Here is a 115,343-nt window from a genome sequence, read left to right as displayed (position 1 = left end):
CCGCCTCCCGGCTTGCTGATGACTGCGGATGCCTGCCGGATGACGCCATACATCCCGTCCTGGTAGTTACGGCAGGGCGGATAGCGGTCCGGCTGGCTGCCGGTTACCTCGGCAAAAGGCGGGAAAGTATACTCCCCGCTGCTGTCACGCTTCCAGGTCCGCCACTCCGGATCGTTCATATAATAACGTCTTCCATGGATGGCCGCTCCAATCTCCTGAGCACTGTAAGCGGCGATATCCAGTTCATACCCTGCCGACTCCAGGCTGTCAAACTTCTCGCGGAAGGTTCCAATTCCCCAGCCGCCGCCGTGAACAACCAGTCTCCCGTTCCTGGCCGCAGCGGGCAGCGCTTCCGCGGGTCCGGCGTCTATGCTGCACAGAATCTCCTGTTTCTCGGGATCATACATGCTTACTTCACGGTAGTTTTCTGCGTAACGGGGGTTCAGCCTGCGGAGGTTCTTCCACGACGGCGAGAGATCGGCATCAATATAGAGCAGATCGGCTTCCACCGGAAAACCGGCTATCTCCCGGTACCTGTCCATCACATGCACCCAGTGCCCGGATAATACAATGAAGCGCTGCCGTTCTTCCTGCTTCCATCGCTGAAATAACTGTTCAACGGCTGCAGCATCCAGGCTGCTCCGGATATCCGACGGTATTTTCTGTGAGGTCAGGGCTACGGCGAAGCTCTGCTGGTACGCCTTGCGGCTGTTGTCCGTCTGCTGTTTTTTGCTGTCCGGCATGAGTGCTTCAAATACTTCAATCTCCGCCTGGAGGCCAAGTGCGGTTAGTCTCCGTTCAATCAGCAGGCCGGGGACATAGAAGCCCAGACCAAAACCAGAACATAGAATAGTCACGGTGTTATTCATTGGAGGGTCCCTTTCTTTATCGCAGTATAGTGTAGCCCGTGCGCAGAAGCGATTCATCCAGCTTGCGGGTGATTCTGTTCCTGCTGTCTTCATCCCGGTAAGCGAGTGCAGCATACAGCTTGCCTTTGGAGGAACCTGAACCGGTGGACCGGGAAACGTCAGGAGGCTGGAGTGTGCCCGAAGCCAAAGGAATCACACCTTCCCCCGCTCCCTGCGAAAATAATATGCCTTCCCGCTCAAGCCGCCCCAGCAGATCTGCATAATGAACCTCACCCATGGTTGCCAGCGGCACCTGTAACAGGCAGGTATGCATTCCCTCCTGCTTGAGCTGGCGGTCTACATTATGCTTGATCAGACTCATCGACTTCCGGGCATTGATCTCGACCAGAGGGGCGAGGCTTCCGTCACGCAGTAGCATGGAATCCACGCATACATCACCGTAATAACCGTCTGCATACAGCTCCCGCCCAATGCTGTGCATGGTTTCCCAATACCCTTCCCGGTCCAGCCTGTCTAACAGAGACGGCTCCGGGGAATGTGACTCCCCGAAGGCAAAACCATGGTTAACCAGCTGCTGAACGGACAATATCGAGATCCGGCCTTCCGGATCAATGTGAAATTGGCAGGAGAAGTCGGTCTCCCGGTCCAGCAGCGGTTCGAGCACAAACCGGATTCTTTTGTCCCCGTTCCGGCTGGACTCCAGATACCCGGCCATTCGGCGTAGTATCCGCTCAGAGTCCACGAGCTGATTGCCTTTGCCGGATACACCATACTCATCCTTGATCAGAAAATCCCCCTTCTCCAGCAGCGCTTGTCCTGATTGCAGCAGCTCTTCCACACTATGGACAACAAGAGCGATATTCGGCAGCAGCAGCCTGTCCCGCATAGCAGCAGAATAGGTTTTGGTGTTCACTAGGCGTACAGTCTGTTCATCCGGGAGAACGGGCCGAAGCTTATACCGCTTAATCGCCTCATGCGTTCCGGGAAGCACGGCAAAGGGCTCAAGCCATGCTCCTTCCGGTATTAAGCTGTCAGGTTCCTGCCCGGGGTTCAGCCTGCCCAGCAGTTCAAAGACATTCAGTGCGTTCTGTGCTGTGCCGGGTACCTCCGCTCCCAGGGTTAACGGATTCCTATTCGTCCTGAATGAATAATTGAGAGATTGCAGATAGTCATATTGGGCCTTGTCCATCCCCTGACGGGTTAATAGAATATCTCCGCTCCCGCAGAAGACAAACAGCATCTCATCCATGGCCTGTACGATAGCCAGAGCCTTCGCATCAGGAACAGACGGCAGAGCAGCCAGGTCTTCCTCCCGCCAGTAGCGCTCCGACTCCAGGCTGCCGCAGTGTACAGCGTGCTTCATCGTACGGCAAGCTCGGCGACATACGCAGAGAAACGGTCCACCGATTTCAAATGTTCAAGATCAAAGGTATCAAAGTCTACTTCGACATCGAATACGTCTTCGATTCTCAGAATAAAGTTGATGATTTGCAGCGAATCCAGTGCGGCGTCCAGCGTCAGATCGGAAGCTCCGTTCAGCGTCTGAAGCAGGCCCGGTTCCTCTTTAATTTCAGCGATAATCTCAATGACCTTCTGCTGCATGTGTATACCCCTTTCAGTATGCATATTAGAAATGAATAGAATGAATATACCAAAAGAACGACTGTTAATATATGGTTGAATACGCCAAAATATTCAGATATACTAGGATGGATTCCAGGTGTCTATCATAAGGAAGCAGGAAACGGAGGTTTGTGTTATGGAAGTTTTTCCGGTCTTTACTGGGGAATATCTATTTGACTCCTGTTCGCCGGTACAAATGCTCCTGACTCAGGAAACGGTTACTTCCGTACGTCATCAGCACGATTTCGTAGAGCTCGCCTATGTGGTTCAAGGAGAAGGCATCCATCTGGCAGGCGAGGATAAAATGCAGGTTATGCAGGGGGATTTGTTAGTTATACCGCCCGGAGTCTCCCATGTCTTTCAACCGCAGGATCTGACCGGTGCAGAGCCGTTCCTCATCTTCAATTGTATGCTCAGGCCTGAGCTTGGCAGGATTCTCGGCGGGCTGCCGGAGCCCTTCGCTGAAGAGGAGATGTTCCCGCTCCTGAAGCTTCTGGAGGTGAAGCAATGGTTCGGGTATAGAGGCAAAAGCATGGAGCTTGCCTTATTGCTCCGCCGTATGCACGAGATGCAGAGCTGCGGCTCACTTAGGGATAACCAACAGCAGTTATATCCGTTGCTATTCGAACTGGCGGACCTCATTATGCCCGCAGCCGCCCTTCCTTTCGCTCAGCAGTCCGGGATGGACTATGATCCGCTGCATGACGTCATCCTGTATATGATCAGTCATTTCAGAGAGAAAATCACGCTGAAGGAGATGAGCCGGCAGATTGCCGTGAGCTCCCGCCAGTTTCAGAGATTATTCAAAGTGAAGACCGGCAGATCCTATATCCAGATGCTCCAGGAAATCCGGATGAAATATAGCTGCCTCCTGCTGATGTTCACGGAGCTTGGGGTACAATCCATTGCGCTTGAGGTCGGAATTTACGACATGAAATATTTCTACCGGCTATTCCGTGAATATAGCGGTATGACCCCTGCTTCCTATCGAAACCGGTTGCAGAGTCACTTTTTGTCGGCGAAGGAGATGATGAGCAGTGCTGAACATTGCTCCCATTAAGAGTACCCCCTACCCTACCCTGCGCAGCTGCATCGATGACTGCATCCAGTCTGTTGCGCAGTGGCAGGGAGCGGACAGCAAGTGCATGTACGGCAATGCCTGGCAGATGTCCTTTGCAGCACAGCAGTCCCCGGATCAGCCGTTGATTGAGCGGTTAATGCTGCCGCGGATCAGTACAGAATCTCTCTCTGCATACCATGGCCTTACATTCAGTTACATAGAACGGAAGGGTCCGGCCATGGATAAGAACTTTATGCTGGACCTCCTGGAGAGCCGGCTGTCTTCGGGAATGCCGGTGCTGGTTGGCTTCGATTCCTATGACTGCCCCTGGTGCGTGGCCTTCCGCAGGCTGCATACCAGCCATGCCTGTCTTGCCGTTGGTCTGGACCGGCCCGGCAACATCATCTATCTGACGGATGCCTATTACGGCAAAGAGCTTGAAGCCATAGATTTCGATATCCTTGAGCAAGCCTGCCATTTCTATGCCTTATTTGACCGTTGTGAGTCTACGCATTCATACACGGAATGGCAGACTACGCTTCAAGGAATGCTGACGAATCAAGCCAATCAGGTTCAGCCGGGCGAGGTTGCTGCTAATCTCCAATCCTATGCCGGGACCTATCTGCACACAGGGATTCCCGCCGATAATTCTGCCGAAGCCGGTTCCCGCTTCAAGCTCTACGCCAACGCCCTGCCCATCAGCCGGATCCGGTTCAGCCAGTTCCTGCAGTTGCTTAACCGCGAGGCCTCTGTACCTGCACTCTCCCGGGCCGCCGAGGGCTACCGTCATGCAGGCGAGCAATGGGATCTGATTAATCAGTTTATGATCAAGGTGATGTGTTCCGGCAATAAGCCTGCCGGGCGGCAGAAGATTCATAGAAGGATGTGTGAAATCATCAGTCTGGAGGAGCAGCAGCTGGAGGAATTGGTACAATTGACGATGCAGGCTGGACGGGCCCGGTAAGTTCGTTAACAATCATTATTAATGGACCATGATTCAGCATATGTACAAAAAAGAAGACCCCAGGAGCTTGCAGTTTCCTGGGGTCTTCTTTTTCATTTTTGGGGGAAATAGGTTGAAATTGGTGGATTTCCACATTAATATTATGTCAAATCTGTCTCCCGCCATCTGTATCACCTTTACCTGCCCTCACCAACCAAGCCACCTACAAATCACTTGCTTTTTGACAACAGCTGGCTCTATCCTCTCTGGAAAGTGTAATAGAATAGAAGAAGTATAATAAACTCAGATGCCAGCTCAGTATGAGCTTATCATCATCACATCATGAAGGAGGAGGCATTCGTGGCATTTATTCCGTTAAACTGTCCCAATTGCAGCGGAAGAATTGAATACAAGGAAGGTGCGATCCTCAAGTGTCCCTATTGCCATACAGAGCTTCTATTGAAGCAAAATCATGTCTACTATGTGGATCAGACCATTAACCATTATCACGGGACAGTTCCTGAGGCCACGGCCACGCCGAAGCCGTCCTTCTCCATCTCCGTCCCTCTAAGGCTGGTATTGATCCTGCTGCTCGTCATATCCGGCGCCATCGGTACTTATTTCTATTACGGCTTAGACTCCCCTCAGCACACAACAGAAGCCAATCTGTCTGTGCGGAAGATGCCCGAAAGCGAGGTCCTGCTCTCCTTTTTGCGGGAGATCTTGGATAAAGGCTCTGCGATGCCGACAGAAGAGGAATTGGCCTCTCTGCGCTATTTAACCGTGGATCGTTCGGAGAATGACCAGTGGCGTTTCACCTACAGCCTCTCCGATCCCTTCAGCAATGAACGGGCCGAGAAGATCACATATGTTACCCAGGACAAAAGAATGAATACCCAGCGGATCGATCAGCGGGATTTTGAGGCCTTTAAGGGGCTGACGGCACTGAACCTGACGAATAGCTACGAAATCTCCCAGGCGGACCAAACAACGCTTGCCCATATGGCCGGATTAAAAAGCTATGGCGGCGCCTTTAACGAATCCTTCAGCAAATTTTCCCGCTACTTTGGCGATAAGTCTAAAATTACGGAGCTAACCACCCAGCTTCGCAGCAATCAGGAATTGGTGATGTTGCTGGAATTCCCCAATCTAAGCACTCTGTCTATAACCTATGTGGATGAGTCGGTAACGGATTTTCATTTGCTCCATAAGCTGCCGCTGAAGTCCCTGTCGCTTACCTTTGTCGATGAACTGGGGTGGTTATCGTCCATGACCGGACTGTCATCCCTGGCCATCCATCACAGTGAAGCCACAGACCTGCAGCCGCTGTACGCCTTAACCCAGCTTCAGGAGCTTCACCTTTCTTATCTGACCAATGTAAAGTCCATCGACTTTGTGCAAAACATGCCTGCTCTGCAAACGCTTGACACGGAAAATTTGAATTTTTCTAATCTGAAGCCTCTGGCCGGAAAGACTTCCATTACCACACTCCGCCTGGCTTCCTTAAGCCAGCTTAGCTCGGTAGCGGCCGTGAACAGCCTGCCCTCTTTGCGGGAATTCACGTTGTCCGGGTACTACGAGAAGGCAGAACCGCTGACATTGCCGGGCGTAAGGCAGGTCGAAATACCCGGCGACTTTCTCCCCGGGCTGAAAGCGCCTGCCTTAACCGCCCTGACGATCCGGGGCGGAAGTGCGGAGCTCGATATGGCCGCTCTGGGGAAATTCCCGGAGCTTGCGCAGCTTACTCTCTGGGACATCGACGAAATGGCCCAGCTTGACGCCCTGGACGACTTGACCCGCCTGCAGACACTAAGCATCTACGATTCGTCGCTGTATAAGGAGAGCGATGCCTTATTTCGTTTGAAGCAGGTGAATACTCTGGTATGCTCGGAGTGCCGTCTGGATTTCGGACAAAAGGCAGGCGCGGCGAACAGCGTGCTTGAGCATTTGACCTTAGACCGGCCCTCTTTTAGCATGAACAATAACTCCGTCAGTGAAGTTGACCAGGCACTTCCTTATTTCGCCAACCTGTCCGCTCTGCGTTCCTTCACCCTGCAAGACAGCAATTTGGCTTCTCTGGAGTTCATGAGCAAGTGGCAGGCCATCGAAGAGCTTCACCTGGAGAACAATGCCATTTCTAATATAGAAACCTTAAGCCGCTTGCCTAATCTGCAAAAGGTATTTCTGGCCGGCAATTCCGTGTTGAACAAATCCGTGCTTGGTGCGGACGTGCATGTATATTGATTTCCCTGTGTGACACAAGATAATACCTGATGAAATTGCTGTCCAATAAACGCAAATAGACCGCCCCCCTCTCGCAAAGGCATGCGGTCTATCTGTCGTGTCCTGTTTGTTGCGGCCTACCGCCCTTAAAATGGCTATTGCAAAGAGAGTCATGCTAGCGCACGGCTCTTTTTGCTTTGTACGCTCGTTCTGCTTTTACTCTACCGCAGAGGTTACGACTGTTGACACCAGTGCAAAAATAAAGACGCTTCAGGAGTAATTCCCGAGCGTCTTCTTGCTTGCTTTGATGTCGAAATATCTCCAGTTACTGGCGATTATCTTGATTTTTCACACCACATTTGCACCAATGTACAATTGGACACACTGTCCTACCACGCAGCTGTATCAGCGAACAAACCGTTGATACATAAAGGATTCCCACCTTGTACTACTTCCGCTCCAACCATGCCACTGACTCCACATGCACCGTATGCGGGAACATATCCACCGGAGTAACCTCCACGGTTCTGTACCCGCCATCTTCCAGGACCCGCAAATCGCGGGCCAGTGTCGATGGATTACACGACACGTATACCACACGCTCCGGCTTCATCAGCAGGATCGTTTCCAGCAGACGCGGGTCGCAGCCCTTGCGCGGCGGATCGACGACGATGACGTCCGGGGTGATGCCCTGCTCTTTCCAGGCAGGGATAACATCCTCAGATGCACCGACTTCAAACTTCACATTGTTCATGCTGTTAAGCTTCGCGTTGGTACGGGCATCTTCGATCGCTTCTGGCACAATTTCCACGCCGTAGACCTGATCAGCATGCTGGGCCAGGAACAGCGAGATGGTTCCGATGCCGCAATAGGCATCGATTACGGTCTCGCTGCCGGTTAAGGCTGCGTATTCCAGAGTCTTACCGTACAGCACCTCGGTCTGTACCGGATTCACCTGGTAGAAGGATCGCGCCGAGATCGCGAACTGCACATCCCCGATGTAATCATAGATCACATCGCTGCCCCATAATACGCGGGTATCGTTACCGAAGATTACATTGGTCTTCTGGGTGTTGATGTTCTGGCAGATGCTCGCCACTTCAGGAAGCTGCTCACGGATACTGCCGAGCCAGGCATCCAGATGCGGGATGTCCCGGCCATTGGTTACCAGCACCAGCATCATCTGGCCGGTGCGGAAGGCCTTCTTCACCACAACGTGGCGCAGCAGACCGCGGCCGGTCTCTTCGTCATAGGCGGTGACCCCAAGCTCACGGCCGAGGCTCTTAACGGTGGCCACGACCTTGTCATTGTCCTCATGCTGGATCAGACAGGTCTCCATGTCGATGATCCGGTGACTGCCGCGTGCGTAGAAGCCGCCGACCAGACCGCCATCGGTCACGCCGATTGGTACCTGAGCCTTGTTGCGGTAACGCCAAGGCTCGTCCATGCCGAGGGTAGGCAGAACGCGGATTCCTTCAGCCTGAGAACCTGCAGCATCTGCGCCGGATTCAGCACCGCCTGTTCCGGTGCCTGCACCTCTACTTGCCGCACCCGCCACCTGCAGCTTCCCGATCCGCTGCAGATTGTCCACCACCAGCTGCCGCTTCCACGCCAGCTGGGCGGTATAATCCATATGCTGCAGCTGGCAGCCGCCGCATTGATCATAGATCGGGCAAGGCGGCCCGATCCGGTCTGGGCTGGCCTGCACCAGCTCCATCAGCTTGGCATAGCCATACTGCTTCTTGGTCTTCAGCACTCTGGCGCGGACCTTCTCACCGGGGAGCGCACCCTGCACAAAAAGGGTAAAGCCCTCTACGCGGCCTACCCCTTCCCCTTCATGGGTCATGCCGGTAATATCGAGCAGGACCTCCTCATTCTTATTCACTGGCAGTCCGGCGACAGAGGCCGGTCTTTGTTCCCGGCGGCTTGTGCTGCGCCCGCTGCGGTGTTTACTCATGGGTATAGGTTCACTTCTTTCATTATCTTCACTATTAATCCTGTTAACCTTAATAATAGCTCATTCATTTATCCGAATCATCCCGTTTAAGCTCTTTAAACAAAAAACTCCAGCCCAGCGCCGCTAAGCTTGGAGATCAGTAGCCTATATGAGCAGTACATCCACAACATGACTTCAGGTTCGTAAAGACAATCCTCGTGATCCTTACGGACCGTACAGCGCTTATTTCCTCTCCCACAGGCATTTCTGAGGTGATAGACCACATATAAGGGCGCTGGTGTCCGTTAGCTTGCGTAAAAGTGTCTTTTGGCGGAAATAAGAGCCACTCAGTCCGTTACCGGCTGGCGGCCTCTCCCGGCAGGCAGCTCCTTCCGATCCATGAGCTCAACCGGGTGTCTCTGCTGCCGGATTCTGCTAAGTCTAATTATTCTGCGCGAAGATCCGCAGATGATGTGGCAGAATACTGAAATTGCCCGGCAGGGTGCCGCCGAGTTCGCCGTCCAGATTAAGCTGAACGTAGCCTGGAGAAGTAACCTCCATCGCATCTGTACGGAAATGGATCACCTTCTTGTCATTCAAGTGATCCCCGCGGATCGTAAGCCGGACCAGCCGGATGAATTCGGCCAGGTTGCATTTCTTGACGGCAATTACGTCGAGCAGACCGTCATCGATTCTGGCACCCGGGGCCAGCTTCTCGAAGCCGCCCACGGAGTTGGTATTGGCGATCAGGAAGAGCATGAATTCGTCATGGATCATCTCCTGGCCGTTGGCGCGGATGTACAGCTCCTGCGGGGCAAGGCTGGCCATCTTCTCAATGCCCTTCAGGTAATAGGCAAGCTGCCCCATCATGGTCTTCAGCTTACTTGGAACCTCATAGGTGAGCTCCGTCAGCTGGCCGCCGCCGGCTATATTAATGAAATAACGGTCATTAGCTTTGCCGAGGTCAATCAGGCGCGACTCCTGGCGCAGAATCAGATCGCAGGAATCCTCCCAATTCTTCGGAATGCCCATGGCCCGGGCGAAATCATTCGTAGTCCCGAGCGGTAATAAGCCGAGCGGGGGAAGGTTAGGCTTCTCAGCCATCCCGTTGATTACTTCATTGAGCGTACCGTCGCCTCCGGCAGCTATGATCAGATCATAAGTACCGCGCTCTACAGCTTCTGCAGCAGCAGCTGTGGCATCGCCCTCTCCGGTTGTTGCATGGCAGGAGGCTTCTATGCCGCCAACATCCAGCCGGTCCAGAATATCGGCGAGTCGTCTTTTCATTTCTTCCCGACCTGAGGTGGGATTATAAATCAATCTCGCAGTTTTCATTACCGGAACGCCACCTGTTTATATAATGGATAACTTTACTGATTATACCCAATTCAGTACCCCACAAGCAATGTCAGGGAACTGAAGGAGGATTATATTTATACTCCCTGGCAGGCTCTGAGAATCATCAGACCGGCAGAAAGTATAAATATATGTATGCGGCGGCGGCCCCAAAAAATACTGGACGCAATCTTTTATCTAAACCCCGGTTGCTTAACCCTGATTCCGCAGACGCTGAAGCGCTGCCCCCACCTGATGTTCAATCCAGCGCGGCAGCAGCGGATGCGGCAGCAGCGTCCGGCCGGAGTAGGCATAATCGAGCCCTTCCAGCCGCTGCGGGATGACAACCTTGGTGAAATACCCCTCACTTAAAAAGAGCGGAGCCACCAGTACATCATGGCCCTGCTCCTGCCAGTACTCTACTCTGCTCCTTACACTGTCCGGGTTCAGCAGTCCATAATCAGCCGCAGCCAGCCCGCTTAATTCCCGTACCCGCGCCGCGAGCGAGGAGATCCCCTGCTCCCAGCGCTGCCGGAAGCCCTCATGCCTGCTGCCGTGACCGACAAGCAGCAGCGTCTCCCGCTCCGGATGCTTCGAGAGTCCGCGGAGCTTATCCCAGATCATCAGCGCAATGTCCGGATCGTCGTCGACGGGATAGCCGAAGTGAATCTGAGCTGTAACCCGGAAGCGTTCCAGGTCCGTCTCCCGTTCAGGAACCGGCTTAGCGCCCAGTGCATACTCTATCTCATCGATATGCGTACTGCCGGAAGACACAAACAAGGGGATCACAATAATATCTGTGACCCCTGCATTTTCCAGCTCGTCTATACCGTCCTGAATCAATCGTCCTTCTACCAGCTCCAGAAAAGAAACCGCCACGGGAAGCTCTTCCCCCAGCGATAAATGACTAACAGCCTCCTCAACGATCGACACCCAGGTCTTGTCGCGGGAGCCGTGACTGATCATCAGTACGCCCGGAAGCATCGGTTACCGGCCCAGACGTTCCAGTGTTAGCTTGTAGCCGTCATTGCCATAGTTCAGGCAGCGCTTCACACGGGAGATGGTGGCTGTGCTGGCACCTGTTTCGGCTTCAATTTGATTGTATGTAGACCCTTTGCCCAGCATCCGCGCGACTTCAAGGCGTTGCGAGAGCGATTGAATTTCGTTCACCGTGCACAAATCATCAAAGAACACATAGCATTCTTCCATATTTTTCAATGTTAAAATAGCCTCAAATAATTGATCGATACTTTTATCGTTTAGCTTCTTAAGCTGCATCGTTTATCATCCCCTAAAAGTTTGGTCAGCATTAGCATCACTGATTAGGCTTCGTACAAAATTGGATACTCGGAAGCATAAACTTAATGTGACTATCTTGCCTCTACTATATTGCACTGGAGCACATTTTTCAAGCATTAACGGTTTCACGCTGTAAAGAACGAAAATGATGGACAAACGTCCACCCCGGGCGCACACCACTAATGGGGCCAACGGCCTTCTTCCGCAGCTTCATAGGATTTACCGCCTTAACTATAGTACTACAAAACCTCACGAAATCAAGCATGGACACGGTTTCTTCACTTCCAGAGAGTACCTGTAGGCATTCGCCCTTTTCCGCTAGTATCCCGGTTACCCGGGCATTCGTCTATACCGTATGTTCGCCCATGACATACAGTATAGCAAACCACTAACGAAGGAATGTGATATTATGCCTGATCATTACTATAATCATTCCCGCAGGGAAGGGCGTTCACTGGCTGAGCCGTACAATCCGTCACCCTATCCGGGCCTCTCTTCCTACGCGCCTGCCCCGCTTCCCGGAGAACCCGGAATACTGCCTGCCTTCGGTGCTGAAGTTGCCGATACTGCACTTGCTATACCCGCTGCCGAAGCTGCTACTGCGAAGGCCGGCGGTCTGCTGGGCGGACTGGGCAACCTCGGAAATCTCGCGAATATGGAGCAGATCAAGGGAATTGTTGACCGTATGGGCGGGATCGACGGGATTGTCAACTCCATGGGCAAGGTGCAGAAGGTCATGCAGGGCTTCTCACAGATGGCTCCGATGGTGAAGCTGGTGATGGGCAGTTTCGGCAAAGGCAAGGGAAGCGCAGCGGGAGCACTTGCGGCTGAAGAAGATGCAGCACTGTATACCCCCAAACGGCGCAAAAAAAGACGCCCAACCACGCAGCGCCGCAAAAATACCTCCAAGAGCCGCAAATCCGGGGCCCCTTCCTCCGTTAAGCGCCGCCGTTCTTAAGCGGCGGCGTTTAACACGCCTTGTCTGTCTGCCGCCGGACCACTGTCCTCCATGAACAACGATGCGCTGCCAGCCAAAGCATTTCTTGTCAGACGCCGGTCCCTGTCCGGTTCTCTGCACGGTTTCACTTAAACCAGCCGCTCCGCCGGAACCATCTGAACATTCCCACTCCCAGCACCAGCATCAGCAGCAATACCGCGAAATAACCATAATCCCAGTCCAGCTCCGGCATCACCCTGAAGTTCATCCCGTAGATTCCGGCGATCAGTGTCAGCGGCATAAATACGGTTGTAATCACCGTCAGTGTCTTCATAATGGAATTCATCCGGTTGGAGTTGAGCGAGATGTAGCTGTCACGCAGATCGGCGGTCATTTCCCGGTCAACTTCAATCATGTCGGTCAGCTTCAGCAGATGATCATAAATATCACCGAAGTAGATCCGTTCTTCCCCGTTGCTCTGCACATGCTGCGAGTTGACGATCCGGTACATCAGATCACGCATCGGCACGATGGTCCGGCGCAGCTTGAGCAGTCTTCCGCGCACGTTGAACACCTGACTCATCAGCTCTTCCACCGATTCACTGTCGCTCTTGCTCTCCAGATCTGCCAGTTCATCCTCCAGGGTGTACAGCGACGGGAAATACCTGTCGACCAGCTTGTCCATTACCGTGTAAGCAGCAGCCATCGGCCCGCCCGACCAGCCCTTACGGCTATGAATTTCAGCTTGGACCATCTGCCACGCTTCCTCCATTTCCGATTTATTCTGGTGATGGTAGGAGACGAGGAATTTTTTGCTGAGAAAAAGGTCGACCTCTTCCGCCTCCAGCGTACGCTCATTAAGCGCATGCAGCACGAAGAACTGCACATCCTCGTAATAATCCAGCTTCGGACGCTGCAGCACATGCATACAGTCTTCAATGGCCAGCGGGTGAAAATGAAAATAAGTGTCCAGCAGCAATGTCTCTTCTTCCGTAGGCATGGCAAAATCCGCCCAAATCCAGGCATAGTTATCCAGCACTATACTCTGAAGCGGCAGGTCAGTCAGCACCTCGCCCTTATGTGTTACCGCAAGCGTTCGTATCATATATGAGTCCTCCACCTTATCCTGCTATCCGCCTTGCAACTACCCGTTGCCTGTCGGCCTGCTACTATTGTAACGCATTAGGTTTACTATTATGAAACTTCTGTATCCGCCCGGACTCCTGTTATCTCAAAAAAATAACCGCCAGTCCGCTGACAGCGGTTCCGGAGGTTTATTCTTTGCTTCATTTTCCGTATCAATCCTGTTCTAACGGCCCATCCCCTCCAGCACTTCCAAATGAAGCACCTGCAGGAACTTCTTAATGTTCACCTTCACCTTGCCGGTATCGCGGCCTTGTTCAATTTCTTTCATCTTCAGGCGCACTTCTTCAAAGTCGAAATACAGCGGCGCATAATGCTCGAACTTCGGATTGCCGTAATCCGTCAGACCGATGGAAGCCAGATTGGCAAGTCCGGCCGCCAGCGCCCGGCGCAGCCGCTGTTCAATGGCTTTGACTTCTTTGGCAGCATCGGCCGGCACCGGTTTATATGTAGCGGCTGCCATTTCGTATAATTCCTTCAGCGGCGGAAGGCTCCCGCTGTTCTCACCCGCCACCGCCAGCTCCATGATGGTGATAATATCCCGGCTGCCGTTCTCCGAGATCATCCCCATATTCATCAGAATCGGCTGGATAATCTCTTTGACGGAACGTTTGCCGGATGGCATCTGCGGCATTCCGAACTGCAGACCCTCCAGCTTGCCGAGCGTCAGCTTGATCTCATCCAGATAACGGCCCATCGCATAACGTTCATTTACTTTATACAGCACGGATTCGACTTCAATCTTGTTGATCGGCTTACGGATGAAGAACTCAATCCCGCTTTTGTACGCGCGGCTGACCATATCCCCGTTCTCAATCTGTGAAATCATCACGAACTTGGACCGGCAGCCCTGCGCCTGGAGGGAAATGATCGTCTCAATACCATCCTGGTCAGGCATCAGCAGATCCATCAGCACAATATCCGGCGTCTCGCTCAGGATCAGGGATACCCCCTCCTGCCCGCATTCCGCCGTACCCACCACTTCACCGAGTCCGCTGTCCTCAATAATATGCTGTAGCATTCTTCTCGCCGACGCGTCGTCATCTACAATACAGAAAGAAAGCGGCATTCTTATTCCTCCTTCCGCAGCTTTGCACTCGGCACTATAATCTGGAACATGGCCCCTCCGGCATGCGATGCCGGCTGAACGTTAATCGTTCCCTCGAACATATTCACTATATCCCGTACATGAGAGAGTCCAATCCCCGTTGCGGCGATTCCCTCTTCATCAAATTTCGTAGTAAAACCCGGCTCGAACAGCAGCTCCAGGTCACGCTTTTGAATTCCTGCCCCGCTATCGGTCACTGTAAAAATGGTCATGCCGTCCTTCTCGTAAGCATCCAGATTGATGCTGCCTTTACGTTTGATGACTTCCACCGCATTGGCGGTAAGGTTGTTAAGCAGAGTCAGCAGAGGAATGTAGCTGTCGGTTGTGTAATCGGAGGTAATATGAATATGGAAATTGATCTGCTTGCCCAGCATTTCGGCGTATTTGGCATTGCTTTTGACCGTGAACCGCAGAACTCCTGATAACGGCATATCACCGGTAACCTCACGCTCCACCAGCTTCACAAGCCCGGCCAGAATCCGCTGGGAATCCTTCTTCACCTCATGAATCTGCTGTGTAATATCCAGCACCTGCCGGCTGTACGGCTCCGGTCCTTCCCCGGCCTTCAGATGGCGGTACAGCTCGAAGCTGTTTAGTGTCACATTCTCCAGTGTCCCGATCGACTTCTTCAGGTAGAATACTTCGCCGTACAAGCCGGAGCCGAATCCGAGCATCTGCTCAATCCGCTCATTCTGCTCACGCTCCCTGATCCGCATCTGGCTGACGGAGATACTGCTATATACCCCGGTCGTGAAATAGGTACGCAGTACTGCTATCGCCATCAGATAGGTCCACTCGTTGAGCCGGAATGACGCCGAATCCAGCACTATCAGCCGGGTCAGCAGCTCCATTTCGTTCGACAGGAGATCAATCAGCGCGGCAACGGCGCCAAGCACCAGCGGATGGAAGGTATCGAGCCGGCTTTTGATGGCATGCATCAGCAGGGCAAACACAATATAATAGACCATTGCGGAGAAATGACTGTTTAAGCTCTGCTCGAACGTCAGTCCGCTTCCTTCCACTGCATCCATCGCCGTCCGGAACAGCAACACGACCACACCCGTAGCAATACCAGTGCTGATGTAAGGCAACTGCCTCATTAAAAGCAAAAACAGCAGAAAAGCGCTGCTGCCCATTGCAATCCGGAAAATGTCCCCGTCAAACGGATTTATTTTGAATTCACCGGCTACAGCCGTAACGACCGCTACCAGCAGAATCTGTGCAACTCTCATTCTTAGTATAGATTGTCCCATCGCCACTGCTCCTGCCTAGCTATGTTGACAATTATAGTATCATAACCGCACTTTATTTTATACGGCTCAGCCCCGATTCTATCCTATTTATGCTGTTTTGTTCTCAAGTCTTCTGGAGAGCATGGACAGCAGGAAGTTCACGGTGAAATAGATTAGTGCCACAAGCGCGAGCGTCGGTATAGCATAGCCATAACTGTGCCCGATTACGATATTGGCATTATGCATCAGCTCCGGCAATGAAATCACCACCGCGAGTGAGGTATCCTTCAGCAGCGAAATGAACTGGCTGACCAGTGGCGGAACCATCCGCCGCAGCCCTTGGGGAAGCACGATATGCCACAGGGTCTGAAAATTGCTGAGGCCGGAGGAACGCGCCGCCTCGATCTGACCTTTATCAATGGACGTTAATCCGCCACGGACAATCTCGGCGATCATCGCTGCCTCGAATATCGTTAGTGCTGCAATCGCCGCTGTAATCAGCCCGAGCTTGATCCCGACCTCCGGCAACGCGAAGCGGATGAAGAAAATAATCAGCAGCAGCGGCAGATTACGGATCAGCTCGACCAGATAGAACATCACCGGAGACAATACCGGCACCTCCGAATAGCGGATGACTCCAATAATACAGCCAATAACAAAACTCAGGATGATCGATACAAAAGCCACGATCAGCGTAATATACAGTCCGTCCAGCAAAAATTTCAAATTATCGGCGGAGTATGCACCAATAAAATCCATGATATCCCTCCTTTATGCTATGAGTTGCTTCTTAATATTTGCGCTGCAGTCTGCGTTCCCACACACGTACGCCGTAGCTGAGCGGAAGGGTAAGTACCAGATAGAACAACGCCACGAAGATATAGGTGTCAAAGGTACGGTAAGTCTCTGTTGAAATACTGTCCGCAAAGTACATCAGATCAAGTCCGGCTACCAGCGTCAGCACCGAGGAGTTCTTGATCAGGTTGATGAACTGGTTGCCGAGCGGCGGGATAACCAGCTTGATCGCCTGCGGCAGAATGATATGCAGCATCGTCTGTATGTAGCTTAGACCGGATGAACGGGAAGCCTCCATTTGTCCCTTGGGAACGGCCATGATTCCGGCGCGGATAGCTTCGGCGATGAAGGCCGAGGTGTATACCGCAAGTCCGATCGTTCCTGCCTTGAAGCCGTCCAGCGTGAAGCCAAGCGCAGAAGGCCCGTAATAGAAGATGTACACTACAAGCAGCAGCGGGATATTCCGGATGAATTCGACATACGCGGTTCCGAACCAGCGCAGCGCTCTCACTGTAGTAATGCGGAAGACGGCAATCACCGCTCCGATCAGGAAGCTGCCGATCAGGGCCAGAACACTGGACAGCACTGTACCATAGAAGCCCTCCATGTACAGGCCGAAATAATTCGTTAATATTGAAAATTCCATAGATTTCACCTGCCTCTACCCCAAGATGAGTTCGTTCTTGCTCCGCACATTAACCGCTCCTATAAACAAGCAGAAACGGCAGTGCCATCCTTATGGGATGGCATCCGTTTCTGCGATTAATATAAAGCAGGTTATTAAGAATGCTGAATCTTAGCCTTAGCACATGCTTATTTCGCTGGAGCTTTACCAATCCATTTCGTATAAATGGCATCATACTCACCATTTGCTTTCAGTTCAGTCAAGGTTTCATTAACTGCTTTAACAACATCGGTGTTGCCTTTTTGTACCGCAATGCCGTATGGCTCATCGGTGAACGGCTCGCCTACAACCTCATAGCCCGGATCTTGCGAAGCCATACCGTACAGAATTGCATCATCTGTAGTCAGTGCATCCCCTTGACCGGCCTTCAGGGCGCTGAAGGCATCCTGGTAGTTGTCGAATTCAAGCACGGTTACACCCGGCACTTTTTCTTTGATATTCTTAATGGAGGTTGCACCTTTGGAGCCCAGGATCTTCGTATCTTTCGTTACGTCATCCAGTCCGGTAATCGGACTGCCCTTCTTCACCAGCAGGGATTGCCCCGCCTGGAAATAGACGTCAGAGAAATCAACTTCCTTCTTGCGTTCTTCAGTGATGGTCATGGTAGCTACAACCATATCGATTTCGCCGTTATTCAGCATCGGAATGCGTGTCTTGGAGGTTACTTCCTTCAGCTCGATCGCGTTCTCGTCACCCAGAATTTTTTTGGCGATGGCTTTGGAGATATCGATGTCGAAGCCTTCCACGTTGCCGGATGCAGGGTCCTTCAGACCGAACAGGCGGGTGTCGTACTTCACGCCTACGAGCAGCTTGCCGCGTTCTTTGATTTTGGCAATCGCCTCAGAGTCAGTAGCCGTTCCAGCAGCGTTACCCCCTGCGGCATTGTTACTCTTGGCGTTGTTGTTGCCGCAGCCGGCAATCACGAGCATAGCAGCGATCATCAGTACGCTTAACATTTTGAAGCTTTTGGACATTTTCATTTCTCTTTCCTCCCCTGAATCTATATATTTGTTTAATGACTTAATACACGGCTGAGAAACGTTCGTGTCCGGTCTTCACGCGGACTGGCGAAGAATTGCTCCGGCTCCGCCTCTTCCACGATCTGGCCCTGATCCATGAAGATTACCCGGTCGGCCACTTCGCGGGCGAAGCCCATCTCATGAGTGACCACAACCATCGTCATGCCCTCGCGGGCCAGGGTCCGCATCACATCGAGTACTTCCCCGACCATTTCCGGGTCAAGCGCCGAGGTCGGCTCGTCGAACAGCATAATCTTCGGCTTCATCGCCAGCCCCCGGGCAATCGCCACGCGCTGCTGCTGTCCGCCGGACAGCTGTGAGGGATAGGACTGTGCCTTATCGGCAATCCCGACCTTTTCCAGATAATACATCGCCGTCTTCTCGGCTTCCGCTTTACTTAATCCAAGTACTTTAATCGGCGCCAGCGTGATATTATCAATCACTCTTTTGTGCGGGTACAGATTGAAATGCTGAAAGACCATTCCGATCTCTTTGCGCAGCTTGTTGATATCTGTCTTGCGTTCATTTACAGTTATACCGTCAACGGTTAGTCCGCCGCTCGTAATGGTCTCCAGACGATTAATACAGCGCAGCATGGTGCTCTTGCCGGAGCCGGAAGGACCGACTACGACAACCACTTCCCCTTCCTGAACATGCAGGTCAATTGCTTTCAGTACATGGAATTGTCCGTAATGTTTGTCTACCTGATGAAAGTCGATCAACGACAGGGCCTCCTTTGTATATCACTATGTGTTTGTCAGCTATGGTAACACTTAAAACACACCTTACTTTAGAGACTACCGAAAACTACAACATACTACGAAAACCTTTAATTCTTCATGTCATTTTCTTTTCTAAATGTGACGTATTTCATTTTCTTTTTATCCCTATTAATGTTTTTTATCAGTTCGCTGTAACTTTTTGTGACATTCCTCTCTTGAAAAATGAACAACACAAAAAAAGATGTCCGCAGCCATCCATGGCTTTCGCGACATCTTGTTCAGGCAATCTATTCTATTCAGATCTAGAAAAAGATCTTGAAGATAACTCCCGCCAGCACTGCGCTGATCGGAATCGTAATGAACCAGGTCACAACGATACGTCCGGCCACTCCCCATTTCACAGCGGAGAAGCGTTTGGCCGAGCCTACACCCAGAATGGATGAAGTGATGGCATGTGTTGTACTTACCGGCAGATGCAGCAGTGTAGCTGAGAAGATAACGGATGCGGCCGAAATATCTGCTGCGAAGCCGTTAATCGGCTCAATTTTGAAAATCTTGGTACCCATGGTCTTAATGATCTTCCAGCCGCCGATTGACGTTCCGAGCGCCATGGATGTAGCCGCCGCAATCTTAACCCAGAGCGGAACCTCCATCGACTCGAGCCGTCCCGAGGTAACGAGGGCAAAGGTGATAATCCCCATCGCCTTCTGGGCGTCATTCGTACCATGCGTGAAGGATTGAAGCGCCGCCGTAACGATCTGCATCGAACGGAAACCCTTATTGACCGTGTGCGGACTCCGCTTCGCGAAGATCCATTTCAGGATCGTCATTACGACATAACCGATAGCAAATGCGATCAGCGGGGAGAAGATCAGCCCCTCTACAATCTCAATGAAGCCATGCCATTTGATATGTTCTGTGCCTGCTCCTACGTATACAGCACCGGCCAGAGCGCCGATGAGTGCATGGGAGGAAGAGGAAGGAATTCCGAGCCACCAGGTGACCAGATTCCAGATAATCGCTGCAATGAGCGTCGCTATAACGATGTCTATCCCGTTATCCAGGAGTGTCGGGTCGGTAATACTGCCGCCGATCTTCTTGGCCACACCGGTAAACATCAGCGCCCCGATAAAATTCATGCTTGCTGCCATCATAATGGCGGTACGCGGCTTCAGCGCGCGTGTAGAGACGGAGGTAGCGATTGCGTTAGCCGTATCATGGAAACCGTTGATAAAGTCGAACGCCAGCGCAAGAAATATTACAAAACCTAGTACATATATAGATGTATCCATATTTCAGAGCCCCTTATGAATTGCGCATGATGATCGATTCCAGCATGTTGGCTACGTCTTCACATTTATCCGTGGTCGTCTCCAACCGCTCGTACAATTCTTTGCGCTTAATCAGCTCAATCGGGTCTTTTACAGTTTCGAACAGGGCCTTGGTACAGATACGCAGCACTTCATCGCCTTGGTTCTCCAGATCGTTCAGACGGATCGTGTATTCACGAATCGCCAGCAGCTTCTTCTGGGAGAGCAAATGAACCGCTTTTTGGATTTCATACGCACTTTGACGCAGAATTTCCGCGAACTGGACGATATACTCATCCGCATCCAGCAGATTATACATATAGAAACGCGAGGCAGAAGCCTCCAGACCATCAATAACATCATCCATGCTTGTGATCAGGTCCATGATGTCGTCACGTTCCAGCGGCGTAATAAAAGTTTTGTTCAATTCCTTGATGACGGTGTGCGTGTAGGTATCGCACTGGGATTCGTATTTCTTCATCACCCCGGCGAAATTCTCAACATTGTCCTGGAGAGTCGAAATATTCTGAGCGAAGTAATCTGCCGCCTGAACAATGGTATCAGCCATGTTTTCCAGCGTCTCAAAGAATATATCCTTTTTTCTCAACTTCATTAGCTTTAAACCCCTTTACATAAAATTGCCGTGAAAACGTGAAGCCACCCAAATGTAAACAGCATGAAAATGAATGACAACCCTTGTTATCTTATCATATCAATAGAATGGATAGAAGTAAAAAACCGAACTTTTTTACACTATAATAACAATTCCCTCTAATTGCGAAAATAATCATATGAACGGCTATTTATCCGGCACTTATCAGGTGGGACTAGGCTCCAGCGCATAATCGACATGGCTGCTGAAGGATGGACTGTTCGGTACAATCAGAATATGCGTTACGCCGGGGTACATCAGCGCCTCCTTGCCGTCCTCTTTCACGAACCGGATGATGTCTCCGGGTCTGCGCGACCATTTGCCGGCAATAGCCGTTCCGCGCTGGAACAGCAGTGCTTCCCCGCCCAGCTCCACATCCACCTGCAGCCTGCCGACATCGTCGAGCACCTTATGGTCAGAACCCATTACGATTACATTCGCCGCTTGCACCGGACTGGCGTTGTTCAGATCCAGGTGCGGTTTACCGTTCACCCACCGGACATATGTACGTTGCTCAGCATTATATTTATAGCCCACCGTATAGCTCTGCAGCAGGAATTTCACATTGAATTCCAGAGCAGGTTGTCCTTCCGTAGGAACATAATCCGGATCTGTGAAAAGCAAACCGGGAACCTCCACGCTATCGGCAAATCCCAGCTTCTCTGCCCCTTCCCGCAGCTTGGCGGCATTGCTGTACAGATTGTGCGGGGCTTTACGCTCCTTGTCCCGCCAGAAGTAGGCTCCTGCACGGCCAATCTCGTCCATGTCTTCCTTCTTCTCCTTTTGCAGAATGGCATAAGCCGCAGGACTGCCTCCGGCATGTACGGTCACACCGCCGTAGCTCTCGCCAATATCAAGGAGATAGGGTCGGATGCTGCGGATCGGGCCGATCTTCACCACCCCGGTATGACTCTGGAAGATTCCAATTAACCGGGTAATCCCGCCCTCCGCCAGTACCTCGTACAGAATATCCGCTTCGCTGACTCCGGATTGCGGCCGGGCGGCCGGGGCATTATTGATCATGACTGCCAGCGGCCGGGGCAGCGTTCCATCCGTTGCCGGAAGACCCGTTAAACCGGATACCGTTCCGGCGGAAGGCGCTATTGTCGGAGTGGGCTGCGCAGCTTCTGTCGGCTGCGGTTCAGCTGTAGCTGTAGCGGCCGCTGTCGGCACAGGCACCGTTACAGCATTCTCTGTTCCACAGGCGGAGAGCAGGGCAGCAGCAAGGACAAAGACATATAAAGGGCGGGCTGAAGTCCGGTTTATGGTCATAAACTTGTTGTTCCTCCTAAAGTTTTGTCAGTACGCTTTCTTTCATTTAATCATAGCTGGCAGAGTTTGTCTTGAGCCCACCGGAAATTCTGCACACAAAAAAGGATACAGCCATGAGTGCGGCTGCATCCTGCATTTATTTGTGTATTAGTCGACCATCCAGCAGTTCAGGCTCAAGGTACCGTACTGGTACGCCTGAATCATTAACTGTGCCCGTTTCCCTTCATCGGCTGCCCCCATCACGTAGAAGAGCGGCACGAAATGTTCTCTTCCGTAGGCGGGAACGGCTTCCCGCACATGCGGGGCCTGCTTCTCAAAGGCAAAGAGTGAATCCAGATCCCAGGCTTCAAGCCGCCCGGCGATCCAGGCATCGAAGTCGAGCGCCCACGGTTCCGGCTGATCATCCTGCTTCAGCAGTCTGAGATTGTGGACCAGTCCTCCGCTTCCGATCAGGAGAATTCCTTCATCGCGCAGCGGGGCCAGCATCCGTCCGATATTGTACTGCTCTGCGGGAGAACGCATCGAATCGACGGATAAGGCTACGACCGGAATATCGGCCTGCGGGAACATTTTTTTCAGAATGACCCAGACCCCATGGTCAAGGCCCCGGCCGATTATAGGCTGATGACAAAGATTGCTATCCTTGAAGAGTGCGGAAATCCTGCTGCTTAACGCGGGATCGCCCGGGGCCGGGTAGGTCAGCTTATACATCTCTTCCGGAAAACCATAGAAATCATGCTGCGTTTCATGCTGTGCGTCCACTGTAATCAGCTGCTGGGGACTGTCCCAGTGCGCCGAGAAAACTACAATGCCGCGGGGCTTCCCCAGATCAGAACCCAGCCGCTCCAGGAAACGTGTGTATTCGTTATCCTCAAGAGCCAGCAGCGGAGAGCCATGCGCAATAAAAAATGCCGGTAATTTCATAGGGTGCCAACCTCCATAACCCAGTATATGGTCTGCCCCTTTATTTTACCGCTTATTCTTAAGTATTGCACGCACGGGACTTCTCCTATATCATCCAGTTCTGCCATTCCTCCTGCAGATGCTCCTGCTGATTCATCCATTCCTTGGTGCGCTTAAGCACCTGCTCCTGTGCCGCACCTGACGAGAATGTATGGTCACCCTGGAAAATAATCTCCTTGTCGCAGCGGCCTTCAGGACGTGTCCAGAACAGCTTCTGATAGAGGAAGGCATAGTCAACGGGAATGACATCATCGGAAGTTCCGTGGATGACAAGCACATCGCCGCTGAACTTCCCGGCCTCCTGGAACGGCTGGAACGCCGCCAGTGAGTTGAAGTACACCGGGGTAAACGAATACCCGGCAAAATCCGCCGAGCCGCTCTTCACCGACCGGTCATAGGCTTCCCTTCCGACTATCTTTACGATATCATTGAACGGATAGCCGACCGCAGACCACAGTACGAGGTTCTTCACCCTCCGGTCACGGACACCGGTCAGCAGCGCTACCGCACCGCCCAGACTGTGCCCGATCAGCGTGACACGCTGCGGGTCCACATCGGCCGAGCTGATGCCGTAATCCAGCACCGCCCGGGTCTGGTCGATCATCGACTCCATATCTTCACTCCCGTAATTACCGGTGCTCTCCCCGCAGCCTGCATAGTCAAAGCGGATAACCATATAGCCATCCTGCGCCAGCTCACGGGCTGCCTTAACAAAGATCCGGTCTACACCAATCCGGCTGCCCACGAAGCCGTGGCAGATCACTGCAAGCGGAACCCGGTTCTTGCATCGTCCGGTTCCTGCCTTGTCTGCGGATGGATAGTGTATGCTCGCTGTCAGTTCCTCACCTTTATGCCGGATGATAATATTCCGTTCCATTGCTGCGTCCTCCCCTGGAAGCTGATTTATTTTAAATTATAACAATTCCGATTAATTTAGTATGATTAATTCTTATTATACGATTTTCATTAATTTCTTGTCAACAACCATAGTCCTACGGCTTTCCCGAAAAAAGCCCCTTCCGCTCCCGCAGGAGCAAAAGAGGCCGGGGTGAAGCCTGAACTTCACTCAGTCATAGCTGTCGTGAAACATATCATGGGTCTCCTGCCGGCCTTCCCAGTCTTCAAGCCCGTTCTCCGGTGCCGCGCCCGCAGCATCCCAAAGGCTGAAGCCGTCAGAATTGCCCCAATCTCCTACTTCATTAGTCGGCGCAGGCGCGAAGCCGTCGCCCACAAACTTGCCGGGTTCCTGTTTATTCTCCTGTTTCATAACGCTCCCTGCCTTCCTCTAGCTATATTGGTGAAGCAACCACCTCTTCAGTGTTCACTCTTCCAAACGGATTATTCAGGAATGGCCGAAAGATCATGAAGTGATATCTTCTTATCTGCCGTGCAAGGGTTGTCCTTGCACACCACTGCTGCACAAACGTATACTCTAGGTTAAAGGCTATCCTGATCAATCCACCTTGGAGGTATGCGTTCACACTATGAAAGTCAAAGCTATGATTAAGCAAAATAACCTGCTGCGTGAGCAGATGACGCCATTTAACCGCTCTTTCTTTGAAGATATGATTCTGGCCATGCGGGCCAGCTCGGTAGACTCTGTCCGTGCAGAGGAGCTGCTGCTGGAGGCGGCTGAACTGCTGCTGAAGGGGCAGGCCAAAGGCAGGAATGCCAAGCAGATCTTCGGTGAGCATCCCGGAGATTATTTCAAAGATGTGATGAACAGCAGTCCTGCGCGCTCTCCGCGAAGCAAGCTGAAGAACTCTCTGATGATTTCTTTGTCGGCTCTGACCATCCTGTTCGGTGTGATGGGCGCAGCCGGGCTGATCATGCAGTGGAGCGGCGGCCCGGATGAAATCTTCGGCCAGATCAGCATATTCACGCTTATTGTGGTAGGCATCGGCTCGATTGTTCTGATTGAGCTTCTTATGAAATGGATGGCCTCCTTGTCTGAGGACGACAGCCCGAAGCCCAAGGCTTTTGATATCAAAGGACTGGGAATCTATGTCGGAATCGCAATTGCTGCGGTATTTGCCGGAATGTTCCTCGATAATCTGTTTCCGGTCATCCGGATTGCACCTTGGGTCAGTCTGGTTCTTGCCGCAGCTGGCGGTCTTGGACTGAAATTTATATTCTTCAAATCATAGAAGCTATATTCAACATTTATTCCACACAGGAGGAGAGTTGTATGAAAAAGCACGTCGTTCTAACCGCCGCCATTGCCCTGCTCATGGGACTGCAGGCAGCCATCTCCACCCCGGCTGGTGCTGAGAGCAGCCCCAGTAGCGGCACAGACACCGCCGGGGCAGCTGCCAACGCTAAGGCGGGGGCAAACGGTGCGGCCGTCCTCAGCCATGCAGAGGCTGTCTATAAGGCTGCGCTGCCGCTGTTCTCCTCAGGCAACGTTTCCGGGGCTATATCTTATATGAATGCTAATCTGTATGCTGTCACTCCCTATCAGGCGACCGTTCTGACGCTGCGGCTCGAGAACCTGCACAAATCCCTCCTGCCTTCCTGGGAGAAGAAATTCAGCAGCAGTGATGTTCAGCGGAAGCTCCTCTCCGTTTATAAGGCGGGAGTGAGCATGGTCAAGCTGGCGGAGAGTACGGAGAATGCTTCACTGCGTGCGCTGCTGAGAAGCGCCGGAGAGAGCGGATATAAGCTGGAGACGGCCGAAGGCACTTTTTTTCCGGTTATTGATTATGCAGCTTACCGCAAATATAAATTATACGTCACGGATGATATCCGCGATTATATAACAATAATGGCGACCGAGTCGGATCTGCCTCCTTCCAAGGATAACGGGCTGGTGATTGCCTGGGGGGATGTCGCTTCCCGTGCACTGACCCAGGAGCAGTTCATTCAGACCTACCCCAAATCCAACCGGCTATCAGCCGTCAAGACACTTTATAACATGTACGCTGTGAATACATTCTACGGCCAGAACAACACGCCTCTCTTCCATTACGATAATCTGGAAATGGATCTGGAGGCGCAGAAAGCCTACAGCAGCATCTTGTCCAAGAATAGCGGCACCAGCCCCTTCCTGCAGAAGCTTGACGGCTTCATGAAGCTGATGAAGAGCAACGGCTATCTGCTGGATGATGACGCCGAGCAGTATCGGAAGACTGAGGTGCCCCAGTCCTGATAAGCGGATTACATCAGAAGCACCGGATGTGCGCAGCATCCCGCTCTTATTACCATGAAGAAGACCCGCCCGGGTTGAACCCGGGCGGGTCTTCTTCATATCCATATCAATGTGTTGAAGGATTACATTAAATCAGCATGCTGAACAAATTGACATCCTTGTTGATCTCTACGTAATCTACGCCCTTCTGCTTCATCCGCTCAATCAGCGGGGCGTAGGCATCTGTAGACATCAGCTCAATGCCCACCAGTGCCGGGCCGTTCTCCTTCTCGTTTTTCTTCGTGTATTCGAACCGGGTAATGTCATCGTCGGGTCCCACCACTTCAGCCAGGAATTCACGCAGGGCACCGGCGCGCTGCGGAAAGTTGACCATGAAGTAATGCTTAAGGCCTTCGTAGATCAGGGAACGCTCCTTGATCTCCTGCATCCGGTCGATATCATTATTGCCGCCGCTGACGATGCAGACCACGCTTTTGCCGCGGATCTGATCACGGTACATGTCGAGCGCAGCAATCGGAAGTGAACCTGCAGGCTCCACAACAATCGCGTTCTCGTTGTACAGCTCCAGAATGGTTGTACAGGCCTTGCCTTCCGGCACTTTGACTACATCATCCAGAAGCTGCGAGCAGATGTCGAAGGTCAAGCCGCCGACACGTTTCACCGCCGCACCGTCCACAAACTTATTGATTTCCTTCAGGGTGATCACCTCACCGCATTCCATCGCCTCGCTCATGGAAGCTGCTCCGGTAGGCTCCACGCCGATCACCTTGGTCGCCGGGCTCACGGTCTTCACATAGGTGGCAACACCTGCTGCCAGGCCGCCTCCGCCAATCGTAACAAATACGAAGTCCGCGGGCTTGTCCAGACTCTCCATAATCTCCATCGCAATCGTCCCGTTGCCGGCAATAATGCGCGGCTCATCAAACGGGTGAATTAGCGTCATGCTATAGTCAATACACGCCTGCAGCGCTTCATCGTAAGCATCGTCGAAGGTGTCTCCTTTCAGAATCACTTCCACGAATTCGCCGCCAAAACGCCGGACCTGCTTAATCTTCTGATTAGGTGTGGTGCTCGGCATAAAGATCTTGCCTTTGATTCCGAGTGCCTTGCAGGAATAAGCCACACCCTGGGCATGGTTACCCGCACTTGCACAGACAATCCCCTTGGCTCTGTCCTCATCGGACAGACTGCGGATCATATTGTAGGCTCCGCGGATCTTGAAGGAGCGTACAATCTGCAAATCTTCGCGTTTCAAATACACATTACAGCCGTATTTAGCTGACAGTACCGCATCCAGCTGCAGCGGCGTACGGACGATAACCTCCCGCAGCACATGATGTGCGCGTACAATATCTTCCATCCCTACGATCCGGTTTTCGCCTTCTCTCATCTTTTCCTCGCCTCACTGTCTCTTTCTTATCGTTTCGCTTCTTGTAACATACTCTTCCAAGGACATTTTTTCAAGCCTTGTCCTCGCCACACAATACAGCATCCACTGCGGGTGGAATCTTGCAACTCCACTCCTCCATTCCTAAGTTCATCTTATATAGTTGTATAATGTGCAATTAAAAACAGCGAAAAGGGAGGCTTGCCCCTTATAACTGTATTCTGTACAACTAAATCCGCCCGAATGGGCAAGATCCCATCTACATCGGGCTTTTTAGTTGCACGAAATACAACTAAACGGATAATTGGTGGAAAATCAGACGATTTAGTTGTACAAAGTGCAATTAGGCCCACCGGACACTCCTAGTCATCTACCGTAATCGGATCACTGCATTTCTCCCCCTAATTTCCTCATATCGCACGCCAAACGCCCGCCTATGCTTACTCTCCATACCCAACAGCAAACAGCCCTGCCATACATCAGCAGGACCGTCCCTAACTTGCTATATCTACACCTTAAACCGCGATACCGTCTGCAGCAGCTGCGCCGAGCTAATCTTAATTTCTTCCATTTCAGCAACGATGCTGCCGGATTTGCCGATAATCTGCTCTGCCTGGACGGCGATGACCCCGGCCCCTTCTGCGCCCTCATTCGTTGCACTTCCCGTCTCGCTGATCGCGGTCAGCATGCTCTGAATGGAAGCCAGCAGTTCCTCTGAGGTAGCACTGAAGTCCGTTACCAGTTCATCAATATACTTGGCATCCTCACTGTACAGCTCACCTGTTTCCTGCATCGCATCATAATCCTTCAGCACCTGCCGGTCCATGAAACGCAGCATATTCTCAGCGCCTTCGATCAGATTGGACACCGCCTGGACTACCGCTTCGGTAACTCCCTGGATTTCCGTCACCGTCTCCCTCGAGTTATCTGCCAGCTTACGGATCTCCTCCGCCACAACGGCGAACCCTTTGCCTGCATCTCCGGCCCTCGCAGCCTCAATGGACGCGTTCAGCGACAAAAGATTGGTCTGGGCGGCAATTTCCAGAATCGCTCCCGAGAGTGCGCCTATCTGCGAGATCGACTTCGACTGTTCAATGGCCGAACGCAGCTTCTCTTCACTCTGACCGTAGATATGATCCGCCTGCCTGCGCGATTCTACGGCTCCCTCTTTCAGCTTATCCGCCCGCACATTAATTTCCCTGGCCGCATCTGCACCCTCTTGGGCTTTGCGGGCGATACCGTTAATGGCATGCTCGAATTCGATCGTGCTGGCATTCATTTCTTCCATGGAAGCCGCCGTCTGCTGCATACCTGCTGACAGTTCTTCCGTAATCCCCGAAATATCGGTGATGCTGCCGTCGAGCACGAACACATTCTTCTCCGTATTCTCCACTGCGCCAGAGATGCTCTGCGAGCTGCGCATGATTTCCTTAATCAGCGACTGCTGTGAGGAGATCATATCGTTGAAGCCCTCTGCCAGTACGCCGATTTCCCCTTTGGCTGTAACCTTCGCTCTCACCGACAAATCGCCGGTCATCGCTTTTCTGAACGCAGCCGTCAGAACCGGTATCTGCTTCAAAATACTGTTGGAGACAAAATACAGCAGTACGGACATCACGACAATCGAAGCAATAATCGAGAGAATAAAGATCAGCTCGAATTTCTTCAATTCCTGCTCCGCATTTTTCTCCGGCACAATCAGCGCCACGGACCACTGGTTCTCTACAGCCGGCGAATACGACACATAGCTGGCCTCGCCGTCAATATCGGTCTTCATCACATTCGAGCCCCACTGCACCATCTTATCCCCGACAGCTTTCCAGTCTTCGCCAAGATCAGACATCTTCTTCAGCAGGATGTTGTCCGTATCCGGATGGTAGATGAAGGTTCCCGTCTTATCAATCAGTACGGCATACCCGCTGCCATTGTAATTAAAAGCGCTCAGCGCCTGGGTAATCTGCTCCGTGGAGATATCCGCACCCGCCACACCGATCAGCTTACCGGCATCATCGAGAATCGGTGCGCTGACACTGACAACCATTTTGCCCGATCCGGCATCAATATAGGGGTCTGTAACCGTAACACGCTTATTCTTGGCAGTATTGGCATACCAGCTGCGCTCCTTCAGAACGAAATCTGCCGGCGGCTCGAACTCATCCTGTGTAATCACCTTGTTCGCAGCATCCAGACCTATATACACGTTAAGCAGGTTCTTATTGTTATTCTTGATCAGATTCAGGGTACGAATCAGTTCACTATATCCGCTGGTGGTCTTCGCTGTCTCCGGGTCATTCACACTGGTGATGTAGTCACGGATATAGGCGTTGGCATTCAGAAGCTCCACACTGTCCGATGCGGGCTGCAGCAGCTCATTAACCTTAACGCTGATGTCTCCTTTCTCATAAGTTAGCGAATTATTCAGCCCGTCCACGATAATCTGCTTGGCATTACTGTAGATCACTACGGATACAATAACGAAAATAACAACTACAGAGATAATCACCGACAGAAACAGCTTGGCGCGAATCCCCATATTGCTAAAAGATGATGTCAGCAGCTTCCATCCGGAGGATGAATGATTCCCCTCAATTCCCTTCCTTCCATCGCCTTCCGGCTGAAGCATCGGCGACTCCTCCACAGCGCTAAGCTCAGGCTTCGCTATGTTCGTGGCCTTATCTTTCTTGCTCTTCTTCAGTGCCATAGGACTCCCCACCTTCAAATGTAAATAGGCTCAGGCAATACTCTTACTCGAATGCTCCCTGTCTTTTCGACTTATTTCTGCAAAAAAACTCTTTATCCCTTTAACGTTTTACTTCGAGCTGTGAAATAAGTGTGACCATGTCAGGTATTTTCAGAAAAACACAGCATTAAACAAACATTTCCCTTTAAAAACGGGCTTCTTTTACTAGGTTTATCAGATAATTTAGGTCCTCGGGTTAACTCATGTCAGGTTATCTACAAAAAAACACAGCCCCGGAGGACTGTGTTTAATATTCCGTATATAAATTCTATTGTTTCAGCATCCATTTGAGCAGATCCGGCATACTTGCCCACAACCGCGAATGCATAATGACATATTCAATGGCTTCATTGGAATCGCCCATTCCGACAAAATCCGGGAGATTATGCGGCAGCCGCTTCACACCCAGCAGATAATCAGGCACATGCTTGTTCACACCGCGCGCTACACGGTACAGCATCTTAAGCTGCGAGGTAATTCCGTTCTTCTTGTACTCCAGCACAATCCGGTCATAGGCAAAAGCTGCTGCGGCATCATCTTCCCCATATTTCTTGATCACCCGTTCCGCTTCCTTCAACTGGTTGCTGTACAGGTAGACAGCGGCCAGAAGATAACGTGCTCCGGTATTGTCATCCGTGTTAAGCTCAAGGATATGCTCCAGCATTTCCGCCGCTTCCTCTGCCTTTCCGCCGAACCAGCAGGATTCCGCGTAGCTTTGGCAGATACGGATATAAGGGCGGGTCTCATGAAACCCCCAGAAGTATCCTTTGTGCTTGGCAAAATAAAGCTCGCCCAGCTCACGCCGGCCTGCTTCGATTCCCGCTTTGAGAAATTTACGCGCCTCATGCTCATTCTCCGAATCCTCGGCCAGAATAAGATAAGCCTCCGGGCTGTCCGGATAAATCTCCAATGCCGTTTCGGCCAGCTGAACCCGGCGTTTCGCAGAAGTGGCTTCCATCGCTTTGTGCAGAAGGGAATGCGCCTTCTCCTTGGGAGTGCCCGGCCCATTCAACGCGATCAGCTCATCAGCTTCTCCGCCCATTCCGTATTCTTCGACATAATTATATATTTCTTTGACCTTGCGGGAGATCGTGGCAGACGTAACCTCGTATTTATCGGCAAGATCAGCGTGCGACAGCATGAAGCCGTATTCCTCTGACAGCAGATATTCGATCGCCGCGCAGAACGAGCCGGCTTTCTTCACCGCAGGTTTGGTCTGCCGGGAGAAACCATTCCACAGCACCAGGGCTTCCAGGATCAGTTCCCGGTCGTATTGATTTCTCATGCTCTCAATGAGCTGCAGCGCAAGCTGTTCATGGGCCGGATGCTCCCATTTCAGTTCACGTGAGACCATCTTTTTCAGCTTGGGCAGTGTAAGCTTACTCTCGGTACGTACAGCGGGCTCCACTGCTGACTGTTCCTGTCCGGATTCGCTGAATACGGCCTCTTGTGCGGCCGCATTCTCCGTGGTTACAAGCCGCAGTATGGACTCCACCGCTGACGTTTCTTTATCCAAGCAGCATTTCTTATATTTTTTCCCGCTTCCGCATGGGCATAAGTCATTTCTTCCGACCTTACTCAAAAACAATTCCCCCTTAAATCTGTAACTAAACAAACATCCGTAAAAAACGGCATCGCTGTTATTGTACTTATTACTTAAGTATCATTTCCCGGCACGGGGTTTTCTATATCCCCTGAACATTCAGCAAGTGGAAACGGCTTGGCCGTCCTGTTAAGGACAGTTCAAAAATATAAATCCCTAAATTTTAAAAAAGGCCTTTCCATGAAAGGAAAGACCCTTTATCTGTATATATCCGCACATTTTCCCCCGTACGAGTTGTATTATAGCACTTCTCCTACTACTTGTCAGTCCTTTTTTTGGGACTAATAGCATAAACTTACCCCAAAAAGTAGGGCTTTAGCTTCGAAGAATACTCAGACCAGAGCCTTCATAGCGATGTCACTCCGGTTTTGTTTGCCCGGGAAGGTGATCTTTCCGGCACTGGCATATGCTGCTGTACGCGCTTCGGCAATCGTAGGCCCCATGCCTACAACTCCAAGCACACGGCCGCCGCTGGTTAACCAGCTGCCGTCCTCACCGCGCGCGGTTCCCGCATGGAAGACGAGTCCGTCCGTGTCCGCTTCAAGGCCGCTGATCGGCACACCCTTCGGATACGGACCGGGATAACCTTCAGAGGCGAGGACCACGCAGACTGCCGCCTCATCGCTCCATTCAATCTGGATATCCGCCAGTCTGCCTTCTGTAACAGCCAGAAAAATCTCCAGCAAATCGCTTTTCAGCCGGGGAAGAACGACCTGCGTCTCGGGATCACCGAAGCGGGCATTGAATTCTATCGTCTTCGGTCTGCCGTCCGGCGAGATCATAAGCCCTGCAAACAGCACGCCGCTGAACGGACGACCCTCAGCCACCATGGCTTTGGCTGTCGGCTCGATGATGGTCTCCACCGCTTCGCGGATAATAGCCTCATCGATATGCGGAAGCGGGGAGTATGTCCCCATGCCTCCCGTATTAGGGCCTTTATCGCCGTCGAATACCGGCTTATGGTCCTGCGCAGCCGCCATCGGACGCACCGTTTCGCCATCCACAAAGGCCAGAATCGACATTTCCTGCCCGGCAAGAAACTCCTCAATCACGACCTGTGCGCCCGCTTCACCGAACACCTTAGCCACCATGATATCCTGCAGAGCCGCCTCCGCTTCCTCACGGGAATACGCCACGGTCACACCTTTGCCTGCGGCCAGTCCGTCCGCCTTGATTACAATCGGCAGCTCCTGAGTACGCAGATAGGCAAGTGCAGCCCCGTAATCGCTGAACTTCTCATATGCCGCTGTCGGAATGCTGTACTTATGCAGCAGATCCTTCATGAAGGTCTTGCTGCCCTCGATTTCCGCTGCATTCTTCCGCGGGCCGAATACAGGAATTTCCTGCGCTTCGAATGCATCGACGATCCCCGCTGCCAGCGGATCATCCGGTCCGATCACGACAAGGCCGATCTCCCGTTCCTTGGCAAACGCGGTCAGCTTATCGAACTCGAATACACCGATCGGCACACATTCCGCAAGCTGCGCGATCCCGGCGTTGCCGGGTGCACAGTAGATTTTACCGGCCTTGGGGCTGCGGGTTAAGCTCCAGATGATCGCATGCTCCCGGCCGCCGCCGCCGACCACTAAAATATCCATTAGTATGAAACCCTCCCAGCGTTCTAGTGTTTGAAATGGCGAACGCCGGTGAAGACCATGGCAATGCCGTATTCATTAGCAACCTTAATGGATTCCTCGTCCTTAATCGACCCGCCCGGCTGAATAACTGCCGTAATACCAGCCTTGGCAGCCATCTCCAGTGTATCGCCCATCGGGAAGAAGGCATCGGAAGCCAGCACGGAGCCTTTGGATTTCTCTCCGGCCTGTTCAATCGCAATCTTAGCCGCGCCGACACGGTTCATCTGTCCTGCCCCTACGCCTACGGTCATATTATCAGCCGCCAGCACAATCGCGTTCGACTTCACATGCTTAACCACCTTCCAGCTGAAGAGCAGCTGCTTAAGCTCTTCTTCCGTCGGCTTGCGGTCGGTTACGACCTGCAGCTCTTCCGGATTCACGGAATGCACGTCACTTTCCTGCACGACCATTCCGCCTTCAATGGAGGTTACGACAAAGCTGGTTTTACGGGAAGCCGCCGTGCTGAGGTTGCCCAGCTTGAGCAGGCGGATATTCTTTTTCTTCATCAGGATTTCCAGTGCTTCTTCCGTGAAGCCCGGAGCCAGAACGATCTCAAGGAAAATATCCTTCAGCATATTAGCCGTATCTTCATCAATGATCCGGTTCGCCGCTACAATTCCGCCGAAGATGGAGGTTGGATCGGCATTGTATGCTTTTTGATAAGCCTCATATACACTCGCACCCACGCCTACGCCGCAAGGATTCATATGCTTAACAGCTACAACAGCCGGTTCTTCGAACTCTTTTACAATTTGAAGTGCTGCATTGGCATCGTTGATGTTGTTGTAGGACAGCTCCTTGCCGTGCAATTGCTCAGCAGCGGTGAGTGTATCCTGCGCAGCCAGCGGCTTGCGGTAGAACGCAGCCTTCTGGTGCGGGTTCTCCCCGTAACGCAGATCCTGGATTTTCTCGTAAGTGACCGTATAGCGTTCCGGCAGCGGTTCACCGGTTACATTCGCCAGATAATCAGCAATCAGGGCATCGTAAGCCGCCGTATGGCGGAAGACTTTGGCCGCAAGACGTTTGCGGGTTGCAAGGGTGGTATCTCCACCCGCACGAACTTCCTCAAGCACTGTAGCATAATCCGCCGCATCCACAACCACACTGACAAAAGCATGGTTCTTCGACGCCGAACGCAGCATCGTAGGTCCGCCGATATCGATGTTCTCGATAGCTTCTTCATACGATACATCCGGCTTGGCAATGGTTTCCGCGAAGGGATACAGATTCACCACTACGAGGTCGATGTAGTCAAGTCCAAGCTCGGTCATCTGCCGTGTGTGCTCTTCGTTATCACGAACCGCAAGGAGGCCGCTGTGTACAGCGGGATGCAGTGTTTTGACGCGTCCGTCCATAATTTCGGGGAAGCCCGTCACATCGGATATACCGATGACCGGAACGCCTTCTTTAGCCAGAAGTGTGCTGGTGCCGCCTGTGGAGATAATTTCTACGCCTAGTGCAGACAACTCGCGGCAAAAATCCACGATGCCCTGTTTGTCCGATACGCTGACCAGTGCTCTTTTGATACTCACTTTGAATAGTCCTCCTCTGGATTCACGCTAGAATAGGTTGTGGCTTATGATCGCAGGATCTGTGTCGCCGATTAGCCCGTGCTTATAACTTGAGTCTATAGTGTTTATAAAATAAGTGGATTTACGTCATTTAATTTCGGCTTGTTATCCGCCGGATAGAAATTAGTTGGAAATTGTCCATCTAAATGATGCCATATGCGCCTTAGAGCCTACAACGCCAAATTTAGTTGTACTTTATCCACTTACGTTTCGCGACCGCTGGTATTCAGACAAATTAAGTGGAGTGAATCCAACTGCTATATCGACATTAGCCAGCATGTCAGCAAATCCGCAATTTCGGCAATTTCAAACTGCTCAGCCTGCCAATCCGACATCTTGCAGACTTTGTGCAATATTTCCCGAGAAATATCAGAAGCAGCCGCACCTGCCTGTAATATATCTATTTGTGTCAGATCCGGCTCGTATCGCATCCTATTATTCGCCGATTGTTGTTATTCTTCCATTCAGTTCCACTCTGCCTGCTGCCAAAGCAGCCACCACTTCGGGATACAGCCCATATTCAACCTGGTGGATCCGTTCCGCCAGGGATTCGGCGGTATCTCCCGGTTTCACCTCAACGCTGCGCTGGGCAATAACCGGTCCGGTATCCATGCCTCCATCGACAAAATGCACCGTAACTCCCGTCAGCTTCACCCCGTACTCAAGGGCCTGACCGATCGCATCTTTACCGGCGAAGGCCGGCAAAAGCGACGGATGGATGTTGATGATCCGTCTGGCGTAAGGCTCAAGCAGCACAGATGAGATCAGCCGCATGTATCCGGCCAACACTATCAGCCCGATGTTCCGGCGCTGCAGCTCGGCAACAATTGCCGCCTCATACAGCTCACGGCCCGCGAAGTCCTTCGGCCGCAGCAGGAGGGCGGGAATTCCCGCTGCCTCCGCCCGCTGTGCCACAGGCGCTTCCGGCTTGTCCGAGACGAGCAGCTCAATGCTGCCCCCGCCAAGCTTCCCCTCCTGCTGCGCCTGGACCAGTGCGGTGAAATTGCTGCCCTGTCCCGAAGCAAATACAGCGATCCGGCTCCACTCCATCAGACTTCAGCTCCCGTAAAGGTAACCTTACGCTCACCCTCTGTTACAGTACCGATAAGGTAAGCTTCTTCTCCGCTCGCTTTCAGCAGCTCCAGCGCACGTTCTCCGTCCGCTTCAGCCACTACCAGTACCAGGCCAACACCCATGTTAAAAGTGGTGAACATATCGCGGTTGCTTACATTGCCTTTGCTCTGCATCAAGCCGAAGACCGGCTGAATCGGCCAGGAGCCGTAGTTAATCTCTACATTCACATTCTCCGGCAGGACGCGCGGGATGTTCTCGATGAACCCGCCTCCGGTAATATGAGCCATGCCCTTAACCGGAAGCTGTTCCAGCAGGGACAGCAGCGGCTTCACATAGATTTTGGTTGGAGCCAGCAGTACATCCACGAGCGGAGCGCCCAGCTCAGGCACTACATCGTTCAAGCCATAGCCGTCTTCCTCCAGCAGAAGCTTGCGCACGAGCGAGAATCCGTTGCTGTGGATACCGCTGGAAGCCAGGCCAATTACCGTGTCTCCCGGAGCAATGTCCGCTCCCGTTACCAGCTTCGCTTTGTCGGCAACGCCTACGGTAAATCCGGCGATATCGTACTCACCGGCCGAATACATACCCGGCATCTCGGCCGTTTCGCCGCCAATCAAGGCGCAGCCTGCCTGGTGGCAGCCTTCGGCGATACCGGCAACGATCGCCTCAATCTTCTCCGGCACTACCTTGTCGCAGGCCAGATAGTCGAGGAAGAACAGCGGCTCTGCGCCCTGCACTACGATGTCATTCACACACATGGCTACCGCATCGATGCCAATCGTGTCGTGGCGGTCCGCGGCGAACGCGATTTTGAGCTTCGTGCCTACGCCGTCCGTTCCCGATACGAGGACCGGCTCTTCGTACTTGTCCTTATTCAGGCCGAACAGTGCACCGAATCCGCCCAGCTCCGTCATCACTTCAGGACGGTATGTGCGCTTCACATGCTTCTTCATGCGTTCTACCGCTTCATTGCCAGCCGCAATATCCACTCCGGCGTTTTTATAAGCTTCCGACACTTTTGGACACCTCATTTAAATTAGTTTAGAGCGCGGGTTCGGGGCGGCAGGGCATTGAGTGTGGTTTGTGGATGTTATTGCGATGGATGTTTGGACTTCCGGTCGCTGTTATATTTGGATTTCCTTGATTTGAACTGCTGTCCGCGGTAGAAATCCAAATATAAAGGCGAACGCTGACGCTCCTACAGTTCCAAAATCCCTCTCCATAACTTCCAAACCACCAGGTCAAACCCGTGCCGCAAGCCGAAATTTCGCGCCTTGCACAGCAGCAATTGGTCGGCGCTGGGCTTCGCACAGCGCCTCCTAAGCGTACGAAGATAGTCGTCCCGCATCCTTAGTTTGCGACAGCAAACAGGACGGAAGCGGAGCTTTAAGCCCGGCGGCGGCTGTTTGTCACAGGAAGTCGTCGATTCCTCCGCTTTGCAGGGCATTGATCGGTTATCTTTTCATAAAATCCTGCACAGAATACAACATTTCGCTCATTAGATCGGCCCAAATCCGAAATTGTTGTACAAAATGCAGGATTTCACCCTTTTTAAGTCGCTTTTCCTGATTAAATGTTGTATTTGATACAACAATCCTCCCAAACACCCGCCTATCCAAGGACTCAAGTTGCAAAACATACAACATTTATTTCTACAGCGCTTATTAAAATGTCTTCATACTTCTAATACGAATCTAGTGTAAAGAATGGCGTATTCCGACAGGGATGTCCCACCTAGCACGAGCATCCGTCCTTCTCTTCCCCGCCGAAATCAACCTGCGTCGGGTAATCATTATCGAAGCAGGACAGGCATAGCCCGCCTTTGTAATTGTCACTATTATAGCCGCCGATGGACTGGATGAGTCCCTCCGGCGAGAGGAACGCAAGCGAGTCAGCATTGATCTCCTCACACATCTCGGCAATCGTCTTATAAGAGGCGATCAGCTCGCGGCGGTCAGGGGTATCGATGCCATAGAAGCACGGATTCTTGAACGGCGGCGAAGTAATCCGCACATGAACCTCGGCCGCTCCGGCCTCGCGCAGCAGGTTGACGATCCGGCGTGAGGTCGTGCCGCGCACGATGGAATCGTCGATCATGACTACGCGCTGGCCTTCCACAACGCGGCGCACGGCGCTGAGTTTCATCTTCACGCCTTGCTCGCGCAGCTCCTGGCTCGGCTGGATAAAGGTCCGGCCGGTGTACTTGTTCTTGATCAGACCAAGCTCATACGGGATGCCTGTCTGCTCGGCATAGCCGATAGCAGCGGAGATACTGGAATCCGGCACGCCGGTTACGATATCGGCATCCACGAAGGCTTCGAGCGCCATCCGGCTGCCCATCCGCTTGCGTGCGGAGTGCAGGTTGGAGCCGTTCAGATCGCTGTCCGGCCGTGCGAAGTAGATGTATTCCATCGCGCACAGCGCTTTGCGTTTAGGTTCTGCGAAGCGGTCTTCCCGGAAGCCGTCTTTATCCAGCACCAGCAGCTCGCCAGGCTCAATATCGCGCACAAGCTGAGCGCCAATGACTTCGAGCGCACAGGACTCGGAAGCGAAGACGTACGCCGTACCCAGCCGGCCCATTACGAGCGGACGGAGTCCGTGCGGATCAGAAGCAACAATCAGCTTGTCATTGGTCATCAGCAGGAAGGCGAACCCGCCAACCAGCTGCGCCAGGGCATCCTTGGTCGCTTCAACAAAATCCTTCTGCGAACGCGCGATCAAATGCGCCAGCACTTCGGTATCACTGGTGGTCTGGAAGATTGAACCGCCCTGCTCAAGCTGCTTGCGGATGAGCGGTTCGTTGACAATGTTGCCGTTCGTGGCAATCGCAAGATCACCGTCGCGGTATTTGAAGACCAGCGGCTGCGCATTGGTCAGCCGGCTGTCTCCGCTGGTCGAATAGCGCACATGTCCAATGGACATGTCCCCGATCAGCGAAGCAATCTTGTCTTTGTCGAAGACTTCCTTCACCAGGCCCATGCCGCGGTGATAGTTGAAGTCGCGTCCATCCGCTACGCAGATGCCCGCGCTCTCTTCCCCGCGGTGCTGCAGGGCATGCAGGCCGTAATAGGACATGGAAGCGGCTTCCGGGTGTCCGAAGACCCCGAAGACGCCGCATTCTTCTTTTAATGTGTCAAAAATATCTCCCGAGCCCGTTCCTTCGTTGTAAAAGTCGCCGGTCCACAGGATAGGGGCTTCCTGCTCTTTCCCGGTCTTTATTTCATAAGACATGGAATAGCATCCTCCCAAATGGTCTTGAGTTCAGTAACTGCTTCATCAAGTGCAGACGCGCCGTCCAATGCAACACGCAGGCGGTCTCCGCCGACGGTTCCAATAATCTCTACAGGCACGCCATATGCGGCAACCGCTGCTTTCAGTTCTTCCGCACGGTCAGGTGCCGAAGTCAGGATAATCCGGGATTGGCTCTCGCTGAACAGCGCCACATCAGGGCGCAATCCGCCAGCAGACAGCTCAATATTGGCTCCGGTTTTGCCGCTGATGCAGCTTTCTGCCAGTGCTCCGGCCAGGCCGCCTTCGGACAGGTCATGCGCCGAGCGGACCAGCCCGCTGCGGATCGCAGCAAGTACGGAATCCAGCAGCTTGCGTTCAGTGGCCAGATCGAGTTCCGGCGGACGTCCTTCGGTCACACCGTGAACAGCATACTGGAATTCGCTGCCGCCCAGCTCTGCTTTCGTAACACCGAGCAGCAGAATCGCATCGCCTTCCTGCTTGAAGGCCTGAGTTGTAATATGATCGGTATCCTCCACGAGACCTACCATGCCGACAACCGGTGTCGGGTAGATGGCTCCTGAAGCATTTTCATTGTATAGGCTGACGTTACCGCCAATTACAGGGGTATCAAGCACACGGCAGGCTTCAGCCATGCCGTCTACCGCACGTTCCATCTGCCAGAAGATTTCCGGCTTCTCCGGACTGCCGAAATTCAGGTTGTCCGTAATTGCCAGCGGCAGAGCACCGGAACAGACAATGTTACGTGCGGCTTCGCTGACGGCAATCCGTCCGCCCACTTCAGGATCGAGATACACATAACGTCCGTTACAGTCCGTAGTCATAGCTAGACCTTTGCGAGTACCGTGGATGGTTACCACTGCCGCATCGGAACCCGGACGAACGGCCGTGCTGGTCCGAACCATATAATCATATTGGTTGTATACCCATGCTTTGCTGGCTACTGTAGGTGATCCTAGTACGGTGCGCAGAGCGCCGCCCAGATCGGTTACTTCTTCATAGCGGAGCGTATCAACCGATGCATTTTCTTCATAGTACGCAGGAACTGCTGATGGTTTGTTGTAGATCGGACATTCATCAACCAGAGCCGTTACCGGCATGTCGCCGACAACTACACCGTGATGGAACAGCTTCAGCCGGCCGTCATCCGTTACCTTACCCACTTTGCGGCAGATGACGCCCCAGCGGTCGAAGATTTCCTGTGCCTGCGCTTCATCCTTAGGCTCAACTACGAACAACATCCGCTCCTGGGATTCCGAGAGCATCATTTCATATGGAGTCATGCCGTCTTCGCGCTGCGGCACCTGATCCAGATACAGCTCCAGACCGTTGCCCGCTTTGCTCGCCATTTCAGCACTGGAGCAGGTAAGTCCGGCTGCGCCCATATCCTGAATACCGAGGACGATGCCGCTGTCGATCAGCTCCAGACAAGATTCCATAACCAGCTTCTCCATGAATGGATCGCCAACCTGGACTGCCGTCCGCTTCGCTTCAGACTCTTCGCTAAGCTCAACCGAGGCGAACGTCGCACCATGAATGCCGTCACGGCCTGTAGGAGGACCCACGTAGAACACGGGATTGCCAACCCCTTTGGCGACACCGCGCTGGATTTTATCATGATCAATCAGCCCCACACACATTGCATTAACAAGCGGATTGCCGTCATAGCTGTCGTCGAACATAATTTCCCCGCCGACGGTAGGGATGCCGATACAGTTGCCGTAGCCTGCGATACCGGACACAACATGCTCGAACAAATATTTTACCCGGTCGCTCTCCAGCTTCCCGAAACGCAGGGAGTTCAGCAGCGCCACCGGTCTTGCCCCCATGGAGAAAATATCGCGGATAATCCCGCCCACCCCGGTCGCCGCGCCCTGATAAGGCTCAACTGCCGACGGGTGGTTGTGGCTCTCGATCTTGAAGACTACCGCCTGGTTGTCTCCGATATCAACGATACCTGCGCCTTCGCCCGGTCCCATCAGCACCTTCGGCCCGCTAGTCGGGAAACGGCTGAGCAGCGGCTTCGAGTTCTTATAGGCACAGTGCTCGGACCACATTACGCTGAACACACCGATTTCTGTATAGTTAGGCTTACGTCCCATGAAGGAAGTAATGAGCTCATATTCGCTGTCCGATACACCGAACTGACTGTAGATTTTCTGCTCCGCGATCTGCTCTGCGGTCGGCTCCTTAGCGGATACTTGCTGCGTCATAACGATCCCTCCACGATGTAAGAATGGATGTGAACATCCGTTTGCCGTCTTCCGAACCAAGCAGGCTGTTCGCTGCACGTTCCGGGTGAGGCATCATACCAACCACATTGCCTGCTACATTGCTGACTCCGGCGATATCGGCGACTGAACCGTTCGGGTTGTCGCTGTATGTGAATACGATCTGATTATTTGCTTTTAATTCAGCTAAAGTCTCTTCATCACAGTAGTAATTGCCTTCCCCATGCGCGATTGGAATGACGATCTCTTCATCCTTCGCATAGTCAATAGTAAACGGGGTTGTGTTATTCACGACCTTAAGCACCGTGTCATGACAGCGGAACTTCATCGACATGTTGCGGCGCAGCGCGCCCGGCAAGAGGCCCGCTTCGGTCAGGATTTGGAACCCGTTGCAGATGCCGAGCACGAATTTGCCCTGCTCCGCAGCTTTGGCTACTTCCGCCATAACCGGAGCAAACCGGGAAATCGCGCCACAGCGCAGATAGTCACCATAAGAGAAGCCGCCCGGCACGAGAATGCAGTCATAAGCCGACAGATCCGTCGCCGTATGCCACACATAATCCACTGGTTCACCGAGGCTGTCTTCTACTGCCTTGTAGCAGTCAATGTCACAATTGGAGCCTGGAAAGACAAGTACCGCAAATTTCATGACTTTTAGTCCTCCAATTCGTAGCGGTAATCCTCGATCACCGTGTTGGCCAGCAGCTTCTCGCACATATCCTTGAGGCGTCCTTCCGCTTCAGCGCGGTTATCGGTATCGAGGGTCAGCTCCATATATTTGCCGATACGCAGACTTTCAACTTCCTGAAAACCTACGGAATGCAGCGCCCCTTGCACGGCTACACCTTGGGGATCGAGCACGCTTTTCTTGATGGTGACGTAGACTGTCGCTTTTAACATACGCTTGTAGTTCCTCCTAAAATTTAATGAGCTGGACTGGGTACCTGGAATGAAAACTTACCGTAATTCAACATTACAACAATGTGCTAACCTCTAACGGTGAGCTGCAACAACTCACTTCACTGCTGACAGCTAACTTAACTGCATAATGTACAGCTATTCTCTCAATGACTCCTGCAAAATCAGCTTTAGTTGCATTTCATACAGCTATTTCTAAGGAAATCTGCGTTTCAGGCCGTCTCGCTTATTTTTAGTTGTACCAGATACAGTTAAAGAGCAAATGGCATCTTTTTCGGGCAAAATAACTGCAGAGAATACAATTAAAAGTTAGCTGCAGCTGGTCGGAACAGGAGCATCAGATAATCTATAAGGACTTTCCGGTAAGGCGGTGATAAATATCCAGGTACCGGCGTGAGGTCTCTTCCACCACTTCAACCGGCAGCGGGTCCGGTGTACTGTTCTTGTCCCACGAGGATGCCGAAAGGTAAGTCCGTACAGGCTCCTTATCCATGCTATCGATCTCGATATCCAGCGCGTATTTGTCCTTAGCCCAGAAACGGGAAGCATCCGGTGTGAAAATCTCGTCGATCAGAATGACCTTACCGTCCAGCAGCCCGAACTCGAATTTGCAATCGGCGAGGATGATGCCGCGGTCTTTACAATATTCTCTGGCAAAAGCGAACAGCTTCAGGCTCTTCTCCTTCAGCTCCAGCGCAAGCTCTGCGCCAATTAACTCCTGCATCTGCTCAAAAGGGATATCCTCATCATGGCCGACATCATTCTTGGCCGCCGGCGTAAAGATCGGCTCGGTCAGCACCGCATTCTTGCGCAGCCCTTTGGGAAGCTCGATGCCGTTCACTTTGCCGGTCTCCTGATACTGCCGCCAGCCGCCGCCGGTAATGCAGCCGCGCACGACACATTCGATATCAATCCGCTGTGCTTTGCGGACCACCATGATGCGGTTCTTCAGCGCTTCGCGGTCCCGTACAATATCTCCGAGCCGGTCCACATCGATGTGAACTACATGGTTCTCAATGAGCTCCTTGGTCTGGCCAAACCAGAAGGCGCTGAGCCGGTTCAGCACATTGCCTTTGTCCGGCACCGCCGGGTCCAGCACATAATCAAATGCGGAAATGCGGTCCGTAACGACAATCAGTACCTCATCCCCCAAATCGTACAGCTCACGAACCTTACCTTTGTAGAGCAGCGGTGCATTTACGAGTTCCACGGCAGTGGATACGGCCGTTGATGTCATGACCTTTCCTCCCTTGAACAAATGATCTTGCTTATATTTGGGCTAAAAGCGCAGGGACGCTTTGTTTCCTTCGCTTCGCACCAAAGGAATTGAAAGCTCCTTCGGGTTAATAGTGTCACTGCGGGGAATTTTGGACTTCCGATCGCTGTTATGTTTGAATTTCCTGATTTGAACCGCCGGCTGCGGTAGAAATCCAAACATAAAGGCGAACGCTAAAGCTTCTACAGTTCCAAAATTCCTCTCCGTTCCTCCTTTAACCCTAATACCTAATCTTATTCCCCTGTTGCTACGCTTCCCGGGAACAAAACTCCCCATCGCTCCGCCCATCTCTTCTCCAGCTCATCAGTTCACCACTGACTCACCTTTTTTAATTAGATAAGCTCAAGTTTGCGGAAGATGGTGTCCACATGCTTGAGGTGCCAGGAAGGATTGAACGCATCCTCGATCTCTTCCGGACTTAGCACGGCTGTGATTTCCGGTGTAGCTTCAACGATGTCACGGAACTGGGTTTGTTCCTCCCAGGCCTGCATCGCCCGCGGCTGCACGGTGTCGTAAGCCTGCTCGCGGCTGAAGCCTTTGTCGATCAGCTTCGTCAGGATGCGGCCGGAGAACGGTACGCCGAAGGTGCGGTTCATGTTGCGCTTCATATTGTCCGGGAACACAGTCAGGTTCTTCACGATGTTGCCGAAGCGGTTCAGCATATAGTTCAGCAGCATAGTCGCGTCCGGCAGGATGATCCGTTCTACCGAGGAATGCGAGATATCACGTTCATGCCACAGCGGCACGTTCTCGTAAGCTGTAACCATATGCCCGCGGATCACGCGGGACAGGCCGGAGATGTTCTCGCAGCCAATCGGGTTGCGCTTATGCGGCATCGCGGACGAACCTTTTTGACCTTTGGCAAAAGCTTCTTCCACCTCGCGGATCTCACTCTTCTGCAACGCGCGGATCTCGGTAGCGAACTTGTCCAGCGAAGTGGCAACCAGTGCCAGCGCCGCCATGTATTCAGCGTGACGGTCACGCTGCAGTGTCTGCGTGGAGATCGGTGCCGGGCTGGTGCCCAGCTTGCGGCAGACAAATTCTTCGACGAACGGGTCGATGTTGGCATAGGTGCCGACTGCCCCGGAGATTTTGCCGAATTGTACGCCGTTAGCGGCATGACGGAAACGCTCCAGATTGCGCTTCATTTCCTCATACCACAGCGCCATCTTGAGGCCGAAAGTCGTCGGCTCGGCGTGTACGCCATGGGTGCGCCCCATCATCGGAGTATCTTTGTAGGCTACTGCTTTATCTTTTAGAATCTCAATGAACCGGATAATGTCTTGCTCCAGAATTTCGTTGGCCTGACGCAGCAGATAGCCGAGCGCCGTGTCGACAACGTCTGTGGAGGTCAGTCCGTAATGCACCCATTTGCGTTCTGCGCCCAGGCTCTCCGATACTGCACGGGTAAAAGCAATAACATCATGACGTGTTTCCTGCTCGATTTCATCAATCCGCGCGATGTCGAATTTGGCATCCTTGCGCAGCTTCGCGGCATCCTCATGCGGGATGACTCCCAGCTCGGCCCAAGCCTCGCAGGCGCAAATTTCAACTTCCAGCCACGCGTTGAATTTATTTTCTTCGGTCCAAATGGCCCGCATCTCAGGTCTGCTGTAACGTTCGATCATAGCTTGTCAGTTCCTCCAAAGGTTAGTTTGCTCTACCCAGGCCAGGCCGTCTCCGGTGTCCTTGCAGAGCAGGTTGATATGGCCCATCTTGCGGCCGGTCTTGCTCTCAGTCTTGCCATATATATGAAGCTTAGGAGATACCCCAAGCTTGTTTGCTTCTTCATCCGTGCTGCAGGCCGCCTGAATGGCGCCCTCCAAATGCTGGCCAAGCACATTCACCATGACTACAGGTGTAAGCAGCGTAGTATCGCCCAGCGGCAGATTGCAGATCGCCCGCACATGCTGCTCGAACTGTGAGGTTACGCAGGCGTCCATCGTGTAATGCCCGGAGTTATGCGGACGCGGAGCGAGCTCGTTGACGAACAGCTCTCCGTCCTCTGTCACGAACATCTCCACGGCCAGCAGTCCTACGGCATCCATGCCGGACACAATCTGCTCGGCCAGCTCACAGGCCCGCCGCTGAATCTCCTCCGGCACCCTGGCGGGTACAATCGAGAGATGCAGGATATTGTCCACATGGATGTTCTCTGCGGGCGGGAAGCTCTTGACCTCACCGGATGCGCTGCGGGCGGCAATGACGGAAATTTCGCATTTGAAAGCGATGAATTTCTCCAGCACCAGCTCCGGTACGTTGACGGATTCTGCCCCAGCGGCCGTTCCCGGCGCTACCTGCCGGAACGCCGCTTCCAGCTCTTCCGGCTGGCGGATGACGGCTTGTCCCTTGCCGTCGTACCCCCCTGTGGCTGTCTTCAGCACACAGGGCAGGCCCAGGCCGGCAGCCGCGGCTTCAAGCTCCGCCAGGCTGCCGACCTTGCGGTACGGGGCAACGGGCACGCCCGCCGCCTCGATTGCCGCCTTCTCGCGCAGCCGGTGCTGCGTCGTATACAGCAGCGCGCTGCCCTGCGGCACGTACGATTCCTCCGTCAGCAGCGCGGCTACGCCCGCATCGACGTTCTCGAACTCGTACGTGATGACGTCCGCGCGCTGCGCCAGCTCACGCGCCGCGTCCCGGTCGTTATACGCCGCGGTAATCTGCGGCGTAACCTGCCCGCAGGGCGCATCCTTTGCTGGGTCCAGCGCCACGAAGCGGTAGCCCATGGCGCTGCCGGACAGCGCCATCATGCGCCCGAGCTGCCCGCCGCCGAGCACGCCGATCGTCGCGCCGGGCAGCAGCGTCCGCGGCGCCTGCCCGCCAGCTTCAGCCTGCCCGGCCTCCAACTCCTCCGGCCTCATAACGTCTCGCTGCTTTCCAGCACTTCGCTCTGGATCGCCTCACGCCGCAGCTCCACCATCCGCTGCACCTCCGGCTCGAAAGCGCCGATGATCTGCGCAGCCAGCAGGCCGGCATTGACAGCACCGGCCCGGCCGATGGCTACCGTGGCCACCGGGATGCCCGCCGGCATCTGCACAATCGACAGCAGTGAGTCCAGGCCGTTCAACGCCTTCGACTGCACCGGAACGCCGATAACCGGCAGAAGGGTTTTGGCTGCCACCATACCCGGCAGATGCGCCGCGCCGCCCGCTCCGGCGATAATCACCTTCAGGCCGCGCTCTACCGCTTCTTCGGCATAACGGAACATGAGATCCGGTGTGCGGTGCGCCGAGATGACTTTTTTCTCATAAGACACGCCCAGCTCCTCAAGCACTGCACATGTATGCTCCATAGTTTCATAGTCCGATTTGCTGCCCATAATGACACCTACTTGCACAGACATTGTTCACCCAGCCCTTCCGATTCCCGTTATAGATAATCCTTTGATTTAAGTGTGTCCCATTTCCCTCAAGTTTCCCATATATCCGAAAAAAATAGCCCGGATTCCAGACGCATTTTGCTGCGGGTGGACCCGGACTACTAAGGAACTAGGAGAGTACTGGACCGGCATCTGCAAATACAGGCAGGCGCAAGGCACACCGCCCCTGTATACGCGGCGGCTTCTGCTGGCCGTTCCAGTTATCCTATTTCCTCGTAGTCCGGCAATTTACGGTTACCGGGTAGAAACTTCCGGGCCCTATTCCCGGTTTTATACGAGCTCTTCATAGGTTCAGTTTAACAATGCCCTACACATCGTGTCAACTTAAACACGAACATTGTCATATCATGTCTCTCAAATGTTCGCTTTTGGGCACATTTAATTTTCTTATTCCTGCTAATCCGCCCATCTCCGCAGAAAAAAAGGGGAACGCCTCAGCGCTCCTCTACAAGTAACTCTATTATTTAACAACCAGCACCGGAATGCGCGCGCTCTGCACTACATTGTGGCTGACGCTGCCCAGAACGAACTCCCGGATTCCGCCGAGCCCGCGGCTGCCGATCACGATGACATCCACCGTGTGCTCTTTGGCATAAGCCAGAATCACTTCAGCAGGCGAGCCCTGCAGCAATTCTACAGTAGCGTTCAGACCTTCGGCTTCCAGCCGGCTTTTCACTTCATCCGTAGTCTGGACCGCGAGGTCATAATAATCCTTGTTCACTGATGCCGGCAGAGGCGCGAGAGCTTCCCCGATGAAGAACCGCGGGAATTCAAATGCGTGTACGACGTACAGGGAGGACCCTGGAGTTACCTTGGCCAGTTCAATTGCACGTTCCAATGCCTGATTGGAAGCCTTCGAACCGTCATAGGCTAGCAAAATTTTAGAGAATAACATATACGCCACCTCTTTCTATTGTGTACAGCCTTAGCCTAACTACAAGAGACTTAACTCAAAAAATATCCATACAGCAGGACATTCAGCAGCAGCAGCAGCGGAATTCCGATCCTGAAGGAAGTATGCCTCGTCTTGTGGCGCTTGCGGTACATGGCAATCAGCACACCCAGCGCGCCGCCCATGAACGCCAGCAGAAACAGTGTTTTCTCCGGCACCCGATCCCGTCTTTTGCGGGCCTTGTTCTTGTCTTCCGACATCACCACATACCCGATAATATTGATCAGAGCGAACCACAGCAATACAACCTTGACCATCCTTCCGGCCCCTCCTCCTTGCATCCTATCTACTCTCTATTATATTACCCTTTCCGGCAAAAAACCAATAAGTTCCCCCACAAAGTGAGGTTTTGGCGCAGGTGATCACTCAGGTACTTTGCGGGGACCCCTTCCTTTACAATAAACCTAACCCTACCTGCCAAGTATCCGCCGCTTTTGTCTGCTCCCTGTGCCCGGTTCCCCGGCCTCTCGGATCCATATCCAGGACAACACTGCAGCAAGCAGCGCCGCAATTCCGCCAAGCCAGAACCCGCCGGTCAGACCATACGCCGCACTCATCCATCCCGCAACAAATGGCCCCCCTGACATCCCTATGGCGTATACAGCCTGATAGAAGCCCATAGCCGTTGCCCGTTTGAACGGAGCGACTCCCGACACCGATTTACCCAGCAGCAGCGGAAAAATAAGACCCTGCATGAAGCCGTTCCCAATCTGCGTTGCACAGAGAGCGGCTAGAGTAGGCATAGATGGAATCAGCAGCGTGAATACCGCACTCCCGGCAAAACCCAGCATTAACGTTCCCCGGTCTCCGAGCCATTTGCCGAACAGACGTGAGCCGTACAGTGTGGCAATCGCATGCGGCAGCATGAAAGCCAGCGTCAGCCAGCCGAGGCTCTCTTTGCTCGCTCCAATATCCAGCGCCTGATTCGGCGTATAGCCGAACATCGTAATGAACAGCACACAATGTGCCAGCACGGACAGCAGCGAGACTTTAACCAGCAGCGGTTCACGGACTACTCCGGCAAGATCTTTAATCTGAATCGCATTCCGTTTCTCCTGCTTCTGTTCAGGCAGACGCAGTGCAAGCAGCAGCGCCGCTGCCGCCACAATCCCGCCGATAATAAACGGAGTGTTCCAGCCCCAGTGATCTACCATATAGCCGCTGATCATCATACTGGTCAATTGGGCAATAACCGTCGTGAACTGCAGCATACCCATGGCTTTACCCGCTTCTTCTTTCGGAAAATACCCTGCGAACATCACCGAGTACACGACCCACGCGGAAGCTGCAATCCCCGAGACCGCACGTGCGGCCAGCGCCCAGCCCGGATGTGCACCAGCCAGGAATAATAGACAGCTCGCTCCGCTGGCGATCAGCCCCAGATAAATAAACGGCCGCCGCCGGTTAAGATAATCTGACCCGATACCAATCGGCAGACGGAACAGAATCTGCATCAGGCCGTATACGCCCAGCACCGCTCCAACCATGACATATGAGGCTCCCAGATGCTCCACATACGGAGACAATACAGGTACATAGATATAAGAAGAGAACCAGAACATAAAGACAATCACCAAAAAGAAAAACCGGCTGCCTCCCCTCTTGCCAGAGCCTTGTACCGATTGGACTTCACCTTCTAATTGCTTAGCCGCCGCCACTTCATCACCCGCTCCACTATATTTGCCGGAACCCTAACAGCCCTGTCCAGCTTCAATCTCCTAAGTAAAACATATCTGCCGCCCCTTGGACAGCCTTCGTAAAGTAACATTACACTTAAATCTGCATTTATACACCAGCCAGATCCGCCATTCCCATAAACACAACAAAACCACCGATTAACCGGCAGTCTTGTTGTTCCCGAAGCATTCCCTCCCTGGAAGGGAAATTAACTTCTATATAACAGAGCATAGAATAAGCATGCTAATTACGTTAACTAGTCTTACTTTTATATATCTCAAATCTTGGACTCGCTCACGCCCATACAGCTCCAAACTCCACCCTATCTTCTCCCGTTTCTGCTACTCACTTCATTTAATGCACTTTTGCCCTTACACTTTTGGCTATTTTATTTTCCCTTCTGCTTGGCTTCCATCGCTGCCTTCAGCAATTCACCAAGGTTAGAGCCGCCAGCGCTTTCCGGCTTGCTGTACTGCTGAACCAGCTTCTGCTGCTCGCGTTTGTTGATATGCTTGTGGTCGTTATCCATGGTCTCTGTGATTCCGCAGCCGAGGCACTGCACATACATCCCGGCCTTGCCTTCTTTAAGCTCCATCTTCTTATGGCACTGCGGACAGCGGCGGTTCGACAGCTGCTTCTCACCTGCACGGGTGTAGCCACAGTCCTCTTTGGGGCAGACCAGCAGCTTGCCGCGCTTGGTCTTCTTCTCCAGCATTCTTGTCCCGCATTCCGGACAATGGCTGTTAGAGACATTATGCGGCTTGTATTCCGCTCCGCTATTCTTAACCCCGGACACCAGCTCCTGTGCCATAGTACGGATGCCCTGCAGAAAAGGCTCCGGACGCCCTTGCCCGCGGGCGATCTTCTCCAGCTCCGCTTCCCAGCGCGCCGTCAGCTCCGGTGTGCGCAGCTGTCCTGACACTAAACCGATCAGCTGTTTCCCTTTGCCGGTCGGATGCAGCAGATTGCCCTGCCGCTCAATCGTATCCGAACTGACCAGCTTCTCGATAATATCCGCACGGGTTGCCGGCGTACCTAGCCCGTACTTCTCCATCTGTGTCAGCAGCGAAGCTTCATTATAACGCTTCGGCGGCTGCGTCCGCCCGGGCTTAATGATGCAGCGCTCAATCTTCACACTGTCACCTTCACGCAGCTCCGGCAGCTTCACGCTGCCCGCTGCCGGTTCGTCAGCTAAGCTCTCCTCTTCATCATCCGAGCTCATGTCCCCGCCATAGACTTCACGCCAGCCCGCGTCCTTAACCGTGGTTCCTTTAACCTGGAAGGTTTCCCCCTCCACGCTCACCGTCACAGCCACTGCATCATAACGTGCCGGAGGGTAGAACAGGCTGATGAACCGCCGTACAATCAGATCATAGAGCTTCCGCTCTTCTGCACTGAGTAGATTAAGCAGCACCGTCTGCTCTGTAGGAATAATCGCGTGATGGTCACTGACCTTACTGTCATCGACAATTCGTTTGGTAACCGGCAGCGGTTTGCGCAGTAGCGGTCTAGCTAGGGCCGCATACGGTCCAACTGCCACGCTGTCCAATCTTTCTTTTAGCGTACCCGTCATATCGGCAGTCAGGTAGCGGCTGTCCGTACGCGGATAAGTAACCAGCTTATGCTGTTCATACAGCTTTTGCAGCAGGCCTGAGGTTTGTTTAGCTGAGAAACCAAATTTGCGGTTCGCATCCCGCTGCAGCTCTGTCAGGTCATAGGCCAGCGGATGGGGTTCACTTTTCTCGCTTTTGTGGACCTTGGTAATCCGTCCGCTGCGGCCGGTCAGCTTATCCTTCAGAATACCCGTCTTGTCTCTGTCAAAAATCCGGCCGTCCCCGCCCGGCGCACGCCATCCCGCCTGGAAATTGCCGAAGTCGGCTGTAAGCAAGTCGTACTCCTGGGAACGGAAGCCGGTAATTTCATTCTCCCGGTCCATAATCATGCCAAGCGTAGGTGTCTGTACACGCCCTGCCGAGAGCGGCGCACCGAACTTACAGGTTAAAGCGCGCGTCACATTCAGCCCGATCATCCAATCCGCCTCTGCGCGGCAGCGGGCAGACTCATATAAGCGGTCGAAGTCCTTGCCCGGACGAAGCGCGGCGAAGCCTTCCTTAATTGCCTTATCCGTCTGCGAGGAGATCCACAGCCGCCGGAACGGCTTTTTCCACCCAGCCATGTTCATAATCCAGCGCGCCAATAGCTCTCCCTCACGCGCAGCATCCGTCGCAACGATCAGCTCTTCAATATCCTGCCGTTTCATCAGCTGCTGCACCGCTTTGTATTGCTGGCTGGTCTCCCTTAGCACCTTCAGCTTGGCCTTCTCCGGAAGAATCGGCAAATCCTCCAATGCCCAGGTAGCATATTTATTGTTATAGTCCTCAGGCTCAGCCAGGCCAACCAGATGACCCAGAGCCCAGGTAACCACATATTTCGGACCTTCCATATAGCTCTTTTGCTTATTTCCGCAGCCCAGTACCCGGGCAATCTCCCGGGCAACCGATGGCTTCTCCGCCAGTACCAGTACCTTCATAATTCTCTCCCCTCCATATCAACAACCTATTATACCACGGGATAAAAGACAGCAAATATCATCAGGCTGATTTCATTTCATTCAGATAGACTAGAATTATTCCCCTGCCGAAAGGAGTCACAGCCAATGCTCACAACAGAACCGTATAATGTTATATCAGTAGGTGTAGTATCCGGATCACAACACAACCTGCGTCTCGAGATTAAACCGCAGTTCAGACCTGCCTTGAAGGGGCTGGCTGATTTCAGCCACTGCCAGATTCTCTGGTGGATTCATGAATTTGCAGACGATACCTTCCGGGGTACTACGCAGATTGAGCCTCCTTATGATGCTCCGGTCTCCGGTGTATTTGCCACACGTTCTCCCGTACGTCCCAACCCTATTGGCCTTACTGTTGCCGGAATCGTGTCTGTTGATGTTGAAGAGGGAATTGTTGAAGTTACCGGACTGGATGCCTATCCGGGGACGCCTGTGCTTGATATTAAAGCCTATTTCCCTTCTGCCGACCGCGTCCGCCATGTCAGAGTTCCTGTATGGGCTGCCTCCTGGGGGGAGTGGGCTCCAGAGTAAACCAATGCGGGGAGAGAGCTCATGAATAACGGCCAGCTTATTCTGCAAGCCATTGATTATATTGAATCCAATCTGAAGCAAACATTGTCAGTCCTGGCCCTCTCCAGAGTGAGCGGTTATTCGCAGTATCATTTTATCCGGCTGTTCCAGGGGGTTACCGGGCTGACACCCGGCGACTATATCGCAAGACGTCGAATTTCCGAGGCTGCACGTGAGATTCTGAGAAACCCTCACCGGAGTTTCCAGGATATTTCCCTGGATTATTCCTTTAATGATTATGAGACCTTCACCCGTGCCTTCAAAAGATTGCTCCATACGACCCCCACCCGTATCCGCCAAAAATCAAATCCGGATATCCCTTTGCTGCTCCATCCTATTCGAGGCAGGGATCTGCCGCACTGGACTGGCCATAATACAGCATCTCCAGAGGTTATTGAGCTCGGGGAAATCACGCTCCAGGGACCATTTATTACTGTTAACAACGATCATTCCATTATTGGAGCAGCTTGGGAACAGCTGTTCAGCGGTATATCTGCGATTTCGGACCGCAGACTTCCGGAGAAATATTATCAGCTTGGCTATTGGCCGGATAATTATGAGGATAGCGGCATCTCTTTTCTCTGTGCATGTGAGTTGAACGCATCGTCGCCTTTACCACCTGGTACTAAGCTTCGGACAGACAGAGGACAGGCAGATAACAATCTTCCTGTCCATATCTTGCCTCCGGCGAGGTATCTCCGATTTCTGCATAAAGGTCCATCAGACGAAGTCTCCGCTACCTACAAATATATCTATGGCGTATTTTTGCCCGGAACCGATCACCGCCTGAATCTCTCTTATGAATTTGAATACTACGGCAAAGACTATCTCGGACCCGATAATCCCAACTCGGTAAGTGAGATCTATATTCCGTTAACGCTGCTATAATTACACAGAAATCCGCACCTGCTATGCAGATGCGGACAAGAATCCAACTCATTTTACGCAATGGAATTTATGATTTAAGGAATCACTATAGTAGTCTCAAGCTCTTTATGATAAGTCTTCACATTTTCCCCGTTAGCATCTGTCAAAAGATTAAGCTCACTATCCAATGTAAATGTATAAGGTCTGACCGTGACCGTCTTGGGAATTTGCGGGAAAGTATTATATAGACTATCCACAATAGGATGCTGGACTGCTTTAGCCAAGACATAACCGCCATTGCGGGGATTAATCACATTTCCGGCATCATCCACAAGCTCATAGAATACTGCGGTAGGCGCATATTCTCCTGTCTGATCCGGCGAGGCAGGCACTTCCCCTTCACTGGTTACGATCAACCTTAGGGTAGCAGGCGTAATGTCCAGACTCTTCACTGTGTACTTGAACGAGCCTTTGCTTGCCCCCTGACCTGGAGTAAGATTAATTACTCCCTCCGTTACTTTTTTCACCGTTACCTGGAACTCAAACGGCTCTGCGATTTGAGCAACCGGCACACTGATATCCACCTTGAATTCGTCTCCTAAAGCTGCGGTGTTCCGCAGTTCATTCAGCTCCAACAGAAAGGTTTGGGGTTGTCCCTGTACGTCACCTGTAGAAGAGGAGCCGAAGCTAATGGGTTCACCTGACACCTGAGTAACTACAGGCAGCCCCAGTAGCCCTTTGGTTGATTGATCAAAGTCATGGGTTTTAAAATCAGTAATCTCCGCCAAAACCCGTTCATCCATGATTCCCGCTCTCTCAAATCCAATGGCTAGCCGGGTACCGTCATAAAATACTTCTGTAACACTTAAAGTAACTCCATCCTTTGTAACGCTCATGTTAGTTGAAGTAGTCAAGCCCTTTTCCGCCGCCAATTTCAACCCTGGGTTCTCCGTATGCTTGAATATACTGCTGAATACGGGGAATTGACTCAATGTATCAGCCCATACAGGGGAGATGAATCCTGCTGTTACTGTACCTAACCCGATCATTACGGCCACACATGCGGCTGCTAATGTCTTTTTAAGCAATTTGCTGCCTCCTTTGATCTCCATATGCTCAATACGGTTCATAATTTGCTCATTATAACTGTCCACAGGAAGCTGAACCTTTCCGATGCTGCTGCGAATCTGCTCCAACATTTGCTTCTCAGTTTGATTCTGCCACTTCTCCACGAGCACATCCTCCTTCCTCAGCTTTTTGCTGGATCAGTTTTCTCCGGAGCCGTTCATACTTCTTGCGGAGAGCGGCCGAACTGCTCCCGGTTATCTGTGCAATTTCTTCGAAGCTATATTGTTCAACTACACGAAGAATTAACAGCCCTCGCTCTTCCGGACTGAGAGTTCCAAACAGTTTGTCCACAGGCGAATCGTCTGGGAATTCTGAATTATCCCGTACCAGCTGTAATTTATAAAGTGACAACAGCCTGCTGCGGCGTTTACGTCTGCGAAGCTGGTCCAAGCAATGATGATACGCTACCCTATACAACCAGGCCGAAAAAGAAACCCGCTTCTCATAACGCCCCAGCTCCTGATATACCTTTACAAATATATCCTGCACAGCATCCTCTGCTTCTTCACGGCTTCTTAATATATATTTGCAATATGTGTAGATCTGCCGCTCATATGCAGTAATTAACGTTGTGAATGCTTGCCGTTCACCTGTACGCACCTTATTAATGGCTTCTTCAATCATATTTGGATTCACTTGGCCCCCGGGGTTGCCTTGCTCCAAAAGAATCACCTCCGTTTTCCTTTTACACCTGTATAACGAATGCCAACTGCTTATTTGTGACATCCCGAAATTGGCCGGATACGAAAAAAAGGCAGCTCTCTGAAAACAGAGTGGCTGCCGTTAGAAGATACTACATTTAAGACTGTTATTGTTAAGGGTTTATCTCCCAAACCTTAGGCAGGCTTCAAAAAACACCTTGTCCCCGCCTTGGCCACGCATATATACTCCCTCTTCAGTCCGGGAAGACCGTAAAATGCTAACTTCCTCGCCATATTGGGCTTCCTGTGCATATGTAATGTGAAGACCGGTAAGCTCCATCTCTTCCCATTCCTCCAAGGTCAGCGCATCACAGCATAAATCTATATACCGTGCATTGTTAAGATGCCTGTTATTATCGAGTCCGCTATATCTAACCTGATAGCGATAGGCTTCCGTCAGGGAAATATCAGCGGGAATCACGACTTTATCCGGCAGGCTTCCTACCGAATCCTCCAGATAAGGCTCCACAGCAATCGGAAGGGCAGAAGGACGAAGAATCTTCCGCTTATCCATATCCACAAGTGCCCAGATCGAGCGAGCCGCTGCCAGTTCTACAGCATCTCCATCAATAATCCGATAATCCCGCTGCCAGAGTGCGCCTTTGTTACCTTTACTCCAGGTACGCACGTTAAGAAGATCATTTGGCAATGGTAGTCGCTGAAGGTTCAGATCGAGTGTGATAACCATCCAGCCCATTCTTGCTTTGAGCATTGTATCATTACTTAAACCCAGACTGCTTACAGCTGAATCCGCAGCACGCTGCATGATATCAAGAAGAAAGGAGAGCTTGCCTCTTGACCGGAAATCAGTATCACTTGCATGAACCATAAATTCCTCTGTCCACAAAAGATGGCTGTGCTTGTCCATAACTTTACGCTCCTTTACGTCTTCATCCACAATCCCCACAGTTGTATCCACATAAATCAAGATGATATCCACATCAATTGGGGAGTACTTGTATAAAAAAACATTCTATCCACATGTGTATAAGTTTTCATTTCTTTCTATTTGACCTTTAATTATACACAGGCTATACACGAAATTCACAAGTAGCCCCATAATTAGGTTCATAGTGTAATTGTATTACTATTCTCCATAGGACACAAAAAAGCCACTGTCGATTACTCAACAATGGCTTCATGTGCTTGGCGGCGTCCTACTCTCCCAGGACCCTTCGGTCCAAGTACCATCGGCGCTGGAGGGCTTAACGGTCGTGTTCGGGATGGGTACGCGTGGAACCCCTCCGCTATCGCCACCAAACATGATTTTTCGAAGCTTCCGCTTCTCGAAATCGCTGCAAGAAAAGATCAGTCCCCAGAAAGGACATGCAGCTTAAGGTGTACCAGGCTTGATCGCCTGAAAACTGAATCCGAAACGAATCTGCGTTGTAGATTTTTGGATAAGCCCTCGACCGATTAGTATTGGTCAGCTCCATGCATTGCTGCACTTCCACCTCCAACCTATCTACCTCGTCGTCTTCAAGGGGTCTTACTAATTGGGAAATCTCATCTTGAGGGGGGCTTCACGCTTAGATGCTTTCAGCGCTTATCCCGTCCGTACGTAGCTACTCAGCCATGCTCCTGGCGGAACAACTGATGCACCAGCGGTACGTCCATCCCGGTCCTCTCGTACTAAGGACAGCTCCTCTCAAATTTCCTGCGCCCACGACAGATAGGGACCGAACTGTCTCACGACGTTCTGAACCCAGCTCGCGTACCGCTTTAATGGGCGAACAGCCCAACCCTTGGGACCTACTTCAGCCCCAGGATGCGATGAGCCGACATCGAGGTGCCAAACCTCCCCGTCGATGTGGACTCTTGGGGGAGATAAGCCTGTTATCCCCAGGGTAGCTTTTATCCGTTGAGCGATGGCCCTTCCATGCGGTACCACCGGATCACTAAGTCCGACTTTCGTCCCTGCTCGACTTGTAGGTCTCGCAGTCAAGCTCCCTTATGCCTTTGCACTCTGCGAATGATTTCCAACCATTCTGAGGGAACCTTTGAACGCCTCCGTTACTCTTTAGGAGGCGACCGCCCCAGTCAAACTGCCCGCCTGACACGGTCCCCGTACCCGCTTAGGGTACCAGGTTAGAACCTAGATACGATCAGGGTGGTATCCCAACGGCGCCTCCAGCGAAGCTTGCGCTCCGCTCTCACCGGCTCCCACCTATCCTGTACAGATCGTACCCAAATTCAATATCAAGCTGCAGTAAAGCTCCATGGGGTCTTTCCGTCTTGTCGCGGGTAACCTGCATCTTCACAGGTATTAAAATTTCACCGGATCTCTCGTTGAGACAGCGCCCAAGTCGTTACGCCATTCGTGCGGGTCAGAATTTACCTGACAAGGAATTTCGCTACCTTAGGACCGTTATAGTTACGGCCGCCGTTTACTGGGGCTTCGGTTCACAGCTTCGGGTTTAACCCCTAACCACTCCCCTTAACCTTCCAGCACCGGGCAGGCGTCAGCCCGTATACTTCGCCTTGCGGCTTCGCACAGACCTGTGTTTTTGCTAAACAGTCGCTTGGGCCTTTTCACTGCGGCCCCCTCGGGCTATTCACCCTACCGAGGCACCTCTTCTCCCGAAGTTACGAGGTCATTTTGCCGAGTTCCTTAACGAGAGTTCTTCCGCGCGCCTTAGAATTCTCTTCTCGCCTACCTGTGTCGGTTTGCGGTACGGGCACCTTCTCCTGGCTAGAGGCTTTTCTTGGCAGTGTGAGATCATGACCTTCGCTACTACAATTTTCGCTCCCCATCACAGCCCAGCCTTACGGTGTGCGGATTTGCCTACACACCAGCCTCACTGCTTAGACGGACATCCATCAGTCCGCGTCACTACCCTCCTGCGTCACCCCATCGCTCATAGCGGATTACGGTGGTACAGTAATTTCAAACTGTTGTCCTTCGACTACGCCTTTCGGCCTCGCCTTAGGTCCCGACTTACCCTGAGCGGACGAGCCTTCCTCAGGAAACCTTGGGCTTTCGGCGGATCAGATTCTCACTGATCTTTTCGTTACTCATACCGGCATTCTCACTTGTATGCTGTCCAGCGCTCCTTACGGTACACCTTCAACCCACATACAACGCTCCCCTACCCCAGATGCAAAGCATCTAGCCATAGCTTCGGTGGTGTGTTTAGCCCCGTTACATTTTCGGCGCAGAGTCACTCGACCAGTGAGCTATTACGCACTCTTTCAATGGTGGCTGCTTCTAAGCCAACATCCTGGTTGTCTGTGCAACTCCACATCCTTTCCCACTTAACACACACTTGGGGACCTTAGCTGATGGTCTGGGCTGTTTCCCTTTTGACAATGGATCTTAGCACTCACTGTCTGACTCCCGGCAAGAAGTTAATGGCATTCGGAGTTTGACTGAGCTTGGTAACCCTTGCGGGCCCCGCACCCAATCAGTGCTCTACCTCCACCACTCCATTCACCGAGGCTAGCCCTAAAGCTATTTCGGGGAGAACCAGCTATCTCCGAGTTCGATTGGAATTTCTCCGCTACCCCCACCTCATCCCCGCATTTTTCAACATGCGTGGGTTCGGGCCTCCAGTGCGTGTTACCGCACCTTCACCCTGGACAGGGGTAGATCACACGGTTTCGGGTCTACGTCCACATACTCAGTCGCCCTATTCAGACTCGCTTTCGCTGCGGCTCCGGCTTCTCACCTTAACCTTGCATGTTAAACGTAACTCGCCGGTTCATTCTACAAAAGGCACGCCATCACCCATAAAGAGGGCTCTGACTTTTTGTAAGCACACGGTTTCAGGTTCTATTTCACTCCCCTTCCGGGGTGCTTTTCACCTTTCCCTCACGGTACTGTTTCACTATCGGTCGCCAGGTAGTATTTAGCCTTAGCAGATGGTCCTGCTGGATTCATACGGGGTTTCACGTGCCCCGCACTACTCGGGATCCGTCTCGGAGAGAACACAGTTTAGGCTACAGGGCTTTTACCTCTATCGCGGGCCTTTCCAGACCTCTTCGCCTACCATATTCCTTTGTAACTCCATGTGAGACGTCCCACAACCCCAAGAGGCAAGCCCCTTGGTTTAGGCTGTTCCGCGTTCGCTCGCCGCTACTGACGGAATCACTATTGTTTTCTCTTCCTCAGGGTACTTAGATGTTTCAGTTCCCCTGGTCTGCCTCTACATTTCCTATGTATTCAGAAATGAGTAACTGCGAATTACCACAGCTGGGTTTCCCCATTCGGACACCCCCGGATCAAAGCTTGCTTACAGCTCCCCGAGGCAGTTTCGTTGTTCGCCACGTCCTTCGTCGGCTCCTGGCGCCTAGGCATCCTCCGTGTGCTCTTATTAGCTTAACCATGCGTTTTCCGTTAGGAAAATCGCTGTATCAACTAATAACTATTTCAACTTGCTTGCACAAGTTTCAGCTAAAAGATGTTCTAAAACGCAAATTCGTTTCGGTATCCAGTTTTCAAGGATCAAGTGTCTTACTTGAGAGCTTAAACTCTCAAAACTGACCAACGAGTGAGTAACAGGCCTAAACCTGAGTTTTGGAAGCTAAGCTTCCGCTTTGAATGTCACCGTTGCAGGTGACGATTCTCCATAGAAAGGAGGTGATCCAGCCGCACCTTCCGATACGGCTACCTTGTTACGACTTCACCCCAATCATCTACCCCACCTTCGGCGGCTGGCTCCCTTGCGGGTTACCCCACCGACTTCGGGTGTTGTAAACTCTCGTGGTGTGACGGGCGGTGTGTACAAGACCCGGGAACGTATTCACCGCGGCATGCTGATCCGCGATTACTAGCAATTCCGACTTCATGCAGGCGAGTTGCAGCCTGCAATCCGAACTGAGACCGGCTTTGCTGGGATTGGCTCCGCCTCGCGGCTTCGCTTCCCGTTGTACCGGCCATTGTAGTACGTGTGTAGCCCAGGTCATAAGGGGCATGATGATTTGACGTCATCCCCACCTTCCTCCGGTTTGTCACCGGCAGTCACTCTAGAGTGCCCAGCTTAACCTGCTGGCAACTAAAGTCAAGGGTTGCGCTCGTTGCGGGACTTAACCCAACATCTCACGACACGAGCTGACGACAACCATGCACCACCTGTCTCCTCTGTCCCGAAGGCCGCCGCTATCTCTAGCGGATTCAGAGGGATGTCAAGACCTGGTAAGGTTCTTCGCGTTGCTTCGAATTAAACCACATACTCCACTGCTTGTGCGGGTCCCCGTCAATTCCTTTGAGTTTCAGTCTTGCGACCGTACTCCCCAGGCGGAGTGCTTACTGTGTTAACTTCGGCACCAAGGGTATCGAAACCCCTAACACCTAGCACTCATCGTTTACGGCGTGGACTACCAGGGTATCTAATCCTGTTTGCTCCCCACGCTTTCGCGCCTCAGCGTCAGTTACAGCCCAGAAAGTCGCCTTCGCCACTGGTGTTCCTCCACATATCTACGCATTTCACCGCTACACGTGGAATTCCACTTTCCTCTTCTGTACTCAAGTCACCCAGTTTCCAGTGCGACCTCAGGTTGAGCCCAAGGTTTAAACACCAGACTTAAATGACCGCCTGCGCGCGCTTTACGCCCAATAATTCCGGACAACGCTTGCCCCCTACGTATTACCGCGGCTGCTGGCACGTAGTTAGCCGGGGCTTTCTTCTCAGGTACCGTCACTCCGGTAGCAGTTACTCTACCGGACGTTCTTCCCTGGCAACAGAGCTTTACGATCCGAAAACCTTCATCACTCACGCGGCGTTGCTCCGTCAGGCTTTCGCCCATTGCGGAAGATTCCCTACTGCTGCCTCCCGTAGGAGTCTGGGCCGTGTCTCAGTCCCAGTGTGGCCGTTCACCCTCTCAGGTCGGCTACGCATCGTCGCCTTGGTGGGCCGTTACCCCACCAACTAGCTAATGCGCCGCAGGCCCATCCCCAAGTGGCAGATTGCTCCGCCTTTCATTCTCTCTTCAGGAGAGGAAAGAAATTATCCGGTATTAGCTACCGTTTCCGGTAGTTATCCCAGTCTTGAGGGCAGGTTGCCTACGTGTTACTCACCCGTCCGCCGCTAAGCATGAATGGAAGCAAGCTTCCATTCAAACTCCGCTCGACTTGCATGTATTAGGCACGCCGCCAGCGTTCGTCCTGAGCCAGGATCAAACTCTCCAAATTGTATTTAGAAAGAGCGATTGCTCATTTTGAAACATCTGACGAGAATGTTATATTCTCTAATTTGGATCTCACCAAGGTGATTTCCGATACTCACTCGTTGTTCAGTTTTCAAAGATCAAGCTCGTTGTTAGCGCCGCTTACCGCGTCACCAGCAACTCTTATAATATATCACGTTTATCAGAGTAATGCAAGCTTTATTTTGAAATTACTTATTTAAGTCATTTCTCATTAAGTTCACTGCTCCAACAACGCTTATTTATAATACCCTATCTCCCTATCAAAAAGCAACCTTTTCCAAAATAAAAATAACCCGCTTAATGATTAAGCGGGTTATCCTCGGATGAATCTATGATTATAGCTAATCTTAGTAGAATTTAGCTGCTGTATATTTGCTTGCTACTTTTACAAGATCTGCTGTTTTGCTGTTCTTAGCAAGACCAGCGTCAACTGTAGTATCAATAGTTACCCATTTGCCGTTAAGGAACACTTCATTCCAAGCGTGGTAGGATGTAACATAGCTGGTGTTACCCATAACCAATTTAGTTGGGATGCCTTCACTGCGAAGCATAGTAGCGAATAAGGAAGCGTAATCGTAGCAGATTCCCTTCTTGGTAGCCAGTGTAGTGTCGTTATTAGGGATGTAATCTGTAGTTACACTGGAAGCCAAGGAATAATCATATTTCACATTGGCTACGATGTAGTTATAGATAGCTTTCACTTTAGCTTCGTCTGATGTCAAACCTTGTGTAAGCTGTGCTGCTTTCAGGACTGCTTTATCGGAAGAACTCCATTTCACATTCTGTACGGAGCTCAGATATACTGCGTTGGCATTGCTCAGGCTAAGATCTACCGTTTCGGAAGAGATTACTTTGTATTTGTTGCCGGTAGTGTTCTCAAGTACGGAAACCTTATAAGAACCATTTCCTTGTTGCAGCGGGAATGTTTCAGTTGGTTTGGAAGTGTACAAGTTGTAGGTATAGCTGTTATTGTCTTTGGTGATCATCAGCTTGATCTTCTTATCCTTAGGAACATCATAAGAAACTCCGATAACACCTTGATCGAGTTGACCTATGTTCAACCAGCTTGCATCTGCATTAGCAGCTTGAGCTGTACCTGTCTGCACCGATGTAACCACTACGAATAGTGTAACCAACATTAAATAGAACTTCTTCATTGGATAAAACCCCTTTCGGTAGCTGGCTGCCATCCTTACGGGAAGGCCCTTTAGCTTTGCGTCCCTACCTTTCGATAGGTTTGCCGTTATCGTATAAGCTTTATCTGTCCTTGCTTCTACCATAAAATGCTAGATTTGCAATTAGAACAAACAAAAAAAGCCTCTTCATTCGGTAGCTGGCTGCCATCCTGACGGGAAGGCCCTCTAGCTTTGCGTCCCTACCTTTCGATAGGTTTGCCGTTATCGTGTATTAGCTTTGTATAGTTATATCTTACCATATCTATTTCTATTATCAAGACCTAAATCACTAGATTTGAGCGAGAAAACATAAAAATTTTAAGTTTTTTTAGGTTTATTCGTCATTATTCTACATAGATTAAGATAACTTCGCATGAATGATAAGTCTGTGAGTTGGATTCACAAGCGGATCGCAGGTAATGAGCGTAAGAATCTTGTCATCATCATTGCCTTTCAATACGGATACATCGGTCGGCTCTACAATAGTTACATCATAAACTACATAATTGTAGTCCTGCTTGCCGGTTGTAACGGATATGGTATCCCCGACTCCGACTTCATTCAATCTGTTAAACAGCCTGCCCGTAGTTCTGGATCTATGCGCCGCAATGGCAGCATTGCCGACTGCGCCGAGCGGAGCCGTCTCCTTCATGTGCGCAGCAGCATGCTTCATATTCGCCTTGGTGGCGCCTTCCAGTACAGGCAGCTTCAGGTCTATTTTGTCGATTTGGATGATTGCCATTACCTTGCCCCCGACTTCAATCTCAGGAGCTGCTGAGGGCTCGGGCTCTTCCGCAGCCGACTCTTCTGCCAGCAGTTGGGTAACTTCCGCATAAGGTTTACTTAGATCAGCACCTGCCGGGGCTGAGGCTGACGGAACGATTTCACTGTAGGCCTGCTCGGCTTCTTCCAGCAGCTTTTGCTGCTGACGGTCATTGTACCATTCGCTTCCTTTGGGATAGAGCATAATCAGAACCCCGGCAAGTATAATCAAATAGGATAACTTCCGCATGATAATCGCCTCCGTAATATAGAATAGATGTTACCCTCCCGGAATAATAAGAAGCATTGCTTTCATATAGTCAGAATACCCATTTACGGCTTCCGAAAAAATTAATGATTACTGTAACGAACGTAACCAGCACTTTGGCAATCAGCACTTGAATACCAAGAACCCCAGTCAGAATATGAATCAGCAGCACCGATATGCCCAGCACCAGCAGGTTCAGCACGATAAATCTGACCAGCTGCATCCGGTCGAAGCTCTCTTTATTGCCTCTGTTCCGGTCGCGGAAGGTCACCTTTTTATTCCAGAAGAAGCTGTTGGCCGTACCGGCGCTGTAGGAAATAATCTGCGCAGGGGTGTTGACCATCCCAAGGGAATGCAGCAGTGTGAATACAGCAAAATCTATCAGTGTATTCAGCAGGCCTACCGCATTGAATTTCAGGAACTGGATGAACCCCGCACTCCATCTCTTATCTGGCATAATCGCTTTCCTTCCGCGTGTCTTCTATCTCCGCATCCGGATAGCCTTTGGTCTCACGCACGATGTACAGCGGTCTGTCCTTCGACTCATCATAAATCCGTCCGATATACTCACCAATTACACCCAGCAGCATCAGGACAATCCCGTTAAAGAGCAAGTTAACACCGACTATAGATGCCCATCCGGGTACGGTCCAGGAGGTAAAGACCTTCTGGAACAACACCAGGAACAGATAGATGAAGCTGGAAAAGGAAAGGAAGAATCCGATATACGACGCGATTTTGAGCGGCTTATGCGAGAAGGACGTGATGCCGTCGAGCGCAAACCGGATCATTTTCTTGAGCGGATATTTCGTTTCCCCGGCGAAGCGCTCCTCCCGTACATATTCCACCATGGTCTGACGGAAGCCTACCCAGCTCACCAGACCCCGGACATACCGGTTCTTCTCCTTCAGGCCGCGCAGCACATCACAGACTTTACGGTCGATCAGCCGGAAATCCCCGGTATCGGTAGGGATTTCCACACTGGTCATACTGCTGAGCAGACGGTAAAAAATCTTAGCGGTTACTTTCTTGAAGAATGTCTCCCCGTGACGCTTCAGGCGCTTGGCATAAACGACCTCATAGCCCTCTTTCCACTTCGCAATCATCTGCAGAATAACCTCCGGAGGATCCTGAAGATCCGCGTCAATCACCACTACAGCCTGGCCTTCGGCATAATCCATACCGGCAGTAATCGCCACCTGGTGGCCGAAATTACGGGAGAAGTCGATCAGCTTGACATGCTCATCCCTGCTGCTGATTCCGCGCATGATCTCAGCCGTGCGGTCCCGGCTTCCGTCATTAACGAAGACCAGTTCATAGGAATCGCCGCAATCATCCATTACTTTTTTGAGCCGCTCATAGGTTATCTGAATGACTTCCTCCTCATTGAACATGGGGACAATTACACTGTATCTGGCTTTCACCTTAGTTCCTCCTAAAAGTTTCTACGAGATACCCCGCAATAAACCTGACTTCTTAAGCATGTGCTTCGTTATATCGCGCTCTCCCCTAGAATACCCAGGAAGGGAACCAGCGCAGTACAGCAATTATATAATTGCTGTTAACCTGCATCCCGGATAACACCGGATAGAACATAACAAACAGGATGGCTGCAGCTGCTACATAGGCATACCGCAAGTATTTGGCATCGCCGAATCTGCTGTCAAGCAGCTTCAGGATATAGACAATCGAAAGAATCATAAACGGCACCATTGCAAAATAATGGTACAGGAACGTCTCACGCGGCACAAGCATCCACGGAACATACTGCGAGAAGAAGCCGATCCAGATCATGTACAGGTTCTTATCGCGGCGCTTCACCGTTAACCATACTGCTGCGAGCATAGCGAAGATTCCCGTCCACCAGATGAGCGGATTCCCCATGGTCACGATGCTGCTCGCCTTGCCTTCCGGCAATCCTTCACCGCCGCTGAAGAACCAGACCGGACGTTTCATGAACGGCCACTCCCACCAGGAGGAGGCGAACGGATGTGTTGCTACAAGCTGGCTGTGATAGTTGTACATATTTTTCTGGGCATCAATCAATCCCTTAATGGTGAAGCCTTCCGCCGAAGCAGAGAGCGCCGGGACAAAGGACAGGCTATAGATGATAACCGGAATGGCAATGAAAAACACGATACAGCTGGCCAAAGTGATAATGGTGTTCTTCCAGAAGGATTGGTCCGCTGTCCGGCAGGCGGCTTTGAGCTCCTGGCCGGTCAGCTTGCCTTCAGCCAGCAGACGGCCCGCAGCCTTATACTCCCTATACCGCTCAAACAGCGCCAGCGCCAGCATCACCGCAAGACCTGCCCCTCCGTAGAGAACGATCCACTTAGAGGCAACCCCGATTCCGAAGAACAGGCCGGACCAGAACAGCGGAACCAGTGTAGTACGCAGCGGCATACGGTAGAAATTCATCGTGTAATACCGCTGCATGAAATAGAACATCAGCATGATGAAGAATACGCCGTATACATCGATCGTTGAAATTCGTGTCTGGGTGAAATGCATGAAATCAAGTGCGAATAGTCCGGCAGCTAATGCAGCGTAGGTAGTCTTCCGGAACAGCCGCATCGCCATGATATAGATCAGCGGCAGCATCGCAATCCCGAACAGAGTGCCGATTATACGCCAGCCGAACGGATTGACGCCAAACAGCTCCATGCCGATACCGATCAGCAGCTTGCCAAGCGGCGGGTGTGTATTCTCATAAGGGACTATGTTGTGATAATGTTCATAAGCCGTCCGCGCATGATAGATTTCATCGAAATACGTACTGTTCATGAAATTCGAGTTCTCCGGGATTATGGACTGCTCATCGAACAGATTGGCTGGCGCTCCTCTTTTGGAGGTGGTTGCGGCCTCCGGCGTAACACCCGCAATTGGCAGAGGCGTCTTCGGTGCCTCCTGGCCATAGAACGCCACCTCGTTCAGGGTGAAGCCCGGAGAGGTGACCGTCAGCTTGACGTATCTTGCCGATACGTTCAGCGGCTGGCTTTTCCAGATGAAGACATTGCCGACATCCTCGCTTACATCAAGCGGGCTGCTCCAATTATCCGGCGTCTGGCTGAACTCCAGCTGAAATTCGCCTGTGCCGACGCCGCCGAAGATATTCACCCGCTCCAGCTGGTGGGCCTGCCCCAGATCCACGTAGAAGCTCTCGCCGCTGGCCGCTGGCTCCCATAGGGTTTCAGGCGACTTATTGTCCCCCAGATGATAGAGCGCAAGCGCTCCATAGAGAACCGTGATTGCAATCATCCAAATCCAGTCTCTGCGCTGCAGCTTCAGCGGGGAACGCCGGTCTTGCTTGGCGATTGGACGAATTCCCTCTGCAAGCAGCACATCTGCCTCTAATGCCGCTTGAGGTGTAACAGGCTCTGGCAGGTGTTTCGTTGATTGCCGGATATATACATCGTACCCAACATACAGCAGATATATTGCCAGGATAACGGTAGTAATTGCTGTAACCAGGACAATCCCGTCTGTCGGCGGATTATTGCCGGTATTAAGATATGCAAGCGTGTATCCTACATTAATATATTGTGTCAGTGAGAATCCGAGGAACAGCGTCAGGAAACGCCGGTCCTTGCTCTCAATGAAGGTGAATAGAGACAAGAGCAGAACAGGGTACAGGTAGCGCTCATGCATTTTGGTGCCAAATACAAAGACAACCGTGATCAGCACCATGCCAAGGAAATACGATTTAGAAAGATCCTTGCGGTCCTTGGTATTGAAGGAATAATAAGCTGCAAGAGCTACCGCTACAAGAATGAAAACAAAGCCCCATATACGGTACGGTATGCCGAGCCAGGTGACATCAAGCGCTGACCACATCGGATCTGTCAAAGCATAGAGATTGAATGCATTAACCGTAGAATACGGATAAGAGGATAAAGTGCTCTTATATAAATCAATCACTCCGCCAAACCCGCCGTTATTCCAGAAGAACGGGGCTGCGAGCAGAGCGAATATCCCCAGCCCGTAGACTGCACCCAGAGCCAGCTGTTTCCAGGCGCGGTGATGATAGTAGGCAAACAGCAGGACCGGTGTGAAAATCAGCGCCTGCGGCTTGATCAGTGTGGCAATGGCGAAAAAGATTGCTGCACGCACAAAGGTTCTATCCACGATGCCCATTATGCTGAGCAGCAGGAAGATCAGGAAGAAGGAGTCTGCCTGTCCCCAGGCAGCTGAATCCATCAGCACTGCCGGGTTAAACAGGAACAGCATCATCAGCCCGATCGCAAGGCCGGGGCCGATCTTGGCACGCGCGCCTTTGTAGATGATCCAGCCGAGCACGAGGTCAGAGATGATGGCCGGCAGCTTGTAAAGTACATTCTCTGCACCTGAACCGCCAGCAAATCCGAACAATCCGTGGAGCAGACTTAGCAGATATAACACATACAAGTAGCCGGGAGGATAATCGGCGAAATAGCCTTCTTCGTAGAAATTGCCCGGACCAAGGTCTGTCAGGCGATGGCTCCAAGCCATGAATGTATTCATATCATTCTGATAACCCTGCGCAGTCAGGCCAATCCAGATCCGCAGAATAAATGCCACGCCAAACAGAACATACAGCCAGCGTGTGTAAATCACATCCTGCTGGTTCAGCAGACGCTCACTGCTGAAGGCTCTGTGATATAAAAGGGCAAAGAACACGCTGAACACTGCCGATATCAGCAGCAGCTTGGCAGGCGAAACCTTATGCGGCGTTTCCGCCGGCTGGCTCTCACCGCCCGCATCGGCTTCAGCCGCCGGTGCTCCGCTGTCCAGTGAAACAATGCTGGCACCTTCCGGAACCGTGTCCAGCTGTTCTACGGACAGGTCATCGAAATAGGCCTTGCCCTGAATCAGGTTGGCATAGCCGCCAAGTGCAGCACCTATTCCGATCTCGGTCTGCTCTTGGCCGGTCTGGCCGATGAACTCCAGATACTGCCAATCGCCAGCTGTATCCTTGGTGGCGGGATAACCGCCGCCAATCCCAACCGGGAATACATTGGCCCCCATCCCCTCGCCTGCTGTACTGACTATTTTGACATAACCAGATATCTTATAATAGCTGTCCGGCGAAACGGTAACCGTCTGTACCCACTTCAGATGATTGGGTTCAAGGTTCTCTATCACTGCCGCTTTGCTGCCGGAGTGAACATCCTCTGACTGAACAGACAGCAGACCAGCCGCATCGCCTGAGATCCACATATCTTTGCTCCACCCGGCAGGTGCACCGTCCCCTTCTTCCTCAAATCCCGGGTTCTGTAATAAATTCCCTTCGGCATAAATGCTTGTTACAGGAAGAATAAATAATAAGAGCATCAGTATAACGGTTGCCGCTGCGCGTGTATTCTTGATCATCGTTCTACCCTCACCTCGTCAATGTTAATCCAGCCGTTACCGCCGGTTATGAAAACTTCTGCCTGCATCCCCTGCTCCAGAGTAACTGCAGGAAGTGTAACCTGATGATAAACTTCCCCTGCCTGCAGCTCTGTTTCTGCAAGCACAGCGCCCGCTGCGCGGATTCCGATCTTCCCGCCCCCGTTGCCGCCTGCACTAACCATGGCGGATAGCTTATAATCACCGGCTGCCGCAGTAAAAACCTGGGATACAGATCTACCGGCTCCCGGATCAAGATAAGCCAGCTTACTTCCGGCGTAGGGCTTATTGTCAGCCACTCCCGTTCCCGCAGAGAACGTCCAGCCCGAAGCCCCTTCTTCAAACCCCCCGTTCATAAATTCAGCAGCAGTCTCCGGAGCTGCCGGAAGCCCGTCCGCTTTGTCATTAGTTAGCAGCACACTGTAGTTGGCGAAACGCTTTACCGTATATTCCGTACTTGCCGCAGGAAGCGGAGAGCTATTCTCAAAGATATATGCAGCATTTGCAGGTACCATGTTCAAATCTTCAAATCTATATCTACCAAAGGAGGAGACACGCTGGAAAGCTTCTCCCGGATTGGCATAAACGACAGAATCCATGAATTCATGCGGATTGATCCGCTCATAGAACAGCACATAAATGTAGGGCATGTTCACATTATTCGTAATATAGATCTCTCCGGGGCTGTGTTCCGAAGCATACTGTACTGCCTCGCCGAAAGAATCGTAGAAAGCCGGTCCGATCCGGTCGGGGAACTCACGGAAATAAGCATTAGAGAACAGGACAAAAAATATTGTAAACACAGCAGCGGCCAGTACGGCAGCCCCCTTGACTCTCCCCGCAAGCCACACAAATCCGGCGCTTACCAGCATGATGAACGGATAAAAAATGATATTGATCCGGTTGATATTCACACTTGTTATCAACGCCATAAGTACGGCAATCAGGAACCAGAGCAGCAAGATACCATACCCTGCATTCTCCCGCCGCCTTGTCCACCACGAATGTATAAGGACAACCAGCCCCAGAAGCGCAAAGGGCAGCGCGACCGGGTACGCATAGCCATAAGGAGAGATTGAGTTCCATGGCAAGCCGTCTGTCCCGCTAAGCATGAGCTTGCTGAATGCACTGAAGTTGTCCGCAGCTGCCCTCCCCAGCTGTCCGCTGAACACGGATGAAATCTCCTCCACACGCGGCATCGTAAGCTTGGGAATAGTGAACAATGGAGTGGCTATGTCCTGCATGGAGTAACGGTTAATAACAATAAATAATAGTATAGGCAGTGCCATTGCTGCAAACAGCAGGGCATTCCATACGAGAGTCCGGAGTTTCAGCACCTTGCTATACAATAGAAGAATTACCGTGCCGAATGCAAATAACGGGACAAAAAAGTAGGCTGTTCCGTAAGCATACAGCGAGAGGGCCAGCATGCCGCTAAAAGCGTAAAACCATCGCGGATTATTGAAGGATCTTAGCAGAAAATACACAGCTATCAAAATCATCGTTGGAAACAGATTCGATTCCAGCGCCCATCGGGACATTATAATATGCCAGGGATTAATGGCAATAAAGAAAATGGCAGCGATACCTGCTCTAGATGAGGCGGACAGCCGTTTCATTATAAGGTAGAAGAAAATCATGCCCAGCAGCCCCATCAACAGACTGAGCGCCCGTACAGACAGTGGTGTCAGGCCGAACAGCAGAATAAACGGCATGGATAAGTAGGCATACAGCGCATTCTGTCCGCTGCCCCAGGCGATAAGATGAACGGGCAGATGAACACCGTTCCGGTCTATTCCGTAATGAAGAATGGCGTAGGCATCATAGCCGATAGATGCTTCGTCCTGGTTCAGTCCCGGCGGAATAGAATTTATGTATATGATACGAACCATTGCCCCCAGCAAAAACAAAAGGAACGGCCAGGGATTGTTAATGCAGGATTTATAAGCTCTGGTAATTAAGCCGGACAACGTTTATCACCTCTTCAACAATATAATCTAAATACTGGATGAAGAAAAGGGTTATGCAGAGGTTGACCCCGCAGTAATTACCGGGAATATGCGCGAAGCACATCAATTCTTAACTTATAAAAAAACGGCCCCTTCATATTAATGAAGGAACCGTGTACTTAAAGACGGATTTCGTTCTATCTTAACCTTGGCTGCCGATCAGAACATAACGCAGAATAATCAGAACAGCCAGTACCCACATCATCCAGTGGATATCATATTTCTTCTTGCCGGCCAGATTCGCTACGCAAGCCAGAATAACATAAGTAACAATCCCGAACGAGATACCGTTAGCGATGTTGTAAGTGAAAGGCATAATAACGAACGTCAGGAAAGCCGGGATTGCCAGGACCATATCCTGGAAATCAATGTCGCGGATCGATTGAGCCATCAGAACACCGACAATAATCAGGGCAGCGGCTGTAGCAGGGCCAGGAATAAGAGCTACTACCGGGGCCAGGAACAATGCAAGCAGGAAGCACACGCCTGTAGTTACAGCAGTCAGTCCCGTGCGTCCGCCTTCAGCTACACCGGCAGCACTCTCAACATAAGCAGTGGTAGTGGATGTACCCAGCATCGCACCGCCGGCCACGGCTACTGCATCGACAAACATCGCGTTACCGACACGTTTTTTGCCTTCTTCAGCATTCTTCATGATGCCCGCACGTTCAGCAGTACCAACAAGTGTACCGAAGGTATCAAACAATTCTACAAAGGTGAAGGTGGCAATGGCGGAAACAATCCCGGTGTGCATGATGCCTTCCCAGTCAAATTCCCAGAAGTTAAGTTGTGTGAAGTCAGGAACCCAAGGGGTCTGCGGATTACTCAGTGAACTGAAATCTACAGCGCCCATCAGGATAGCAGCGAGTGTAGTACCCAGAATACCGAACAGGATTGCCCCGCGGACACGCAGTACCATCAGGATGGAGATTAGCAGCAGTCCGATAATAACGAGCTGAACATTAGTGTTCTCCAGGCTGCCCATATGAATTACAGTTTCGAAGGAAAGGACATCAGTGAATTTATTAGCAGCAATGTCGCTTCCGGCTTCAACGCCGATCGTCATCAGTCCGCTGTTCTTCAGGCCGATAATGGTGATGAACATCCCGATACCGACCGTGATGGCATGCTTCAGGCTGTCAGGAATTGCAGTCAGCAATATTTGCCGGACCCGGGTAACCGTCAGCAGAATGAAGATGATACCGGAGATAAATACAGCGGTAAGTCCCATTTGCCAAGTGAACTCATGGTCAGTAGTGGCTGAAGACAATACTACGGATGCAAAATATGCGTTAAGGCCCATACCTGGTGCCAGTGCTACCGGGAAGTTAATGAATAAGCCCATAGCAATTGTGAAAATACCTGCTGCCAGCGCCGTAGCGAGGAATACAGAATACCAGCCCATATCAATTCGGCCGAAGGCAGTCAATGTGCTGGGATTCACAGATAGGATATAAGCCATTGCCATAAACGTGGTCAAACCGGCCATAATTTCTGTGCGTACTGTGGTGCCGTTCTCTTTCAACTTGAAAAAGCGATTCAAATTGTTCTCCCCCTAAGGTGTATGTTATGCCATCACAGCAACAGAAAAGCCGGCATCTGGGAAGACACCGGCCCGAAAAAAGAGGGTCTTGCCCGGAATACCCGGTGTTAACCGGTAAATCCAGGTAAGCTGCTCTTCTTAATCGTAGCCAGGTCATTACGGTGACCTCGTAGAGACTTCCAGGCCAATTCCCGGAATTATACGAATATGTATTTGCTGTAGCGCTTTATCATTTTAGGTGTATATGACATGACTTGTCAATGGTAAATACGAACATTACGCGTAAGGTTTATGCAATTGTTCGTAAATCGAACATTTTCATGACAAATTTCGCTTGGTAGAGTTAAGATCCGCCAAACATCGCGGGATAAACGCGGACGGAACTGCCCTTGAGCCAAGCCAAGGTACACTGCAGAAAAAGCGCTGAGCTGGGATTAGCCGGTTGGCATCATTTTCTGTGTATAGCATTTGATTGTCCTTACGTTTGTATGCAGCGCAGGGAAGTTTTCTTAAGCCGACACGGTTTGCCGTAAATTCTTATATTTCAACAAAAAAGCCGGAAACGCCAATAAAGGCGTTCCGGCTCCGGAAACTATAGTCAGCTGCTGCAGCCTACTCCCACTCGATGGTTGCAGGCGGTTTCGAAGTAATGTCGTACACGATGCGGTTCACGTTATCGACTTCGTTGACGATACGTACGGAGATTTTCTCCAGAATATCCCACGGAATCCGCGCCCAGTCAGCGGTCATGCCGTCGATGGAAGTTACCGCACGGATACCTACGGTATAGGAATACGTACGCTCGTCACCCATTACGCCAACACTCTTCATGTTAGGCAATGCGGTGAAATACTGCCAGATCTCGCGGTCCAGACCGGCTTTGGCAATTTCCTCACGCAGAATAAAGTCAGAATCACGAACGATCGTCAGCTTCTCTTCCGTTACTTCACCCAGTACACGGATCGCCAGACCCGGACCCGGGAAAGGCTGGCGCCAGACGATAGCATGCGGCATTCCGAGCTCTTCACCCAGCTTGCGGACTTCATCCTTGAACAGCGTGTTCAGCGGCTCGATCAGGCTGAATTTCATATCTTCAGGCAATCCGCCCACATTGTGGTGCGATTTGATCGTCTGAGCCGTTGCTGTACCGCTCTCTACGATATCTGTATACAGTGTGCCTTGCGCCAGGAATGCGAAATCACCCAGCTTGGCCGATTCTTCGTCGAAGCAATAGATGAATTCATTGCCGATGATCTTACGTTTCTGTTCGGGATCGGAGACACCGGCCAGCTTGCCGAGGAAGCGGTCACGGGCATCGATTTTGACTACATGAATATCAAATTTGCCGACAAAAGTCTCCATAACGCTCTCCGCTTCACCTTTACGCAGAAGGCCGTGGTCAATGAACATACAAGTCAGCTGGTCGCCGATGGCACGGTGGATCAGCATAGCCACAACAGAGGAATCTACTCCGCCGCTAAGCGCGCAGAGCACCTTTTTGTCGCCGACTTTGTCGCGGATATCCTTAACGGCATCGTCAATAAACGATTCCATCGTCCATTTGCCCTCGCAGCCGCAAACTTCGTACAGGAAGTTCGAGATCATCTCGTTCCCGTTCACGGAATGGCGTACCTCAGGGTGGAACTGGACCGCGAAGAACTTGCGTGCATCATTGCTCATCGCTGCGATCGGAGCGCTCTCAGTCCCTGCATCCAGCTTAAAGCCTTCCGGAAGCTCCACAACATGGTCGCCGTGGCTCATCCATACTGTCTGATTGCTCTCCAGACCCGCTGCCAGTACGGAACTAGGCGCGAACTCAACATCCGCTTTGCCGTATTCCCGCTTGGATGCGCGTTCTACCTTGCCCCCCTGCTGCTGAGCCATCAGCTGCATGCCGTAGCAGATCCCGAAGATCGGAAGTCCGAGATCATAAATCGCCGGATCTACATGCGGAGCATCCTCAGCGTAAACACTGCTTGGCCCGCCTGAGAATACAATCCCTTTTGGCGACAGTGCCTTAATCTTCTCCATTGGTGTATTGTACGGCAGAAGCTCGCTGTATACCCCCAGGTCCCGAATTCTGCGCGCTATAAGCTGGTTATACTGTCCCCCGAAATCCAGAACAACGATAATTTCATTTGGCTTGTTCATTACTTGCCTCCCTTGATTATTGGATTCATTATACTCATGGTTAATTCTCAGCGTCAAGGAAAGGCGGCGTCTCATGGACAAGGATTCTTCCTATATGTGGCGGGGGCTGGGCGATTCGGAAGAGCATGGAAAATCAGGCATCCAGATCCTGGAACCGGTATCCGCTTCCACGTCTGCCCGATGGGGATAAGTGTGACGTTATCGCTGCTAACAAGTGATTTTCTCTTCCATAAATGCCCGGTCATAGGGTAATATCCCTGGCGGACTGGAGAGATTGGAGGGTAAGCTGGGCTATTCGCTGAAATCTTTCTGATTGGAGTGTGTTTTATATTGAATAGCGCCCCTGCAACCGGAATCAGGCTGGAGCTACTTACATAGATTTTTAGGACACCTCACCTAGCACCATTCAGACTATTTCTGGGTAGCCTTGGTGAAATCAAGGGCATTAATGCTCCTCATTTACTCCTTAGGACCAAATTCGGCTAAATCAAGGGCACTAATGCTCTTCATTTCCTCCTTAGGACCAAATTCGGCTAAATCAAGGGCACTAATGCTCTTCATTTCCTCCTTTGCTCAACGTCCAGTAGAAAGGGATTTATCCCTTTAATTTTCCCATACCGCCCATTTTCCGCGGATTCAGAGGGATTTATCCCTTTGATTTTCCCATACCACCCACTTTCCGCGGATTCAGAGGGATTTATCCCTTTGTTCTTCCCATGCACCCGACGTCTAGGGGATTCAGCGGGAATCCTGATAGAAGAACAAATTTGTCCTTCAGACGGGGGAGGAATCTGCTCCAAATTCCAAAGAAACTTCCCGACAACAATATGCTCATCTTATCCATACAGACGATTATCATAATTTTCTAAATAGCAAAGAAAAGGCGCTCGCTGCGATAGCAGTGGACGCCTCTTATCTGATCAGGTCAGACGGAATGTAATCGTCAGGCAGATAGCAATGAATGCTGCTGTGTCAATGGCTTCCGCATTCTGGGCAGGAGCACCTGAGCGCAAGGGCTGTGGGAGCGATGCTGCCGCGCCGGGGCGCGGTGGATGCGGGATCGTGCCGGATGCGCCACGGTGCGGCGATTGCGGGACTGCGCCGGATACGCCATCGGGCGGGGGCTGCGGGACCACGCCGGATGCGCCGGGGCGCGGGGGCTGCGGGACCACGCCGGATGCGCCACGGCGCGGGGGCATCCCGCGGGCGGCAGGCCCGCCCGCGGAGCTGCTGTACGCCAGGGTTTCCCACTGGCGTACAAAGTCCCGGACGGCGGCGCGCAGCCGCCCGTCCTCAATGGCCAGGGAGTCTGCGTACTCCCTGGCGGTAACCCCGGGCAGCGGCGGCCCATACCGCGCCGCCAGCCCGTGCCAGGCCAGAGCGGCGGCGCGAAGCTGCCGCTCCCGGCCAAGTCTGCCGGCGCTGCGCACCGCCGGCAGCAGGGCCAGGCTGCGCCGCCAGCGGATGGCGGCAGCCAGCACCAGCGCCGCCGCGGCAAGCGGCGCTGGAGCCGTGCCGCCCGCCTGCGGCAAAGCGGCGGGCGCTGCGGACATGCGGGCTCCCGGCGGCGCAGATGCAGCCGCCGTGCCCGCCCCGCCTGCGGCGGCGGCGGAGACAGCAGCGGGCGTGGGGTCAAAGGGGACCCAGCCGGCGCCGGGGAAATAGACCTCGACCCAGGCGTGCGCATCGCCCCCGGTCACATTATAGCGCTGCGGCATGGAGCCGGGTACAAGCGTCCCAGGGCCGTAGCCCTGGACGTAGCGGGCCGGAATGCCGCTGCTGCGCAGCAGGACCGTCATCGCTGTGGCGAAATGCACACAATAGCCCTGCCGGGTCCCGAAGAGGAAATCATCGGCGAAATCCGCACCGAGTGGCGGCACACGGGTCTTCAGCGTGTAGGTATAGCCGCTCTGCAAATAATCTGCAACCGCTGCAGCGGCATCGTAACGGTTATCCGCAGCAGCGGTTAGCTGCTCAGCCAGCCTCCCTACCCGCTCCGGCATTGCTGCGGGAAGCTGCAAGTACAGGCTGCTGACCTGTGCAGGATCACTCCCCTGCAGCTTGCGCAGCACAGCCGGATCGCTTTCCGGAAGCACGGACTTCACCGTATATTCCGTCACCTTGGCAGACCCCGAAATCTCCGGCAGCCGGAAGCTGCTCTTCTCGGCGTTCGCCAGCACATAACCAAGCTGGCTGCCGTCGGCCAGCCGGACATTCTGTACATCGACTGCCGTCCCTGCATTGAAGAGCGGAAGCCCGCCGGAAGAAGGCCAGGCGAACTGAATCCGCTGGACGAGCTGCTGTTGCCCGGCTGTTTCCAGCCCCGCAACAGGGAGGCCCGTTAAATTAAGCGGTTCATAGGATGCCCCGCTTCTGATCCATCGCCGGCCGTCATAATAAGCCACACTCTCCCCCCGCCAGTAGGAAGCGCGGGCTGCGGTTACGCTGAAGACGGCCTCTCTGCTGGGCGACAAAGGCATACCAAGCTCCCCGTCTCCCGAATTATAGCCGGTGCTGCCTGTCTGAGGCCCGGCAGATTCTCCGGGCCTTTGCGCTTCTGCCCAATTCTCCAGCTTGTTTAGAACCGGCTGAAGCGTAATAGGGACCACCGGCCGGGCACCAAGTCCCTGCCCGCCTATCCAGGCCGCTACTGTCACGGCCACCGCTGTGGAGAACGCCCATATTCCCCATCGGGCGTAAGGAAGAGGCTTGCTTCCTGTCCGCTCCTGCAGACGGAGCAGCCCGCTTAATGCCCGCATCCAGAGAATCAGCCCCGCCGAGACCAGTACATCACCAGCCGTATCGACAGCATAGACCATATCGAGCGCCAGCAGATATACGAGAGTTACACCTGTGAATAAGGTGATACTGCCCCTGTAAAGAGCCAGCTGCTGGACAGATGACACTAATAGGCCCCAGCCAAGCACCAGAATTAACAGTCTGCTGTCCTCACTTAATGCAGAGATGCGGCCTGACAGGAGAAGACGGGTATCCTCCAGGATCTCTGCAGCATATAGCTTCAGCCAGACAGCCCCTTCATTTGCCGCACACAGATAGAACCAGGTCAGGAAGATCAGGAGGAACTGTCCGCACGCCTGCAGAATCCGGGGAAGCTGAATGCAGCCCCATAACAGGAGTCCTGCCGCCGAGAGCATCAGGATCTTCAGGAGCTCCTCCGTCTCCGCCGATGCGGCGATCCGCTTGAGCGGCAGCAGCCACAGGGTGAACATCCCCAGAATAGCCAAAGAGAACAGCCCGCGATAATACAGGGGACTGCTCTCCCTTTTATCAGCGAAGCTGTTCTCCGAACTTTCCGTTTCCAGCCGCCCGTTGTTCCCTGGTGAAATTACCGGGCCGTCCAAGTCTGTTGGCGCAACCCTAATTGGATGTCGGTTTGCCCGGAAATCCATAATGCTCCGCCCCCTTGTACCCTTGTGCAGGAGAGACAACGTTCAGACAATGGATACGGGCGCCGAGGCGCATCAGACTTCCGGATATAGTCCCCCCTGTGCGCTGCTTGCCGCCGGAATCCGCGCTATAGTTGTCAGTGGAATAACTCTGTGCAGACTCAGGGAAGCCATCCTTAGTCTGCCTGGACCCGGCTGTACTCCGCACCGTGTCCGCCGCCTGCCCGCCGCCTGGAGAGGACTGATCCCAGACATAATACAGCTCGACCTTAATTCCCTGGACCAAAAAACGGGCAATCGTCCGGGCAGACTCCTCTTCAAGCCGGCCGGTAATGACGGATACCGTCATACCAGGAATCCAGCCCCGCGAAGCGTCCTCCAGCAGCCTGCTGAGACTCTGAGAGCCGGACGGGGATATTTCCGTCAGCAGGTCTTGTACCCTGCCGGGAATTTGACCCAGACCTTCATGTCTGGGCATCCCTTCCGGCCAGCCGCCGCTGAAGAGCTGCAGGTAGCTGCCGGAACGTTCCGCAGAGAGCATCAGTCCCATTGCTGCCGATACGGCCCGCTCAAAAGCAGGCATTACCGTTCCGCGCTGCCCGCGCGGTACCAGAGCACCGTAAGGAACCTCATAATCCTCCGGACTGTTGGCAAGCACGATACAGGTCATCTGCCCGGCTTCCCGCTCGGGCACTCTGCTCTGAAGGGTCCCTTTGCGTGCGCTGTTCTTCCAGTGAATCCGGCTGAGCGGATCACCGGGAGCATAGTCGCGGATATCCGCCGCTTCTGCGCTGCCCTGTTTCCCCCGCGCGGGAAGCATCCGGTCTCCCGGCATCGCACGGTTATCCGGCAGGCTGCCGGTCAGATACAGCGCCTTCGGGAGCACCTTGAAGCTCTCCCTGCCTTCCGGCTGGCAGCCGCCCGTGAACAATCCCGGCAGATCCCCCCAGGTTACGCCGCAACCATAAAGCTGGTGTATCCCTCTGGGAACAGATTTCAGTTCATACGAGTAAGTGAAGGAGCGCCGGAATCCGGGAAACAGCAGCTCCTGATGGCTGCCTCCGCTCCAGTAATCGGCAACAATCATCCAGGGAAGCGGAATTTTGGAGGCAAAGCTAAGCTGTACTTCTACAGTTACCGTATCTCCGGCCGAAGGGCGTTTGGGCGTTATTATCCGGTGAACAGCTACCCTCCGCGGACCGCAGAGCTGCATAAGCAGACCGCCGGATATTATAATCCCCCCCGCCGACAGAAGCAGCAGCAGCGATTCCCCTCCCCGCCACAGATACAATCCCAGGACAGCTGCTGTTAAGAGCAGCATCCGCCCCCATTCCTGCACAGTAGTGCGGATACGCCGGCGGGAGAGGAACACAGCAGCAGAATTCCCTGTACTGTCATGCTTTTCATACTCATACCTAATCTGATCTATCAATGATGAAGAGGACAAGGACGACACCCTTCCTTTGGTCATAGACTAGCTCCCCGCCAGCCCGCATTTCCTCTGGCCATTCAGCTTCCGGGAGCCTATTACTATCTATTCTTCCCACGAAAAAGGGTGCCCAGACATTCAGGGAATTCTTTTACCCCCAATTCTCCCGGCTATTTATATTATTGCTGCTCTCTCATCGGCTTTACAGTGCTTTAACTCTGCGTTCCTCTGCATTTACACTGGCCTCCAGCGGCGGATGTCCTGTGGCTTCGAGCAAATCCCGCAGGGATACCCATAGGGAGGAACCGATGAGCTGTATATTTGCTGTCTTGAGCTCCACTGCTCCATCCGGCTGGACGATTTCAATCTGCTGTTTCTTTGAATTCAGGGTCACTGTTCGTCCATTCCAGCTTACCTTTCCGCTGCGTGTAGCTGTATCCCAGCCGACTTGCCCGCCCAGCCGTTCCACGGCGGCACGGAGAGGCACGGAATATTGTCCGTCCCGGAAATTGTATTCTCCGGGCTTCAGGACGGTTTCCAGCCTGCCTACCTCCAGAGCTAGCGGTTTGCCGGGTGCAAACAGTTCAGCATTCGGAACAATATTGGCGGATATCCAGGCTGTGGACGGCTTCACCCGCTGCAGCGCTGCTGCCTGAGCCGATACTCTGAACTGTACCGGCGCACTCTGTGCATCCAGTAAGCCGAATTCATAACCGGCCGCTTTGTAACGTTCAATGATGGCCGGCAGCGCTTTGGCACTCTGCTCATGCCCCGATCCGTCATGCAGCAGCAGGACAACACTCGGAGAATCCAGCTCAGCAACCGAATTCTGCACAATCTCTGCAGCAGGCACTCCCCGGCGGCTGGAGTCTCCGCTGTCTACGGTCCAGTCCATCACTTCATAGCCCGCTTGCTTCAGCAGATAAAAATAAGTATTGTCAAAATGGCCAAAAGTGCCTCCCGGTGCACGGACCAGCTGCGGGCGGACACCTGTGATGCCTCTGACCGTCTCCTCTGTCTGTTTGATCTGACGCCAGAACTCCGTGAACCCGCTATAGAGATCATGATAATTGTGATTATAGGTATGATTACCGATGGCGTGTCCCTGTTCCCAGATTGCATTGATCATTTCAGGACGGCTGGCAGCCTGCTCGCCCAGCACGAAGAAGGTAGCCTTCACCCCCTGCTCCTGCAATATCTTAAGCACCTGGGGAGTAACCGCACTCGGGCCGTCATCGAATGTGAGATAGACAACCCGCGTTTTCTTTCCGGGTTTAGCTTCCTGATTAGTTGTGACCGCAGCGTCCGATACTTTCTGTAGGGCGGAAGCTTGCGGATCGGCAGCTTCCGTATAAGCGGAATCCCCCGGACTACGGGGCTGCAGCGGCTTTGCTTCCGCGTTCTTGACGCCAGCCGGCGGCAAATCTTGCACCGGGACATCCGGAGGATTATTCTTAGAGAGTAGTGGTGCTGCAAGGCCCGCTTCAGCCTGCAGGGAGAATGTCCTCCATGAAGCCGGGGATTCCCCTTCGCCCCCAAAGGCCGACATACTCAGTAGTACTGCCATAATAAGCAACCCGCGCATAATAAACCGGCGGATAGGATTCTCCCGGCTTTCCTTCATCTTCTCTACCTCCAGCATTCTACTCACGCTTTCGCGTCATTTGGTAGATTGTATGAAGACAAGCTTCAAAATAGAATTAGGCGTATAGCCTTCGGAGCGTGATAAATTTATGGAAATGCTGAAATGGATACAGGAATTGTTCGCCAGCTATGGATACAGCGTATTGTTCCTTGGGCTTTTGCTGGAATTCATTGCCCTTCCTTTCCCCGGGGAGACTACAATGGCCTTCGCCGGGTTCCTGTCCTACACCGGAAGACTCGATTTCTTCACATTGGTTGTCGTAGCATTTGCAGGGACCACAGTAGGCATGACCATTACTTATTTCATTGGGCTTAAACTCGGCCTGCCCTTCATCCAGCGCTACGGCAAATGGTTCATGTTCTCTCCGGCCAAGCTGGAAAAGACACAGCGCTGGTTCGAGCGGTACGGCAGCGTGCTGATCTCCATCGGTTACTTCGTTCCGGGTGTCCGCCATTTCACCGGCTACTTTGCCGGCATTATCGCACTGCCTTTCCGCAAATTCGCAATGTACGCCTATGGCGGCGCATTGTTCTGGGTACTTTTATTCTTAGGAATCGGCAAAATCTTCGGACCGCAGTGGATGGGCATTTTTCATTTAATGGAAACCTATGCCCTCTGGATTGCCCTCATCGCTGCAGTTATTGCCGCGCTGATAGTGATGTACCGATACCGGAATGCCATCCGTCTCCGGCTGTCCCGGCGCAAAGCCGCGGCTCCGCTTGAGGCGGAAGTCAACGTAAAGGTCAAGGTCAAGGTCAAAGAAACCTCCAAGAGCCGCTGATTTTTTCATGTCATTAATGTTAGGACTCCCTATACCGCTTATTCCATTTGCTATGCAGCAGAAAGTAACCTCCCAGCAACAAGGCAATGACAGCAAAACCCGCCCCGCCCGCGAATCCCAGCATTCTGGGCTCCACATAATCAAGCAGCCAGCCGGCCCCCAGCATGGACAGGCCCAGCAAGGTTCCGCTTACTGCCGCCAGCAGGCCGAATACGGCCGGCTGCAGCGGAGGCGGCGTCTCTCTCATCACCAGCGTATCCAGACAGGCATTGCCGGTCCCTCCGGCCAAAGATAGCAGAATATACAGCAGAAATGCTGCAGCGAAGTGGCCGCTGGCGCTAATCATCATGAGCAGAATGCCCTCGAGCAGCAGGCCGCCGAGCGCTACCGCCATGAGCCCTTTGCGGAATAAGCGGCCGGCAAAGAAACTCAGGCTGAGCCCGATGCCAAGCGCCGCATAGAACGCCCCTACCCCGCTGTCTCCGGTATGAAATACCTGCACAGCATATACGCTGATCAGCACATTGTCCCAGCCATTGATTACCGGCACCAGTAATTCATAGCAGAACACAATCTGCAGTGCCAGACTGCCTCCAATGACTGTGCGCAGCGCCCGCCGCCGTGTCCTTTTGGCAGACAAGCCTAAGGTATGGTTTCCGCCTTCAGCATGCGGTGTTGACTCCCGGCCTGCATCTCCGGCAAGTACCTGCTTGGGATAATGAATCCCCCTTATCAGCAATCCGGCCGCCAGGAACGACACAGCATTCATAATAAAAGCCATGTCCGGACCGAAGTACAGCGAGATAACCCCTCCGGTAAAGGCGCCAACAATTAGCACGCAGCCGTTCAAAAGCTGTTCCAGCCCGTTAATCCGCAGCAAATCCTCCGGCGCTGCCAGCAGCGGGATGGAAGACTTGCGCACCGGACTATAGATGGCCTCACCTGCTGCCATTACAAAGCTCCCGGCATACACCAGCCACAGCATACTCTCCCCGTCTACCCAGAGCAAAGACAAAGCTACCGGCACACGCAGGAAGTCTACAGCCATCATGACCGTTTTGCGCGGCAGTCTGCCAGCCAGCATCCCTCCCAGCGGAGCCATGAACAGATAAGGCAGCACCCGCACGCCAAGAGATATTCCTACAGCCATTCCCGACCCGGTTAAATGAAGCACCAAAGCCAGCATGGCAATACTGCTGAAGCGGTCGCCGATGCCATTGATTAACCCGGCTGCAAACAGCCTTCGATATCCTTTATTGCGCCCCGTAAGTGATCCGGCATTTGTAGTCATAACATAATCCCCTCATAAAATTAAATGTTTATCTAATTAGATGATATTATAATATCCAATTTGGGGCAATGCTTTATTTCCGGCAATTTGCTAAGCTTAGACCATCAACCTGAAGGCAGGTGCATTTCTGTGAAAATAGACCGTCTCCTCTCCATTGTCATTCTGCTGCTGAACCGGCCGCTGATTCAGGCCAAGGAGCTGGCCGATATGTTCGAAGTGTCTGTACGCACCATCTACCGCGATATAGACAGCATTAATACCGCAGGTATTCCTGTCGTCACGTATCAGGGAGCCGGGGGCGGCATCGGCCTCATGCAGGGCTACCGGCTGGACCGCAATGTTCTGTCCGAGCGTGAGCTGGCTGATATCTTCGGCGCGCTGCAAAGCGTCTCTTCTTATGGCGGGGAAGGTCACCAGCTGCTAATGGAGAAAATCAGCAGTGTGATTCCGCCTTCCCAGACTGCCGCCTTCCGCAGCAAAACCACCCAGATGATCGTCGATCTCTCCCCTTGGGGGCTGATGGGCCCGTTGGAGGAGCGGATCAGCCTCCTTAAAGAGGCGCTGGAGGAAAATGCCGTCATCTCCTTCGAATACATCTCGGCCGAGGGCCGGTCAAGTACGCGCACCGTTGAACCTTACACGCTCGTGCTCAAAGGACAAAGCTGGTACTTATACGGCTTCTGCACAGAACGCCGGGATTTCCGGCTCTTCAAGCTGCTGCGGATGAAAGCGTTGGTGAAGGAGAAGCAGCACTATACCCGCCAGGATCTTCCGCTGAAGGAGCTGCCCTGGACGGACGGCTGGAAAGAACCGCAGAATATCCAGCCGATCCGGCTGCACTTTGCACCGGAGGGCAAACATCTGGCAGAAGAGTATTTCGACGCTGAAGAGCTTCAGCAGGATAGCAGCGGCGGGTATACCCTTACCGTGAGTTATCCCGAGAACGACTGGCTGTACGGCTTCCTGCTAAGCTTCGGAACCGTGCTGGAGGTGCTTGGGCCGGAACATATCCGCCGCAGAATGGGCGAGCTGGCCGGAGGCGTTGCAGCTAAGTATGCCGGCAGTCTGGCGCAGCCGCAGCCGGAGGCATCTCCGGCACGAACGCCATAATAAGCAATTTTCCCAATCCTCCCGGTAACCTGAATCTATGCTGTCAGGTTTGCCGGCTTATACTGGACAGGTAGGGGCGGCAAACAGCGCCTGAACCAGAACCCAGAGGAGTGTGCGAGATGGAAACGGAGTCAACGAGACAAACGGAGGGCTTACTCTGCCAGAGCTGCGGAATGCCGGTAACTGATGCGGAGCTGCAGGGCAGCGACAAGGAGGGCAACAAAACGGAGGAGTACTGTATCTACTGTTATGAGAACGGTGAATTCAAGCAGCCCGATATCACACTGCAGGAGATGACTGATCTCTGCGCCGGATACATGGTAGAAGAAGGTATGGATGAAGCTGCTGCCCGACAGATACTCGGCAATTCCCTGCCGCAGTTGAAGCGCTGGAGCTCGGGAGCCGGGGTTAGCTGAGGCGACTAACCGGGCAGAAAAAAGGACCATCCGGCAACCGTTACGGTCTTTGCGGATAGTCCCTTTTTTGCAATTTTAGCTATAGAAAAGATTAAGCTCTTTGAGATTTCACCTTGTTAGGCTGCGGCTGTACTTCCTCCGCTTCTTCCGTCTTCAGGAAGTCCGGCTGCGGCGAAGTCTTTCTGATGAACAACGCCAGCACCAGGGCAAGAACCGTCACCCAGGTAGCTACGGTGAACGCATGGGTAATCCCGTTAATGGTCGCTTCCTGTGTCAGCTTAAGCATCGCCGCCTTATCGGTCTGCGATACCGCACCGCTTGTCAGTGCATCGGTAATGTTGCTCTTCGTACGGTTGGTCATCAGGCTGACGAACAGTGCCATACCCAGTGCACCGCCTACGGTCCGCAGGGTGTTGGACATTGCCGTACCATGCGAAGCCAAACGCTGCGGCAGCTGGTTCAGACCGGCAGTTACGATTGGCATCATCAGCATGGACATCCCGAACATCCGTGCAGTATAAGTCAGGATCAGATGTGTATAGGTTGTGCTGTCACTGATCTGGCTGAATTCCCAGGTCGTAATGGCTGTGATGGCAAGACCGATAACCGCCAGCCATCTTGCGCCGATTTTATCAAATATAATTCCGGTGATCGGAGACATAATACCCATCAGGATGGCACCCGGCAGCAGCATCAGTCCGGATTCCATAGGTGTAAACCCGCGGATTGTCTGCAGATAGATCGGCAGCAGGATCATACCTGCGTACATAGCCATGGTCACAATAATGTTAATTACAGTAGTGAGTGAATACATGTTGTAACGGAAAATGCGGAATTCAAGCAGCGGCTTATCCGCCGTAAGCTCACGCCATACGAACAGCCCCAGGGAGACAACACCCAGGATCAGGCAAAGGATAACGGTTGTGCTGCCCCAGCCGTCTGTTCCGGCGTCACTGAAGCCGTACAGCAGGCCGCCAAAGCCCAGGGTCGATAAGATTACACCCGGCTTATCCAGCTTCGGAGAAGTCAGCTTGCCTACATTCTGCATCGTCTTCATGCCTAGCAGCATCGAGAAGATCGCCAGCGGAAGCACGATGTAGAACAACACGCGCCAGGAATAGTTCTGAACTACCCAACCGGACAAGGTAGGTCCGACTGCCGGGGCAAAAATCATCGCAACCGCCATAAGCCCCATGGCCTTGCCGCGTTCTTCAATCGGGAAGATGCGCAGGAACACAATGTTCATCAGCGGCATCAGAATTCCGGCACCTACGGCCTGAATAACTCTGCCGACCATAATCATTTCAAAGCCTGAACCTACCGCACATACCAGTGTACCTATGGAAAATAGCATCATCGCCGTCGTAAAGAGCTGGCGGGTCGTAAATTTCTCTACCAGATAAGCGCTGATTGGCACCAGCACACCATTAACCAGCATGAATCCTGTAGTCAGCCATTGTGCCGTATTGGCGGCGATCTTCAGGTCCTCCATCATTTTGGGCAGCGCCACATTCATCAGTGTCTGATTCAGCAGCGCCACGAAGGCACCGATCAGGAGCGCTGCGATAATCGGGCCTCTGCGGATCGTCTTGGACGGTGCAGTGCCGGCAGTAAATGTACTCATAATTTCTTGTTGTCTCTCCCTTGTACTAGAATTTTGATGATTTCACCATGCAACCGCAGCAATTCTCCGGCATCCTCTGCAGGTATATTAGCCAGTGGCTGCAGATACCTGCGCAGAGACTGTTTGCTTAACTCCCGGATCTCCTTGCCCTTATCGGTCATCGCCAGCTTAAATATACGTCTGTCGCTCTGCGAGCGTTCCCTGGTAATCAGGCCAGCCTTCACCATCCGGTCCACCACCCCGCTTGCCGCGCTGTTGCCAAGGTGCAGCAGGTCTGCAAGCTCAGTGATACCGATATCGGGATGTGCCGACAACTTACGTAATACCATTAGCTGGGTAGATGTAATCTTGAGTTCTTCTGCGTCCTTCCACAAAAGCTGCTGGAAATTATGGGTGATACAGCGGAAAGAGGATAGAATATCGTCTAACTGCTTTTCTTTTTCCTCCAACATTCATCCCTCCAATAGCTTAATACACAATAATACTTCGCATACGAACTATTTTACTATTTACCTATTTATTCGTCAACAACTTACAGAAATTTTCTGAAAAATCGTTTTTTCTTTTCACTCCTCCCGGGGTGCCGTCAACAAAAGTTTGCGTTTATTGTAGGCTTCCAGGGCCCGAAATATGAATTACACGGAAAGCGGGGGAATTTAATGAGTCTGGAACAACGTAAGAACTGGGGCGGGAATCATAAGATATTATCGGGGATAATCTCAAAACCAGAAGCGCATGCTACAGCTGCAGCTTTATTCCTTGAGCTGCATTCAGCCCTGTATGCTTCAGTAATAAACAGCGGGCAACAGCCGACTTTCGAGGACTCCTTGTGGAGCAATCTGTCAGAGTCAACGCTGCGCAGCTATCCTGTATATACTCCCGGCAGCCATAATTCTATAGTCTGGCATATTTGGCACAGCGCGCGGATCGAGGACATCACCATGAATATCCTTGGTGCAGACCGTGAGCAGGTGCTTCATTCAGAGCAATACGCAGAGCGTCTGCAGACCCCATTCATCCATTCCGGTAATGGAATGAACGATCAGGAGGTGGCTGCGTTCAGTGCAGAGGTTAATATCGGGGCATTGGCAGCGTACCGTAGTGCTGTGGCAGGCAGAACACGGTCCATCATTTCCGCCTTGCAGCCGGGCCAATTCGAAGCCAAAGCTACTCCGGCGCAATTCAGCAGGGTTCTGGAGGAGAAGGCCGTCCTGGAAACCGAGCAGTGGCTGCTTGATTACTGGGGCGGCAAAACGCTGGCCGGACTGGTACTGATGCCTGCCACACGGCATAATTTCGTTCATCTTAACAAAGCGATGCGCGTGAAGCAGAAGCTGCAGAAGTAAGCTATATAACCCGCACTTAAGACAACAACCATTCAAATTACCGGTCAGTCCCTGCGGGATTGGCGGATGCCTTACACTTGATTCTTTAGCGGCAGAGCGAAGTCTTCTCAGGAAGAACTGCAGACATAAATGTTGTACGTTTTGCAACTTGGATTAATGGATAGCTGGGTGCTCGGGAGGATTGTTGTATGAAATACAAGAATAATGCTGCTGAGCCGCTTGAAAAAGATGAAATGCTGCCTTTTGTACAACAATCTTGGATTTGGGCTTATAAGAGGAGGGAATTGTTGTATTATGGGCAGGAATTTATGATAAGCTACCGGATCTCCACCACAGAAAGCGGATGAATTGAAAAAGAGCGGGCCGGAGATTCATCCGGTCCGCTCTTTTTCACATACAGGGCTTCACACATCCCTGTTCTTAAATCCCGCAGCCCACAGTGCCGGTTAATGCAGGTATCAGCTGCGCGACATCATCAGCTGAGGGCTGTTTGCCGCTCTCCAGGCCGCTGGCGATGGACATCATCAGCTTGATCCGGTTAGCCTGGTTCACCACGCTGACTCCGGCATCATAGTCGATGGCCACAATATTAGCGCCCGGATACAGCTCCTTCAGTCCTTTGATCATCCCCCGGCCGGTAATATGGTTCGGCAGGCAGGCAAATGGCTGAATACAGGCGATATTGTTCACGCCGTTATCAAGCAGATCCATCATTTCTGCGGTCAGGAACCAGCCTTCGCCCATCTGGTTGCCTACAGAGACCAGGCGGCTTGCTTTCTCGGCCAGACCATAAATATTCTCCCGGCCTTTGGCCAGTCCGGCTTGCTCCAGCGCCACTTTGACCGGCTTGCGGTAAATCTCAAGATACGAGATCAGCATAGGATTAATATATCCCAGCCGTTTGCTTTTACCGAATTGCTCGGCTTTGTAGATCGGATTATAGACACAATAGAAAATGAAGTCCAGGAAGTCCGGCATCACAGCCTCACCGCCCTCTGCTTCAATCATATCGATAATGCGGTTGTTTGCATCCGGATGGAATTTGATCAGTATTTCACCGACAATGCCGACCTTCGGCTTAACTGCCGGGTTGACCGCGAGACGGGAGAACTCAGCAACGATCTCGCGGCACAGCCGCTTGTACTCACGGAACGAGAAGTTCGACAGGCTTTTCTTGCATCGCTCCATTCCCCCGCGGAATAGAGCCCCGGCGCTTCCCGGAACGGTCTCATACGGTCTGAAACGGTGCAGGAGACGCATCATCAGATCACCGTAGCAGGCCGCCGCAATCAGGCGGTTCGCCAGCTTCAGGCTGATACGGAAGCCCGGCTGATTCTCCATTCCGGATGCATTCAGGGAAATGACCGGGATCTGCCCCAGATTGGAATCCTTCAGAGCCTTGCGGAGCAGGGAGATATAATTGGTCGCCCGGCAGCCGCCGCCGGTCTGTGACATGATTACAGCGGTCCGGTCCGGATCGTATTCCCCGCTCTTCAGCGCGGACAGCATCTGCCCGATGGTTACAATCGCCGGATAACAGGCATCATTGTTCACGTACCGCAGACCTTCCTCCGTCTCCTGCGGTCCAGTCGACTCGAGAATCTTCAGACGATAGCCTGCGTCTTGGAATACCCGTTCAAACAGCTCGAAATGGATCGGTGACATCTGCGGAGCCAGAATGGTATAGGTCTCTTTCATTTCCTTCGTGAAGGGTACATTTGCCTCCGTCTTATACAGCAGCTGAGGCTGCACATCACCCTTCTCCCGCTCACGCATAGCTGCCTGCAGGGAACGCAGACGGATACGCGCGGCCCCCAGGTTGCTGATCTCATCAATTTTAATCAGCGTATAGACCTTATTATGACGCTCCATAATCTCCTGAACGGCATCGCAGGTGATCGCATCAATGCCGCAGCCAAAGGAAGTCAGCTGAACGAGTTCCAAATCGTTTCTTCCCGCAGCCAGCCGGGCTGCACGGTACATCCGCGCATGATAGGTCCATTGGTTGACTACTCCTACATCTCCTTCACTGCGGTCCAGATGGCAGACAGAATCCTCGGTCAGCACCGCAAGCCCCATACCGGTAATCATATCGGCAATGCCGTGATTGATCTCGGGATCAGCATGGTATGGATGTCCGCAGAGCAGAATGCCCTTCGTCCCTGTCTCCGTGAGGAAGACCAGCGTTTCTTCGCCCTTCGTACGCACATCATTCTTCGCCTGATCGGCTTCAGCAAGTCCCGCCTGAACAGCTGCAGCAATCTCCTCCTTGGGAACATCCGCAAAGGTCTTCACCAGCACCCGGGTCAATGCCGGAATATCATCAAAGGTCAGGAACGGACTGACCAGGGGAACACCCTGCTCCTTCAGACCATCCATATTGTTGCGGATAACCTCCGGATAGGAGGCAACTACCGGACAATTGAAATGATTCTGGGCCGCTTCATCTTCCTTCTTCTCAAAGACAACCGCCGGGTAGAAGATGAAATCAACGCCCTTGCCGATCAGACTCTGCACATGCCCGTGGGCCATCTTCGCCGGATAACAGATGGATTCTGACGGAATGGTATCCATTCCGCTCTCATACAGCTTCTTGCTGGACTTCGGCGACAGTACGGTCCGGTAGCGCAGAGTGGTGAAGAAGGTATGCCAGAACGGATAATTCTCGAACATATTCATCGTCCGCGGAATACCGACCGTGCCCCGCACCGCCGCTTCTTCAGGCAGACCTTCATAATCGAAGAAACGTTCATATTTATACTGCATCAGATTCGGCAGCGTATTCTTTTCTTTCTTGCCCCCCGCTCCGCGTTCGCAGCGGTTGCCGGTCACGTGGAAGCTCTTGTCCGGGAAGCGGCTGATGGTCAGCGCGCAGTTATTGGCGCAGCGGCTGCAGCGGCCGGGAGAGACTGAATATTGGAATGTCTCCAGCTCTTCCGGTCCCAGAATAGTGCTGACCCCTTCTGTGCCGGCCTGCTCTTTGGCAATCAGCGCACAGCCGTAAGCGCCCATAACACCGGCAATGTCAGGTCTGACCACCGTTCTTCCGGTCAGCAGCTCAAAGGCCCGCAGCACAGCTTCATTGTAGAAAGTGCCGCCCTGAACAATGATGTTGCGGCCCAAATCTTCAGGATTACGGATTTTGATAACCTTTTGCAAGGCATTCTTAATGACGGAATAGGCAAGACCGGCCGAGAGATCCGCCAGCGACGCCCCTTCCTTCTGTACCTGCTTCACCTTAGAATTCATGAACACTGTGCAGCGTGATCCCAGATTCACCGGCTTGCCAGATTCGAGCGCCGATTGGGCGAACTCCTCAATTCCAAGCTCCAGCGCGGAGGCGAAGCTCTCCAGGAAGGAACCGCAGCCTGCCGAGCAGGCCTCATTCAGCATCAGGCTGTCAATGGCGCCGCCGCGGATCTTGATGCACTTCATATCCTGGCCGCCAATATCGAGGATAAAGTCTACTTCCGGCATGAACTTGGAGGCCGCTTTATAATGGGCTACGGTCTCCACTTCGCCGCCGTCCGTCCGCAGTGCGGCCTTGACCAATCCCTCGCCGTAACCGGTAGCATAAGCTCCTGCGATATAGCAGCCTTCCGGCAGAATCCGGTAGATTTCCTTCAGCGCATCCGTGACAGACTGCAGCGGGTTGCCTTTATTGCTTCCATAGGAAGTGTATAGAATCTCATCCGCCGAGCCGGTAATCACCAGCTTTGTCGTTGTAGAGCCGGCATCAATGCCAAGATAAAGAGGTCCGCGATAGGCGGACAACTCGGAACGCGGTGCCGTCGCTTGGCCGTGGCGGAGTCTGAACTGCGCCAGGTCATCCGGCGTCTCAAACAGCGGTGCCAGCTCGGCATCCTCCGCCCGGTCCAGTGTGAAGTCCACGGAAGCAATCCGTGAGATCCAGCGAGGCAGCGGCAGGAACAGGGGATCAGACTGCGCAAGCGCCGAACCGATAGCGACAAAATACTGCGAATGCTCCGGGAACAGTATATCCCCTTCCTTAAGCCCCAGCGTATCCGCGAAACGGTCGCGGAGTGCAGACAGGAACGTCAGCGGTCCGCCCAGAAAAGCTACACGGCCGCGGATCGGCCGGCCGCAGGCAAGTCCGCTGATCGTCTGGTTCACAATGCTCTGGAAGATCGATGCCGCCACATCCTCGCGGCGTGCCCCTTCATTCAGCAGCGGCTGCACATCACTCTTGGCAAATACCCCGCAGCGTGAAGCGATCGGATAGATCCGCTCATGCTTCACTGCAAGCTCGTTGAGCCCGCCTGGGTCGGTCTGCAGCAGCGAGGCCATCTGATCGATGAAGGCTCCGGTGCCCCCCGCGCAGGCGGTATTCATCCGTTGCTCAATGCCGCCGCTGAGATAAATAATCTTGGCATCTTCACCGCCAAGCTCAATCGCTGTATCACATTGCGGAATCCGTTCGCTGATCGCCTTGGTACAGGCAATGACCTCCTGGACAAAAGGAATCTCCCCCAGTTTGGATAGTGATAAACCGGAGGAGCCGCTTACAGTTAGTGCGGCTTCGCTATCCGGGAACCGGTCCTGTACATCTGACAGGAGAGATAACGCCGCTTTTTTTATATCGCTGAAATGACGCACATAATCTTGATAAATAATTGTATCCCGTTCCATAACAACCAATTTGGCCGTAGTTGATCCGACGTCAAGCCCAATACGCAGTATTTTCATGCCATCCCCCATGCCTTGCTCCAAATTTGAAGTAATATGAGGCAACTATATCATGAGAGAGGCTGACCAAGGCTGTTAAAAAAGTAACAGACAAATACAATTAACTCCAATCATACTTAATTATTTCACGATTTGTCCTAATGCGGCCTCCACATGGCCCTTGACCCGGACTTTTCTCCATTCCGCACGCAGAATTCCTTCTTCGTCAATCAGGAAGGTGGAACGGACAATGCCCATGAATTCTTTGCCGTACAGCTTCTTCAGCTGCCACACTCCGAACAATTCACTTACCTTATGCTCCTCATCGGACAGCAGCGGAAAAGGCAAAGCGTTCTTCGCGATAAATTTGCCGTGTGAGGCGAGATTATCGGGGCTGATTCCCAGCAGAACCGCTCCGTGGGCGGCAATCGTGTCATGCGCATCACGGAAATCGCAGGCTTCCTGGGTGCAGGCGGGCGTCATATTCTTGGGATAGAAATAGAGCAGTACTTTCCTGCCGAGATACTGGCTCAAGCTGATCTCCTGCCCTGTGGAAGCGGGAAGGGTGAAATCAGGGACCTTTTGTCCAAGTTCGATATTCAATTAATGTTCACTCCTCATAGTTAGGACTCTGAATTCGGAAATTGCGTGTATTCCCAAAAGAAATTATAATGTAGAGAATGTGAATCGGAAAGGACGAACGAAATGCCGCCAAGAAAGAACCGGCACGCAAAAGCCGGCAAGTCAAAGAAGAAACCGCTGCTCTGGACTCTGGCAATCATACTCCTTTTGATAATCGGAGGTCTGATTTATTATTTCACCGCGATCTACAACCAGCTCGACAACCTGCACAAGACAGGTGAAGATTCTCCGTTTGCCAATGTGCCAACAGCCTCGGCAGAAACGGTTCAGCCTCCTGAATGGGAAGGCACAGAGCCTGTAAATATCCTGCTCATGGGTGTGGATGCGCGCGGGGTGAAGAAAGGCGAGGTTCCACGCTCAGATACGATGCTGGTTGCCTCACTGGACCCGGTGAAGAAGAAATTCTATGTGTTCTCCATTCTTCGCGATACTTATATCCCTATACCTGACCACGGGACACAGCGGATCAATGCTGCAATTACCTATGGACCCAATACGGCGATGCAGACGGTAAGCGATCTGCTCGGCATCCCGATTCAATATTATGTGTATACCGATTTCCAGGGCTTCATGAAGCTTGTAGATGCCGTTGGCGGTGTCGACTATGAGGTTGAGAAAGACATGCACTATACTTCCAAAGCGGACGGGCCTGAGTTCGATATTGATCTCAAAAAAGGCTTCCAGCACCTGGATGGTAATATGGCGCTGCAGTACGTGCGCTTCCGCCATGACGCCACTTCCGATTTCACCCGGACGGAACGCCAGCGCGGATTCCTCAAGGCCGTAGCGGACAAGGTGATCAGCACCACTTCTATTATTAAGCTGCCCACAATTCTGTCAGAGGTTACGCCTTATATCGATACCAATCTTACATTAAGTGATATGTGGAAGCTGGGGAGCGTCGGCTATGACAGCTCTATGGGCGGCAGTGCCCAAATCCCGCCGATGGAGCTGATCAGAGAGAAAACCACCAAGGATGGCTCCCAGGTCATCGGCTTCACCAGCGAAGAAGATCTGAAGCAGTTCGTGCAGGATACTGTCACTGCGCCGGATCCTACTCCGACTCCTGAAGCAGAGGCTTCACCGGGCAGCAGCCCTTCCGCTTCACCGGGAACGAACTAGAATTCAATTTAACCATGCTTGGCACAAGGGGCGGGCGGACAGCGGGATTAGCCGCCGGTTCGCCCTTTCCCTTGCGCCTGGACATACGAAAGGATGTTATTCCATGAACCGCAGCACATCAGAACATTTATACCAGGAAGCTCTGCAGCATATCGTAGGAGGCGTCAACAGCCCCTCCCGTTCCTTCAAGGCCGTGGGCGGAGGTGCCCCCGTATTCATGAAACGCGCCGGAGGCTCCCGCTTCTGGGACGAGGACGGCAATGAATATATTGATTATCTGGCCGCCTATGGCCCGATCATTACCGGACATGCCCACCCGCATATCACTGCTGCCATTACAGAGGCTGCCCAGAACGGACTGCTCTATGGCACGCCGACCCAGCTTGAAATCAAATTGGCCAAAATGCTGAAGGAAGCTATTCCTTCCATGGACAAGGTACGTTTCGTCAACTCCGGTACAGAAGCCGTTATGACAACTATCCGCGTGGCCCGCGCATACACGAAGCGCAGCAAGATCATCAAATTTGCCGGCTGTTACCACGGCCACTCCGACCTTGTGCTTGTAGCTGCAGGCTCTGGACCTTCTACGCTTGGCATCCCTGACAGTGCAGGCGTTCCGGCCAGCATCGCCCAGGAAGTCATCACCGTACCTTTCAATGACCTGGACGGCTTGCGGGAGGCACTTGAGAAGTGGGGCGAAGATGTGGCCGCCGTTATGGTCGAGCCGATTGTCGGCAACTTCGGCATGGTTATGCCGCATCCCGGTTTCCTCGAAGGCCTGTGCAAGCTGACGCATGAGAACGGCTCGCTTGTCATATATGATGAGGTCATCACTGCTTTCCGTTTCCATTACGGCTCCACCCAGACCTATGCGGGTCTTGCTAACCATGAGGATATCATTCCCGATCTGACTGCTCTGGGCAAAATCATCGGCGGCGGGTTGCCTATCGGTGCTTACGGCGGACGCAAGCATGTGATGGAGCAGGTCGCTCCGCTGGGTCCGGCTTATCAGGCCGGAACGATGGCCGGTAACCCCGCCTCGATCTCGGCAGGGATTGCCTGCCTTGAGGTGCTGAGCGCCGGGGGTGTCTATGACGAGATGGAACGGCTCGCGATCCGCCTGACCGAAGGCCTGCAGGAATCTGCCGGACGTCACGGCATTCCATTAACCATCAACCGGATCCGCGGCGCATTCTCTACACATTTCTGTGACCACCCGATCACGAATTATGATGAAGCGCAGGATACCGACGGTGAAATGTTCGCCAGCTTCTTCCGCCATATGCTGAACCGCGGCATTAATCTGGCGCCTTCCAAATATGAAGCATGGTTCCTGACCACTGCCCATACGGACGCCGACATTGATATTACGCTGGAGGCAGCAGAAGCCTCGTTTGCGGCTATGGCAGCGGAGCAATAATTGCTTTAAGAATTGATGTTCTGCAATATCTTTTCGAATTTATTTTTCATGAAATATATAGAGAGGCTGACCCCGTTTGGGGTCAGCCTCTCTTCACATCCAATATATCCTGCATATTCACTAGAAATCGATCTGCTTATCCAGAGTGACTTCCTCATAACGCGGGCGTCTAAGACCTCCACCCGCAGGCACTAGAGAGAATGCAATGTCATCCAGCTTCTCCGGAAGCGGAGGCGAGATCATAAACTGCATTTGCACCTGGGCGCCGCCGCCCCGGCCCCCATGCATCTGCACCTCATATTCACTCTCTCCTCCCAGAATTACAAGTGTAAGAGGGGCTTCGATGCTGATGCGTTCTACTGTCTCCTTCATACACTTGATTTCGACCGAAAGAATACTCAGATTCTCATACTGCATGGAATGAGTGAGCGCATATTCGAAATCCCCATCCCGTGTTGTCTTCATGATTGGGAGCACTCCGAGCAATGCTCCCGGTTCTTCCCAAAAGTGGCGTCTGGGCACAGATTCATTCAAACTGCCCAGGACAAGCGATATTTCCGAAAGCTCCAGCCCCAGTTCTGTAGACCATTGCTGCAGAAGCTCCGTGTCCGGAAACAGCTGCTTCCCTCCTGAGACTTCCTTCCGCTGCCGCACTAATCTTAGAATCTGCTCATCAATCTGCTTCGCTTCATCGTTGTATACATTCTGCAACCCTCTTATCGCCACTCTGTTCCACTCCAAAACGCTTCACTCCCGATTTCAGATTGAACTGATCAGCTCCCGCCGCTCTTACGCCGTCCATACATGAACAGCGCAGCAACCGCGAGCGGGGTCACCAGCCGCACAGCAAGCGGCATACTGCCTCCCGCAATGGCGACTACCACATAACTTACAACGATGGCCGCTTCCGCCATGATGTGCTTATGGAATGTATCTTTTCTGATCCTGTAGACAAAAACCAGCGCAATGACTACTGCCAATCCTGTATACAGAAGGGTTAACGGCAATCCTTCAATATTCATCTCTGCTATTTACCCTTCTGCTCATACAGGCTGCGGATCTCCACATCCTGCGGAAGCTTGAACGGGTTCTGCGGATTAATCCGGTCATAGAACATGATCCCGTCCAGATGATCCATCTCATGCTGAATCACGATCGCCTGATAGCCCTTGAATTTCTGGGTAATCACCTGACCGCTCAGATCAAAACCCCGTACCTTCACGGTCTCATACCGCGGCACAAAGCCGTGTACAGGCCGGTCCACGGACAGGCAGCCTTCGCTCTCCGGTAAATATACCATTGCCAGAGAATGGCTGATGATCTTGGGATTCACCCAGGTATACTCTACATTTTTACCGTTATCATCCTTCAGATACATTACGAACATCCGTTTCTTCAATCCAATCTGATTGGCGGATAAGCCCACCCCTGAACGGAGCTTATGCTTGGCAGACATTTCGGCATCCTGGCTGTTCTTCAGGAACTGCATCATACACTTCAATGCCTCACGGTCTTCTTCCTGCAGCGGCAGCTGCACGGGTTCTGTTACCGCCCGGAGTACGGGATCACCTTCACGCACGATATCATCCATCGTGATTATATATCCGGCATTATATTTTGTACTAGACAACTGCGTTCATCCACCTTTGCCATACGGGCCTGATTTTATTATGCAATACTGATATATTATGTGCGATTATGGATTAATGAAAGCTGTCCGCAGCTTGCTGCTGTAATTCACATCGAAGCCAAGTCCGGTAGCGAGCGCGGCGAGCGGAAGATAAGTTTTATCCTCTTTGCCGACCTTCTGCAGGAAAGCCGGAGTATCAATCGCCACATCCGCACCATTCACCTTAATCGTCTTGGAGCCAATCGTAATCACCACGGTTCTTCCGCCGTAAATAATCGTCGCGCTGGAGGTTTTGTTATCCCATTTGCCGGTTGCGCCGACCGCATTCAGAATGTCCTTCAGTGCCAGGAAATTCTGTCCATTCTTCAGAATGGGCTTATTGGGAGTGTTAAGTGTAGTCCCCTTTACTACAATTGACATCGGTGCGGTGGCTGAAGTCATCACTGCAGCTGCAGGAGTAAGATATTCACCCCATTGCAGTTCTGCGAAGACCATGGCAATCCGTTCATAGCCCAGCTGGGTCGGATGGAAGTCTGCCGCTCCTGCCCCGATAATATGGGTGAGTGATCCCTCTACACCGGCAAATTTCGCGGCTACATGGGCTACCTTCACGGGCGCTCCCGCCTGGTTCAAGGTAGCTGCGATATTCTCGGCGGCTACTGTAAACTGCGCAGCGGCACTCATCAGCTTGTCATATGAAGCGCCCAGGGCAATTCGCGGAGCAGGCTGATATTGATCAGCCAGCAGAATCGTTGCCATGGGATTCACGGCCCGGATATTGTCCAGCGCCGATTTCACATTGCTGCTGTACGCCGCAAGGCGTTCTGCAAGCTGGGCTGTGAAGTCAGCCTCCGTAAGTGTCTTAACATTCAGGAACAGACTGCTGACATCATTACCGCCTATAGTAATCGTAATCAAGTCTGCTGCAGCAAGCTCTGTTCTAATCTGCGGAGTCATAGCGGCAAACTGGGCGATCCGCGGATCAGGCAGCCCCGGCTGAATTCCCTCAGGAGTAGCCGCCGCCCCGTCCTTGATGGCTGCGGTATACTGAAGCAATCCGGATGTCTTCAGACCTAAGATGCCGTAATTGCTGAGTGTGCTTCTGCCGTGGTACCAGCCTTGCTCCAGTAATCTCTCGGCGTATCCGTACGGCTTCACACTGGGATCGGTCATACCCGGTTCATACCCGGCAGTAATAGAATCTCCAAGTGCTACGATGCGAAAGACATCCTGCTCCGAACCCTGCGTATCGGCTGCAGCAGCGGCACCGGCAGGGCCTGCATGCACATTAATTAATACGGCGAACAGCAGCAACCCGCTAGTTCCGGCTGATATGAATCTTCTCCATGTCTTCAGCATCGTATTCCCCCTAAATTAGTATAATTCCATTCTATCATCCAGCCACGCTGCACAAAAGAGCGGTTTCCCGATAAATCGGAAAACCGCTCCTGAAGACCGCTGCGGCTTACTGCTCTCCGCTGCCGGATTCTGTAGATTTCTTAGGGCCGCCCGCGCTAGACGGGCCGCTTATTTGTTCAGAACGCTGCATATATTTATCATACCGGCTGTCCAGCTCATAAGCTATTTTGCGGTAACGGCGCGTTTCTTCGACTATAGGATCGAGCGTAGTCTGTATCCGTATCTCATATTTGGGCGAAATCTGGCGGATCTCCTTGGCCTGCCGGTCAACCGGCTCCATCTCGCCATCCTCCAGAAGCTCACTCAGTCTGCGCTCCAGATCATCATTGTCACTCATGGCAATGCCGCCTCCTTACTGCTTCTTGAATCCTGTGGCATCTGCTGCTTGCAGGGAGGTCACCAGATAATCATGTAACCGTCCATTGCTCGCCACTACATGGCGTGTGCCGATATCGTAGGGATTGCCCAGGGTATCAGTGACTTTCCCGCCGGATTCCAGCACCAGCAGTACACCGGCCGCGCAGTCCCATGGACTCAGGCCGACTTCCCAGTAACCGTCCACCCGGCCTGCCGCAACATATGCCAGGTGCAGCGCTGCCGAGCCGCCGGCGCGAACGCCGCGCACCTGTGGCAGAATCTGCTGCAGTCCGGCCATATTAGCAGGCTGGGCGAATACCCGGTCCGGCGGGAAGCCCATAGCAATCAAGCTGCTTCCGGGCTCCGCTTCCGCCGATACAGCCGTAGGAATCCCGTGCATATACGCGCCTTTGCCTTTCTCGGCAACGAACATTTCGTCACGGATCGGATCATAAATGACACCGACTGTCAGTTCCCCCTTAACGACGAGGGCTATTGAGACACAGTAGAAAGGAAAGCCGTGCACGAAATTGGTGGTGCCGTCAATCGGATCAACGATCCACAGATACTCATGCTCCCGCGCTTCATCCAGGGCAGCAGTCAGCGCGTCCGCACCAGGCTGCACGCCTTCCTCTCCAAGGATGGCATGGTCGGGATAATGGGTCAGGATCAGCCGGCGGATCATTTGCTCCACACCTTTATCGACCTCCGTAACCAGATCCTGGGCGGATGTCTTGCTGCCCAGCTCCTTCACCTGGCCTTGTCTGCTCTTGATCCATTCCCCCGCTTTGGCTGCAGCATTAATGGCCGCCGCCGTATGTCCCTTACTAGTAACTACATAGGGTTCCCGTTCATTTCGGTTATCAGGACTTACAGGACTCATCTCTTCACTCCGCTTTCTTTGAGCATGATCGTTCTCCCATGGAACGCTGTTACGCGCAGGACGTCAAATTGCTGCTCAACTTTCATTCAACGTACCCTATTTCAGCACACTTATCAAGTCAAAACTGGCACCGTAATAAGGCCTAATCCCCTTGTTTGTTACCTGTTATGCTTGTATATTCACGCTGGCTCCGTTTAGTACCGTAATTCCGTTCCCGCCCTGTGCAAGCTCCTTCATAGCCTCCATCAGACCAAATAATGCGCCGTCCTTAAGCTTCGCTTCAATCATGACATCCACTGCCGGAGTATCTTCGGCTATCCGCTTCAGAAAAGCAAACAGCGGCGCCGGCTCCACGCCGTCGGCATGACTCCGCGGATCGGACGGGCTGCGCGGACTGGACACATGAATCTTCGGAGGCAGCAGCTCCCCGGGCGGGACATCCTTCCGGGCAAGGCTGCTTGTCCATGTCTTCTGGATCTCCGGCCACAGTTCCCAGGGAAGCTCGCCTTCATTGTTGACCCATTGATGATGAATATCCAGCACCATCGGCAGTCCCAGGCTGCGGCAGACCTCCAGTGTCTCCACCGCATTAAACGTCTTGTCGTCGTTCTCCAGCGTCATCCGTTCCCGTAGTGCCAGCGGCAGCGCGGAGCATTGCTCACAGAAACGCGCCGCAGACAGAGGCTTGTCCCCATAAGCACCGCCAATATGAATATTACTCTTGGCGGTTGCCGGCAGCCCCATGGCCTCCAGCATATCTGCATGATGCTGCAGGTCACGGATCGAGCTTGCGAGCACTTCGGGGCGAGGAGTACTCAGGACCGTGAAATGGTCCGGATGAAAGCTGACCCGCATGCCGTGTTTCTTCACATAATTGCCCACTTCAGCGAATTCCTCCGCCAGTGCAGACAGCGGATGCCAGTCCGCCAGATCAGGATGGGTCGCCAGCGGAACCAGCTTGGAGGTCAGGCGGTAGACCATAATATCCGAGCCTGAATTATGCTTCAGCAGGCGGAGTGTATTATGCAGATTGATCCGTGCTATTGCCTCCAGCTTACGGAGTCCGGCTTCCCGGTCGCCCAGCTTGCTGAAGCTTGCCATAGTCATTGTCTTAGAGGGTGAACAGTCCGGGATGATGGTAGACATGGCGACATAGCCGAAGCGGACAATCATCCTTCTTCCCCGAAGAACATTTCGTAGGCGAGAGCCGTCTGTATCCGCGACTCTTCCTCATTCAGCTTACGTACCAGGTCCATCTCCACAGCTGTGACCTCATTGCCCTGAAAGTTAATTTCAGCAATGGAAGCTGAAATTTTGACTATCGCTACAGCAACATTCTCGGGATTGTAGGCGATGACCTTCTGGCCGGTCGGGTATACACGGAAGCCCTGCTTCACCATTTTGGTGCGTCCGTACTCCAGCAGCTCGTATAGCTCCTGTTCATTCTTGAATTTGCACACTGAATTGAATTCTGATTGAAACCCCATGCTTCTCTCTCCTTCCCGGCCGGAATGCTCCCGCCGATCACCATATATTATTCGTTATCGTACTTAAGTCCCTGTCTGAACTGATACCGTTCAAGCGCCAGCGCAATCATCCGGTCCAGCAGCGCCTGGTAAGAAACGCCGGTCTCGCGCCACAGCAGAGGATACATGCTGAACGGGGTGAAGCCGGGCATTGTATTCACTTCATTAATGAGAATTTTGCCGTCAGACTTCCGCAGGAAGAAGTCGGCCCGGGTAATCCCGCTGCCCTCAATGGCCTTGAAGGCCATCAGTGCAGATTCGCGCAGGCGGTCTGCCACCTCGGAATCGACCGGTGCCGGAATCAGCATTTGCGATTTGCCGTCCGTGTACTTGGCCGCATAGTCATAATATTCGCCGGAAGAGACGATTTCACCCGGAACCGAAGCATCCGGCTCTTCATTGCCAAGTACGGCAACTTCTACCTCGCGGGCATCAACGAATTCCTCGATGATGACCTTCGTGTCATAACGGAAGGCATAATCAACAGCCTTGATCAGACTTTCTTTGTCGACTGCTTTGGAGATGCCTACGCTTGAGCCAAGGTTGGCCGGTTTCACGAATACCGGATACCCCAGCTTATCCTCCACACCAACGATCAGCTCATGGCTTCTATGTTTCCAGTTCGCTGCATTGAAATAACAATATTCACATTGATCAAGACCGGCCTCGCCGAACAGCTTCTTCATGACAACCTTATCCATACCCGCCGATGAAGCGAGCACGCCTGCGCCAATGTACGGAATATTCGCCATTTCAAACAGCCCCTGGATGGTGCCGTCTTCCCCGTTAGTGCCATGCAGCAGCGGGAACATTACATCCACAATGGAGTCTCCACCGCTTAGTCCGCTGAACAAGGCATTCAAGGCCATACCCATATCACCGGAAGCTCCGGACAGCTTAAGCTGTTCAATTGCGCTGAAGGGAGCCTCCAGGGCTGCACCTACCTTCCACACGCCCTGTTTGGAAATGTAGAACGGAATAATCTCATATTTATCGTAGTCAAAAGCGTTCATAACCGCATAAGCCGTCTGCAGCGATACCTCATGCTCTCCGGATTTGCCGCCGTACACCAGTCCTACGGTTAATTTAGCGTTCCCCATGCCCTAACCTCTTTCTGAATTATAAGTAGTCATTAATATGAAAAAAACGGTAGGCCGTGCGGTCCGTCCAGGCGTAGGAATCCTTGTAATCCCAGAAGCGGTGGCGGCTGCTGACCGTCCGGGCGTTCACCAGCGGCATGCCTCCTGCGTCAAAAGCGGTGACAATCGTGCTGTGCTGGTAATGTCCGTTGCCGTCCCAGTCGTACTGGATCACATCGCCCAACATCAGCTGCTCCGGCCGTTCGACAACTTCAGCACGCAGGCCGCTGCTGCGGTCCCCGCTCAAATAACGCTGCAGGCTGTCTGAAACCGCCCAGCTGAAGCTCCACCATTCCTGTGCTCCGTTATAGCCCTTGTACCACCAGCCCGTTTCTCTTTTACCAGTATAGTTGATAGGTGCTCCCCCTGCAAAGAGACATTGGGAGACATAATTAGTGCAGTCCACCTCAAAAATTTCGAACTCCGGATTGCCGTCCTTCCACCAGCGGTCGGCATATGCCGCCGCCTCTTCCCGGCGGTAGCGGACCTCTCTTGCGCCGCTTACTCCGCGCAGCACGCTGCGGTTCAGCAGCGGCTGCGATGGCCGTGGTGCAGGCAGCACTTCCCCCCACTGCGACAGCCGCAGGGCCGGCTCGGTCTCCACCACTTTGCGCACAGCATTGCGCTCGGGAACACTGCGCTCTACGTTTAGTATCTCCCAGTTTCCATCTTTCCGCACAAAGGTCAGACGCTCAGACTCAATCACATCCTCGCGGTGGGTCATTCCGCCCTTCTCATAATAGAATGCGCTGTGCAGTGCCACATCAGCAACCACCTCGTCGGGATTCTGCCGCACGGTACGCAGCGTCCTGACGCCTGTTTCCCCGCGCAGCGGAGTGATCCCCCGCCGGTTGTACCACTGCGCAATACGGCGGAAGCGTGTACGCTGTTCGTCCAGAAACCGCGGATCCTTGATTGTGGTCTGGCGCGGTTCAATTCCAGGTGCAACCCGCCCCTTGTTCAGCTGATCCACATAGACATAGAGACTTTTCTTCCACTGCTGCTCCATTCCTTCTCCGCCCTTTCGTTCAAATATAAGAATTTATAGGTTGGACACTATAAATTATCTTTCTATATCTCGCTGAACCTGTGCCGTCGTGTTCAAAAGGACGGCACAGCCGTTTCCATTTGCCATTTTGGCTGCTGTCCTATGTATATGATCGATTGCCTGCAGCTATACAGGACGGGAACGATTTAACTCCAATTGAATCCGGGAGACAACCCGCTCTACGGATGGCTGAAAATAAGCAGAAAAGGCTTTACAGCAGGAAGCATATAAATTTTATATTCCAATAATGGAGAAACTTATCTAATTGCCTTCTGAGACCAGCAGAACGAACAGCATTTCCGCTGAATTCCCCCCTGTTTCCTCCTCTTACAAACCTTCCATGAAGAAGGAAAAAAAACTTTACTCCCCTCTTTGCAACCGTTATACTTAAAGTATAAGAAATATGAAATGTAGTTTCACCAGATGAAACGAGGAGGCGCATATATGCCAAGCAAGGACCATTTCCTACTAGCTAAGAACCTGGAATCAGGCGGCAAAACTTATCGCTACTATCATTTGAACTCGCTGGAACAACAAGGCGCGGGCGACATTTCATCCCTGCCATTCTCCATTAAGGTGTTACTCGAGGCTGCTGTCCGCCAGTATGACGGACGGGCGATTACAGAAGAACACGTGAAGCAGCTGGCCGACTGGTCCGGCGGCATTGACCGTAATAAAGAAATCCCTTTCATTCCGGCACGGATTGTACTGCAGGACTTCACCGGTGTACCGGTAGTCGTTGATCTTGCTGCTATGCGCGACACCGTCAAGAAAGCCGGCGGCGACCCTAAGAAGATTAATCCGCTTGTGCCGGTTGACCTGGTTATTGACCATTCGGTTATGGTCGATGCCTTCGGAACTGCCGATGCACTGGAATATAATATGAACGTTGAATTCGAGCGCAACGAGGAACGTTACCGCTTCCTGCGCTGGGCACAGACCGCCTTCAACAACTTCCGCGCGGTTCCCCCGGCAACAGGGATTGTGCATCAGGTTAACCTGGAGTATCTGGCTTCTGTAGCTACCACCAAGACCATCGACGGTGAAACAGTTGTATATCCGGATTCCCTGGTCGGAACCGACTCTCATACCACCATGATTAACGGCCTTGGCGTAGTCGGCTGGGGTGTCGGCGGCATTGAAGCGGAAGCAGGAATGCTCGGACAGCCGCTTTATTTCGTGACACCGGATGTCGTTGGCTTCAAGCTGACCGGCAGCCTGATGGAAGGCGCCACTGCTACTGACCTCGCCCTGACCGTTACCCAAATGCTGCGCAAGAAAGGCGTAGTCGGCAAATTTGTCGAATTCTACGGTCCTGGCCTGGCCAATATCAGTCTGGCGGACCGAGCAACCGTTGCCAATATGGCACCTGAATATGGGGCAACGATCGGCTTCTTCCCGGTAGATGACGAGACGCTGGCCTATCTGCGCAGCACCGGACGCCCGGATGAGCTGGTTGAGCTGGTAGGCGATTATTACAAAGCGCAGGGAATGTTCCGCACCGCAGATACACCGGACCCTAAGTTCAGCGATATCATCGAGCTGGATCTTGCCTCTGTGGTTCCCAGCCTGGCCGGACCGAAACGTCCGCAGGACCGGGTCGAGCTGACCCATATGAAAGAGAATTTTGAAGGCATCATCCGCACACCTGTCGACAAGGGCGGCTATGGCCTCAGTGATGAGAAGATTGCCGAAGTCGTGGAAGTGCAGCACAAGAACGGCAGCACCAGCAAGCTCAGCACAGGAGCCGTAGTGATTGCCGCCATTACCAGCTGTACGAATACTTCCAACCCAAGCGTTATGCTGGGAGCGGGCCTGCTCGCCAAGAAAGCTGTTGAACGCGGCCTGACCAAACCCGGTTATGTCAAAAGCAGCCTGACGCCCGGCTCGCTGGTCGTTACAGAATATCTGCAAAAGGCCGATCTGCTGAAGCCGCTGGAAGCTCTGGGCTTCTATCTGGCCGGATACGGCTGCGCCACCTGTATCGGTAACTCCGGCCCGCTGCCGGATGAAGTCAGCCAGGCCATTACAGAACATGATATGACCGTGGCCGCTGTTATATCCGGCAACCGTAACTTCGAGGGCCGTGTGCATGCCCAGGTCAAGGCCAATTATCTGGCTTCACCGCCGCTCGTGGTAGCCTACGCACTCGCCGGCACCGTTAATATCGACCTGAAGACCGAGCCGCTGGGTTACGATCCGCAGGGTGAGCCTGTCTTCCTGGCCGATATCTGGCCTACTACTGCCGAGATCCGCGAAGCTATAGGACTCTCTCTTAGTCCGGAAATGTTCCGCAGCAAATATGAGAATGTCTTCACGGCCAATGAGCGCTGGAATTCCATTCCGGTACCGGAAGGCGAATTGTATGAATGGGATGACAATTCCACTTACATTCAGAATCCGCCATTCTTCGAGCATCTGGCAGACGGTGCCTCTGATATAAAGGATATCCGCAGCTCGCGTGTTCTCGCGCTGCTTGCAGATTCCGTTACTACGGACCATATTTCACCAGCCGGAAATATCTCCACCTCCGGTCCGGCCGGAGAATATCTGCGTAATCATGGCGTAGAGCGCGCCGACTTCAACTCCTACGGCTCACGCCGCGGGAACCATGAAGTGATGATGCGCGGTACCTTCGCCAATATCCGGATCCGCAACGCAGTGGCTCCCGGAACGGAAGGCGGGGTAACCACCTTCCTGCCGAGCGACGAAGTGATGTCGATCTATGATGCATCCATGCTGTACCAGTCGGCCGGCCAGAACCTGATCGTCATCGCCGGCAAGGAGTACGGCACCGGCAGCTCGCGTGACTGGGCCGCCAAAGGCACGCTGCTGCTGGGAGTCAAAGCCGTCATCGCCGAGAGCTTCGAGCGGATTCACCGCAGCAATCTCGTCGGCATGGGTGTACTGCCGCTGCAGTTCCAGGAAGGCCATGGCTGGAGCAGCATGGGGCTGACCGGACGTGAGACCTTCGACATTACCGGTCTCGACAACTATGTCCTTCCCGGTCAGGAGCTGACCGTCACTGCCACACGCGAGGACGGAACCCAGTTCGACTTCCCGGTCATTGCCCGGCTCGACAGCACCGTTGACATCGACTACTACCGTAACGGCGGTATTCTGCAAACGGTCCTCCGCCAGATGCTGGCTGATGCCACTGCTTCGGAAACGGCTCTGCCGGTAGAATAACCCGCTAATATAGGCTTGAATAATAACAAAAGCTGCGCTGGCATCAGATATTTTCTGACGCCGGCGCAGCTTTTTATATGCAGAATTGCAGATAGCTTCATTATTTCAATACTGGATTATTTCACGGACAGCAGGCTTGTTGTAATGAAATCCAGCTGTGCCTCCAGGGATACCGGATCATTATACGTGTCTGCATCCGGGTTAAGCTGGAATACGTTGCCGGCTTTGACCGCAGGCAGGCCTGCCCAAAGCGGATTGTCATATACAATCTTAGGATCTGAAGTATCTCCTGACCAAGGACAGGTGAAGATTATGTCTCCTGCAAAGTCCGGAAGCTTCTCCAGAGAGATCGAGGCCCAGCCCGTCCCGCTGTCAATCGCCTCTTTCTGGGCTTCTGCCGGAGCCTTCAAGCCGAATTCCCCATACAGAATTTCTCCGCCGCGTCCATAGTTATGACCAAATACAAACAATCCCTTGGCGTATGGATTCAGGATGGATACGGTTCTGTCGCCTACGGCAGCTTGTACCTGCGGCTTCAGTTCAGCAATCTTCGCTTCCCACTTATCTACCCAGGCTTTGGCTTCATCATTCTTGTTCGTAAGCTTGCCGAAGTCAAGCATCTGATCCTTATAATTCTTGGAGCCGTATTGAATCTGCACTACCGGAGCGATCTCCTTCAGCTTGTCGATGCCTTCCGTACCAGTGTATACGATAATCAGATCAGGATCTAAGGCAAGGATGTTCTCCGGTGTTACATCATTGCTGAGCGACTCCACGCCATCGAGCATTCCGGCAAGATATGGATTGCCCATTGCCCCCTCCATGACTCCTACCGGCTTAACGCCTAATGCCAGGAAATAACCCGTGTAGAACGCAGTGGTATCAACGATTCTCTGCGGATTCTTTGGTACTTGAACTTCTCCTGCACTGTCTTGGAAAGTGACCATTTCTACATCAGCGGTTGAATCCGCATTGCCTGTTGCAGCAGCAGGAGAAGCCGCAGAAGACGCTGTAGGAGAAGCTGCGGAGCTATTAGCTGCAGCGGCGGAATCTGTAGCAGAGTTATTAGCCGACTGGCCGCAAGCTGCCAGTAACAGAGCCAGGGCCAGGGTGAACACGATAAGCACCAAACCTTTATTAGAATGTCGCAAAATGATCCCCCTATGTATATGATATTGATAATCATTATCAATAAAAATATAACACAGCTCTTTCTCTCTGACAACTTCATTTATTAAATTTTTAAATTGTGCATTCGTCTTCCTGCTGCAGGTATCCGCAAAAAATCCCCTTTCAACAGAAAGGGGATGGATATCCATAAGGAGCAAAACAGATATAACCGGCTTCTGATCAGATCTCTATCCGCTCAGAATCGAGTATTCTTTTATAGACCAGAGCAATAATCTGTGAGCGGTCTGTTACATTCATTTTGGTGAAAATACGGCTTAGATGATTCTTAACCGTATGCTCACTGATGAATAAGGCACTAGCAATATCCTTATTCGTCTTGCCTAGAATGATCAGCTCCAGCACTTCCTCTTCACGCGGCGAGATTCCCCATTCTTCCTTAGGCGTCTTCAATGAAGCGCTGTTCAGCAGCTTGACCGCAGAGACCGTTCTCTTCATGGCCTGCGAATCGGAACGGCTGCGCAGAAACGATTGAAAGGCAGAGCGCGGTTCACTGTCAATCTCTCCGGCTGCATAATCATCCAGAGTATAGCGGGAGGGATCGATCCATTCCAGATCTGATTCTGCAAGCTGCTCCTTGTCCGCATGTTTGCCGGTATGAAGAAGTACCAGGGCCAGCAGTTGAGCGGGTAAAGAAACCGCCGGCTTATCCATCTCGAAATAGAACGAAGCTAATTGATCCACCTGCTTCAGCAGAAGCAGCTCTTCCTGGTAGAAGCCGTATCTCAGCAGAGCATCAAGCTTGAATGGAGCCAGCAGGCAGGCGGTCTTCATCTGTTCCGCCTCCCGTTCCGGCAGGCCTGTATAGCGGGCAAGCTCATGAGCCATTGAAGCAGCCTCCTGCGACAAGCGCTGCAGCTCGGGATTGCTGCTGCGCAGATAGTCACGGGTATGCCCGAGGAATATCCCGGCCTGCTTCATAAGCTTATTATCCTTCTCAATAAGACGGATTGCCGTGCTTGCCAGACTGGCCAGACAGCTGGCAAATGTCAGCCATTCCTCCGCTTCACTGCGGCGTCTGAAGCCTACGGCCAGGATGCCTTTGAATACCTTCTCGGCAATCAGCGGACATTCCAGCAGGACCTGTTCCTCCCCATCCTCATGGATAATAGCGGAGGAGAGAAACGCTTGGGGTGAATAACGTTCCTCAATATCCTGGACATAGTGAGCAACGGCCTCCAGACTCCAGCCTTTGGCGTAGTGGCTGCCTCCGGTTGCCTTCTCAAAATACACAAGCACAGATGAAGGATAAAACGGCATCCCCATAATAATATCCAGCAGCTGCATGCCCAGTTCCTGGGTTGATGCAGTCTGCGGCAGCAGGCATGCCGCTTCTTTCAGTCTCAGTGTCGCTTCATTGCGCAGGGTTTCACGCTGCAGGAGCTTCTCCCCCCGTGCGGATAACCCCAGCAGAGAAGCAACCATCTGTTCCTGCTGGGCATGGTCCTGTAACTGGCGGATTTCACCGAATCCCACAGCCAGCAGCAGCGCTTTTTTGCCGCTATGAATCTGTACCGGATAGCATGACAAATACTCCGGCTGCGTAATTCCGCGCTGAGTGAAGAAAAACGATCTGGGATCCTTGGCAACGCCTTGCCAGTGCCGGGGTTCCCTGCCGAGAACAGCTTGTCCCATAAACCCGTCCCCCTGCTGGAACTTGGCATTCATCAATAGATTCGCTTCTCTGCCGGCGGAATATTTCACCTTATACCCGCCGGCCTCGTCCTCTATGGCAAAAGCATACAAATCAGCACCGGAGAACGTACCTGCCATTTGCTGCAAAACATCCTCAACCTTCAAAAAATCCTCTTCCAGATTGGAGAGCAGCTGCGAAATCACCATGCCGCTTCTTTGCGCCAGAGGCTTAAGTACATAACCCGCCAGTAATTTAGACAGTATGTTTCCAAGAACGCCAAGTTTGCCCCTGACCCTACCGATACTCTCCCGGCTAAGCTCAGGCATAGCAACCAGTTCCGCCCGTAACTCATCATATTGGGGGTGATTCCTCATTTTGGCCTCAAACCCTTGCAGCACAAGCTCCCGGGTGCCTTCTTCCATGTATAGACCCGACCACAAATAGTAAGTCTGGCCATAATCGGGAACCAGCGGACTAACCACATACTTAAGTCCCGGAACCCATTCCTCCAATACCGCTGGATGCGATAAGGGCCCCAGTCTGAGCAATGCCGGCTCGAAAGGGCGCCTTGTCTCCTGCAGGGAATTGAACATCTTCTGATAGAATATTCCGTAAAGCGTTGGACGGGTTACTATATTCCCTGCCTGATCCGTAAGCACAATAGCCTGACTCGTGACAGAACCGAACGTATCCTGGAGCTCTTGAATTTCTCCCATCAGTGAATCGGGTATTACAGCTTTCATCCCATCACCTCATGCTCTGGATTACATTTCATATCTTTCAATATTTGTAACTAATATTTTTTAATAATAGTTCATTTTAACTAGATATACAATGGATTACGCAAGCCTTATTAGTCTCTATTTACTAAAATTACCCCTTAATTCCGGTATGTAACAGGCATCACCGTTTCAGCCCATCATCAGGCCCATTTCAGCCGCAGCCTCTGCCAGAATCGCTGCATACTCCTCCAGTGTCTCCGGTGAAAGACGGCTGACCGGACCGGAAAGTGAGAGCGCCGCGACCACTCCCCCGGCACGCCCCGCGATAGGCACCGCCACTGCCGCCGCACCCGGTTCGCGTTCCTCGAAGCTGGTAGCATATCCGCAGCGGGTGATTTCCTTGAGCTGCTCCAGATACTGGCTCCGGTCTACAGCCTCCGGCCATGCCGGGTCGGCCAGCAGCCGGACCTGCACTTCCGGCGGCGCGTAAGCGGCCAGCACCTTGCTCGATGCGCCTACAGACAGCGGCAGCCTTGCGCCGATCTGCGCCACCCGGCGGATCGCCTGCCGGCTCTGCACGGCCTGAATGCGCACGCGCTCCAGATTGTCACGCAGATAGAGGCTGACCGTCTCTCCCAGACGGTCACGCAGCCGTTCCATCGCCGGCAGCAGCAGTACCGCCGGTTCATTCAGGGTCGGCAAATGCGTTGACAGCTCCCAGATGCGGATCCCCAGCCGGTATTTCTCCGTGCCCTCATCGCGCTGGAGAAAGCCCTTTTCTTCAAGCGTGGTCAGCAGGCGGTGCACCGTACTTTTATGCAGTCCAATCTTGGCGGAAATCTCCGTCAGACTGAGGTCATAATCATTATCCTGAGTGAAGCACAGCAATATATCCAGCGCACGTTCCACGGCGCGTACAGTCAGCTTCCGGTCTTCCACCCTGATCTCCCCTTCACGTGTTTCACCTATTGAAACCTGGTTACATTATTCTTCAGATCCATTCTATCTTAGTGCAAAAGTCCAAAGAAAGTCCAGCATATTCACTGTACGGTAAAGGTTGGGCCCCAGTTTACAGTTACATTACAAAACCGCTGAATTCATTGACTTTGTAAGGGCATAACCCTACGATTAAATATATGAAGTATTTATGCCCATACTATTTTTAGGAGGGGACCTTATGGATCTGGCAACAAGTCACCCCGGCTCGCCGGTCTCCCGTATGCCTAACGAGGATAAGCCTAATTCCATACCTTTAATTTCATTACGGATGATACGCGTTAAGCATATTGTTGTCTCTCTGCTGTTATCCGTGTTCTTCTTCTTTTTATTCTGCTTCATCGCCCTGCACGGTTATATTGCCTGGGTGCTCTCGAATCCTACTGTAGCCCCCCTCTACTCTAACCCTTATCTTGCTAAAGGGCTGGCGTATGAGGAGGTAACCTTTCCGGCGAAGGACGGCAGCCGTATCATGCAGGGATGGTATATTCCCTCAGAGGGGGCCACGAAGACCATTGTCTTCAGCCACGGCTACGGCGCTAACCGCGAGGAAAGCTGGGTTCCCATGTACGACCTGGCCCATTATGCGCACAGCCTGAAATTCAATGTGGTTATGTTTGATTACGGCTTCGCCTCCAAGGTCAATAAGGATATTGCTACCGGCGGCAAAAAGGAATCCCAGCAGCTCCTCGGGGCAATAGAATTTGCCAAGGACAAGGGTGCAAACGAAATCGTAGTCTGGGGCTTCTCCATGGGTGCGGGCACCGCGCTGCAGGCGGGTCTCGTAACCAAAGACGTGGATGCAATGATACTGGACAGTACCTTCCTGCTGGAGCCGGATACACTTTATCACAATATCAAGCAGAATATAGATCTCCCCCGTCAGCCTTCACTGGAGATTATGGAGCTGTTATTCCCGGTGCTGAACGGTACAGGGCTGAATCAGATTCCTTATGCCAAGGTGAAATCCGAGGACTATCCCTTCCCGGTACTCTTCATGCACGGTACTAAGGACGAGAAAGCCCCATATCCGATTGCCGAAGAGCTCGCCGCAAACCAGACCAACCTGTATTCCGATTCATGGATTGTGGAGGACAGCCATCATGAACTGCTGTTCCGCGAGCATCCGCGCGAGTATCTGCGACGTGTCTCTGCTTTCCTAGGAAATGTTCAGCTGGCCAAAATCAGCGGGGACAGCGGAAGTCAGGCCGCCAGCCAATAATATGTTGAATAAGCATGTGCAGATGTATTTCCTTATACAATCTGCGCATGCTTTTTGGTTTGTTCACCGTGCTCCCTTAATCCCTTCGAATCCCTTCACATAAGCGGCCCGTCCCGGTCATATAATGAAGCGTTGAAAATTCAGGACGGGAGGACTGCATGCTATGCAATATGTATCCGGTGCGCCGCTGCCAGTGCACATTCTAGGGGAAATCGCCTTCTGGAAAAAACAGGAGAAGGAACATGCCGGGTTTCTTATCCAGATCACTCCAGGTCTGGAGGAGCCTTATGTCAAGCTGCTCCAGGAATGGACGGTAGTCTTCATAGCTACGGAACAGGCGGCGTGTCACCTGCTCGGAAGTATACAGACTCCGGCCTTCGGCGGTCCGGGAACCCTTGCCGCCGAAACAGAGCTGCTGCTGCATACGGCCTGTGATCAGTCAAGTGAATTCATCCGGCAGCTGCAGGCTATGATGAAGGCCAGCAGTGCCGTGAGCGCCTCACCACTGGCCGAAAGCGCGGTGCAGCATTTCATCTGCGAATCAGAGTATTTCCTTGCCGTGCTTACGGCTCTGAATGCCCCGGAATACGGTGCCGGAATGATGCGGCAGAATCCTGTAGAGCAGGCTGAATCCGCTGCTGTCCCTGCCGTCTCCATAAGCGGAGACCCTCCCAAAGAAGCGGCGGCCCTGACGATCCCTCTATGGGAATCCCGTGATCTGGGCTCCGTCCCGATTGGCGGGCATACGCTGCCCCCGCTCCCCTATGCTTATAATGCACTGGAGCCTTACATCGATGAGAAGACAATGATGATACATCACGACAAACACCACCAGAGCTATGTAGACGGACTGAATAAAGCAGAGAATAAATTGGCGGAAGCCCGCAGGAACAACGATTATGATCTGGTTAAGCACTGGGAGCGGGAGCTTGCCTTCAACGGGGCCGGTCATTATCTGCATACGATCTTCTGGAATGTAATGTCCCCCCAGGGAGGCGGCCGCCCGTCCGGAGCACTGCTGGATGCCATAGAACGCAGCTTCGGAAGCTACGATGCCTTCAAGGCACAGTTCACTGAAGCGGCCAATAAAGTGGAGGGCGGCGGATGGGCCATTCTGGTCTGGAGTCCGCGCAGCCGCAGACTGGAGATTCTGACGGCCGAGAAGCATCAGAATCTGTCCCAGTGGGATGTTGTTCCGCTGCTGGCACTGGATGTATGGGAGCATGCTTATTACCTTAAGCATCAGAACAACCGCGCGGATTATATCCAGGACTGGTGGAAAGTCGTCAATTGGCCTTATGTATCCGAGCGGTACAGCGCCGCCCGTAAGCTGGTCTGGCAGCCTTTTTGAGGTCTGTCCCCAAAAAAGCCCGGCAGCCACTCGAAAGTGACTGCCGGGCTTTGTCTTGTATAAGCTCAGGGGATATAATTCCCGCGCTCTATTCTTTGATCAGTGCAAGAAACTCGGCCCGGGCTGCAGCATCCTCACGGAAAGTGCCCCGGGTCGCCATGGTAACCGTCTTGCTGCCGGGCTTCTTCACGCCCCGGGCACACATACACAGATGCTCTCCTTCGACGACCACCATCACACCGTGCGGATTCAGCACCTCTGTCATGATATCAGCGATCTGGGCTGTAATGCGCTCCTGCACCTGCAGGCGCCGGCTGACCGCTTCCACGAGCCGGGCCAGCTTGCTGAGTCCGGCAATACGTCCGCTGGGGACATAGCCAATATGCACTTTGCCGAAGAAAGGAGCCATGTGATGCTCGCACTGGCTGTAGTAGACAATATCCTTCACAATGACAAGCTCTTCGTGAGACTCGTCGAAAGTTACGCCCAGCGCCTCGCGCGGATCAATCGAATAACCGCCAAATATCTCTTCATACATCCGCGTGACTCTGGCCGGTGTTTCCAGCAAACCTTCGCGGCTGGTATCTTCACCGATCAATTCTAATATTTTCTCAACATGATACTCGATTTGCTCACGGTTTACAGAAACCTTCCCGTTCATGTACTCCTTGATGCTCCCCATGAAATCTCCCCCTTCCGCACCTGCAGCTGACTCTTATCTATTTCCCTTGCACGATTATTTCTTCTTGCGGGCCTGTCCTTTGGCTGCCGCTGGAGCACGCCCCGGCTGATTGCCGTTCTTCATCATCTGCTGGGCACGCTGCATCTGCTTTCCGTTCAGGTTATATCCCATTTGCTTAGCAACCTTCTGCAGCATTTCGGGATCATTCTGC

General features: G+C 52.7%; 92 protein-coding genes, 3 rRNA genes and 4 riboswitches (2 of these 99 only partly in view). Of the genes, 18 read left to right on the top strand and 77 right to left on the bottom strand.

Features of this window, described 5'->3' with window-relative positions; translation table 11 throughout:
- The 3 genes in view from PBOR_RS03520 to PBOR_RS03510 are tightly spaced (at most 16 nt apart) and all read right to left on the bottom strand, a layout consistent with a single transcriptional unit that may run on beyond the window.
- On the bottom strand, window positions 1-869 hold the 5' portion of the coding sequence (locus tag PBOR_RS03520) for a glycosyltransferase family protein (RefSeq protein ID WP_042210496.1). The gene continues 253 nt to the left of window position 1, outside the view; 869 of the gene's 1,122 nt are visible here — the first part of the coding sequence; the start codon lies at window positions 867-869; the stop codon falls past the left edge of the window.
- 16 nt (window positions 870-885) lie between these two features.
- A complete protein-coding gene (locus PBOR_RS03515) occupies window positions 886-2,232 on the bottom strand; it encodes an ATP-grasp domain-containing protein (RefSeq protein ID WP_042210495.1) in 1,347 nt (448 codons plus the stop codon).
- A complete protein-coding gene (locus PBOR_RS03510; protein WP_042210494.1) occupies window positions 2,229-2,471 on the bottom strand; it encodes an acyl carrier protein in 243 nt (80 codons plus the stop codon). Before PBOR_RS03510 ends, PBOR_RS03515 begins: the two co-directional genes overlap by 4 nt.
- 157 nt (window positions 2,472-2,628) lie before the next feature.
- On the opposite strand from PBOR_RS03510, the gene PBOR_RS03505 reads away from it, so the two are divergent.
- The 3 genes from PBOR_RS03505 (at window position 2,629) to PBOR_RS03495 (ending at window position 6,739) form a co-directional block, all read left to right on the top strand.
- Window positions 2,629-3,552: an AraC family transcriptional regulator gene (locus PBOR_RS03505; protein ID WP_042210493.1), complete on the top strand. Its 924-nt coding sequence runs from the start codon at window positions 2,629-2,631 to the stop codon at window positions 3,550-3,552.
- Window positions 3,530-4,516, top strand: coding sequence for a hypothetical protein (locus PBOR_RS03500; protein ID WP_042210492.1), 987 nt, complete (start codon window positions 3,530-3,532; stop codon window positions 4,514-4,516). The genes PBOR_RS03505 and PBOR_RS03500 overlap by 23 nt, the downstream gene beginning before the upstream one ends.
- A 438-nt stretch (window positions 4,517-4,954) precedes the next feature.
- Window positions 4,955-6,739, top strand: a complete 1,785-nt coding sequence (locus PBOR_RS03495) for a leucine-rich repeat domain-containing protein (protein WP_245648019.1) — start codon at window positions 4,955-4,957, stop codon at window positions 6,737-6,739.
- A gap of 427 nt (window positions 6,740-7,166) precedes the next feature.
- Here PBOR_RS03495 and rlmD read toward each other — a convergent pair whose 3' ends face one another.
- From rlmD to PBOR_RS03475, 4 genes are all read right to left on the bottom strand, one after another.
- Window positions 7,167-8,675 (bottom strand): 23S rRNA (uracil(1939)-C(5))-methyltransferase RlmD, encoded by a 1,509-nt coding sequence (rlmD, locus tag PBOR_RS03490; RefSeq protein WP_042210490.1) that lies wholly within the window; start codon window positions 8,673-8,675, stop codon window positions 7,167-7,169.
- Window positions 8,676-9,095: 420 nt separating this feature from the next.
- The gene (locus PBOR_RS03485) at window positions 9,096-9,989 is read right to left on the bottom strand and encodes a diacylglycerol kinase (protein ID WP_042133438.1); all 894 of its coding nucleotides are present in this window, start codon (window positions 9,987-9,989) and stop codon (window positions 9,096-9,098) included.
- 213 nt (window positions 9,990-10,202) lie between these two features.
- On the bottom strand, window positions 10,203-10,973 hold the full coding sequence (locus PBOR_RS03480; protein WP_042210489.1) for a sirohydrochlorin chelatase: 771 nt from the start codon (window positions 10,971-10,973) through the stop codon (window positions 10,203-10,205).
- Window positions 10,974-10,976: 3 nt separating this feature from the next.
- On the bottom strand, window positions 10,977-11,267 hold the full coding sequence (locus PBOR_RS03475) for a YerC/YecD family TrpR-related protein (protein WP_019913624.1): 291 nt from the start codon (window positions 11,265-11,267) through the stop codon (window positions 10,977-10,979).
- 430 nt (window positions 11,268-11,697) lie between these two features.
- On the opposite strand from PBOR_RS03475, the gene PBOR_RS03470 reads away from it, so the two are divergent.
- Window positions 11,698-12,246, top strand: a complete 549-nt coding sequence (locus PBOR_RS03470; protein ID WP_042210487.1) for a hypothetical protein — start codon at window positions 11,698-11,700, stop codon at window positions 12,244-12,246.
- Here PBOR_RS03470 and PBOR_RS38290 read toward each other — a convergent pair.
- From PBOR_RS38290 to PBOR_RS03405, 14 genes are all read right to left on the bottom strand, one after another.
- On the bottom strand, window positions 12,243-12,374 hold the full coding sequence (locus PBOR_RS38290; RefSeq protein ID WP_281192265.1) for a hypothetical protein: 132 nt from the start codon (window positions 12,372-12,374) through the stop codon (window positions 12,243-12,245). The genes PBOR_RS03470 and PBOR_RS38290 overlap by 4 nt on opposite strands.
- A complete protein-coding gene (gene corA, locus PBOR_RS03465) occupies window positions 12,371-13,330 on the bottom strand; it encodes a magnesium/cobalt transporter CorA (RefSeq protein WP_042210486.1) in 960 nt (319 codons plus the stop codon). Before corA ends, PBOR_RS38290 begins: the two co-directional genes overlap by 4 nt.
- Before the next feature lie 204 nt (window positions 13,331-13,534).
- Window positions 13,535-14,437, bottom strand: a complete 903-nt coding sequence (locus PBOR_RS03460; RefSeq protein WP_042210485.1) for a response regulator — start codon at window positions 14,435-14,437, stop codon at window positions 13,535-13,537.
- A gap of 2 nt (window positions 14,438-14,439) precedes the next feature.
- Entirely contained in the window at window positions 14,440-15,729 is a 1,290-nt protein-coding gene (locus tag PBOR_RS03455) for an ATP-binding protein (protein WP_042210484.1), read from the bottom strand.
- An 87-nt stretch (window positions 15,730-15,816) separates the two neighbouring features.
- Window positions 15,817-16,467 (bottom strand): amino acid ABC transporter permease, encoded by a 651-nt coding sequence (locus PBOR_RS03450; protein ID WP_042133429.1) that lies wholly within the window; start codon window positions 16,465-16,467, stop codon window positions 15,817-15,819.
- 31 nt (window positions 16,468-16,498) lie between these two features.
- Complete coding sequence (locus tag PBOR_RS03445) at window positions 16,499-17,149, bottom strand: amino acid ABC transporter permease (RefSeq protein WP_039298474.1); 651 nt, start codon at window positions 17,147-17,149, stop codon at window positions 16,499-16,501.
- Between the two features lie 167 nt (window positions 17,150-17,316).
- Window positions 17,317-18,168, bottom strand: a complete 852-nt coding sequence (locus PBOR_RS03440) for a glutamate ABC transporter substrate-binding protein (protein WP_042210483.1) — start codon at window positions 18,166-18,168, stop codon at window positions 17,317-17,319.
- 32 nt (window positions 18,169-18,200) lie between these two features.
- Complete coding sequence (locus PBOR_RS03435) at window positions 18,201-18,929, bottom strand: amino acid ABC transporter ATP-binding protein (protein WP_042210480.1); 729 nt, start codon at window positions 18,927-18,929, stop codon at window positions 18,201-18,203.
- A 302-nt stretch (window positions 18,930-19,231) separates the two neighbouring features.
- Window positions 19,232-20,221 (bottom strand): inorganic phosphate transporter, encoded by a 990-nt coding sequence (locus PBOR_RS03430; RefSeq protein WP_042210478.1) that lies wholly within the window; start codon window positions 20,219-20,221, stop codon window positions 19,232-19,234.
- A 13-nt stretch (window positions 20,222-20,234) separates the two neighbouring features.
- Entirely contained in the window at window positions 20,235-20,852 is a 618-nt protein-coding gene (locus tag PBOR_RS03425) for a DUF47 domain-containing protein (RefSeq protein ID WP_039298293.1), read from the bottom strand.
- 204 nt (window positions 20,853-21,056) lie between these two features.
- Window positions 21,057-22,163 (bottom strand): DUF3048 domain-containing protein, encoded by a 1,107-nt coding sequence (locus PBOR_RS03420; protein ID WP_042210476.1) that lies wholly within the window; start codon window positions 22,161-22,163, stop codon window positions 21,057-21,059.
- Between the two features lie 147 nt (window positions 22,164-22,310).
- Window positions 22,311-23,087: a DODA-type extradiol aromatic ring-opening family dioxygenase gene (locus tag PBOR_RS03415; protein WP_042210474.1), complete on the bottom strand. Its 777-nt coding sequence runs from the start codon at window positions 23,085-23,087 to the stop codon at window positions 22,311-22,313.
- Window positions 23,088-23,172: 85 nt separating this feature from the next.
- Entirely contained in the window at window positions 23,173-24,003 is an 831-nt protein-coding gene (locus tag PBOR_RS03410) for an alpha/beta hydrolase family protein (RefSeq protein ID WP_042210473.1), read from the bottom strand.
- A gap of 189 nt (window positions 24,004-24,192) precedes the next feature.
- Window positions 24,193-24,393, bottom strand: coding sequence for a hypothetical protein (locus tag PBOR_RS03405; protein WP_042210472.1), 201 nt, complete (start codon window positions 24,391-24,393; stop codon window positions 24,193-24,195).
- 232 nt (window positions 24,394-24,625) lie between these two features.
- Here PBOR_RS03405 and PBOR_RS03400 point away from each other — a divergent pair, with 232 nt between their 5' ends.
- Window positions 24,626-25,273 carry a DUF1129 family protein gene (locus PBOR_RS03400; protein WP_218918879.1) on the top strand — a complete coding sequence of 216 codons (648 nt, stop codon included), beginning with the start codon at window positions 24,626-24,628 and terminating at the stop codon, window positions 25,271-25,273.
- 41 nt (window positions 25,274-25,314) lie between these two features.
- Complete coding sequence (locus tag PBOR_RS03395) at window positions 25,315-26,274, top strand: hypothetical protein (protein ID WP_052429312.1); 960 nt, start codon at window positions 25,315-25,317, stop codon at window positions 26,272-26,274.
- Between the two features lie 127 nt (window positions 26,275-26,401).
- On the opposite strand, the gene ilvA is transcribed toward PBOR_RS03395, so the two are convergent.
- The 19 genes from ilvA to PBOR_RS03290 all read right to left on the bottom strand — a co-directional run bounded on the left by ilvA (window position 26,402) and on the right by PBOR_RS03290 (window position 52,498).
- A complete protein-coding gene (gene ilvA / locus PBOR_RS03390; RefSeq protein WP_042210469.1) occupies window positions 26,402-27,664 on the bottom strand; it encodes a threonine ammonia-lyase IlvA in 1,263 nt (420 codons plus the stop codon).
- 505 nt (window positions 27,665-28,169) lie between these two features.
- Complete coding sequence (locus tag PBOR_RS35210; RefSeq protein WP_052429311.1) at window positions 28,170-30,362, bottom strand: methyl-accepting chemotaxis protein; 2,193 nt, start codon at window positions 30,360-30,362, stop codon at window positions 28,170-28,172.
- Between the two features lie 307 nt (window positions 30,363-30,669).
- On the bottom strand, window positions 30,670-31,983 hold the full coding sequence (locus tag PBOR_RS03380; protein ID WP_042210468.1) for an SEC-C metal-binding domain-containing protein: 1,314 nt from the start codon (window positions 31,981-31,983) through the stop codon (window positions 30,670-30,672).
- A 353-nt stretch (window positions 31,984-32,336) separates the two neighbouring features.
- On the bottom strand, window positions 32,337-33,602 hold the full coding sequence (gene purD / locus PBOR_RS03375) for a phosphoribosylamine--glycine ligase (RefSeq protein WP_042210466.1): 1,266 nt from the start codon (window positions 33,600-33,602) through the stop codon (window positions 32,337-32,339).
- Between the two features lie 23 nt (window positions 33,603-33,625).
- On the bottom strand, window positions 33,626-35,173 hold the full coding sequence (gene purH / locus PBOR_RS03370; protein WP_042210465.1) for a bifunctional phosphoribosylaminoimidazolecarboxamide formyltransferase/IMP cyclohydrolase: 1,548 nt from the start codon (window positions 35,171-35,173) through the stop codon (window positions 33,626-33,628).
- 474 nt (window positions 35,174-35,647) lie between these two features.
- Window positions 35,648-36,262 (bottom strand): phosphoribosylglycinamide formyltransferase, encoded by a 615-nt coding sequence (gene purN, locus PBOR_RS03365; protein WP_042210463.1) that lies wholly within the window; start codon window positions 36,260-36,262, stop codon window positions 35,648-35,650.
- The gene (gene purM / locus PBOR_RS03360) at window positions 36,262-37,302 is read right to left on the bottom strand and encodes a phosphoribosylformylglycinamidine cyclo-ligase (RefSeq protein WP_042210462.1); all 1,041 of its coding nucleotides are present in this window, start codon (window positions 37,300-37,302) and stop codon (window positions 36,262-36,264) included. Before purM ends, purN begins: the two co-directional genes overlap by 1 nt.
- Before the next feature lie 718 nt (window positions 37,303-38,020).
- The gene (gene purF, locus PBOR_RS03350; protein ID WP_042218864.1) at window positions 38,021-39,517 is read right to left on the bottom strand and encodes an amidophosphoribosyltransferase; all 1,497 of its coding nucleotides are present in this window, start codon (window positions 39,515-39,517) and stop codon (window positions 38,021-38,023) included.
- Window positions 39,502-41,748 (bottom strand): phosphoribosylformylglycinamidine synthase subunit PurL, encoded by a 2,247-nt coding sequence (purL, locus tag PBOR_RS03345; protein WP_042210459.1) that lies wholly within the window; start codon window positions 41,746-41,748, stop codon window positions 39,502-39,504. Before purL ends, purF begins: the two co-directional genes overlap by 16 nt.
- Complete coding sequence (gene purQ, locus PBOR_RS03340) at window positions 41,726-42,415, bottom strand: phosphoribosylformylglycinamidine synthase subunit PurQ (RefSeq protein WP_042210457.1); 690 nt, start codon at window positions 42,413-42,415, stop codon at window positions 41,726-41,728. The genes purL and purQ overlap by 23 nt, the downstream gene beginning before the upstream one ends.
- Before the next feature lie 5 nt (window positions 42,416-42,420).
- Complete coding sequence (gene purS / locus PBOR_RS03335; RefSeq protein WP_039298247.1) at window positions 42,421-42,666, bottom strand: phosphoribosylformylglycinamidine synthase subunit PurS; 246 nt, start codon at window positions 42,664-42,666, stop codon at window positions 42,421-42,423.
- Between the two features lie 364 nt (window positions 42,667-43,030).
- Window positions 43,031-43,921, bottom strand: coding sequence for a phosphoribosylaminoimidazolesuccinocarboxamide synthase (locus tag PBOR_RS03330; protein ID WP_042210455.1), 891 nt, complete (start codon window positions 43,919-43,921; stop codon window positions 43,031-43,033).
- Window positions 43,922-44,292: 371 nt separating this feature from the next.
- Window positions 44,293-45,588 (bottom strand): adenylosuccinate lyase, encoded by a 1,296-nt coding sequence (purB, locus tag PBOR_RS03320; protein WP_042210452.1) that lies wholly within the window; start codon window positions 45,586-45,588, stop codon window positions 44,293-44,295.
- Window positions 45,589-45,594: 6 nt separating this feature from the next.
- Window positions 45,595-46,821, bottom strand: coding sequence for a 5-(carboxyamino)imidazole ribonucleotide synthase (gene purK, locus PBOR_RS03315; protein WP_042210451.1), 1,227 nt, complete (start codon window positions 46,819-46,821; stop codon window positions 45,595-45,597).
- Complete coding sequence (gene purE, locus PBOR_RS03310; protein WP_042210450.1) at window positions 46,818-47,303, bottom strand: 5-(carboxyamino)imidazole ribonucleotide mutase; 486 nt, start codon at window positions 47,301-47,303, stop codon at window positions 46,818-46,820. Before purE ends, purK begins: the two co-directional genes overlap by 4 nt.
- A 232-nt stretch (window positions 47,304-47,535) precedes the next feature.
- A riboswitch (purine riboswitch) is annotated at window positions 47,536-47,637 on the bottom strand.
- A gap of 162 nt (window positions 47,638-47,799) precedes the next feature.
- Complete coding sequence (locus tag PBOR_RS03305; RefSeq protein WP_042133392.1) at window positions 47,800-48,234, bottom strand: universal stress protein; 435 nt, start codon at window positions 48,232-48,234, stop codon at window positions 47,800-47,802.
- 50 nt (window positions 48,235-48,284) lie between these two features.
- Window positions 48,285-48,548: a DUF1294 domain-containing protein gene (locus tag PBOR_RS03300; protein WP_042210449.1), complete on the bottom strand. Its 264-nt coding sequence runs from the start codon at window positions 48,546-48,548 to the stop codon at window positions 48,285-48,287.
- A gap of 153 nt (window positions 48,549-48,701) precedes the next feature.
- Window positions 48,702-49,949 (bottom strand): MFS transporter, encoded by a 1,248-nt coding sequence (locus PBOR_RS03295; RefSeq protein ID WP_052429310.1) that lies wholly within the window; start codon window positions 49,947-49,949, stop codon window positions 48,702-48,704.
- Between the two features lie 407 nt (window positions 49,950-50,356).
- Complete coding sequence (locus PBOR_RS03290; RefSeq protein ID WP_042210448.1) at window positions 50,357-52,498, bottom strand: DNA topoisomerase III; 2,142 nt, start codon at window positions 52,496-52,498, stop codon at window positions 50,357-50,359.
- 126 nt (window positions 52,499-52,624) lie between these two features.
- Between PBOR_RS03290 and tsaA the strand changes: the two genes are divergently transcribed.
- Window positions 52,625-53,068 carry a tRNA (N6-threonylcarbamoyladenosine(37)-N6)-methyltransferase TrmO gene (tsaA, locus tag PBOR_RS03285; RefSeq protein ID WP_042210447.1) on the top strand — a complete coding sequence of 148 codons (444 nt, stop codon included), beginning with the start codon at window positions 52,625-52,627 and terminating at the stop codon, window positions 53,066-53,068.
- 21 nt (window positions 53,069-53,089) lie between these two features.
- Complete coding sequence (locus PBOR_RS03280) at window positions 53,090-53,995, top strand: AraC family transcriptional regulator (RefSeq protein ID WP_042210446.1); 906 nt, start codon at window positions 53,090-53,092, stop codon at window positions 53,993-53,995.
- 74 nt (window positions 53,996-54,069) lie between these two features.
- Here the strand turns inward: PBOR_RS03280 and PBOR_RS03275 are convergent, their stop codons facing one another.
- The 17 genes from PBOR_RS03275 to PBOR_RS03195 all read right to left on the bottom strand — a co-directional run bounded on the left by PBOR_RS03275 (window position 54,070) and on the right by PBOR_RS03195 (window position 81,703).
- On the bottom strand, window positions 54,070-55,206 hold the full coding sequence (locus PBOR_RS03275; protein ID WP_042210445.1) for a DUF4179 domain-containing protein: 1,137 nt from the start codon (window positions 55,204-55,206) through the stop codon (window positions 54,070-54,072).
- A complete protein-coding gene (locus PBOR_RS03270) occupies window positions 55,181-55,774 on the bottom strand; it encodes an RNA polymerase sigma factor (RefSeq protein WP_245648017.1) in 594 nt (197 codons plus the stop codon). The genes PBOR_RS03275 and PBOR_RS03270 overlap by 26 nt, the downstream gene beginning before the upstream one ends.
- Before the next feature lie 150 nt (window positions 55,775-55,924).
- A complete protein-coding gene (locus PBOR_RS03265) occupies window positions 55,925-56,722 on the bottom strand; it encodes an acyl-[acyl-carrier-protein] thioesterase (RefSeq protein ID WP_245648016.1) in 798 nt (265 codons plus the stop codon).
- 225 nt (window positions 56,723-56,947) lie between these two features.
- A 5S ribosomal RNA gene (rrf, locus tag PBOR_RS03260) occupies window positions 56,948-57,064 on the bottom strand.
- A 135-nt stretch (window positions 57,065-57,199) separates the two neighbouring features.
- Window positions 57,200-60,127 (bottom strand): 23S ribosomal RNA (locus PBOR_RS03255).
- 248 nt (window positions 60,128-60,375) lie between these two features.
- Window positions 60,376-61,933: ribosomal RNA gene (locus tag PBOR_RS03250) — 16S ribosomal RNA — on the bottom strand.
- The 16S, 23S and 5S rRNA genes sit together here, the layout of an rRNA operon.
- Before the next feature lie 364 nt (window positions 61,934-62,297).
- Window positions 62,298-63,089, bottom strand: coding sequence for a transglutaminase-like domain-containing protein (locus tag PBOR_RS03245; protein ID WP_245648015.1), 792 nt, complete (start codon window positions 63,087-63,089; stop codon window positions 62,298-62,300).
- 32 nt (window positions 63,090-63,121) lie between these two features.
- A riboswitch (cyclic di-GMP riboswitch) is annotated at window positions 63,122-63,202 on the bottom strand.
- 73 nt (window positions 63,203-63,275) lie between these two features.
- Window positions 63,276-63,356: riboswitch (cyclic di-GMP riboswitch) on the bottom strand.
- A 127-nt stretch (window positions 63,357-63,483) separates the two neighbouring features.
- Complete coding sequence (locus PBOR_RS03240; RefSeq protein WP_042210443.1) at window positions 63,484-64,137, bottom strand: class D sortase; 654 nt, start codon at window positions 64,135-64,137, stop codon at window positions 63,484-63,486.
- A 70-nt stretch (window positions 64,138-64,207) separates the two neighbouring features.
- Entirely contained in the window at window positions 64,208-64,612 is a 405-nt protein-coding gene (locus tag PBOR_RS03235) for a GtrA family protein (RefSeq protein WP_042210442.1), read from the bottom strand.
- Window positions 64,602-65,579 carry a glycosyltransferase family 2 protein gene (locus tag PBOR_RS03230; RefSeq protein ID WP_081971892.1) on the bottom strand — a complete coding sequence of 326 codons (978 nt, stop codon included), beginning with the start codon at window positions 65,577-65,579 and terminating at the stop codon, window positions 64,602-64,604. The genes PBOR_RS03235 and PBOR_RS03230 overlap by 11 nt, the downstream gene beginning before the upstream one ends.
- 85 nt (window positions 65,580-65,664) lie before the next feature.
- On the bottom strand, window positions 65,665-69,504 hold the full coding sequence (locus PBOR_RS03225) for a phospholipid carrier-dependent glycosyltransferase (protein ID WP_052429308.1): 3,840 nt from the start codon (window positions 69,502-69,504) through the stop codon (window positions 65,665-65,667).
- Window positions 69,501-71,414 carry a glycosyltransferase family 39 protein gene (locus tag PBOR_RS03220; protein WP_157763963.1) on the bottom strand — a complete coding sequence of 638 codons (1,914 nt, stop codon included), beginning with the start codon at window positions 71,412-71,414 and terminating at the stop codon, window positions 69,501-69,503. Before PBOR_RS03220 ends, PBOR_RS03225 begins: the two co-directional genes overlap by 4 nt.
- A 259-nt stretch (window positions 71,415-71,673) precedes the next feature.
- Complete coding sequence (locus PBOR_RS03215) at window positions 71,674-73,074, bottom strand: NCS2 family permease (protein ID WP_042210440.1); 1,401 nt, start codon at window positions 73,072-73,074, stop codon at window positions 71,674-71,676.
- 125 nt (window positions 73,075-73,199) lie between these two features.
- Window positions 73,200-73,299, bottom strand: a riboswitch (purine riboswitch).
- 387 nt (window positions 73,300-73,686) lie between these two features.
- A complete protein-coding gene (gene guaA / locus PBOR_RS03210) occupies window positions 73,687-75,225 on the bottom strand; it encodes a glutamine-hydrolyzing GMP synthase (protein WP_042210439.1) in 1,539 nt (512 codons plus the stop codon).
- 920 nt (window positions 75,226-76,145) lie between these two features.
- Window positions 76,146-78,635, bottom strand: a complete 2,490-nt coding sequence (locus tag PBOR_RS03205) for a transglutaminase domain-containing protein (RefSeq protein WP_042210438.1) — start codon at window positions 78,633-78,635, stop codon at window positions 76,146-76,148.
- On the bottom strand, window positions 78,604-80,103 hold the full coding sequence (locus PBOR_RS03200) for a DUF58 domain-containing protein (RefSeq protein ID WP_081971891.1): 1,500 nt from the start codon (window positions 80,101-80,103) through the stop codon (window positions 78,604-78,606). The genes PBOR_RS03205 and PBOR_RS03200 overlap by 32 nt, the downstream gene beginning before the upstream one ends.
- Window positions 80,104-80,263: 160 nt before the next feature.
- Window positions 80,264-81,703: a polysaccharide deacetylase family protein gene (locus tag PBOR_RS03195; protein ID WP_245648225.1), complete on the bottom strand. Its 1,440-nt coding sequence runs from the start codon at window positions 81,701-81,703 to the stop codon at window positions 80,264-80,266.
- 91 nt (window positions 81,704-81,794) lie between these two features.
- Here PBOR_RS03195 and PBOR_RS03190 point away from each other — a divergent pair, with 91 nt between their 5' ends.
- A complete protein-coding gene (locus PBOR_RS03190; protein ID WP_042210435.1) occupies window positions 81,795-82,487 on the top strand; it encodes a DedA family protein in 693 nt (230 codons plus the stop codon).
- A gap of 19 nt (window positions 82,488-82,506) precedes the next feature.
- On the opposite strand, the gene PBOR_RS03185 is transcribed toward PBOR_RS03190, so the two are convergent.
- Window positions 82,507-83,778, bottom strand: a complete 1,272-nt coding sequence (locus PBOR_RS03185) for an MFS transporter (protein WP_042210434.1) — start codon at window positions 83,776-83,778, stop codon at window positions 82,507-82,509.
- Between the two features lie 129 nt (window positions 83,779-83,907).
- On the opposite strand from PBOR_RS03185, the gene PBOR_RS03180 reads away from it, so the two are divergent.
- Together PBOR_RS03180 and PBOR_RS03175 are read left to right on the top strand one after the other, a co-directional pair.
- A complete protein-coding gene (locus PBOR_RS03180; protein ID WP_042210433.1) occupies window positions 83,908-84,888 on the top strand; it encodes a helix-turn-helix transcriptional regulator in 981 nt (326 codons plus the stop codon).
- Between the two features lie 119 nt (window positions 84,889-85,007).
- Entirely contained in the window at window positions 85,008-85,304 is a 297-nt protein-coding gene (locus PBOR_RS03175) for a zinc ribbon domain-containing protein (protein ID WP_042210432.1), read from the top strand.
- Window positions 85,305-85,395: 91 nt separating this feature from the next.
- On the opposite strand, the gene PBOR_RS03170 is transcribed toward PBOR_RS03175, so the two are convergent.
- Entirely contained in the window at window positions 85,396-86,928 is a 1,533-nt protein-coding gene (locus PBOR_RS03170; RefSeq protein WP_042210431.1) for a DHA2 family efflux MFS transporter permease subunit, read from the bottom strand.
- The gene (locus tag PBOR_RS03165) at window positions 86,925-87,380 is read right to left on the bottom strand and encodes a MarR family winged helix-turn-helix transcriptional regulator (protein WP_042210430.1); all 456 of its coding nucleotides are present in this window, start codon (window positions 87,378-87,380) and stop codon (window positions 86,925-86,927) included. The genes PBOR_RS03170 and PBOR_RS03165 overlap by 4 nt, the downstream gene beginning before the upstream one ends.
- Window positions 87,381-87,587: 207 nt before the next feature.
- Here PBOR_RS03165 and PBOR_RS03160 point away from each other — a divergent pair, with 207 nt between their 5' ends.
- A complete protein-coding gene (locus PBOR_RS03160; protein ID WP_042210429.1) occupies window positions 87,588-88,274 on the top strand; it encodes a DinB family protein in 687 nt (228 codons plus the stop codon).
- 188 nt (window positions 88,275-88,462) lie between these two features.
- Window positions 88,463-88,621, top strand: a complete 159-nt coding sequence (locus PBOR_RS36785) for a hypothetical protein (protein ID WP_157763962.1) — start codon at window positions 88,463-88,465, stop codon at window positions 88,619-88,621.
- A 73-nt stretch (window positions 88,622-88,694) separates the two neighbouring features.
- Here PBOR_RS36785 and PBOR_RS03155 read toward each other — a convergent pair whose 3' ends face one another.
- Together PBOR_RS03155 and bcp are read right to left on the bottom strand one after the other, a co-directional pair.
- Window positions 88,695-92,975, bottom strand: coding sequence for a 2-hydroxyacyl-CoA dehydratase (locus PBOR_RS03155; protein ID WP_047171608.1), 4,281 nt, complete (start codon window positions 92,973-92,975; stop codon window positions 88,695-88,697).
- A 126-nt stretch (window positions 92,976-93,101) separates the two neighbouring features.
- Window positions 93,102-93,557 carry a thioredoxin-dependent thiol peroxidase gene (bcp, locus tag PBOR_RS03150; protein WP_425415528.1) on the bottom strand — a complete coding sequence of 152 codons (456 nt, stop codon included), beginning with the start codon at window positions 93,555-93,557 and terminating at the stop codon, window positions 93,102-93,104.
- Window positions 93,558-93,665: 108 nt separating this feature from the next.
- Between bcp and PBOR_RS03145 the strand changes: the two genes are divergently transcribed.
- Entirely contained in the window at window positions 93,666-94,724 is a 1,059-nt protein-coding gene (locus tag PBOR_RS03145) for an LCP family protein (protein WP_042210426.1), read from the top strand.
- Window positions 94,725-94,827: 103 nt separating this feature from the next.
- Complete coding sequence (locus tag PBOR_RS03140; protein ID WP_042210425.1) at window positions 94,828-96,144, top strand: glutamate-1-semialdehyde 2,1-aminomutase; 1,317 nt, start codon at window positions 94,828-94,830, stop codon at window positions 96,142-96,144.
- A gap of 120 nt (window positions 96,145-96,264) precedes the next feature.
- Here the strand turns inward: PBOR_RS03140 and PBOR_RS03135 are convergent, their stop codons facing one another.
- From PBOR_RS03135 to PBOR_RS03090, 10 genes are all read right to left on the bottom strand, one after another.
- On the bottom strand, window positions 96,265-96,885 hold the full coding sequence (locus PBOR_RS03135; RefSeq protein WP_157763961.1) for a hypothetical protein: 621 nt from the start codon (window positions 96,883-96,885) through the stop codon (window positions 96,265-96,267).
- A 32-nt stretch (window positions 96,886-96,917) separates the two neighbouring features.
- Entirely contained in the window at window positions 96,918-97,166 is a 249-nt protein-coding gene (locus PBOR_RS03130; RefSeq protein ID WP_042210423.1) for a hypothetical protein, read from the bottom strand.
- A gap of 5 nt (window positions 97,167-97,171) precedes the next feature.
- On the bottom strand, window positions 97,172-97,735 hold the full coding sequence (gene def, locus PBOR_RS03125; protein WP_042218855.1) for a peptide deformylase: 564 nt from the start codon (window positions 97,733-97,735) through the stop codon (window positions 97,172-97,174).
- Window positions 97,736-97,840: 105 nt separating this feature from the next.
- On the bottom strand, window positions 97,841-99,133 hold the full coding sequence (locus PBOR_RS03120; protein ID WP_042210421.1) for a stalk domain-containing protein: 1,293 nt from the start codon (window positions 99,131-99,133) through the stop codon (window positions 97,841-97,843).
- Between the two features lie 106 nt (window positions 99,134-99,239).
- Window positions 99,240-99,530 (bottom strand): hypothetical protein, encoded by a 291-nt coding sequence (locus tag PBOR_RS03115; RefSeq protein WP_042210420.1) that lies wholly within the window; start codon window positions 99,528-99,530, stop codon window positions 99,240-99,242.
- A gap of 15 nt (window positions 99,531-99,545) precedes the next feature.
- A complete protein-coding gene (locus PBOR_RS03110; protein ID WP_042210417.1) occupies window positions 99,546-100,433 on the bottom strand; it encodes an inositol monophosphatase family protein in 888 nt (295 codons plus the stop codon).
- A gap of 165 nt (window positions 100,434-100,598) precedes the next feature.
- Window positions 100,599-101,606 carry a UV DNA damage repair endonuclease UvsE gene (gene uvsE / locus PBOR_RS03105; protein ID WP_042210416.1) on the bottom strand — a complete coding sequence of 336 codons (1,008 nt, stop codon included), beginning with the start codon at window positions 101,604-101,606 and terminating at the stop codon, window positions 100,599-100,601.
- Entirely contained in the window at window positions 101,603-101,920 is a 318-nt protein-coding gene (locus PBOR_RS03100; protein ID WP_042210414.1) for a hypothetical protein, read from the bottom strand. The genes uvsE and PBOR_RS03100 overlap by 4 nt, the downstream gene beginning before the upstream one ends.
- 47 nt (window positions 101,921-101,967) lie before the next feature.
- Window positions 101,968-103,059, bottom strand: coding sequence for a D-alanine--D-alanine ligase (locus tag PBOR_RS03095; RefSeq protein WP_042210412.1), 1,092 nt, complete (start codon window positions 103,057-103,059; stop codon window positions 101,968-101,970).
- A gap of 19 nt (window positions 103,060-103,078) precedes the next feature.
- The gene (locus PBOR_RS03090; RefSeq protein WP_042210411.1) at window positions 103,079-104,107 is read right to left on the bottom strand and encodes an amidase domain-containing protein; all 1,029 of its coding nucleotides are present in this window, start codon (window positions 104,105-104,107) and stop codon (window positions 103,079-103,081) included.
- A 483-nt stretch (window positions 104,108-104,590) separates the two neighbouring features.
- On the opposite strand from PBOR_RS03090, the gene acnA reads away from it, so the two are divergent.
- The gene (acnA, locus tag PBOR_RS03085) at window positions 104,591-107,335 is read left to right on the top strand and encodes an aconitate hydratase AcnA (protein ID WP_042210408.1); all 2,745 of its coding nucleotides are present in this window, start codon (window positions 104,591-104,593) and stop codon (window positions 107,333-107,335) included.
- Between the two features lie 116 nt (window positions 107,336-107,451).
- Here acnA and PBOR_RS03080 read toward each other — a convergent pair whose 3' ends face one another.
- The 3 genes from PBOR_RS03080 to PBOR_RS03070 all read right to left on the bottom strand — a co-directional run bounded on the left by PBOR_RS03080 (window position 107,452) and on the right by PBOR_RS03070 (window position 111,820).
- Complete coding sequence (locus PBOR_RS03080) at window positions 107,452-108,486, bottom strand: ABC transporter substrate-binding protein (protein ID WP_042210407.1); 1,035 nt, start codon at window positions 108,484-108,486, stop codon at window positions 107,452-107,454.
- A gap of 199 nt (window positions 108,487-108,685) precedes the next feature.
- On the bottom strand, window positions 108,686-110,902 hold the full coding sequence (locus tag PBOR_RS38285) for a helix-turn-helix transcriptional regulator (protein WP_052429307.1): 2,217 nt from the start codon (window positions 110,900-110,902) through the stop codon (window positions 108,686-108,688).
- A gap of 168 nt (window positions 110,903-111,070) precedes the next feature.
- A complete protein-coding gene (locus tag PBOR_RS03070; RefSeq protein ID WP_042210406.1) occupies window positions 111,071-111,820 on the bottom strand; it encodes an IclR family transcriptional regulator in 750 nt (249 codons plus the stop codon).
- A 280-nt stretch (window positions 111,821-112,100) separates the two neighbouring features.
- On the opposite strand from PBOR_RS03070, the gene PBOR_RS03065 reads away from it, so the two are divergent.
- Window positions 112,101-113,099, top strand: coding sequence for an alpha/beta hydrolase (locus PBOR_RS03065; RefSeq protein WP_042218852.1), 999 nt, complete (start codon window positions 112,101-112,103; stop codon window positions 113,097-113,099).
- Between the two features lie 163 nt (window positions 113,100-113,262).
- A complete protein-coding gene (locus PBOR_RS03060) occupies window positions 113,263-114,450 on the top strand; it encodes a Fe-Mn family superoxide dismutase (protein WP_042210405.1) in 1,188 nt (395 codons plus the stop codon).
- Between the two features lie 88 nt (window positions 114,451-114,538).
- Here PBOR_RS03060 and folE read toward each other — a convergent pair whose 3' ends face one another.
- Together folE and PBOR_RS03050 are read right to left on the bottom strand one after the other, a co-directional pair.
- Complete coding sequence (folE, locus tag PBOR_RS03055; RefSeq protein WP_039308661.1) at window positions 114,539-115,132, bottom strand: GTP cyclohydrolase I FolE; 594 nt, start codon at window positions 115,130-115,132, stop codon at window positions 114,539-114,541.
- A gap of 54 nt (window positions 115,133-115,186) precedes the next feature.
- On the bottom strand, window positions 115,187-115,343 hold the 3' portion of the coding sequence (locus PBOR_RS03050) for a YneF family protein (RefSeq protein ID WP_042133331.1). The gene runs 95 nt beyond the window's last position; the window shows 157 of its 252 coding nt (coding positions 96-252); the start codon falls outside the window, past its right edge; the stop codon is at window positions 115,187-115,189.

Source organism: Paenibacillus borealis (assembly GCF_000758665.1).
Taxonomy (GTDB): domain Bacteria; phylum Bacillota; class Bacilli; order Paenibacillales; family Paenibacillaceae; genus Paenibacillus_AQ; species Paenibacillus_AQ borealis.
This window is presented reverse-complemented; position numbering and strand designations above follow the sequence as displayed.

Excerpts from the sequence above, each read along its gene's own strand:
- PBOR_RS03515 (WP_042210495.1), bottom strand. The coding sequence starts at position 2,232 with ATGAAGCACGCTGTACACTGCGGCAGCCTGGAGTCGGAGCGCTACTGG.
- PBOR_RS03510 (WP_042210494.1), bottom strand. The coding sequence starts at position 2,471 with ATGCAGCAGAAGGTCATTGAGATTATCGCTGAAATTAAAGAGGAACCG.
- PBOR_RS03505 (WP_042210493.1), top strand. The coding sequence starts at position 2,629 with ATGGAAGTTTTTCCGGTCTTTACTGGGGAATATCTATTTGACTCCTGT.
- rlmD (WP_042210490.1), bottom strand. The coding sequence starts at position 8,675 with ATGAGTAAACACCGCAGCGGGCGCAGCACAAGCCGCCGGGAACAAAGA.
- PBOR_RS03485 (WP_042133438.1), bottom strand. The coding sequence starts at position 9,989 with ATGAAAACTGCGAGATTGATTTATAATCCCACCTCAGGTCGGGAAGAA.
- PBOR_RS03480 (WP_042210489.1), bottom strand. The coding sequence starts at position 10,973 with ATGCTTCCGGGCGTACTGATGATCAGTCACGGCTCCCGCGACAAGACC.
- PBOR_RS03475 (WP_019913624.1), bottom strand. The coding sequence starts at position 11,267 with ATGCAGCTTAAGAAGCTAAACGATAAAAGTATCGATCAATTATTTGAG.
- PBOR_RS03470 (WP_042210487.1), top strand. The coding sequence starts at position 11,698 with ATGCCTGATCATTACTATAATCATTCCCGCAGGGAAGGGCGTTCACTG.
- corA (WP_042210486.1), bottom strand. The coding sequence starts at position 13,330 with ATGATACGAACGCTTGCGGTAACACATAAGGGCGAGGTGCTGACTGAC.
- PBOR_RS03460 (WP_042210485.1), bottom strand. The coding sequence starts at position 14,437 with ATGCCGCTTTCTTTCTGTATTGTAGATGACGACGCGTCGGCGAGAAGA.
- PBOR_RS03455 (WP_042210484.1), bottom strand. The coding sequence starts at position 15,729 with ATGGGACAATCTATACTAAGAATGAGAGTTGCACAGATTCTGCTGGTA.
- PBOR_RS03450 (WP_042133429.1), bottom strand. The coding sequence starts at position 16,467 with ATGGATTTTATTGGTGCATACTCCGCCGATAATTTGAAATTTTTGCTG.
- PBOR_RS03445 (WP_039298474.1), bottom strand. The coding sequence starts at position 17,149 with ATGGAATTTTCAATATTAACGAATTATTTCGGCCTGTACATGGAGGGC.
- PBOR_RS03440 (WP_042210483.1), bottom strand. The coding sequence starts at position 18,168 with ATGAAAATGTCCAAAAGCTTCAAAATGTTAAGCGTACTGATGATCGCT.
- PBOR_RS03430 (WP_042210478.1), bottom strand. The coding sequence starts at position 20,221 with ATGGATACATCTATATATGTACTAGGTTTTGTAATATTTCTTGCGCTG.
- PBOR_RS03425 (WP_039298293.1), bottom strand. The coding sequence starts at position 20,852 with ATGAAGTTGAGAAAAAAGGATATATTCTTTGAGACGCTGGAAAACATG.
- PBOR_RS03420 (WP_042210476.1), bottom strand. The coding sequence starts at position 22,163 with ATGACCATAAACCGGACTTCAGCCCGCCCTTTATATGTCTTTGTCCTT.
- PBOR_RS03415 (WP_042210474.1), bottom strand. The coding sequence starts at position 23,087 with ATGAAATTACCGGCATTTTTTATTGCGCATGGCTCTCCGCTGCTGGCT.
- PBOR_RS03410 (WP_042210473.1), bottom strand. The coding sequence starts at position 24,003 with ATGGAACGGAATATTATCATCCGGCATAAAGGTGAGGAACTGACAGCG.
- PBOR_RS03405 (WP_042210472.1), bottom strand. The coding sequence starts at position 24,393 with ATGAAACAGGAGAATAAACAGGAACCCGGCAAGTTTGTGGGCGACGGC.
- PBOR_RS03400 (WP_218918879.1), top strand. The coding sequence starts at position 24,626 with ATGATTAAGCAAAATAACCTGCTGCGTGAGCAGATGACGCCATTTAAC.
- PBOR_RS03395 (WP_052429312.1), top strand. The coding sequence starts at position 25,315 with ATGAAAAAGCACGTCGTTCTAACCGCCGCCATTGCCCTGCTCATGGGA.
- ilvA (WP_042210469.1), bottom strand. The coding sequence starts at position 27,664 with ATGAGAGAAGGCGAAAACCGGATCGTAGGGATGGAAGATATTGTACGC.
- PBOR_RS35210 (WP_052429311.1), bottom strand. The coding sequence starts at position 30,362 with ATGGCACTGAAGAAGAGCAAGAAAGATAAGGCCACGAACATAGCGAAG.
- purD (WP_042210466.1), bottom strand. The coding sequence starts at position 33,602 with ATGGATATTTTAGTGGTCGGCGGCGGCGGCCGGGAGCATGCGATCATC.
- purN (WP_042210463.1), bottom strand. The coding sequence starts at position 36,262 with ATGGAGTGGAGCCGGATCGCTGTATTTGCTTCGGGACAGGGCAGCAAT.
- purF (WP_042218864.1), bottom strand. The coding sequence starts at position 39,517 with ATGTCTTATGAAATAAAGACCGGGAAAGAGCAGGAAGCCCCTATCCTG.
- purL (WP_042210459.1), bottom strand. The coding sequence starts at position 41,748 with ATGACGCAGCAAGTATCCGCTAAGGAGCCGACCGCAGAGCAGATCGCG.
- purQ (WP_042210457.1), bottom strand. The coding sequence starts at position 42,415 with ATGAAATTTGCGGTACTTGTCTTTCCAGGCTCCAATTGTGACATTGAC.
- purS (WP_039298247.1), bottom strand. The coding sequence starts at position 42,666 with ATGTTAAAAGCGACAGTCTACGTCACCATCAAGAAAAGCGTGCTCGAT.
- PBOR_RS03330 (WP_042210455.1), bottom strand. The coding sequence starts at position 43,921 with ATGACATCAACGGCCGTATCCACTGCCGTGGAACTCGTAAATGCACCG.
- purB (WP_042210452.1), bottom strand. The coding sequence starts at position 45,588 with ATGATCGAACGTTACAGCAGACCTGAGATGCGGGCCATTTGGACCGAA.
- purK (WP_042210451.1), bottom strand. The coding sequence starts at position 46,821 with ATGAGGCCGGAGGAGTTGGAGGCCGGGCAGGCTGAAGCTGGCGGGCAG.
- purE (WP_042210450.1), bottom strand. The coding sequence starts at position 47,303 with ATGTCTGTGCAAGTAGGTGTCATTATGGGCAGCAAATCGGACTATGAA.
- PBOR_RS03305 (WP_042133392.1), bottom strand. The coding sequence starts at position 48,234 with ATGTTATTCTCTAAAATTTTGCTAGCCTATGACGGTTCGAAGGCTTCC.
- PBOR_RS03300 (WP_042210449.1), bottom strand. The coding sequence starts at position 48,548 with ATGGTCAAGGTTGTATTGCTGTGGTTCGCTCTGATCAATATTATCGGG.
- PBOR_RS03290 (WP_042210448.1), bottom strand. The coding sequence starts at position 52,498 with ATGAAGGTACTGGTACTGGCGGAGAAGCCATCGGTTGCCCGGGAGATT.
- tsaA (WP_042210447.1), top strand. The coding sequence starts at position 52,625 with ATGCTCACAACAGAACCGTATAATGTTATATCAGTAGGTGTAGTATCC.
- PBOR_RS03280 (WP_042210446.1), top strand. The coding sequence starts at position 53,090 with ATGAATAACGGCCAGCTTATTCTGCAAGCCATTGATTATATTGAATCC.
- PBOR_RS03245 (WP_245648015.1), bottom strand. The coding sequence starts at position 63,089 with ATGTTGGTTACACTATTCGTAGTGGTTACATCGGTGCAGACAGGTACA.
- PBOR_RS03240 (WP_042210443.1), bottom strand. The coding sequence starts at position 64,137 with ATGCGGAAGTTATCCTATTTGATTATACTTGCCGGGGTTCTGATTATG.
- PBOR_RS03235 (WP_042210442.1), bottom strand. The coding sequence starts at position 64,612 with ATGCCAGATAAGAGATGGAGTGCGGGGTTCATCCAGTTCCTGAAATTC.
- PBOR_RS03225 (WP_052429308.1), bottom strand. The coding sequence starts at position 69,504 with ATGATCAAGAATACACGCGCAGCGGCAACCGTTATACTGATGCTCTTA.
- PBOR_RS03220 (WP_157763963.1), bottom strand. The coding sequence starts at position 71,414 with ATGGTTCGTATCATATACATAAATTCTATTCCGCCGGGACTGAACCAG.
- guaA (WP_042210439.1), bottom strand. The coding sequence starts at position 75,225 with ATGAACAAGCCAAATGAAATTATCGTTGTTCTGGATTTCGGGGGACAG.
- PBOR_RS03205 (WP_042210438.1), bottom strand. The coding sequence starts at position 78,635 with ATGGATTTCCGGGCAAACCGACATCCAATTAGGGTTGCGCCAACAGAC.
- PBOR_RS03200 (WP_081971891.1), bottom strand. The coding sequence starts at position 80,103 with ATGACCAAAGGAAGGGTGTCGTCCTTGTCCTCTTCATCATTGATAGAT.
- PBOR_RS03195 (WP_245648225.1), bottom strand. The coding sequence starts at position 81,703 with ATGCTGGAGGTAGAGAAGATGAAGGAAAGCCGGGAGAATCCTATCCGC.
- PBOR_RS03190 (WP_042210435.1), top strand. The coding sequence starts at position 81,795 with ATGGAAATGCTGAAATGGATACAGGAATTGTTCGCCAGCTATGGATAC.
- PBOR_RS03185 (WP_042210434.1), bottom strand. The coding sequence starts at position 83,778 with ATGACTACAAATGCCGGATCACTTACGGGGCGCAATAAAGGATATCGA.
- PBOR_RS03175 (WP_042210432.1), top strand. The coding sequence starts at position 85,008 with ATGGAAACGGAGTCAACGAGACAAACGGAGGGCTTACTCTGCCAGAGC.
- PBOR_RS03170 (WP_042210431.1), bottom strand. The coding sequence starts at position 86,928 with ATGAGTACATTTACTGCCGGCACTGCACCGTCCAAGACGATCCGCAGA.
- PBOR_RS03165 (WP_042210430.1), bottom strand. The coding sequence starts at position 87,380 with ATGTTGGAGGAAAAAGAAAAGCAGTTAGACGATATTCTATCCTCTTTC.
- PBOR_RS03160 (WP_042210429.1), top strand. The coding sequence starts at position 87,588 with ATGAGTCTGGAACAACGTAAGAACTGGGGCGGGAATCATAAGATATTA.
- PBOR_RS36785 (WP_157763962.1), top strand. The coding sequence starts at position 88,463 with ATGAAATACAAGAATAATGCTGCTGAGCCGCTTGAAAAAGATGAAATG.
- PBOR_RS03145 (WP_042210426.1), top strand. The coding sequence starts at position 93,666 with ATGCCGCCAAGAAAGAACCGGCACGCAAAAGCCGGCAAGTCAAAGAAG.
- PBOR_RS03140 (WP_042210425.1), top strand. The coding sequence starts at position 94,828 with ATGAACCGCAGCACATCAGAACATTTATACCAGGAAGCTCTGCAGCAT.
- PBOR_RS03130 (WP_042210423.1), bottom strand. The coding sequence starts at position 97,166 with ATGAATATTGAAGGATTGCCGTTAACCCTTCTGTATACAGGATTGGCA.
- def (WP_042218855.1), bottom strand. The coding sequence starts at position 97,735 with ATGGATGATATCGTGCGTGAAGGTGATCCCGTACTCCGGGCGGTAACA.
- PBOR_RS03120 (WP_042210421.1), bottom strand. The coding sequence starts at position 99,133 with ATGCTGAAGACATGGAGAAGATTCATATCAGCCGGAACTAGCGGGTTG.
- PBOR_RS03115 (WP_042210420.1), bottom strand. The coding sequence starts at position 99,530 with ATGAGTGACAATGATGATCTGGAGCGCAGACTGAGTGAGCTTCTGGAG.
- PBOR_RS03110 (WP_042210417.1), bottom strand. The coding sequence starts at position 100,433 with ATGAGTCCTGTAAGTCCTGATAACCGAAATGAACGGGAACCCTATGTA.
- uvsE (WP_042210416.1), bottom strand. The coding sequence starts at position 101,606 with ATGATTGTCCGCTTCGGCTATGTCGCCATGTCTACCATCATCCCGGAC.
- PBOR_RS03100 (WP_042210414.1), bottom strand. The coding sequence starts at position 101,920 with ATGGGGTTTCAATCAGAATTCAATTCAGTGTGCAAATTCAAGAATGAA.
- PBOR_RS03095 (WP_042210412.1), bottom strand. The coding sequence starts at position 103,059 with ATGGGGAACGCTAAATTAACCGTAGGACTGGTGTACGGCGGCAAATCC.
- PBOR_RS03090 (WP_042210411.1), bottom strand. The coding sequence starts at position 104,107 with ATGGAGCAGCAGTGGAAGAAAAGTCTCTATGTCTATGTGGATCAGCTG.
- acnA (WP_042210408.1), top strand. The coding sequence starts at position 104,591 with ATGCCAAGCAAGGACCATTTCCTACTAGCTAAGAACCTGGAATCAGGC.
- PBOR_RS38285 (WP_052429307.1), bottom strand. The coding sequence starts at position 110,902 with ATGAAAGCTGTAATACCCGATTCACTGATGGGAGAAATTCAAGAGCTC.
- PBOR_RS03065 (WP_042218852.1), top strand. The coding sequence starts at position 112,101 with ATGCCTAACGAGGATAAGCCTAATTCCATACCTTTAATTTCATTACGG.
- PBOR_RS03060 (WP_042210405.1), top strand. The coding sequence starts at position 113,263 with ATGCAATATGTATCCGGTGCGCCGCTGCCAGTGCACATTCTAGGGGAA.
- folE (WP_039308661.1), bottom strand. The coding sequence starts at position 115,132 with ATGGGGAGCATCAAGGAGTACATGAACGGGAAGGTTTCTGTAAACCGT.